We start from the raw sequence: 115,343 nt of genomic DNA on the forward strand, positions 1-115,343 counted from the left end.
TTGTAATATCTGTAGACACCGAACTGTAGGCCACATCCAGCACCTTGTCTCCTGCAATGTCGATCATCCCCGAGGAATCCAGGGCATCTCCACCCATGATCGGAACTTTAATCCCCTTCTCCCGCGCCTGCTTGACAATTAAGCCCGCTTCCGCGTACATTCCGCCAAAGAAGATGAAGTCCGGCTTCTTGCTAAGCACCTGATTCAGTACCCCGTTGAAATCCTTCTCTCCAACCGTAATGCCCTCGTATCCCGAGATTGTGGCGCCAAGCTCTTCGGCCGCGCTTCTAAAGGCCTCAGCCAGCCCCTGTCCGTAAGCCGTTTTGTCCTGGATAACGAAAATATTGCTGGCTCCTACCGTCTTGACCGCATATTCAGCTCCCGCAGGTCCCTGGAAGTCGTCACGGGCTACAATCCGGTTGGCAATTTTGAGCTTGCGGTCGGTAAAATCGGTCGCCGTACTAGCCGGAGATACCATCGGAATATCGTATTTCTCATAAACGACCGAGCTCGGGATAGATACCCCCGAATTCAGATGGCCCAGCACGGCAAGAACTGCCTGATCCGCACCAATCAACTCGGCATTGGCTACCCCTTTCTTCTGATCCCCTTGGTCATCATAAGGAACAAACTGCAAATCAAACCCCATTTCCTTGAATTCATCCTGACGCTCTTCAAGTGCCATTTGTCCGCCAAGCTTGATTGATTCTCCTTGAATAGCAGAGCCTCCGGACAACGGTGATTGCGAGGCGATCTTAATGACCGTTAGGTCTCCGCCCCCTGAGCCTGACGATGCACCTTCTCCTGTAGTGGAGGAGCTACACGCCGAGAGCAACCCGATGATTAAGCAAGAGATTGTGAGTGATGCCAGTAATTTTTTGACCTTCATAGAAACGTCATCCCCTTCATTAATAGTTGCGCCGTCCTTCCTGACATCAGCCAGTTCGAGCTTGCGCTCTGCCACATGTTCCTCATCTGTCTCTCGGATGTGTTATGTATGTCAGTAATCATGACATTTGAGAATAACCTTACTGCTCAAACTACCAAATACTATAATTTCCGACCTTTCCATTTTGTGAACAAACGATATTTTTTTAATAACTTCTTATTTATGTCATATTTAGTGACTTAAAACTGACAAAAGTCTTCACTATTCATAACATAAGATACTGTCGTCTAATATAGGGGTGTAAGATGAGAGGGGAAATACAGCAAACTCCAAAGGAAGAATCCAGCAGATAGGTTGATCAAGATACAAGAAAGAGGAATAAGCTTGGGGATGATATTATTAAGCGAATGATCGCTTAGCTCTGGGTTAGGTTGTGTTCCAATGCCTTTATTTTACTGAGAAGAGCGTCACGGACACTTTGCGGCTCAATATGTTCCAAAGTGGCTCCAAAGGACAGGAGGTAATGGTACAGCCATTCGCCATCAGGGAACGACGCGGTCACCGAAAAAGACCCATCTTCATTTTGCATGACGTTTTTTTCGTAGAATTCATCGTATATTCTAAATGCTCCCGAAGGGGACACTCTCAATTCGATAGGAATCAAGCTGCCGGAAAATCCGCTGTCTATATGAGCTGGTGGCTCTGATCTTGTTGCAAACAATTCATTCGTCATTTCAACATCATATATACGAGTTACCTTGAAGGTCCGATAGGCCTTTTTCTCAAGCTCATAAGCGATCAGGTACCAGGCTCTATGCTTGAATACCAATTGCACCGGCTCAGCATAACGTAGACTCTTGACGCCCGCAGAATTGAAATAAGCAAATTTAATCACCCGAGATTCAGTAATAGCTAATCTCAGCAGATTAAACTTTTCTTTATGTTCCTCATGACTTCCCCAAGGAGAGAAATCCACTTCAATCCAATGGTTATTCTTTTGTTGAAAAAGGCTGCTTAGGCGCGATAAAACATCATCCAAGTCAGGATATTGAGTGGCGGAAAGGTTCTGTAAAGCGATCAAAATCTGTTGTTGCTCCTGCTCGGAAAGCACAGATTTGTTCAGGACAAAATCCTCAAGCAGGGCAATGCCGCCGCCTTTGCCTTGATTCGTATATATAGGTATGCCCGAGCTGCTAAGCGTATCGATATCCCGATATATTGTTCTGACCGATACTTCAAAATGGCTAGCCAGCTCCTTTGCAGTCGTCGTTTTTTTGTCAAGCAAAATATAGACGATTTCAAATAGCCTGCTTATTTTCATAGAACCTCCTCGTTGGACAAAAAAGCTTCCCCTCTCTCTCAGGAAAGGCGAAGCTATATAGGTATATCCAGGATACATTCAGCGTGTATTAGTGTCTAGGCTTCTGATAACAGCTTGTTCATCCGGTAGCCGGCACAACGGAAACCGCAATGCTCGTAGAAGGCTTTCACCGAACGATGATTCTCTCCGGCAGTAGACAGGATCAGCTCAGAACTGCCGCGACTGCGTGCCCAGCGTTCCGCTTCTTCGATCAAACGTCTGCCAATTCCTGAAGCACGATGCGCTTCGTCTACGATCAATGCCGTAATTCTTGTTACCGGCTTCTTCATATCATGGGTTTGATACTGCTTGAGAAATGCCGTTCCTACAACAATACCGTCCAGTTCTGCGACCAAATTGCCGAATAGCGGCTGCTCTTCCAGCATCGCCAGCCTCTCCTTCAATACGCTGGACGTCGTCGGGTAACGAAGCTGGCGCATCAAAGGAAGCATGTGGGCAACATCGTCACAGCATCCTTTACGAATGATCAACGCCGGAGCTAACACCTGTGTACTCACTTGGACCAAACCACCTTTAATAAATTTGCCGCTTCCTTGGCGCGGCTGCGTGCCGTTTCCACATCTTCCGCCGCACTCAGGGCAACGGCCATCCGCCGACCCGGCTTGCAAAGCGGCTTGCCGAAGACTCTGACCTGAGTTCTCGGCAGACTTAACGCTTCCTCAATTCCTGCAATCTCAAAATTCTCGCCCTCCCGGTCTTCCGCGCTCTTCAATGTCGCCGAAGCCCCGGGCGTCAGCAAGGATACGGAAGGTACGGGCAAGCCCAGAATAGCCCGCACATGCAAGGCGAACTCTGATAAATCCTGCGTTGCCATAGTAACCATACCGGTATCATGAGGTCTTGGAGAGACTTCACTGAAGACAATACCTTCATCCGTAACGAACAACTCCACACCAAACAGGCCATATCCGCCGAGGGCATCCGTAATTTTGCGGGCAATGTCCTCCGCTTCACGAAGCTGGGCTTCGCTCATCAAATGGGGTTGCCATGATTCTACATAATCCCCATCGCGCTGCACATGACCCACCGGAGGGCAAAACACTGTACCGGACACCGAGCGCACGGTCAGCAATGTAATCTCACTGGTGAACGGGACAAACGCTTCGACAATGACCCGTGTATTTTTGGCCCGGGCCCCTTCCATCGCTATTTGCCAGCAAGCCTCAACCTCTGCCAGGCTGCGGCAAACACTTTGTCCCTTCCCCGAAGAGCTCATCAGCGGCTTGATCACACAAGGCACGCCGATGTCGGCCACCGCGCTCTCCAATTCCGCCAAGCTGTTCGCAAAGCGATAAGCCGCCGTAGGCAAGCCAAGCTCCTCCGAAGCCAGACGGCGAATCCCTTCGCGATCCATCGTCAGTCTGGCAGCAGTTGCCGTAGGAATTACCTTGAAGCCTTGTTGCTCTAGCTGGACCAGGGCCTGGGTCGCAATCGCCTCCACCTCCGGAACAATCAAGTCCGGCTTGGTGCGAAGAATGAGCGATTTCAAGGCCTCCTCGTCCAGCATATCCATGACATATGACTCATGAGCCACTCCCATCGCCGGTGCATGCGCATAACGGTCAACGGCAATTGTACGGACGCCGAGACGCTGCGCCTCAATGACAACCTCCTTGCCCAATTCGCCGCTGCCCAGCAGCAGAATCGTCTTAGGACTTTTTGATTCAGGAGCTCCCCACATAACGACGCCATGTCCCCCTTAACGCATAGTTAACAATCCTACTCTATTTTCGGGCTTTATGTCGAATATTGCAATAGGAGTAATTAAAAAATAGGATATATATTAAAGAAAAAGTTACAAATCTTTAAACGTCCTTTACAATTGCTGTGTTTCTCCACCAAGACGGGCGGAAATCTCTTGCCAATAAGCCAATTGCTGGTAGGTCGCTCGCGTCCCCTGAATGCTCTCCTCCCATTCCTGCCAAAGACCCCCAAAATAGATAGCTGTACTCTCAAGGACTGCGGCGATTTCCCGAGTATAATGCTCCCGGAACATTGTTTCATGTTCGCTTACAACCTCCTTGATCCGGGTCATCAGCGGCTTTTCCAGCTTATCCCGAAGTATCGCCCTCCCTCCTTCTTCAAAGAAAGCCCGCGGGTTCTTGAACAAGGGCCAATACATCTCTACCGGGAAGGAACCGTCAGCAAGCAAGCCTTCAAGAATGGGCGGCGTATGCCAATGGGCGTCGGCTTCCGGCGGGGACAGCGGCATATCCAGCATGGGTTCATGCTTGCGGCACCAGGCTTCCGCCGCCTGATTTAGCAAATCCTGTGCTTTGCGTTCCAGACGTAGTGAAGTCGCAAGCAACTCACGCTCAAGCTCGGCGGATACCTGATTGAGCCAACCTCGCAGGGCTATAGCGAAGTTGCGCTTCATCGGACCGTGATGCTCCTGAAGCAGTGAGGGATGGAAGAACTCAGCGAACATATCCAGCGCCAGCAATCTGAGCCGCTGCACCACGTGGTAGAGCAGCTCTTCATTCTCTTGATTCCATTCCCGGCTGATACTCGTCTGGCGATATTCGGATAGCGCCTGCTCGAAGAGATGCCGCTTGTCTGGCAAGCCGGACAGCTTCCTTCCTGCGTCCTCGGCATTTTCTCCGGCAGTCGCAATCCATTGCAGCAGACGTTCCTTCATTTGCCTCAGCAGGGATTCGGCAGAGACAGCCGCCAGTTGCCCCAGATCATGCTCCAGGAATGCAGCGAAATGGCTACGGAACAAGTCGAAGCCTTCATCAGCAACAGACAAGCCTTGCTCTGCCTGAAGGGCCCGCAAGCTGGATACGGGATATACGCTGGGCTCCCGAATACCTGCGGCATACAGTCCTTCCTGCACATGCTCTATTACAGACGCCAATTCCTCCACCGAGGCAGCGAGATCGGCGGCATTGACCAGGAAGAACATTTTATCCAGAGCAAAGCTACCTTTTATTCGTCCGAGTTGGCTTAATAGCTGCTTGTCGGCCCGTGAGAAAGCATGATTATAATAGGTCACAAATAAAATCGCATCCGAGGTTTTCATATATTGAAAGGCTACTCCCGTGTGCCGGGCATGTATGGAATCGGCTCCCGGCGTGTCCACTAGCACAATTCCCTGACTGGTCAGTGGTCCTTGGTGGTAAAGGTCAATCTCTGCTACAAAGCAAGCCTTCATCTCCTCCGCGGCATAGCTGCGGAACTCCTCCAGCTCCACCAGCTCTGTCTGACCAAGCCTGGAAGCCAAGGTCTTCCAGCCTGCCATTGCGGCTTGCAGAAAGCTAAAGTGCGCTCTGCCCGCAGCCGGAATATCCCCTGCCTTTAAGCGGCGAACACTGTCCATCCATTGCTGCTCCTGCCAGGGCCCCAAGCCCAGCGCTTGAAAGGAGAAGGCCAGATCCTCCCGCATCGCTTCGCTGCTTTTAAAGCGAATGCTAGCGGTGCGATGGCGGTTCTCTACGCCGGGGGCCAGCACGCGGATGATCGCCGCGGTGGTCGGATGCGGCGATACCGGGAGCACGGCTTCGCCCAGCAAGGCGTTGGCGAAGGACGACTTCCCGGCGCTGAACGCTCCGAACAGCGCCACGGTGAACACGCCGCTGCGCAGCTCGGCCGCGCGGCGGAGCAGCTCCCGCACCCCCGTCCCGAAGGCGGGGTGGGGAGCCAGCAGTTCGGCCGCGGCTTCCAGGTTCGCGGCCGCCTGCCTTGCCCGCCCGTGCGCCTCCGCAGGCGGGCGCACGAACCCGGCCGCTGCCGGGCCCGGGGCTGTGCCCCCGGCTGCGGCCCGCTCCGGCGGCCCTGCGGGAGCCGCCGCCTGCGCCAGCGCCGCCTGCGATGCCGCAGCAGCGGCGGCGTCACCTTGCGCTGCCACGCCGTCCGCTTCGCGGCGCGGCAGCGCAAGCTCAGCCCTCACCTCGGGCAGCAGCCCGGGGGTGAGGGGCACCCGCGCGCCAAGCTGCGCGGCAAAGCGCGCAGCGCGCTTGCGGGCGGCCGCGTCCAGCGCAGCCAGGGCGCGGGCCGCGGGCAGGCGCTCCGCCAGCTCGGCGCGGCGGGTGAGCATCGCCGCCGCATCTGCGGCACGGCGCGGCGAAGGCACGGCCAGCAGCGCATCCAGCATGCGCGCTGCGGCCCGCCGGTAACGCGCTCCGATCCCGGCGGATACCGCGGCCGCGTAATGCAACGTCGCTTCGCCGACAGCAGCGCTCCGGCAGGCAGCGGCTCTTTAATCCACTCCGCTTCAGGCCGGGGCATCGCTTCATCCAGCTGCCCCTCCCAAGCCTCGCTCCAGATTTCCAACTCCTGACCAATCCGCCGCAACTCCTGGCGGATATGCCAATCCAATCCCGCCTGAACCTGCTCAGACAAAGCCAGAAGGAATCCCTCCCGCCGCTCCGCCTTCTCCGCTTCCGTTCGTCCTCCGCTGAACCAGCCCTTGGCCTTGAAGCCCGGCGCCTGACTTTCCAGATAACGGCCTGCCAGCTCACGAAGGGGCGGCGTCATTAATTGTACTGTATCCGCGATCTTGCTGATGCGGTCAAGCCCATCCCGCTTCCAGGCTTCAACATCCCCTGCGACAGACTCGCCCCTCTCTTCCAAGTCTCGCAGCTCGTTCTCCAATGCTTGAGCATCAACTTCTCCGCCTGTTGCTTCCTCAAGCCGCTGGTGCTCCTCCTGCCCGGCATTCTGTAATCGCTCCAAATGAGCCTGTACCGTCCGTTCCGCTGAGGCAAAGATCCCATATTCGATCAAGTCTGGCCCGCGGGACAATAAAGCTGCTATCGTCTCTGTAAGCCCGTTCAACATATTTCCCGGGGTCTCCGGATGCTTCAGTGAAATATAGAAAATCCCCTGGGGCTTGATGTTCCATATATCAAAGCTTTGGGCCGCAGAGTCCTGAAACTTGCTCCAGGGCAGCTCTTCCTCCCGGTGCTTATCGATCTGATTAACAACCATATATAGAGGCTTGCCATAATCCATCAATGACTGGGCAAAGCTCAGGTTCGTCTCGGAGGATACATGATTGTAATCCATGACATAGAAGACAACATCGGCCAAATGCAGGGCCGAATACGTAGCAAGCGCGTGACCCGCATCATTGGAATCAACCCCGGGCGTATCCAGCAAAGCCCCTCCATGTAACGGAAGCTCAAGCTCCTCCCACAGCTCGACTCGTGTATAGGCTTGGCCGTCACGACAATAGTCCGCCACATCTTCAAGCGGCACCTCTAAGCAAGGTTCACCTGAAACCGCCGGGGTCAATAAAGCCCGGGAGGCCCCTTCACGAATAAGCACCACATTGGCGCTGGTTGGCAGCGGCCCTGTTGGCATAATCGTCTTGCCGCACAGGGTATTAATCAGACTCGATTTACCTGCCGAGAAATGACCGCAAAAGCCTACCATAAATTGTTGTCCTTCCAGCTTCTCTTCCAATTCCCGAAGTTCTGCTGCCGCAGGGCCTTCTTCTCCCACCATCTCCCGCAACAGCCGCAGCCGCTCCTGCAAGGAAATATCCGTCACCATTCCACTTAGACCTCCACTCTCCTTGCATCTATATGCCTGCTTATGTATAGTTTCGTTTTGAATTATTAATATTTTAACATTTCCAATTCGCCTTGCAAACGGTTTCTCTATGCTTCTACATACAAAAAACTCCCCATCAGGTCATGCCTGACAGGGAGCTCTTGCATCATGTGGATTCTCGCCACATCAATCAGCGGACATTACCGCATAGTCATCGGCCAGATTAGCTCACAGCACCGGCTGCTTCGGCAGGAAGCAAAATTTCAAACACCTTGCCATGCTGCAAAATCGTAATGCCGCGACTCTTGTCTTTCATAACTACAACCTCAGGCTTGGCCGACATTCTTTCCAGATAGTGCTCAGGCACCTCGCCGGAATCGCTAACTACCAGGCCTTCCACCTCGCGCTCGTCGTTCTCGCCAAGCTGCAAATCAATGACTTGCTCAAATACATCGGAAAATTGTTCAAAGTTGTCTGTATAAACAGAAATGCATCTCATCGGGTCTCTCATCCTCTACTATCATTATCTTTTTGGGGCCATACGTTCCTTATTTTTTCTAGGTTGTGGCGATTTCATACGTTTTTTACCTTCACGGCATACCTCAAGAAGCGGACAAATTTCGCAACCTGGCTGTTGTGCCTTGCAGTGATACCTTCCGAAGAAAATAAGACGATGATGCGTCAGGGTCCATTCATCCCTTGGCACCCGTTTCATTAGCTTCTTCTCCACCTCAAGGACGGAATCATTCCACCCCGCCAGACCAAGCCGCTTGCTGACACGCTCCACATGCGTATCGACCGCAATAGCCGGCACATCAAACGCATTGGATATAACCACGTTTGCGGTCTTTCGGCCAACGCCCGGCAGCTTAACCAACAGCTCGTGTTCTCTGGGCACTTCACCGCCATATTGCTCCAGCAATATTCGGCACATGCTTTGAATATGCTTGGCCTTGCTACGGAACAATCCGATGCTGCGAATGTCTTGCTCCAGCTCCTCCAAGGGAACCGCCACGTAATCTTCCGGCGATCTATACTTGCGGAACAAATCGGCCGTGACTTTGTTCACGGTTGCGTCGGTACACTGCGCGGATAGCAGCACGGCAATCGTAAGCTCAAAGGCATTGCTATGGTTCAGCTCACAGTGCGCATCCGGAAACATGTCCCCAATGGTGTCCAGAATATGACGGACATCTGCCGCATTCATGCCTCCTCACCCCTTCACCGGTTAGCTGGCCAACAAGTAAAGCTTCTCACTCGAGAGAAAAAACCGCCTTGGTCCGGGAAACATCCCGCATCAAGACGGTTGAATTCACGAAAATGATTATTGCTTTTCCACTTCAACCAACTTGTCCCCGTTGAAATACAAAACAATTTTATCACTTTCTTGTAACGATTGCACGGATTATGTCGTGTCACCTTGGTGAATATACGTATTCCTTGTGATTACGAACCGATATTAATAGCTTAATTTCTTGTTAACGGATGCTCCAATTCAACATGTCCCATCAAAGTATCAACCTGTTGTCCATCGACAAGTAATTCAATAGCCTCGACTTCATTGAATTGAAACATCGTATTACGCAACGCATCAAGAGCAAGCGCTTCTCCGCCTGCGCCAAGCCGTGCCTCGTCAGGCAACGACAGATCAACTGTCAGCGTTCCGTCTTTTAGCTCCGCCTTGTGAAATTCCACTTTGTCCCACAATGACAATAGCTGCGAGTCGCCACTGACTTGCAGTGCCTTCAGCGCCTCGAGATATTTATCTCCATCCGCTTGAAATGAGATTTCGCGGTTGAGCTTGGTCAAATCCATCATCTGCTCATCGGCAAAGTATACCTCAATGGCTGCAGATGACTGACCAGGCTGATCCACGTCACCGGCTCCTTGGGACGGATCCGTGACCTGTGGATCGGTTACCCCGCTTCCTTGATTCGTCCCGGTGTTCGCCGGCCCCGGAGAAGCTCCGGGCTTTTGGCCGCAGCTAGTGCTAAGCATTAGCACTAGCGCAAGCACACCCAAGATCATTCCCTTTCTGTTCACGGTTTGCTTCCTCCTTTATCCAGCAATCAGTTATAACCGAGATATTCCTTGATGCCATCTGCAATGCCCCGTGCCGCCTTCTCCCGAAATTCCGCGGTGGCCAGCAACGCATCATCATCCTTATTGCTCAGATACCCACATTCCAGCAGTACAGCAGGCATACTTGTCTCCCGCGTTACATGAAGGTTCTGGATACGAATCTTGCGATCCGGCGATCCGGTGGCTTCCACCAAATGCTGATGCATGACTTGAGCCAGGCTCAAGCTATCCTTCCGGGTATAGTAAGTTTCTATACCGCGTGCGGTAACAGAGCCTGCGTTAGCATGAACAGAAATAAAAATATCCGCATCTGCATTTTCTGCAACCTTCACCCGCTCAGGCAACGTAGGATAGGTATCGTCGGTACGTGTCAATATGACTTTCATGTCGGTTTCTTGCTCCAGCAGCTTCTGCACCATGAGCACCACAGCCAGATTAAAATCCTTTTCCCGTTTTTTAGTTACACTAATGGCTCCTGGGTCTTTGCCGCCATGTCCTGCATCCAGCACGACTGTCTTCTTGCCGTCATCTGCTCCTGCCCCAGGGTCCGCATTCAATTGCACAATAATAAGTCCATCGTTTTCATTAATCAACTGATAGTTGACTTTATTATTCAAATCCAGCACAACCCGGATGGTAGATGGGTCGTTGCTAAACAAGGCATATCTTACCTTGGATACATCGGGGTAATCGGTAACTTCAATTGATCCGTTCTGATTCGCGTCCAAGCTAGGACTGTCCATCATTGCCTCGGCAAATTGCGCTTGCGGCAAATCGATAACCAGACGTTCAGGTTCCCCCATTGTGAATATACTGGGGCTCACGCTCTTATCCACTGCGATCATCAAGCTGTTGTTGCTAAAGGTAATCTCTTGAACAGTTGCCAGTTCATTGTTTGCCGGGGGAGTCTCCGTTCCAGACGGGTCTGTATCACTCCCCTTATCTGGAACCGGAGTTTTCAGATCAACGGACTTGGACGTGTTGTCCCAACTTACCTTGAGTCCCATCTGCTCCCCGACAAAACGCATAGGCACCAGTGTGCTGTCCTTGGCAAGTGTCGGAGCAATAGGGAGCTTTACTTCACTGCCGTTGACCGAAGCCACCGTCTTGTTGACGTTTAAAATAAGCGTTGTACCCGCTTGCTTTATGGTTACCGTGCCCGTCTTTTTCTCCCAGTTGACTTGAAATCCCAGCTCCTCCGCGACGACACGAATCGGAATCATCACATTTCCATTCACATTTTGTACTTGTCCGTTCTCGGGTAGCGCGAGTGCTTTCCCGTCCAGATAAATACTTGTACTACCCGCCGCTGCATGTCCCATTTGCGCAAACGCAAACAGCAATATCCACGCAAACATGAGCGTCGCCAATCCTTTTTTCTTCATCTGTCACCCCTACCATCCTCAATTTTTTGACTCATGACGACGAACCAAATCCTTCCTGACTTCGACATCATCAGACGACATATTAGACGTGCTTTCCTGTAAAAAGTTGCGAAATTATACCATTATTCGCCCAACTTCTTCTGATCTGCTTTTCCCAGCTTTTCTCTCCTTCTTAACAAAAAGAAGGCCCTCTACATCAGTGTATGATGCAGAGAGCCTTCTCTTTTGTCTCTTATGGTTTTATCTTGTCATGGGGTGCTCCAGATCGGCGTGACCCATCAGTGATTCAACCTGCTCACCATCAACAGTCAATTCAATTTGTTTCACTTCCTCAAATTGGAACATGGTTTGCTTCAATGCTTCAATCGCCAACGCCTCACCGCCTGCTCCCAAACGAGATGCAGCGGGCAGCTCAACATCCAGCAGCAATTGCCCATCTGCTTCCGAGTAATTCACACTGCTCAGAGCAACGTTCTCCCATAGGGACAACATACCGTCCTCTGCCGTTTGCAGCGCTTTGAAGGCTGACTCGTATTTGGAGTGCTCGCTTGATACCTCAATCTCCCGGCTTACCTGCTTGAGCTCCATCAAATCATTATCAGTGAGGTACACCTCAATGGTCTGCTTGCGTGTAGAGTCCACGTCTTCCTTCGTATCTTTTATCTCTTTGTCCTCAGGACTATCGTTCTCTGAATCAAGGTTCTGTGTAGAATCAATGTTTTGGGCACCGCTGCCTTGAATTTCAACATTTGTTCCATTTTCTGGCGGGGCAGCCGCTGGCTTATTACCGCAGCCCGCAGCAACTCCCAACAATACTATCAAGGCTAGTAGCATTCCTGTCCTTTTCATTCTGCTCCCCCCTATCATCATTTCAGTCTCTCCTGTTATTATAACCCAAAGTACTCCTTGATGCCCGCGACGATCCCCTCGGCTAGCCGCTGCTGGAATGCTTCGGTGTACATTAAGGCCTCATCATTCTCGTTACTGAGATACCCTGCCTCCAGCAAAACGGCAGGCATCAAGGTCTCCCGCGTCACATGCAGGCTGCTGTTTCTGACCTTGCGATCCGTCAGACCTGTAGCTTCCACCAAATGCCGATGCATGATATTGGCCAGCGGGAGGCTTTCTTTGCGGGTATAATACGTTTCTGACCCGCTTGGATTGCTTGGCGGGTCAATACTGTTGCCATGAATGGAAACAAAAGCATCTGCCCCCAGTTCGTTGGCAATCTTTACTCGGTCCTGCAGGGACATCGTAACATCCGTGTCCCGCGTTAATACAAAATCGATGCCGGACTCCTGCTGGAGCAAGGCTTCTACCTTTAATGCCACCGCTAAGGTAAAGTCCTTCTCCGGCTTCTTGGTAAGACTGATAGCGCCAGGCTGTGTGCCGCCATGGCCTGCATCAATGACGACCACCGGCTTGCCGTCCAGCCCGAGGTCATGCCCGGGCGCTGTGGTGTCGGCCATCAATTCGACGGTCACAAGCCCACTTCCGTCATTATTCACGCGATATTGCATTTTATGATTGAGGTCAAGAACAATTCGGACTGTTGACGGGTCTGAGTTGAACAAGGAATGGCGAATTTTAGACACATCGGAATTTTCTAACACCATTTCTCGCTGACCGGTGACATCCGAAGGAAAGTTATTTTCAAAATACTCGGCATAATTTGCATTTGGAAGATCCACCACAATTCTATCCGGCTCCGTCATGACAGATACATGGGGTTCTACCGTCCCGGAAACCACCAATAACAGTCGATTCTCGCTGAAGCTGATGCCGTGAATCAAGGCCAGTCCGGAGAGATTGCTCTCCTCGTCTGAACTGCCTGAGTCCGGAATGGAGACATCGGTATCATCTGCAGGAGGCTCATTCACGGGGACAGTGACAGACTCATCGACCGGGCCGGGACTGCTCGTCCCCGGAACGATCTCACTGGATTGCCCGCTGTTGGGATGGTTCAGGTAAGCTGACTTTGTCACATTATTCCAGCTAACCTCCAGCCCCATCTGCTCGCTGACAAAACGAAGCGGAACCAGCGTACGCTCACTCTTGATTAAAGGAGCCTCGTCCAGTTCAATCTTCTCACCATCCACAAGTCCTGTTGCCTGCCCTACAACCAGCTTGAGTTCGGTGTCGTCTTGCTTAATAGTGGCTGTACCGCTTGTCTTCTCCCAGGCTACCTCAAAGCCTAGTCCCTCTGCCACTACACGAAGAGGAACCATAACTTTGTCACCAACCAGCCCCGCCTCGGCACCGGCAGGCTGCTCCAGAGCCTGTCCATCCAGGTAAATATGCGTTTGCGCCGCCGCAACCGCTTCCCTTGCTGCTGCCGGAAATACGATTGAGCATATCATTACAAACAAGATCAAGCTGAGCTTCTTCATGAATTAATCCCTACCTCATCCTCATAATTTGCCGGATCAATAACTCACTGACGGACGAATACATTACATTACATCATCATCAAAAAACGCCAATAATCGCAGAACGTTGCTAATTACTTCCATAGTACCAGAAAAAACACCAATCTGATAGACTTATATTTTCATAGAATGACAAAAAAAGCCCCCGGCGCATTAACACCGGAAGCAGGCCGAAGTCAAATTATAAAGGTGGTTCAAAAAGTCGTCTTTTGATCACGAACTTATAAAGGAGCTTAGGCAAGGCGAGCAAATTTCTTGCTCTCATAAGCCGAAATCAAGTCCTCATGCTGCAGCGTCAATCCGATATCATCCAGACCTTGCAGCAAGAACTGCCGACGGTGCTCATCCAGATCAAAGCTTAGGTTCAGACCATATTCATCAGTGAGCATTTTCTGCTCCAAATCAACCGTCAGCTTATAGCCCTCATGCTTGGCTGTCCGCTGGAACAGGTCTTCTACCTGCTCCTCGGACAGCTTGATAGGCAGAATACCGTTCTTAAAGCAGTTATTATAGAAAATATCTGCAAAAGACGGTGCAATAACGCAGCGAAAGCCATAATCCAGAATAGCCCACGGCGCATGTTCCCGTGACGAGCCGCATCCAAAGTTGACCCGTGAGATCAGGACAGAGGCTCCTTCATAACGTGATTTGTTCAACTCAAATTCAGGATTCACATTGCCTTCAGTATCAAAGCGCCATTCATAGAATAGAAATTGGCCAAACCCGGTACGCTCAATGCGCTTCAAAAATTGTTTAGGTATAATTGCATCGGTATCCACGTTCACGCGGTCCACCGGACCGACAATCCCCGTATGCTTCACAAATGCTTCCATGGATCGTTCTCCCCTTTTTCGCCTAGATTAGCTTACGACTTCGCTTCTGACATCCCACTCGCGGACATCCACAAAACGGCCTTTAATTGCTGCCGCTGCCGCCATTGCCGGTGAGACTAGATGGGTTCTTCCTCCACGTCCTTGACGACCCTCAAAGTTTCGGTTGGAGGTTGAAGCACAGCGTTGACCAGGCTTAAGAACGTCAGGGTTCATGGCCAGACACATACTGCATCCGGCTTCCCGCCATTCAAAGCCAGCTTCCGTAAACACCTTGTCCAAGCCTTCCTTCTCCGCTTGCAGCTTAACCCGTCCCGAGCCTGGAACGACAATTGCCGTTACCTTGTCGGATACCTTATGGCCTTTCGCCACCTCTGCGGCAGCTCGCAGGTCTTCAATGCGTCCGTTGGTACATGAACCGATGAATACATAATCAATCTCGATTTCTGTTATCGCTGTACCTGGTGTCAAGCCCATATATTCCAATGCTTTCTCAGCGGCCTTGCGCTCGTTCTCACTCTCGAAATCAGCCGGATTTGGCACCTTGGCGTCAATGCCGGTACCCATGCCCGGGCTGGTTCCCCAAGTGACCTGCGGAATCAGGGAATCCACATCAAATTCCACGACCCAATCATAAACAGCACCTTCATCCGAGACGAGGGCCTTCCACTCGGCTACAGCCTGCTCAAATGCTTCGCCTTGAGGCACATGCTGACGACCACGCAAATACTCAAAGGTCGTATCGTCAGGAGCAATCAAGCCCGCTCTTGCTCCGCCTTCAATAGACATGTTGCATACTGTCATCCGCTCTTCCATGGACAGTTCCCGAATGGCTTCGCCGGTGTACTCAATAACATATCCTGTCGCAAAATCGGTTCCGTATTTGGCAATGACGCCCAGGATCATATCCTTTGCCGTAACCCCCGGCTTGCGCTTGCCGACAAAACGCACTTCCAGCGTCTTCGCCTTGGCCTGCTGCAAGCATTGGGTAGCCAGCACATGCTCTACTTCACTCGTTCCGATCCCGAAGGCCAGAGCGCCAAACGCACCATGCGTTGAAGTGTGGCTATCGCCACAAACGATCGTTTTGCCTGGATGGGTCAAGCCAAGTTCCGGTCCCATTACGTGAACAACGCCTTGATCAATCGTATCAAGATCATACAGGGTTACACCGAACTCACGGCAGTTGTTGGAAAGCGTGTCGATCTGTTGCTTGGAGATAGGATCAGTGATGTTGTAACGGTCTTTAGTAGGGACGTTGTGGTCCATGGTCGCAAATGTCAACTCCGGACGGCGAACCTTGCGGTTGCTCAGACGCAGGCCTTCAAAGGCCTGCGGAGAGGTCACTTCATGTACAAGATGCAAATCGATGTACAGGATGCTCGGCTTGCCTTCTTCCTCAAAAATAACGTGATTTTCCCAAATTTTCTCATACATTGTTTTCTTGTTGCTCATTTCATTCACCCCACACAAGGATTCGAACTATTTCTCAAAGCACAAATTCAGAACCTCAAATCCAGCCGATTTGGCTTTGATTGCTGAAACCAATATAACATGACGGTGTTAATTGCTCCAAGATATAATATCTATAATGGCAATAGGAAATGCCTATAAGAACCTATGGAGCCGGATTCACTAGCGCCAGCAGCACCGGAAGGGCAATAAACGAGGCCAGCGTCGTCCAGACAATGCACCGGGAGATCAGACCAGGCGAGGCATCAAATCGTTCCGCGAGTACAACTGCATTTACAGCCACCGGCATAGAAGCCAGAATCAGCAGGACCGAAAATAAGGTTCCGCCAATGCCGAGCATCAGCAGCCCCGCACAAGCAGCCAGCGGTGCAATCACCATCCGGATGATAATTCCCATCCAGAAGGCAGGCGGTTTAACCTCTTTGACCTCCGGGCGACCCACTTTGACCATTTGCGCCCCAAGCACAGCCAGGACGACCGGTGAATAGGCTGCCGCTACCATGGATATGCCCTGCTCCACTGCTGCGGGCAAATGAAGCCCGCTTATCTTCAGCAATGATGCTGCAATCGCGGCATAAATCGCCGGGAGAACAAACACTGACCGAACAGCATTTCTTATAGAGAATCGGGAACGGGCCGCAAAGTAGACCCCCACCGTATTCACGATGATCATCTGTGTGACCACGTAAACGGTCGCCTTATCGAGCCCCAGTTGGCCAAAAGCGAGCAGGATAAGCGGTAGCCCGTAATTGGCGCTGTTGGTTAGCGTCGAGATGAGGGTTAATCCTGCTGTCTCCGGCTGTCCCAGCCTTCCAATGACAGCAAATGCTTTGGCAATCATCCACATAATTAGCAGATTGACGAAGGCAAAGGTGATGGTAGCGTACATTTCATCCAAGGAGATACGGGCATTTCGCAAAGTATCAAAAATAATGGCCGGGCTAAGCACATACAAATACAAGGTTAACAGCGGCTTGGTATCCCAATGGAGAAAACGCGCCAGCAGCGCCCCCGCGATCACCGGAATCGATAAGGGTACAATAACTTGAAACAAGGTAGATATCACCATTTGCAGCATAGCCAGCTCTTCCTCCACTCGCTTTTATATCTATCTAATCGCTCTCCATATTGTAACGTTCCCGCGAACTTCTCGTCCAAGATTAGAAAGCAATATCATTAATAGACATAGCCTATATCAGCTCTTTCATCTGCGCTCACCTTTGCCTTGTTCCAGCCTTTGGATAAAGCTTTGACATACACCCGCCACATCATCGCTGCCAACGATCTCGCTAATCGCGCATACCCGCGTCGCTCCCGCTTCGATCACCTCATTTACATTGTCAAGCTTGATGCCGCCGATGGCCACAAACGGTATCGTGATTTGCTGTGACACGGCACGAATATAGTCCAATCCGACCGGATCCACCACGTCTGCTTTGGTCTGCGTCGCATAAATCGGACCCACTCCGATATAATCCGCTCCCTGCTTCTGTGCCAACAGAGCCTCTTCAATCACGTGAGTCGAAATGCCAATAATCCGGTCTCCGACCTGGCGCCGCGCTTCTTCCAGCGACAGATCGTCCTGCCCCAGATGCACGCCGTCCGCATCCACTTCCAACGCCAGTTCAACATCGTCGTTTACGATAAATGGCACGTCGTACCGTCTCGTCAGCTTTCTTAGCGCTTGAGCTTTGCGCAACCGGTCTGTCCGCTCTCCCGTTTTATCGCGAAACTGAACAATATCCGCACCTCCCACAATGGCCTGCTCCATCACCTGGATCAGATCTCGTCCCGGATGAAAATTCTCTCCGGTAATCACATATAGTTGAAAGTCCTTCATACTTCCCGCCCCTTCTTTCTTTTACACATCATAAGCACGCCCGCTCAGTGACAATGCTGTATTTTCCTCGCGGGCAAGTGCCGAATAAATTAACCGTATAAAAAAAGCCATTCGAGAATACACGAATGGCTTAACAATTCAAATGAGGTTCTCTACGCCAGCATTACCTGGATCAGATTAACGGTCCAAAGACACAAGGCCTTCATCTCAGCCGGACTTCATCCAGCACCCGCATTCTTATTCAGTTTAAATACAGCATAACGAATCGCTTGGAAAATCGCAACCGCTGATGCCCAGACTGTGCAAATACTATTTAGAACGAGTCGACCCCCATGACATGATCAAGCGGCACCGGACCGATGCTGCGGCTATCATTGCTGTTGTTCCGGTTGTCTCCCATGACGAAGACATGCTGATCGGGAATTTCCCAGATTTGCGGGGGTGCATCGACATCCATCGCTTCCTTGATATAGGGTTCCTGAAGTTGCTCTCCGTTGCGATAGACTTGTCCGTCCTTCACCTCAATCGTATCCCCCGGCAAACCGATAACCCGTTTTACATAGAAAACATCGTGATCCTTGCCGGAAATCCAGGTAACGATTGGATGTTCCTTAATATCATCCCAGAAATTGCGATCTCGGTCCACCCGGCTATCGATAATGACAATATCGCCAAATTTAGGGGCCTTCTCCAGCACATGAGCAAATTTCCAGGCGTAGATCCGTTGTTTGTCGCTGAGGGTAGGCTCCATCGAATGCCCGTCTACCTTATAAGGTTGAATAATAAAAATACCGATAATCATACTGAGCACAAAGCCGAGTACAATGGAGATGCCCCAGCCGCCAATTTCTTTCCACCATTTGTTCATGTTCAAACCAACTTCCTCCAAGCCTTTGTTGTTTGACCCTATTATACTGGGAAATAAGGCGGCAAGACAAATACGCTCATATCCTCCTATTAAATATGTTATACTTATAGGTATACGTTATAAGCTTAGCTACATTCCCGGATTCGACGCCAAATCCACTTCAGGAAGCCGCTTTGTGATCAAAAGATGATTATTTTGAATTACCTCTTTATAGATAAAGGAGCTAGTACCATGGAATTACGCCAACTTCAATATACTTTGCAAATTGCCAAGGAGAAAAATTTCTCGCGGGCAGCCGATAAGCTGCATATTGCCCAGCCCTCGCTCAGCCAACAGCTATCCAAGCTGGAGCAGGAGCTTGGGGTTAAGCTGTTTCAGCGCAATACAAGCAGCGTGGAGCTAACCTACGCTGGAGCCAGCTTCATTGAGCATGCCCAGCGAATTATGGATGCCGTTGCCCAGCTGCGTCAAGAGATGGATGATATCTCTCAATTACGCGCTGGACGTGTCGTCATCGGCAGTATGCCAATCACTGGCTCTCACCTGCTGCCCTATGTGCTGCCGGCATTCAAGCAGAATTATCCTGACATCCGCGTAACTTTGCTAGAGGACACTTCACTCAATCTGGAGAAGCTCACCGCCGGTGGAAGCACCGATCTGAGCCTTTTGTCCCTGCCTCTGCAGGAACCAACGCTCTCCTACGTCCCCATTGGTGAAGAGATCATCGATTTGGCTGTACCACCGGATCATCGGCTGGCAAGCATCCCCGATGTTCGGGAACAAGGTGTCCCGCTGGAGGAATTAAGGGACGAAGCATTCATCGTACTCAAAAAAGGGCAGGGCTTCCGCAAGCTCACCGTTGATCTGTGCCGTAGCGCCGGATTTGAGCCAAATGTAGTATTTGAGAGCAACAATATAGAGACTGTACAATCTCTTGTAGCCGCAGGGATGGGGATTACCCTGGTCCCGCGCTTTATTGCCCGGGCGAAGCGCAGCGAATTGATTCCGGCCTACCTTCCATTAGCTCAACCCGTTCCCAGTCGCACCCTCGTCATTGCGTACCGCAAGGGGCGGTATTTATCCAAGGCGGCCGAAGCTTTCATCGATACCTTCAAAGCAACGATGGAACAGCGGGAATCGCTCTACAATTCGTAAGTTGCCGGACAACGGTCGTTAAAAACAGGGATGCTGCTGCGCACCTGCTCCACCAGCGACAGATCAATCACCCCGCTGACGACCGCTTCGTCCTCCCCGCCTTCCGCGACGATTTGCCCCCAGGGGTCAATAATGAGAGAATGCCCGAAGAAATCATCCTTCCCGCTGCTGCCCGTGCGATTGCAAGCGATAACATACATCTGATTCTCAATAGCCCGGGCCATCAGCAGCGTCCGCCAATGATGCAGCCGGGGATGAGGCCATTCAGCCGGGACGAACAACAGCTTGACTCCCTTTAATGCCAAGGTGCGCGCAAGCTCCGGGAAGCGGATATCATAGCAAATGGCTGCTCCGGCCAGCATGCCGTCCATCTCGAAGATGACGCTCTGCTTCCCCGGCTGCAGATGCTTCTCCTCCTCCATTAAACAGAACAAATGAATTTTGGAGTAGCGGCCAATTTCTCCACCCAAACGATCAAAGACATACATCGTATTATACATATGTTCGCTTCGGCGCTCGGCGATGGATCCTCCCACAATATGAACGCCATGACGACGAGCAAATGCAGAAAGCCAGGCCCGGCTCTCCTGTCCGTCAGGATCAGCCAGTTGCTCCAGTTCAGCGAGGGCATATCCTGTGTTCCACATCTCCGGCAGGACGAGAATATCCGGCTTCTCTGCAGCCGATACCGCAAGCTTCATCGCTTGCTCCAGACGCTCCCGGTTCAGCTCCGGCTTGCCAAGGGCGATATCACTCTGTATTAATGCAATCCGCCAGCTCATGGCCTGCTTCACTTCATTCCTCATCTTCTTCCCGTCCCTTCATTATGTGCTTTGCTATCATCATAGGTGGATTAAGCAGCTTCCGCAACCGCTAAGGATACCCCCATTTTGCCCAACCTTGCGTCTTTCCTTTGCAAAGGCGCCGAACGCGTGGTATTCTAGCATTAATTACTATCGCTGATATGAGTCCAAACGCAATGACGGGACCAGTACGAAAGAAGGCGGCACAAAGAGAGTAAATTCCAGCGGCTGAGAGAATTTACAGGCTTGCCCTTTCCGAACCCTACCCCCGAGCGGCCGGCTTCCAGACCGGACAGTGCCCCTGTTACAGGCATTCGAGTCGGATGAGAACCTCATCAATTAAGGTGGTACCGCGGAAGTCATACTTTCGTCCTTTGCATGCAAAGGCGGAAGTTTTTTTGTTTTTCGCGAAATCCTCCAAAGAAATGCATTAGACATCATCTAACCAAGTAGTAGGAGTGATTACCATGCAGCGTCGCATCGTTGTCAAAATTGGAAGCAGTTCGCTGACTTCGGCGGAAGGAGCGTTGAACCGCAACGCCGTGGTCTATTTTGCCGCTGAGCTTGCCAAGCTGATACAGAATGGCTATCAACCGCTGCTCGTATCCTCAGGAGCGGTTGCGGCCGGCTTCCGGGAAATCGGTTATCCGGAGCGCCCCAAGCTGCTGCATGAGAAACAGGCGGCCGCCGCCGTCGGGCAGGCCCTGCTGATGCAAGCCTACCGGGAAGAGCTTGCAAAGCACGGAATATCCGCAGCACAGGTTCTGCTTACCCGAGCCGATTTCCAGAACCGCAAGCGCACTGGCAACGCCAGCATGGCTATAGAGGAACTGTTGCAGCGAAACGTCCTGCCCATCATTAATGAGAACGATACCGTTTCTCTAGATGAGTTGAAATTCGGGGATAACGATACCCTCTCCGCACTCGTAGCCAACCTGATTCGCGCCAATCAATTGCTGATTCTTACGGATATGGCCGGCTTATATACCGGCGATCCCCGCAAGGACCCTACGGCAACACGTATTAGTCGCGTTCCTGAAATTACGGGCGAGATTTATGCCATTGCCGGGGGAGCAGGCTCATCTGTGGGCACAGGTGGCATGCGTTCCAAAATCGATGCGGCCAAAATTGCCTCTATCGGTGGAATTCCTATCTTCGTTGGTAGAATTGCTCAGGAAGGCGACTTGCTGGCCGCCGTGCTCGGCAACGGGCAAGGAACCTATTTTGAGGCGCATGGATCTGCCATTCCGCGAAAGAAGCAATGGCTGGGCTTCTTCTCTATCCCGATCGGCACGTTAACCATTGATGCCGGAGCGGAGGAAGCCATGATTCATGGGGGATGTAGTCTACTGCCCGTAGGAGTAAAGGCGGCCCAGGGACATTTCCACACAGGTGATGTCGTTGAAGTTGTCAATCTTGATGGCGAGGTGCTGGGACGCGGAATTGTCAATTACGACACAGAGCAGCTTCTGCAAATTTTGGGACTTCCCAGTGCAGAGGTAGTCAAGAAAATGGAAATCGTTCATCGATTGGAGGTCATTCACCGGGATGAATGGATTTCATTGAAAGCCTGAATTCATTAGAGGAGGTTATAACATGAGCGAAGTGAGACAAAAAGCGATGCAGGCCAAAGGAGCTATCGCAGAACTGAACCGGTTGACTACGGAACAAAAAAATGAAGCGTTGCTTGCAGCAGCCAAAGGCCTGGTGGATGGAGCTGCTGCCATCATTGAAGCGAATGCCGAGGATCTTCAGCGTGGCAAAGAGCAAGGCACCTCGGCCTCTATGCTGGATCGGCTAACCTTGACCCCGGACCGGATTGCAGGCATTGCCGAAGGATTGCGACAAATTGTCGCCTTGCCTGATCCTGTTGGCGACATATTGGAAACTCTGGACCGGCCCAATGGCTTGCACATCGTAAAGCGCCGTGTGCCGCTCGGTGTCATCGGTATTATCTACGAGGCTCGGCCTAACGTTACAGTTGACGCTATGGGATTGTGTCTGAAGACGGGAAATGCCGTTGTCCTTCGCGGCGGGTCCTCCGCCCTGTCCTCCAACCGCAAGATTGTGGAGATCATTCATCAGGCTCTAGCCGGAACCGCGCTTCCGCCTGATGCCGTACAGCTCATTGAAGACCGGAACCGTGCTTCCGTCGACGAGATGCTTAAATTAAACGGCTTGCTTGATGTAATCATTCCACGTGGCGGCAGTTCATTAATCCAGAATGTTGTACAGAACGCTACGGTCCCAGTCATTGAGACAGGTGCAGGCATCTGCCACACCTACCTGGATGCCACCGCCAAGGTGGAGATGGCCACGGCTATCGCCCTGAATGCCAAGGTACAACGGCCCTCCGTCTGCAATGCGATGGAAACCCTGCTTGTCCATGAAGCCTTTGCCAAGCAACATCTGGTCGATTTGGCCGAGCGCTTCAAGGAGGCTGCTGTTGAACTGAGAGGGTGTGAAGAGACCACACGCCTGATTCCTTGGGCCATTCCCGCCACGGAACAGGATTACGCCACAGAATATAACGACTACATTTTGAACGTCAAGATTGTCCGTAATCTGGACGAAGCTTTGGAGCATATCGCCCGGTATGGCACCAAGCATTCGGAATGCATCGTTACAGAGGACCATGCTCTGGCCGAGCGCTTCCAGCAGGAGATAGACGCTGCAGCCGTATATCATAATGCCTCCACTCGCTTTACCGACGGCTTTGAATTTGGCTTTGGCGCCGAAATCGGCATCAGTACACAAAAGCTCCATGCCCGGGGACCTATGGGCTTAACCGCATTGACTTCAAGCAAATACATCATTCAAGGGAACGGCCAAATCCGGCAATAGTGCCGGAGGCCCCCTGTTCCTATTCTTACGCCTAAGGAGGTTATCCATCTATGAATTCCAATGAATCACTGGCTTCCGCTTCAATATGCTTCTACGGAGCGGGCTCCATGGCTGAAGCCATCGTACGCGGACTGCTGCACAAGCAGGTGGCCCGTGCCGAACGCATCATGATGCAGAACCGTTCCAATCAGGAACGGCTGTCCTTCTTAACCAAGCAATATGGCGTTATTACCGCCAACGATGATGAGAGCAAGCAGCAGCAATTACGCCAAGCTTCTATCATTGTTCTGGCCATGAAGCCCAAGGATGCTGGTGAGGCGTTAAGCGCTCTTGGCCCGCTGCTCCGCCAAGATCAACTGATCGTTTCCTTGATCGCCGGATTGTCCATCTCCACCATGCAAGCGCTGCTGGGCAACAAAGCAGCCATCGCTCGCACCATGCCCAATACGTCCAGTTCTATTGGATATGGGGCAACGGGACTGTCCTTCTCGCCAGAAGCTACGGAGGTACATCGGGCTCAGGCGCTGTCCATGTTCGAGGCTGTAGGTATCGTCAGCGTCATTCCCGAGCAGCAGATGGAGATTCTGACTGGCGTATCCGGCAGTGGACCAGCATATGTATATTATATGATGGAAGCTATGATCGCCGCAGGAATCGAAGGCGGCCTGTCGCCGGAGCACGCCCGCGAGCTAACCGTGCAAACCGTGCTTGGCGCGGCATTGATGATGCAAGCGACCGGCGAAGAGCCCGTTAAGCTTCGTGCGGATATAACTTCCCCGAATGGTTCCACACAAGCTGCCATTGACGTGCTGGCGTCTAGCGGCTTCCAGACGAGTATCAAAGCAGCCGTACACCGGGCTGCCGAGCGTTCCCTGGAGATGGGCGAAGCCGTGAAGCAAGCATTGCTATAAGCTTGATCATTCAAGCAATGACGGGAGGAGGAGACCGATGGAGTTTGAAGCCATCACGCTGGAAGAGAAGCAGCAGGCTCTCAGTGATCTGGAAGACGTCAAGGAGCAATTAACCGCCCGTGGCCAGCTTCCGGCGGCTAGCGGCAGCCTGTCAGTTCGAGTTGGGGATTACAGGCCAAGCAAGTTCTATTTCGCGGTTACTGCTCAGCAAGATGCCCGGGAAAAGTCCCGGTTGCCCTCACGGGGACTTTTTCTGTTTGCCGATTCCACCGGCTCCCCCTGCCATTCAACCCTTCTGCTCCCCAGCGACGATGCACCCCTGCATGCCAAGCTGTACCGCATAACAGGCTGCACAGCGATCATTCATGCACATACCGTATTCGCTAGCGTTCTGGGCGATTACTACGGGGATAACGGATATATCCGTGCCCAAGGTCTGGAGTTGATTAAACAGCTTGGGATTTGGGAGAAAACGGCCGAAGCTCGCATCCCCGTATTATCTAGCAACGGCTCCATTTCAGCCATAGCAAAACAACTCCCCCAGGTCGTCGATACGCGTATGCCGGGGCTCATACTGCGAGGTGGCGGGCTGTATGCCTGGGGAGATGGAATCCATCAAGCCAAACTGCGGCTTGAAGCTATGGAATTTATCTTAGAGGCGCAGTACCGGTCTCTGCTGCTGCCTGCCAAGCCTTACCCTGGCAAGTAAGAGCCAGAGTTAATGCAGCACCTTTGTGCAAGCCAGGCAAGAGGTCCGTCTCTGAGGGTGCTGCTCACCCGTGAGACGGACCTCTTGCTAATGGCCTTCCAATTGAATGCTTTGCTTTGGATTATCTATCAACAAATGCCGCATAGGCTGTGGCATCCATCAGTCTGGACAAGGCGATGTTCGGGTCTTCCTTCAGCCGAATATGCACCATCCAGCCCCCATCATAAGGCTCTTCATTGACAAGCTCCGGCGCACTCTCCAGTTCCCCCCATTAATCTCAAGAACGATCCCGCTAACCGGTGTGAACAAATCAGCCACCGTCTTGACAGATTCAATCGTCCCGATGACATCATCCATCTCGATTTCTTGCCCTGGGTCCGGTAATTCCACAAACACGATGTCGCCCAGGCGATGCTGAGCCAGATCAGAAATCCCTATCTTTACAGTTCCATCACCCAAGTCAAGTACCCATTCGTGCTCCTCACTGTACCCCACCTGTTCCCTGATCTCATTAGCCAAGCGATCTCCTCCTCTACCGACTGGTCTGCTCCACTCCAAGCCTATTTTAGGTTCAGATTATGATAAACCCGGCCTTCGTGTCAAGAATATTAACATAAATACAGGAGATTGGCATCCGACTGAGATCATTTTCGACCATTGTTATTGCGTTTTTCCTTTTCACTACGTTCCCGATTTTGGAGGGTAATCAACAACTCATACGCATCCTCCGGGCTATGCATGGCCTTTTCCGCCTCTTCCGGCGTTATTTCAATGGTGCGATAGCGGATGAACAAGCCTCCCTCATCATAACTAAGCAAGTATCGTCCGTTCTTCTTGGCAATGAAAATACCACATTTTGAAAACAACGCACTCATCTAAACTCCTCCATCCGTTTCTCGCGATGCGCTTTTGTAATTGTACAGCATGGCGAGCTGCGCCTTGAATCATCGGGCTGGAATCATGTTTGTATTTCATGACGACAGAGGTTATCGGAGTTTCCCCCTCTTCCCTATCTTACTCCCAAGTACAATATACCCTTTTGCTTCACCTTTTGAATCGGCTTTCCTCCAAACATCAACAGCTTCGTGTGAGACAAATTTTGTTAATCTATCAAATCAGCCAATATTACGTTATTAAAATTAACACAATATATGTTCAGTTCACTAAGAAAGCGCTTAAATTTATAAAATAAAATATTTTTTATTATTTTGTGATAAGTTTGTTGACATTAAAACGAAATTTAAGTATTAATGAGATGTATACGTCGCGGTTGAACGCAGAAGGAGAGATTACATGCACAAGTGCATGGTAACGCCGAAGGAGCAAGCCGTTGTACGGTGAATCTCTCAGGCAAAAGGACTTCTGCCGGACGCATCTCTGGAGAGAATTCGCACAGAATGATGGATGTAGGGCGAATCACCCAAGGGGTAACCTGTAGGTAGAAGCACAGTTTTCATGTGAGTCTGACAGGGTAACTCTCAGGTACAAGGGACAGAGCTGAGAAAGACCGTCATGCCCCAGGCATGCGGAATTTCTTTGCCTGTCTTTTTTGTGTTGCATGGCAATGACCGAAAATACGGCCTGCTGGCCCATGAGGTGATGAGAATGAGCAAATCCCAATGGCTGAGAACCCCGTTGTTTCCTCGTTATGCTCGTTATGAGGGGGTCAGATGCATCGATTTCGGCGGTTGGGAGCTACCGGTGCAATTTAGCGGTATCCAAAAAGAGCATGAAGCCGTTCGTGAGCGCGCAGGCCTGTTCGATGTTTCGCATATGGGCGAGTTTTACGTTGCAGGCCCTGAGGCTGGAGCCTTCCTGCAGCAGTTGACAACCAACGATATAAGCTCGCTTCAGCCCGGCAAAGCGCAGTATACCTTCCTGTGTTACCCGGACGGAGGGGTGGTGGATGATTTGCTGATTTATATGCTGGAGCAAGACCGATACATGCTGGTCGTTAACGCCTCCAACATCGATACGGACTGGGAATGGCTGCTCCAGCATGCTCCCCCTCAAGGTGTCGCTCTCCGCAATGCGTCGCCCGATACCGCCTTGCTGGCCTTGCAAGGGCCCCTCGCGGAGTCCATACTGACTTCCTTGTGTGAAGGAGCACAACCTGCTTCCTTGCGTCCCTTCACCTTTATTCCGGATGCGCTGGTAGAGGGAATACCTGCATTAATATCCCGTACAGGATATACCGGTGAAGACGGCTTTGAGCTGTATGTAGCTGCAGAGCATGCCCCAGCGCTATGGGATACGCTGATACAAGCAGGCGAACCTTTGGGGCTGCTGCCTGCCGGTCTTGGTGCAAGAGATACGCTGCGGTTTGAGGCAGCTCTGCCGCTTTACGGCCAGGAGCTTAGCGCAAGCATCTCGCCGCTGGAAGCAGGGCAAGGCCGCTTCATCAAGTGGAATTGCGGGGAATTTATCGGGCGCGAAGCGTTGAGCAAACAACGGGAGAAGGGAATTTCCCGAAGTCTGGTTGGCTTGGAGATGATCGATCGTGGCATTCCAAGGGCCCATTACCCTGTTCATGCTGCTGGTTTGAAATCAGCCATTGGAGAAATCACAACGGGGACCTACTCCCCTACCTTGAAAGCCAACCTTGGCCTGGCCTTGGTCCACCGCGCTTACGCTGATATCAATCAGCTTGTTGAAGTCGAAATACGCGGAAAACGACTACAAGCCAAAGTCATCTCCCTCCCCTTTTATCAACGAAATCGCGGAAATCGCGCTCCCATACATCACTGAAAGGAGTTGTTCCGAACTTATGCCAAAACATCGTTATCTGCCATTAACCGAACAGGATCGCAGCGAGATGCTCAGGACTATCGGAATCGATTCCGTAGAGGCCTTATTCGCTGATATTCCAGAGTCCATCCGGTTTCGGGGGGAGCTCCCCGTGTCCTCCCGCTTGGATGAATATTCGCTGACCCGACATATGGCTGGCTTGGCGGATCGCAACGCCGATAGCGACCGTTACGCCAGCTTTCTGGGCGCGGGAATTTACGACCATTATATTCCTTCCGTCATCCAGCATGTGGTTTCCCGCTCTGAGTTCTACACCGCCTATACCCCGTACCAGCCGGAGATCAGCCAAGGCGAGTTGCAGGCCATCTTTGAATTTCAATCGTTTATTTGTGAACTCACGGGACTCAAAGTCGCCAACGCCAGCATGTACGACGGGGCGACAGCACTCGCTGAAGCCGGATCGCTAGCCGCTGCGGCTACCAAGCGCAAACAGCTTATCGTGGCCCGCACTGTTCATCCTGAAGCTCGTGAGGTACTAGCTGCCTACGCACGTGGCCTAGGCCTGGACATTGTTGAAATAGGCTGGCATGACGGGGTGATCGACCACCAGGCACTAGCTTCTGCCGTCTCGGCCGATACGGCCGCCGTACTGATACAGCATCCGAATTTCTTTGGCTCTCTGGAGGATATCCAGGCTATCGGCGAATTGGTTCATGGCCACGGTGGTCTGCTGGTCGTCAGCAGCAACCCGCTCTCACTCGGTTTATTGGAGGCTCCTGGAAAATTGGGGGCAGATATCGTTGTAGGGGACGCCCAACCCTTGGGCATTGCACCCTCCTTCGGCGGGCCAACCTGCGGCTTCTTCGCCGTATCCGAGGCCAATATGCGCCGCATTCCTGGACGAATCGTCGGACAGACGACCGATCGGAACGGCAAGCGCGGCTTTGTACTGACGCTGCAAGCCCGCGAGCAGCATATCCGCCGTGAGAAGGCCGCTTCCAACATCTGCTCCAATCAGGCTTTGCTTGCTCTGGCAGCCTCGGTATATTTATCGGTCATGGGCAAGCAAGGCATGGCTGATGTAGCGGAGCTGAATTTGCAGAAGAGTCATTACGCTAAATCCTGTCTCACCTCCATCCCAGGTGTCGATTTAGTTTTTCAGGCTGCCACCTTTAACGAGTTCGTCATCCGGTTGCCAGAAGAAGTTGATCCAAGGCTCCTTCAACGTAATTTGCTTGAGAAAGGCTTCATCGGCGGCTATGATCTGGGCCCAAGTTATCCCGAATTGCCCAATCATGTACTGATTGCCGTCACCGAAAAACGAAGCAAAGCAGACATCGACCAATTTGCCAAGGTTATGGAGGAATGGATATGCGGAGCATGAGAGAAAACGATTCGGAGGAAAAATTGATCTTTGAACGCAGCCGGCCCGGGCGAATTGGCTATTCCTTGCCCCCATGCGATGTTCCCGCCACGCCAAAGGAAAATTTGATTCCAGCATATATGCTGCGTAAGGAAGGCTTAGCATTTCCCGAAGTCTATGAGGTAGACGTCATTCGGCACTACACAGCCCTCTCCCGTCGCAATTTCGGTGTGGATAATGGCTTTTATCCACTGGGCTCCTGCACCATGAAATACAACCCCAAAGTGAACGAGGACGTAGCCCGTTATCCGGGTTTTGCCAAGATTCACCCCTATCAACCGGAGGAAAGCGTACAGGGCGCTCTGGAGCTGATGTATACCTTGCAGCAGGACCTGGCCGGAATTACCGGTATGGACGCTATAACCCTACAGCCGGCCGCCGGCGCCCATGGCGAATGGACAGGACTGATGATGATAAGGGCTTATCATGAAAGCCGGGGTGAGCAGCGAACCAAGGTTATCGTTCCCGACTCATCTCATGGCACCAATCCGGCAAGCGCTTCTGTAGCGGGATTTCAAGCGGTCACGATCCCTTCAACAGCCAAAGGAATGGTCGACTTGGATGCCCTGCGGGCGGCCGTCGGTGAAGATACCGCCGCACTCATGCTCACCAACCCGAATACCCTTGGTTTGTTCGAGGAACATATTGTAGAGATTGCCGATATTGTCCACCAGGCTGGAGGATTATTGTATTATGATGGAGCCAATTCCAATGCCATCCTGGGCATTACGCGGCCCGGGGATATGGGCTTTGATGTGGTGCATCTCAATTTGCATAAGACCATGAGCACCCCGCATGGCGGCGGTGGTCCCGGTGCCGGGCCTGTTGGCGTGAAGCAACGGCTGATTCCCTTCCTGCCAGAACCTTTGGTCGTCAAGAACGATCAGGGCCATTATGCTATCATCGGGAGCCGAACGGAGAATCACGGCTCTGAAGGAACAGGCAGCCCGGTATCTACCCACTCCATCGGTCGGGTAAAAGCCTTCTACGGCAACTTTGGCATCCTGGTCCGCGCCTATGCCTACATTCGCAGCTTTGGTTCAGATGGACTCCGCCAGGTATCGGAGGATGCTGTGCTGAACGCCAACTATATGATGAAGCGGTTGGCACCGCATTACAACATGCCCTATCCAGAGCAACGCTGCAAGCATGAATTTGTCATGTCAGGCAGCAGCCTGGTACCCTACGGTGTCCGAACTCTCGATGTCGCCAAACGCTTGCTGGATTTTGGATACCACCCGCCAACCATCTACTTTCCACTAAATGTGGAGGAATGTATTATGATCGAACCAACAGAGACGGAAAGCAAGGAGACATTGGACAGTTTTGTCGATGTCATGATTGCCATCGCCAAAGAAGCCAAAGCAACCCCCGAGCTGCTGCATAATGCACCTTATACTACGCCTGTGACCCGCTTGGATGAAACCGGGGCCGCACGCAAGCCTGTGCTGAACTGCACCTGCGGATAACGTTACAGGAAAGATCAAGGCCCTCCTCGTACGCACAAGGAGGGCCTTGACTATAGTTGGATTAGAAATAAATAACCCAGATCAGAATTGCAAGCACAATGCGGTATACCGCAAAGGGAAATAGCTTGATCCGATCAATGAGCTTCAGGAAGAAGCGGATCGACAATAACGCGAACACAAAGGCGCTAATAAAACCGAAAATAAAAAATGGCAGAACCTCCGGTGTAAAATATTGCAGATTTTTCATTAAGGATAACGCACTGGCTCCAGCCATAATTGGCACTGCCATAATAAAGGTGAAGTCAGCCGCCGCCCGGTAGCTTAATCCAAGCAGCACCCCACCGGAAATCGTCGAGCCTGAACGGGAAAAGCCAGGCCAGATGGATATACACTGGAACAGCCCGATCATTAAGGCCTGCTTGTACGAAATTTGATCCACCGTTTCCGTATATACACGTTTTGGCCTGTATCGGTCTGCAGCAATCATCAACAGTGCGCCAACCACCAGGCCGATCAACACCGTCATCGTAGAGAATAAATGTTCGTCGATGAAATCCTCGAATAGCAAGCCAAGAATCCCCGCCGGGATGAGACCGACAATAACCTGCATCAGCTTAAGCCGCGGCCCCTCAGATGGACGGCGTCCGGGCATAAATCGCGACAAGCCCAGCAAGTCAATAAATCGATTGCGAAATACGACCAGCACCGCCAAAATCGAACCGAGTTGAATGACTACCTTAAACGTGTTGGCAACGTATTTGGAGGCCAGCAGCTGCTCGGTTTGCAGCCACATATCATCTACAATAATCATATGGCCCGTCGAGGAGACAGGAGCAAATTCCGTCAGCCCTTCCACCAGGCCCAATATGATAGCCTTCATGATTTCCCAAAAACTCATTGTTACTACCTCTCCCTTAGACTATCCTTGATTTTCTTGGTTGCTATTTTACTGGGCCATGTTATTTTTGCGTTTACGCAACCATAAAAGCAGCAGGACTATTCCGCCAATGGCAAGAATAATATAGGCAAAATGCGAATAAACGTCCATGAACTCAACGATTTGTTCCCATGAGCCCCCAACAGCAGCCCCAACCCACACCAGCGTAATATTCCAGATCAGCGTACCTATTGTGGTGAATAGCAGGAACAATCGGAATTTCATTTTTGCCATCCCCGCAGGCACAGAGATCAAACTCCGAATCAAAGGAACCATACGACAGAACAGCACCGTCCAATAACCGTAGCGCTCAAACCACCGATCTGCCCGGCGGATATCCTCCTTCTTCAATCGTAAGAATCGCCCATAACGTTCAATCCAGCCCTCCAGCCGGTCTACATTGACCAGATAACCAACGCCGTACAGAATAACAGCACCCAGTATAGAGCCTAATGTCGAGACAATAATGATGCCGGGTACCGTCAGGCTGGTATAGGTGGTCATGAAACCTCCGAATGTCAGAATCACCTCTGATGGAATCGGAGGAAATACATTCTCCAGAGCGATGAGCAGGAACACGCCAAAATAGCCAAACTGCTCCATAAATTCCGTAATCCAGTTATTCACGTTGTACCTCCCATGGGATTTAGCAAAAAAGCAGTCTATTTTGCAGTGTACTGATCGCCTGCAACGATTAACATACGGTTGACTGAGCGGATAAGTTACAAATATAGCAACTATTTCACTTCTTGCATTGTAACAAATTTTGACCTCAAAAATAAATAGAAGTGCGTACTATCAGTAACCCCTTCGTCCTGGGAAGACGCTTTTTGAACTAACTCCATTATAAATTTTCGTCATATCTGCTCCGGCCTTGCCGCTTATGATTAGTCAACAACTTGATGCCTCCCCCGATCAGCAACACGGATACAATGAACGGGCGAAGATACTGGTCGATGCGGAAGTACAAGCGAAGCTCGGGAAACCAGGAATCCAGCCAAGGCACCAGCAACTCCATCCCGATAAAATAAATCCCCAAAACAATAAGAACAATACCCAACCAATGCTGGTAACGTCCCTGCATATTCATTAACGGCTGATCCTCCAGCGGCAAAATTCCGTACCGACTGGTCTGCTGCAGCCCGTCAAAAAAGCAATAGAACCAAATCACCGGAATGACAAACAGAAATACGGAAAGCCGCAGCACATCAATAATATAAAAGCTCCCTAGAAACAGCACCATCATTTGCAATCCCCGCTTCTGCAGACCGAGGTACATCTGACCGGCTCCGGGGAATGCTGATAATAGCGTTGCCAATACCTTGCTGCGCCGCCCTTCTACGCGTCCTAATTCCCATTCATCAAGCAAGGATCGATCAAGCAGCAGCTCCCCGGCCTGCTTCCGATGCACAAGCTGAACGACATCAAACATGCAATAAAGCCAGATGATCGGCAGCAAGCCAAGGAGCAGCAAAAACACAGATTCCCCGGTAATCCCCGTGATGAAAAACATCATGGTGATGACACCGAAAAAGGAAATCAGAAAAGATAACCCCCGCTGCATTAGACCAAGCTGGAAGTGTCCCAAGCCCGGTACAAAGGATAACAGAATGGTGAAGAACTTCTCTTGCTCCATCCCTCCATGAGCATGAGGAATCCCCGGATCATATCCCCCTGAGGGCACTTGCGGATCACGAAGCATCGTAATTAACAAATCCAGCATGGATATCCCCCATAGAATAGCCGCGCAAATCAGCGTAAACAGTATTAGCTCCTCGCTTTGCGCAAAAATACTTGCTATGGTACCGAACAGTAGTCCTCCAAACATCAAAATCAGGTAGGCCGTTCCCTTAACCTTTCTTCCCCAATATAAATGCCCGAAGCCCGAGATTAAATTTAAAATGCATGCCAGCATTCGGCTGCGTTGATAAGGCATGGTTCATCCTTCCTTTCTATGTTCATAGCAATGCTCTAGGTTTTGATTAACGTCTCCAGGTATCGACCCATTTCACGGTCATATCCAGCATCCGTTCACTCAGCGGAATACTCTGCTGAGGGCGATTGATCCACTCACTGGTTCCTGAAGATAATGAGTCAAATAAGCCACATCCCATCAGCAGAACGGTAATGGCTGCCGCCACAGTATAATGAAATAATGGATGCCTGCTCCACGTTTTTCTGCACTCTGTCTGTACAGGCCTAGCTTTCTCCTGCGGGATTGCCCCTAGCAACCTTTGCAAATAAAGCTCCTCTTCTTCCGGCTCCGGCAGCGTGGATTCCTGGGAAGAGAGAACGGCAGCATAGGCCTTGAACACTTCGTCATCCTGCAACAGCAACGCCTCCAGACGCTCTTCTTCTTCGCGGTCCATCATGCCGCTTATATAGCTATCCCACAAGGCTTGTTCGCTATCCTTCTTGCCACTCATCCCCATTCCTCCTTCGGCCAATGATCTCGAATGTAAGCTCTAGCCCGATACAATTTCGATTCCACCGTCTTTAACGTTACTCCAAGCTCTTGAGCAATCTGCTCATGGCTTTTACCTTCCAAGTAAAACTCCGTAACAATGCGGCGGTGTCCCTCCGGCAGTCGTTCGACTTTTTCCCGGAGTTCCTTGTTCCGCTCCGTCTCCAGCAGCCCTGTCATGTTATCATCCGTCTCTCCGGATAACTGAAATTCAAGATCGGCAGGGTCCCATTGCTCCTCCTGACGGCGATCGCGCTTTCGCTTAATGTCAATCGACTTATTGACAGCAATGCGGGTCATCCACGTTTTTAATCCTCGGGATCGGTAGCTCGGGAGAGACTTAAATATTTGCAGGAAGGTTTCCTGGGCAGCATCCTCTGCCTCTTTCGCATCGTGCAGTACGGAATAGGCAACCCGGTATATGTAGGTTCCATACTCACGAACCAGCCACGGAAATACGCTATGCTCGCCCTGCTGGAATTTTAGTATAAATGATGCTTCATCAATGACTCTCCCCTCCTCCCAAATATATAGACGACACCCCTTCGCCTTACCCCTGCATAAACTAGTAATTTTTTTGATCTGCAGCAAATAAGTAGTTTACGTTCTAGTGAGCAGAGCGCTTGCTTCGTTCCCGCACAAATCCGAAATAGATAATCGTAAATAGTAACATACTGGCTGGCAGGACCAGGAAGCTAAGCCCATAACCAACCAGATCAACCATTTTGCCAAAGAAGACGTTAAACCCGATATCGAATAGCGAAGCTAGGCTAATTACAGCCCCCGTAGCCGTGGAGATCATGCTGGCAGGGAAAATATGCTGGAGCATCATGAGCATCGTTGGATACAAAATAGAGAAAAACAGTCCACTTGCGCTCAACAGCCATAAGGTGGAGACCCCTCCTAAAACCCCGGTCACATACAAAAGACTCCCCCCCACGGTAAAGATCGTAATACTTCGGTGAATGCCCAATCTATCAATTAGCGGCGAGAAAATTAATCGTCCTGCCGTTATGCCGCCAAAGAAAATCGCTAGTGCGTTTGCCGCCGTCCCCTTGGCCAAAGACAGATGCTGCATGCCATAAGCCACCAGCCAATTCATAATCCCATGCTCAGCTATAAAATAAAAACCAAATAACAGCACCACAGGTATGAAGGAACGATTGGCTAATACATCCTTGAAACGATACTTGCTGCGTTCATTTGCTCCGATTGCTCCGGCACTGCGATGATCTGGAATTCGACTCATGGCAATGCACAAAAAAGCAGCCACCCCCAGTACAAGCAAAAGGCCATTGGTTAGCTTCCAATCATAGAAATCTGAAGCCAAATTCCCCGTCACGCTCTGACTTCCACTTGTACCCACGCCTTGCGCAAAGAATAAAAAATTAACGGCGAGTCCAGGTGTGGCCGCAAATAACAAGGGGGTCACAATGTTAATTGTTGTGCTCAACAAAGTGGAGGCCCCCATAGCAAAGAACATCCCAATCAGGACAGCATAGAAGTTATCGCTCGCTACAAACAACAGCAAAGCCAGCATCCAGATCAGCAGCATGGCAAGCATCGCTGTCTTGCGTGGGAAGCGGTCTGTTAATCTGCCGCCAATAAGTAAAAAAACAAGATTACCCGCATAGCTGACGGTCACAATTTGAGCCGCCTGGTGTGTCGTCAAGCTAAAGTGATCAGTAAAGATCACAGAAAAGACGCCTCGCAGACTATCGCTGGCGCCCAAGGCTATCATCAGTATAAGAAATCCCCAAAATGCAATATTTTTCTGTTTCACTATAGTCTGTCTCCTATTGAGCGTACCAAATAATCTCTCTCATACGCGATGGTAATATTCGTTATTTATTGAAATACATTCAATCTCACTCGTAAGAAATTGTATATTTCTTCGGCAATATTAACCTGACAGCAAGACTCCAATCCTTCAAATCCCGGAGAGGAGTTAGCCTCACAAATTTTATAGTGATCGCCGTCAAAGAGTAGATCAATGCCAGCAATATCAAGGTTAAGCAAACGTGCTGTCTCCAGAGCAAGCCATTCAATCTCCGGGTTAATCTCATAAGGCTCCACAAATCCACCACGAGAAAAATTAGCCTTAAAGCTATCATTGCCAGAGCTTCTCTTCATCGCCGCTATGGCTCGTCCGCCTATGGTCAGCACTCGCACATCCATGCCTCGGCTGGATTCTACGAATTCCTGCAAGATCATAGTAGCATTTTCCTTATAGGCATTGATCATTTCCAACAGGTCTATGAATTTCGACTTTGTTTCAGCCAGAAATACGCCACTGCCTTGCGACCCTGAAATCGTCTTGACAACCACCGGGAATCCCAGATGCTTCTCCACCAAATCAACATCTACCTTTGAGCGAATGAGCATCGTCTTGGGCACAGGCAGATTATACTCTGCGAGGATTTGCAGGGTAAATAGCTTGTCCTTCACAGTATCGATGCTTTGGGCAGAGTTGAAGGTACGGACTCCCAATCGCTCCAAATGACGGATTAACGCCAAGCCGAAATAGTTCGTATTCGCCCCCATGCGTGGCAGTACAAAATCAGGTAGCTGTACGACTTCCCCGTCAACCATCACGCTTTTACGGTCATCTCTGGTCACAATCAACTCCAACTGCTCCGGGGCAAGCACACGCACATCAATCTCTTGCTTATGGGCCTCTTCTATCAATCGCTGCAATTCGTAGGTTTCCGGCTTCACGTCATTCACTGAGCTCTTATAGATAATCCAACCTTGCATCAACAACTACCCCCAGCTTCAAATTCGCATAGTCTCTGATTTCCTATCCCAGCATACGATGTCAATGCGTGATTAGTATGTTCTGAATTCAACAAGTTTGTAAAATAATCAATGAAAAAACCAGGAACCTCCACTGCGTATTACAGTAGTCATTCCTGGTTGTAGAATTATCGATAATTGCTGCGAAAACGTTGCGTATATGCTTTGGCATCCTCGGCTGTCCGCACCCGGTTGCGGCTCCACTCCAGCAAGATCCTGTCGATGTAGCGAAAGTGAACCTTTCCGGCAAACACCGCTTCCTTCAAAGCTAACAAAATCAGTTCTTCAGGGTAATGGTCCTGATCCACCCAGCCGGAGATCGTTTCGAGCTCCATGGGAGATAGCGTGCGGGCGAATTCCCTCTCAAATATGACAAAAAGGTTGCGCTCTTGCTCCTCTTCGCGGCCAGAATCCCCCGCTGGTTCAGCCACTTTGCGCTGATGAGAGGAAGATGGCCCCTCGGCCAGGAAGCGGCCAAGTTGATCATACATTCCTGTCAAATTATAACGCTCCGAGCGAATGCCGGTCAGTTCGTCGGTAGTCTCATCAATTCTGAGCCAACCATCCTTCAACAAACGGCGCAGGATGGGAGCGATCATACCGGGCTCAGTCCCCATCCGGTATTCCAGTTGCTGGATAGAAGGGAACTCATTATGCTCCATCTGTTGAAAGGTCAACAATTGAATTAACAACATGACCTCTATATCGCTTAGGCCAAGCTTACGGTAATGAAGCAGCAACGGGAAGGGAACCTGAACGGTTCCCGCCGTCAAACCCAAGGCAATGCCTTTGGCCCATGACTGATTGCTCTCATACATAGGTTAACCCCCCTGTGATCCAAATCAAGGATACAGGCGATACAGCATCCGTGGGAACGGAATAGTCTCCCGCACATGATCCAGCCCGCATAACCAGGCTACTGTCCGCTCCAGACCCAGACCAAAGCCGGAGTGAGGCACCGAACCATATTTGCGAAGATCAAGATACCATTGGTAGACCTCCGGAGACAACTGATGCTCCTTGAAGCGAGCTTCCATCAGCTCAGGATCATCGATCCGCTGCGACCCGCCAATGATCTCGCCGTACCCTTCCGGTGCAATCATGTCGGCGCATAATACAACCTCCGGACGGTTAGGGTCCGGCTTCATATAGAACGCCTTGATTCCCACAGGATAATGTGTGATGAAGACCGGCTTCTCGTAACGTTCGGCAATTGCTGTCTCATGAGGTGCTCCAAAATCTTCACCCCAGGGAATATCGAAGCCCTGGGTATGCAAGTAATCGATCGCTTCATCATAAGTAATCCGTGGGAACGGAGCTTGGATATTCTCCAGCTTCGATACATCCCGGCCCACCGCCTCAAGCTCGGTCCGGCAATTCTTCAGCACAGACTGTACGACAAAGGTAATGAAATTCTCCTGTACCTGGAGGCTTTCCTCATGGTCGGTGAAAGCCATCTCGGGTTCAATCATCCAGAATTCGATCAGATGTCGACGTGTTTTGGACTTCTCCGCCCGGAACGTTGGTCCAAACGAATACACCTTGCCCAGCGCCATTGCCGCTGCTTCCATATACAACTGTCCGCTTTGCGTCAAATAAGCATCTTCCTCGAAGTATTTCGTATGGAATAAATTCGTAGTACCTTCAGCCGAGGTCGGCGTAAGAATTGGCGGGTCAACCAGGGTGAACCCGTTTTGATCGAAAAATTGCTGTACAGCACGAATAATTTCGGCCCGGATCACCATGACCGCCCGTTGCTTGGAAGAACGGAGCCATAAGTGGCGGTGATCCATCAGGAAATCAACACCGTGTTCTTTTGGCGTAATCGGATAGTTCTCGGTCAAATGAATGATTTCAATCTCCGTTACCGTCATTTCATAGCCCGATTGGCTTCGGGGCTCCTCACGAATAATCCCCGTTACGTACATCGAAGATTCCTGAGTCAAGCTTTTGGCGTTGTTCCAGGTATCCTCCGATACTTCGCTTTTCACCACAACTGCCTGAATATAGCCCGTTCCGTCGCGAAGCTGCAAAAATTGAATTTTGCCGCTAGAGCGTTTGTTGTTAAGCCAGCTGCCGATGACAACCGTCTCTCCAACATGCTCTTTCACTTGACGAATCACCGTTTTGACCGCCATGCCTTTATCTCTCCTCTAACATCACTATAAAATGGTTTAAAGCTCTTATGTCTACAATTCGCCGCGACTACTTCGATTCCTCCACAATGTTCAGGGTATCACGGGCAATCATCAACTCTTCGTTTGTCGGGATGACCAGAACCTCTACCTTGGAATTCGGCGTAGAAATGCGGCGCGGATCGCCGGAACGCACCTTGTTCAACTCGGGATCAATCTCTATGCCCAGGTAAGTCAGGTTCTCAAGCACTTTCTCTCGCACAATGACCGAGTTCTCGCCAACACCAGCGGTAAAGACAATGACATCGACACCGTTCATGGCTGCGGCATAGGCACCGATATATTTGCGCAAGCGATATTCATACATTTCAAAAGCAAGCGTTTCGTTTGGCTTGCCTTCCTCCCAGCCATCCGTGATGTCACGCATATCACTGCTGCTGCCGGAAATCGCCAGAAGTCCGCTATGCTTGTTCAGCATGGAGTTGACCTCGCTAATCGATAATTCTTCCTTGTTCATGACGAAGGTAACGACCGTCGGATCCAAATCACCGCTGCGCGTGCCCATCATCAGACCTTCCAATGGAGTCAAGCCCATCGAGGTATCCACAGAAACGCCGCCCTTGACAGCTGTCAAGCTAGCCCCATTACCGATATGACAGGTAATAATCTTCAGATCCTCGATCGGACGATCCAGATACTCGGCTGCTACACGGCTGACATATTTATGCGAAGTACCATGCGCACCATAACGGCGAATGCGATGCTTCTTATAGAGCACCTTAGGAATCGGATACAAATACACCTTTTCCTCCATCGTTTGGTGGAAGGCGGTGTCAAATGCCACTACCTGCGGTACACCCGGCATATTAGCCTCTGCCGCGTTAATCCCCATGATGGCCGGTGGATTATGTAGCGGAGCCAGGTCGAACAGACGGCGTATTTCCGCTTTCGCCTCAGGAGTCACCAAGGCTGAACCTTTGAAGTATTCACCGCCGTGCACAACGCGATGTCCTACAGCTTCGATCTCACCGATGGATTGAATCACGCCATGCTCTGGGTCTGTCAGCTTATCAAGCACTTTACGGATAGCTGTTGTATGCTCCAGAATTTCACTGACTTCCGTTACTTCTTCCTTGCCGGTTGGCTTATGGTTGAGGATCGAAGAATCCATGCCGATCCGCTCCACTAGGCCTTTGGCCAAAACCGATTCGTCTGTCATGTCGTACAATTGATATTTAAGGGAAGAACTTCCCGCATTAATGACTAATACTTTCACAGTCGATCACCATCCTTGTCATATTTGAAGAACCCTTCACCCGATTTTACACCAAGGTGACCGGCACGAACCATCTTCTTCAGTACAAACGAAGGACGATATTTCAATTCACCAAATTCACGGAACATACGCTCAAGCGCTGCAAGCACCGAATCCAGACCAAAGCGGTCTGCCATTTCCAATGGTCCATATTGGAACTGGTAGCCAACGCGCATAGCTTCGTCAATTTCTTCGGCTGAAGCGACGCCTTCTCCGAGCACATGCAACGCTTCGTTGATCATAACGCAAATAATCCGGGACGTTACAAAGCCCGGCGACTCATATACCATGACACCGCGTTTCTCGACTACTTCTTCTACAAACCGTTTCGTTTCTTCAAAGGTCGTTTCCGAGGTTTTCAAACCGCGAATAATTTCGACCAGATTAATTTTGGCAACAGGATAAATAAAGTGCATGCCGATCACACGCTCCGGATAAATCGTTCCTCCGGCAATCTCGGTCAGACTCAAAGTTGAAGTATTGCTGGCAAGAATAATATTGCTCGGACATACTTGATCCAACTGCTTGAACACCTCTTTTTTGGCATCCAAATCTTCCGAAATACTCTCAATGACCATATCGCAGGTACCGAGCTCGGCAAAATGAGTTACTTTATGGATTCGGGATAAAATCAATTTTTTCTCAGCCTTCGTAATTGCCCATTTCTCCAGTTGCTTGTCGAGGCTGGTCTCAATCATGCTATAGGCATGGTTCAGCTTTTCGGTTGTTTCTTCCACGAGCAGTACGTCAAGGCCCTTGGCCGCCAGCATCTCACTGATGCCTTGCCCCATTGTGCCACCACCGATGACACCTATTCTTTTGTAATTCATGGTCCTCTCGCTCCATCCTTTCATCTACTGTACATAATATGGTTCCCTGGATGTCGAATAATACATTTTCCTATACCCAACATATAATAATATCTTAGCACGAAGAAAAAGTAAAAAGAATAACCGGCATAGCGAATTATGCCGGTAAATCCATACTGTCACTAAATTGGCAACGGAACTGTTCCCCCGAAAGGCGCTCCTCCTGCAATAAAATTTGTAGCGATTTGTCGAAAACCGCCGCATGCTTATGCAGCATTTCCCTGGTTCGATCCGCAAGCTCCTCTAAAATCCGTGAATTTTCATTCATAAGAACCTCGGTTGTGACCATATCCATATTCACAATCCCCAGTGAAGTCAGGCCCGAACTCATCATCGTCTGCACGATATTGAGCGCCTGCTCGAAGTCATTGCTGGAACCGGTGCTGCGTCCACCGTAATAGATTTCTTCCGCGGCCGCTCCTGCCAGTGCAATCATGATTTGGCCTTCGAGATAAGGCTTGGTGTACAGATATTTCTCATCTTGCGGATTATGCCGCACATACCCCAGTGCCCTTCCGCGCGGGCTAAGCGCAACCTGACTAACACTGCCCGGAGCGACGACCTCGGCAGCAATCGCATGACCCAATTCATGAACCGCAACCCGGCGTTTCTCTTCCTCCGCCGCCTGACGATCGGTTCTCTCACCCATCAGCACCTTGTCAATGGCCATCGATAGATGCTCTGGAGCAATCTGCTCCAGTTTATCCCGCATCGCATAAATCGCCGCCTCGTTCATAACACTCTCAAGCTGAGCTCCCGAGAAGCCAAATGATTCTTCGGCAATCTTGTCCAAATCGACATTATCCTGCAACGGCTTGTTGGCCGCGTGCAGCTCCAGAATGCTGCGACGCCCCTTCTTGTCCGGCAAATCAACTTGAATATGCCGGTCGAAGCGGCCTGGACGAAGCAGAGCGCTATCCAGCATTTCCTTGCGGTTGGTGGCTGCCACGAGTAAAATACGCGGGGTATCCGAAGAATAAATCCCGTCCATCTCGGTCAGCAACTGGTTCAAGGTCTGGTCATACTCTCGTTGCTGTCCTCCTTCCCGCTTACCACCAATGACTTCAATCTCATCAATAAAAATGACGGCATTCTCTTTGCCTTCCTTAGTCGCACGGGTTCGCGCCTCCTTGAAAAGCTCGCGAATCCGGCTTGCCCCTACGCCAACATACATTTCCACGAACTCGCTGCCTGAAGCCGCTACGAACACTGCATTCGTATAGTGGGCGGCTGCTTTGGCCAGCAGCGTCTTCCCGGTTCCCGGAGGACCGGTTAGCAAAATTCCCTTGATCGGCCGAATACCAAATTTACTGATTTCCTCATGACGCACCATGAAATCCAGCGCTTCTCTCAGTTCCTGCTTGGCGCTTTCCTGTCCACCGATTTGCTCGAACGTCAGTTTGGCAGGAGCGCGCTTCTTGCGTTTTCTCTCCTGTCCAGCTCCGATGGCCAGCCCACCTCCACGCATTTTAAATGCCATGAACAAGGCGCCAAGCATCACCAGCAACAAAAGGAGAGGACCCATATTTACAGCGCCGGTTATACCAAGAAATACAAGCAATACCGGGACAAAACCGACGGCGGCTTCCATCATCCATCTACGCATTAGGCCACACCCCCATCCCTTCTGGCTTACGCGGCAAAATAACAAACTTACTGTTTTGCCCATCTGTTAACGTGATATAGACATGCTCATTATCCATTTCTGCAGTAGCTTTGAGCTTAGCATGCTCTCGTTCCATTTGCTCCAGAGCTGCCGTAATCTCTGTATATTGTTTGTTCTCCATCGCCTGAGCGACAGCAAACATCGCATTTTCCCACAACTCGTTCAACACAGGAGAAGAATTGTCCACCACATCGATCTTCAACTTACGACTGCCAATTTGCTTCCTGCCATCCTGCTCCAAATGTCGAACCACGGTGCCCAATTCAGTGCCTGGCGCCAAGTCCAGCTTGACAGCCAACTCGCTCGGCTGTATGTTCAGTTGCACCTCACTAACACCTTCCACACCCTTTAACAAGTTCTCCAGCGGGCGTTCTATCGCCCATTCTTGGTAAAGGAACCAACCACCGAACAGTAAAATCCCGGAAATGACAATACTGGCAGCAACTCGTCCAACACGCAGTTTCACGCGTTTTCCTCCTTTATCTGTAATAAGTGACCCGCCTTAACGCAGATTTCTAATATAGAATTTGTTATATCTTTTTTGTATATCATTGTTACAAACATCAGTATATCACATCGTATATCAAAATTCGAAAAAAAAGAATGGAAAGCAAAAAAGCAGCTTCGAAGTTCAGTTCTCAATCCTGAACTACGAAGCTGCTTAATCCTGTCAGCGGTTGGGCAACGTAAATACTTCCTGTAAAGGCTCGCCGGTACTGAAGCTAAAGAACCGATAATAATGATGTGCTTGCTGTTTGTAGAACAATTGCCATACCAACTGGTTGTCATAAATTCCCGGCAGCAGGCGGACCACCTCAATTTCCGGCAATGTCTCTTTAATGATACTCCTGATCTGGTCCTCAGACTTGCCCTCGGACAACAGGCGGACTTCCGGCTTGTCACCTTCCGGCAGCCAGACCATAATCTCACGTCCAGCCTCATCCTGTCCTTGAATCACGTAGCAAACCCTGTCCCAGACTGACTTCCATACCTCATCGCTCCGTACCAGTTCAGTCTCCTGCTTGGCTTGCTGAACTGCCGCCCTTTCGGCTTTCCAAGCATCCTCGTAAATAAATATGTAGAACCGGTAAAGACCGATGAGGACAAGTAACAGAATAATGATGGAGAGCAGGATCCATTGGGTTCGCTTCCTCAACCGTCTCTTCCTTTCCCTAAGCAGGCAACTGTAAGCCCCTTTTATCATTCGCCATGTATACTCTCAGTGTATACATGTATCTCTATCCGTTGAACGAAAACTATTAACGCGTAATTAACCCGTCAAATGAGGCCTGGGCTTCATAGCGGATGCGCTCTTCATCCAGCGTCAGGCAAGCTCCGTGCTTTACGACCTGCTTCCCATTTACCCAAACATGCTCCACATCTCCTGCACCAGCAGAATAGACCGCATGGGATACGAAATCCGTTTTCGGAACAAAATGAGCCTGTTCCGTGTTCAGCGCAATGAAGTCCGCCTTCATCCCGGCTGCGAGCTTACCCGTATCAGGCAAGAACAACGAACGCGCTCCGTATTCTGTCCCCATCTTCAGTGCTTCCAGCGCAGGCACAGCCGTTGGATCTCCAGACACTCCTTTATGTATCAAGGCAGCCAAGCGAACTTCCTCCAGCATATCCAGATTGTTGTTGCTGGCTGGGCCATCCGTGCCCAGAGAGACCACAATGCCCTTCTTGAGCATATCCGGTACGCGAGCTACCCCACTGGCCAACTTCAAATTACTGCCCGGATTATGAGATACAGCTACCTGATGAGCCTGCAAAATATCCAGCTCCTCGTCTGTTAAATGCACAGCGTGAGCCAATAACGTCGGCCGCGAGAACATGCCCAAATTCAATAAATGCTGAACCGGACGGACTCCGTAATCCTTGACATTTTGCTCAACCTCAGTCTGAGTTTCAGACATATGCGTGTGCATCGGCAAGTCCAAATCATGAGCTGCCTGTACGAATTTTTGGATAAATTCCGGTGGACAAGTGTACGGCGCATGGGGCGACAACATCGTCGTAATCCGCCCATCTGCCTGACCCTGCCAGTTGCGGGCAAAGGCGATGGCCTCGTTCAGCTTTTGATCCTGTACCTCGGGCGGGCATAGTCCAATAGCTCCCCGCATGAGAACAGCCCGAATACCGGATTCCTGAGCGACCTTGGCCACCTCATCCATATGATCATACATATCCAGGAAGGTTGTAGTCCCTCCTTTAAGCATTTCCAGAATCGACAAGGCCGTTCCAGTTCGCACGTCCTCTGCTGTAAACTTGGCTTCCATCGGCCACATTTTCTCTTCAAGCCAGGTTTTCAGCGCCATGTCGTCACCGAAACCTCTCAACAGTGACATCCCTGCATGGCCATGGGTATTGATCAATCCGGGAAGAAACAGCAAGCCTTTCCCGTCAAAGCTCTCTGCCCCTTCCACGCCATCAGGACGTTCTTCCCCAATGTAAGTAATCGTATCCCCCTCAACCAGCATAAACCCTTGAATCACCGGACGTTCCTGGTCCAATACCGCAAACGTCCCATTCTTTATTAACCATTTTCGGCTCATACTCCAGCATGTTCCTTTCCATTCTCCAAATAATAGGCCAGACTCAGTAAGTCCGTTGTAAAGTCAGCCGCATGAATCCGTACTTCCGGCGGAACCTTCAATATGGTAGGAGCAAAATTCAAAATGGCTCCGATACCGGCAGCTACGAGTTGATCTGCAACGCGCTGAGCTTCAAAATCCGGTACGGTGATGATGCCGATACGGATCTTCTCTCTCCTTACCGTATCCCCCAATTCTTCAATCGGGCGTATTGTAATGTTATTGATTTGCGTCCCGATCTTGTCCGGAGAAGCATCAAATACCGCAACGATCTTCATGTTATCCTTCAAATAAGCATTGTAATTGGACAAGGCATGCCCAAGATTACCAGCACCCACAAGGGCTACATTAATCTGTTGGTCGAGATTTAATATGTGTTGAATCTTCTCAATGAGATAAGCAACGTCATAACCGATACCTTTGCGGCCAAAGTCTCCAAAATAGGCCAGATCCTTACGAATTTGCGCCGGATTCAAATCCAGCTTGAGACCAAGCTCCTGGGAAGATACCGTAGGGACCTCCCTCCGGCTTAATTCATTCAAGAAGCGCAGATAGACCGGCAGCCGACGGACCACCGCATCGGAAATTTTATCTGATTTCATACCCATTCCCCCTTGTCAACTTTACTTTATTTCATCAGTCAAATCAGTTTGATCCGCTTCATCAACCTGCAGCCACTCCGAGATTCGCGAGACCATTTGGCCCAGTGGCATATGCTCCATCTTTGGTCCAGGCAAAGAATATAAAAAATACTTTCCGTAGTAGGATTCCAGAATACGTGTATCATAAACAATCACAATGCCGCGATCCTGCGAAGAGCGAACCAATCGGCCAAACCCCTGCTTGAAGCGGATGACAGCTTGCGGCACAGATAACTTCATGAATGGATTCTTCTTCTCACGTTGTAGTCGCTCGCTCTTTGCTTCCATCAATGGATGGTTCGGCGGCTGAAAAGGCAAACGGACAATCGCCAGACTGGTCAGGGCTTCACCGGGAATGTCAACACCTTCCCAGAAGCTGCTGGTACCAAGCAACACGGAAGCATCTTGCCCTTGGAAGCGGCGCGTCAACTTGGTTCGGCTACCGCTATCCATTCCTTGCCCAATGACGGTTATGCCCTCCTGAGAAAGCAAGGCTTTCAGCGGCTCATACACTTGCCGCAGCATCCGGTATGAGGTAAATAACACTAGCATTCTTCCCCGGGTAGCTACTGCGGAATCGGCCAGGGACTGCACCAGCATATTAACGAAATGCTCGTCACCCACACCGCCCTTAACGCTGGGGAAATCCCGCGGGATAACAAGCAGGGCCTGATTCCGGTAATTAAACGGAGAGGGCAGCATCGCTGTCACCAGCTTATTTTCACTTGCCGCCTCCGCCAAGCCCAGCTGCTCGACCATATACTGAAACGATTTATCCACTGACAAGGTAGCCGAGGTCATCACCACGCTCTTTTTCTTGTCAAAGAAATACTCCTTTAATTGGGTGCTAACATCAATAGGCACAGCGTACATCTGCAAGGAACGGCTACGGTAATTGCCGTTAGCCTCCATCCAATACACGGTATCATCACTTTCCAGCTTCATGAAGAACCGCAAAGCTTCCCGTTCGGTTGCCAAATCCTTAAATAAACCGCCTATGTCTGTCAGCAAGCTTTCTGACCCGTAATCATCCTGGTCTTCACGAATTTCACTGAGCATGCGGTCACCCTTGCGCAGGACATCCCCCAACGCAACGTATATTTGATTCTCCAGTGCGGTCAGAGTATCCCAATCCTTCGGCTCCTTGCCCGGCAAGAGGCGATAAACAAATTGTCCCGGATCACCAGGCGCCGCATCACTGCGATCCGGCATCAGCGCAAACAACTGCTCACTTAACTTGTCCCAACTTTCCTTCACTTCAATCAGGTTCGGGTAAATGCCGTCAATAACGGAGCACCATTCACCTGACTTCTCGCCTGGCGAGGCTTGCAGCGCAGCCCGCAAATTAGCCAACTGACCGGTCTTGCTGTCCTTGAATAAACGGGTCAAGGTATGAACCACTGTAAAATATTTCATATGGATCCCCAAATGTTTGCCTGCCACATCCTCCAGATGATGCGCTTCATCGATAACCAGATGCTCGTAACCTGGCAGCAACTGATGACCTGCTTGAATGTCAGTAAACAATTTGGAGTGATTCGTAATGACTACATCGGCCACTCCGGCCTCATGCTTCGCGCGGTGGTAGAAGCACTTACGGAACCAAGGGCATGAACGGCCCAAACAGGAATCCGATTCACTGGCCACCGTCTCCCAGAAATCACCTCCGCGGTTCCCCATATTCAGCTCTTCATCATCGCCATTTTCGGTTTGTGTCAACCATACCAACATCTGAGCAGCGATCATCACGTCTTCTTTAGGGGTAGCGAAATCTTTCCTGCTTATTTTATGTTCAAATTTGCGCAAGCACAAATAATGCTGCCTTCCTTTAAATACCGCTGCCCGAAACGGAAACGGCACGACCTCTGTCAGGAGTGGAACATCTCTCTCCCGAAGCTGTTCCTGCAGATTAATCGTATGAGTGCTGACCATAACCTTCTCGTCTTGCTGAACACTGTGGTAAATGGCAGGCAACAGATAACCTAGCGATTTGCCTGTACCTGTCCCGGCCTCCACCATGAGGTGCTTCTCCTCGGCAAAGGCCTGCATCACCTCTCGCAGCATCAGGTTCTGCGCCTCACGCTCTTCATATTGCGGAAGTCGTTCACGCAATCGGTCGCGCACCTGCTCCAGAAATTGCTCAAAGCTGATATTCTCAAGCGGATTGCCCTCTATAGGATCCCGGGCTGGCTGAATATCCATCCAGTCCTCCGCTTGCAGCGCAAACTGTCGATAATACGTAAAGCCGTCGTCACCAGGAAGTGACTCGCGTTCCTTCTCCTGTACCATCGCGTCAAAAAACCAGCCAAGGTCGCTGTCCTCGCTGGCAAACAAATCATTCAGGCGCTGCAAGGTAAGCAGTGGAAGCCGTTCGCACTCTTCCAGACATTTCAGAAAGATGAGCGCGGTTGCCAGGGCATCGCTGTCCGCCCGATGTGGACGATCATGCTGCACTTCAAATTCAGCCGAAACCATGCCAAGCTGATAGGAGGTCAGGGACGGAAAGAGGATCTTCAAGAAATCCATTGTATCCAGTATTCGACCCGTAAACGGCAGATATCCCGTTTGGTCCAAAGCGCTCTGCAAAAAATTAAAATCAAACGCTACATTATGTCCAACAAGCACAACATCATTAAGAAGCGGCACCATCTCCATCATAACTTCATCCAAGTCCGGAGCGTCCTTTACTTCCTCCTCTGTAATTCCCGTAAGTCCCGTAATGAAGGGAGGAATCGGAACGATGGGCTTGACGAGGGATTGATATACCTGTGAAATGCTCTTGTCTGGCTCTATAATGGCAAGTCCTACTTGAATAATTGTATCAGAGGACTGGTTACCCGTCGTTTCAAAATCAAGCACGGCATATTTCATTGCGATTATAAGTCCCTTTCGTTCCAGTCTCTCTACAGCATAACAGAAGATTGCTGATTTGAAAATTAATACAAAGCGGATTTTGTAATTTAAATCACAATAAAAAAAACAAGCGACACCCCGCTTCGTGCGGATTGGCGTCACTTGATGAAACCTGGAGACATAAGGTAAGTGCGTGTTCAAAAATCAGGTTTTTCCTTTTATAAGTGCAATTACAAGAGGGAAGTCAACTCATTGCCATACGAGAGCTTCCCCTTACTGTGAAGGCAAGCCTCCAAATTTGCCAGCGGTTCCGTCAGAGAGGGATCACTGTGATGAGCCAGAGTAAAATACTCCTTCGCCTTGGCGAAAATCCCCTTCTGGGCTTCAATACAGCCCAGGGCGTTGTAGATAATCGAACGAAGCCGCTTATTCCCCGCGCGCTCCAGCACGAACCAGAAATGCTTGGCCGCCTGCTCACCCTGTTCCATGTGCAAATAACACATCCCCAGGCAGGTGCGAGCCAGCACACTGTCCGGATACTCCCTGATCACCTGCTCAAATTCCTCGAGTGCCTGGGGGAACATCAACAACTTATAATACCCCTGTCCCTTGATAAAACATGGCGCGTCCATTTCGGGAAGCTCCGGCATATCCTTGAAATCAGGATTTCCCAGCTTTTGGCGTACGTCCCCCATCTTCTCTTCAAAGCATAGCCATTCCTCAATGATTCCGTCGCTCATATGCTTGAGCAGATTCCATTGTTGTGCAAGTTCTTGCTTCTGAGCGTCTCCAGCCAAATGAAACTTACGGGAAATATCCTCCAACATTTCATTCATTTCCGCAAACACATGCTGAAACATCATTCGCCATCCCCACCCTTCACGAAAATGAAATCAGTCCGCGCCATACGTTCATTTTTTGTTTCGGGCGGACTTTTCATTCCCGCAGGCAGGAATTGCATTAACGAATCATGGCGTGAAGCTCTTGACGCGCCTTCTCAACGGGACGGTTGTTCTCATCCACAAAGACAATCGTAGGCTTGTGACTGCGAACCTCCTCCGGAGACATCTGAGCATAAGAGATAATAATGACATTGTCCCCAGGCTGCACAAGACGAGCCGCAGCACCGTTCAGGCAGATCACTCCACTTCCGCGCGGCCCCGGGATAACATATGTCTCCAAGCGTGCACCGTTATTATTGTTAACGATCTGTACTTGCTCGTTCTCCAACAGATCGGAGGTCTCCATCAAGTCCTCATCAATCGTAATACTGCCAACGTAATGCAAATTGGCTTCGGTCACCGTTGCGCGGTGAATTTTGGATTTCATCATAGTTCTATACATTAGTCATTCACCTTCTTCGTCAGAATTACGTTGTCAATTAATCGCGTAGACCCAAATTTGACGGCCACAGCTACCAGAATATCACAGGCCTGTCCTTGAGCGTCAGCCCGGTCCTCAGGGGCCAGCGGTTCAAGCCCCGGAAAGCTTACAATTTCTACATAATCAATGACAGCTAACGGCTCAGAGTCAATGCTCTTGCGCAATTGCTCCCGCACGGCAGAGACCGTCAGGACTTCCCCAGCCTGTGCAGTCTCCTGTACTGTCAGAAGGCTGCGTGACAGGACGAGAGCTGCCTGCCGCTCCGCTGCGCTCAGGTAGACGTTGCGGGAGCTCAGAGCTAACCCATCCTTCTCCCGCACAATCGGACAAGGCACAATCTCTACATTCCAGTTAAGGTCTTGGATCATTTGGCTAATCACGGCGACCTGCTGAGCATCCTTTTGTCCGAAATAAGCCCGGTCAGGCTGAACGATATGCAGCAGCTTGCCTACAACCGTCGTAACTCCGTCAAAATGCCCCGGGCGCGATGCTCCGCATAATAAGTCGGTTAAGCCAGATACTTTAATTTGAGTCCGGGTTGGCGTAGGGTACATCTCGTCGACATCAGGCATAAACACCAGATCCACGCCTTCCTGTTCAGCTAAAGCTACATCCTTCTCGGGGTCGCGAGGATATCGTTCAAAATCCTCTCCAGGTCCAAACTGAATCGGGTTGACAAAGATGCTAAGCACTACCAGATCATTCTCTGCCCGAGCCTTGCGAAGCAGACTGGCATGCCCTTCATGCAAATAGCCCATCGTGGGTACCAGCGCCACCTTGAGATGCCGATCTTCCTTAGCTGCCGTAAACCGGGCGGACTCCAGCTCTTTCCGAAGCTCTTTTATTCTCGTTAAGGTCATCATGACCGTGCTTCCACCTTTCCTTTGCCGTACAATGTGTCCAACGTATCTGCAACTGCTTGGTCTGCACGGAAAGCATGTTCTTCGGCAGGGAAGGAACGGCTTTTCACGTCTGCAACATATTCGGATATGCCTCTGCGAATATCAGTTCCAATATCGGCATACGTCTTCACAAAGCGCTTATCCCGGTAGTTCGCCGTGTATTTCAGCACATCATGAAATACGAGCACCTGACCGTCGCAGCCCCGCCCGGCACCAATACCGATGGTCGGAATAGTCAGCTCGCGGGAGATCGCTGTAGCGACTTCCTCTGTAACCAATTCCAGCACCACGCCAAACGCTCCAGCACGCTCTAGGGCCTTGGCGTCTTCCATCAAGCGGCGGGCATCCGTCGCATCCTTGCCCTGCACACGGTATCCGCCAATTTGGTTCACCGATTGTGGCGTGAGTCCAATGTGTCCTAACACAGGCACCCCGGCTTGAACAATGGTCCGCACGGTCGCTTCGATCTCTTTTCCGCCCTCGATTTTAACACCATGCGCATGGCCCTCCTGCATCAAACGTCGTACGTTTCGCAGCGTCTCATCAGTGCTTCCGTGATAGGTCATGAACGGGAGGTCCGCCACGATAAAGGTCTGCTGTGCTCCGCGAGCTACAGAACGGGTATGATACACCATGTCCTCTAATGTGACCGGAATCGTTGAGTCATAACCCAGCACCACATTACCCAGCGAGTCTCCCACCAGCAATATGTCCGCTCCCGCTTCCTCGGCCAATTGGGCTGAAGGATAATCGTAGGCAGTGATCATGGCCAGTGGAGTTCCCTCCTGCTTCATCTTCTTCATCTTCACAATATTTACAGCTTGTTTCCCTGGCATATCTGTCATCTCCTTCGGTTGAATACTGTTGTTCGCTACTCATCGAAAACTGCGCACAACAAAAAAACCTTTTAGTGTGGCACTAAAAAGGTCCGAAATCCAAAGAAGAGTCATTTAACTCGTCCCTTCTGTCTCGGTCCTCTTCGGCTCAGAGCAGAATCCAACGCATTCTGAAAATTAAAATTATAGACGAACGCCCAGAGTGCAGCTCGGATCCTAAGCCGATACCGCCTCCTGAGCACAGTATAACAAATTACGTTATTTTTTTCATCCTCCAAGTTGTACTTCCCCTGAGAAAATCGTACGCGTATTACCGCTATCCTCCCGCAAAATCAGCGCCCCATTCTCCGCGAGTGCGGTCGCCTGGCCGACAATCTCGCCGTCTGGAGTCAGCACGGTAATACGGCGTCCCAGGGTAACAGATAAAGCCTCCCATAAATGGCCAATCGGCATAAACCCCTTCTCCGTATACAGTTGATATAGCTGCTCCAACTCCGCCAAGACAGCTACGATCAGTTCTGTGCGCTCAATTCGGCGACCGCTGGCGATTTGTAGAGAAGTCACTTTGGGAAGAAGCTCCTGAGGAATATCCTCCCGCTGCAAATTCACGTCAATGCCGATGCCGGCAATCGCATATCGGATCAATTCATCCTCGGCGATGGATTCTACAAGGATGCCGCACAATTTGCGTCCATCCACCAAAACATCGTTTGGCCATTTGATGCCCGCATCGATCCCGAATTTGCGAACCGCCCGGCAAACAGCTACTGCCGTAAGCAAGGTCAGTTGAGGGGCGATTGAAACGGGCTGACGGTCGGGACGAAGCAGCAAGCTCATCCAGATTCCTTTGCCTGGCGGGGAATACCAGTGTCGGCCTTGTCGGCCGCGCCCGGCAGTCTGCTCTTCGGCCAAAACCAATGTCCCGTGCGGAGCATCCTCTTCTGCCAGACGACGAGCCTCTTCCTGTGTAGAAGAGACCGAAGTCAGAAGCTTAATACGCTTACCCAGGCTTTGATTTCCTGAAAGACCCTGCAACAAGGCTGGCTGACTTAATCGATCAGGCTGGCTGACCAAACGATAACCTCTGCGGGGAGCAGATTCAAATTTATAGCCTTGTTCCCGCAGCTTGGCGATTTGCTTCCACACCGCCGTCCGGCTGATCGATAAGCGGCGGCTCATTTCCTCACCTGATATATATTGCCCGGGATGCTCCAGCAACATGTCAATCAGATCGTTTGTCTCCATCTTCCCTCACCACCGATTCTACAAATTCCAGGATCGGCCGCCGCTCATTCGGCAACTCGCCAAGTGCAACATGCAACAGCAGCCGTTTCATTAACTCCCCCAGCCATGGTCCACCGGGACGGCTGCTGATCGCAAGCACATCTCTGCCGCTAACAGCAAGCTCGGGTAACTTATGTATAGAAACCTCTTGATGCCACTTCATTGCAAGGGACATCCGTTCTGTTTCTCTCTGTTGCACCATTTCGCCATAAACCGAACCCTGCAATAAGATCGCCTGCCGCTGTAGCCACCAATTGGCTATCTCTCGGCCAAACTCGATTTGTAAATGAATCCACTTACGCCGCAAATCTTGTTCTTCCAACAACTCTGCTCTAGTGGCTCCCCATGCCTCGTCAAAACGAACGATGGCAGCCGTTTCGTCTGCTATTTGATTAGGAAACGTCCAATTCTTCAGTAGTCCGGATACTTCTTCACCAGAAATCTCCAGTCCCTGAAGGAGCAATGACCAGCGCAAGCCAGCGGGAGCAGTCGGTAATAATGGTAACATCTTCAACCATTCAGGGCGCGAGGGGCTACGGTGTAATAATCTGCGGACCAAAATCGTCAACTTGTCGTCTACAGGTTCCCTAAGATTGCTTTCAGCATCGGCCCCTTCTTTTACTGGTAATTGAGCTGCCTTGGCATACTGCAACAGCCCGCTACGCTGAAGCAACGCCAGTCCGCGCAACGGATCAGGACCTAACACAATCTTCTCCAGCTCCACACGAACCCGTTCCGTAGCAATGTAGGACAACTTGCCTCTACCGGCGAGCAATGCTGCCCACAAGCTCTTGACCGGCCGGAAGCCAAAGGTCGACGCAAAGCGAACCGCCCGCATCATACGCAAGGCGTCTTCGTCAAAGCGCTCCTCAGCCACACCTACGCAGCGGAGAATACGACGCTGTATATCGGATTGCCCATCGAACGGATCAGTCAATGTTCCATCCAGCTCCCGGGCAATAGCATTCATAGTAAAATCGCGCCGACGCAAATCCTCAGTGATTGCGTCGACGAACTCCACCGACAACGGGTGCCGATGATCAGCATATTCAGATTCCTTGCGAAAGGTAGTCACTTCGTAAGCGTGCTTGCCCATCAGCACCGTAATCGTTCCATGCTGTATGCCGGTAGGAACGGTTCGCTCGAACAAGCCAATAATCTCGTCCGGCTTGGCCGAAGTGGCAATATCCAGATCATGTACGGGCTGGCCCATTAATTCATCTCGCACACAGCCGCCAACAAAAAAAGCCTGATGCCCGCCATTCAGCAATGTGCGCAGCACGTTCTCCCCCTGATAAAGCATCAGGGGATCCACCTGATTCCAACGATTCATTTCAATGAATGACACCTCCTGATCGGGCCTTGTCTCAGAGGCAAGCCGGGTCCAATGCAGGCCGACGGTTCAACACGCGATAATAAATCTCTTCATAGGTAGCGGTTGTCAGTTCACTGCTAAATTCTGTTCTGGCTCGCTCCAGGCAAGCCTCCCTTAATTTTGCAGCCAATTCCGGGTCCCTGAACATTTGAAGGCAATACTGCGCCATCTGCTCCGTATGGCCGATAGGAGCGAGGAATCCGGTCTCTCCATGCTTCACAAGTTCAGGAATCCCCCCGGCCACCGTCCCTACAGTAGGAACGCCACAGGCCATCGCTTCCAGGGCCACCAGCCCAAAGCTTTCTTTCTCGGAAGGCAACAGAAGCACATCTGCCATAGAGATGACATGGGCGATATCATCCTGCTTGCCCAGGAAATGCACGCGATCCTCAATCCCCATCTCCTTAATTTTGTGCTGAATTTTTGGCAGATCAGGCCCTTCACCTACGAACAGCATTTTTGCCGGTCTCTCCTGATTTACGCGATAAAATATGTCAACGACATCATTCACCCGTTTTACCGGGCGGAAATTGGAAATATGCATCAAGACTTTCTCGCCAGGTTCAGCAAAATCGCTGCGACATTCCTTGGCTTCGCGCGGGTAATATACCCGTTCATCCACAAAATTGTAAGTCAAGTCAATATCCCGGACGATATCCAATACTTCCCGGGTTTCCCTGGTCAAATCCGAAGATACAGAAGTGACCGCATCACTTTCATTAATCGCCAGACGAATTAAATCCTTTAAAGATTCATCTTGCGCCAGCACGGTAATATCCGTCCCATGCAGGGTAGTTACAACTTTCAAGGAATCACCAACCATTTGCTTGGCCAAAAAGGCGCACACAGCATGAGGCACTGCATAATGCACATGCAAAATGTCCAGCCCTTCGTTCTTGGCCACCTGAGCCATCTTCGTGGCCAGAGACAAATCGTAAGGCGGATAACGGAATACATAATAATCGCTTACCTCTACCTCATGATAGAAGATATTCTTGTGGTAGCTTCCCAGCCGAAAAGGAACGCTATGAGAAATAAAATGGACTTCATGCCCCTTCTCCGCCAACAATTTGCCCAGTTCGGTAGCCACAACCCCAGAACCGCCTAAAGTTGGATAACAGGTAATACCAATTTTCAAAAATCGATCCATATGGCGGGGGCCTCCTTTATATTCAATATAGTCCTCTGCTCATCTTATGAGTGTAACGGACTAAACAGTTGCACTGGATATGCTGTCTTGCTCATAAAGCCTTCAGCAAGTGGAAGCAATAAGCGTTGACCCAACAAAGAGTCGCGGGCCTTCACTCGCTCCACATAGCCTTGATTCAGTGGCGTAGCGGCGATATCCTCGCCAGATACACCCTGCTCGAATTGGGAGCGATAGCAGCGAAGCGCCTGCTCCTTCCGGGGATAATATTCTCCAACATCGACGACCAAGTCCGGCGCTGTCCAATCGTTAATGAAATAGAAGTAAAGCTGTGGAGCAGGCGTCGCAGGCTTGTCCGGCATATAGCGGCGCAGCTTGGCATTAAATACCGCAGCCTCCACCAGACAGCTGCAGTCGATATGATCGGGATGACGGTCCTCCCAATAGGGAGCGAACACTATGCTTGGAGCGAAATCGCGGATGACTCCGACGACGGCGGAGATTTGCTCCTCCGAGCCCGTCAGCCCACGATCCGGCAGCCCCAGATTCACACGGGCAGACAACCCTAGCGTCTCTGCCGCTGCCGCAGCTTCCTGCTTACGCAATACAGGATTGCCATTGGAGGACAACTCCGCCTCCGTCAAATCGCAAATACCCACACGAAAGCCGGATGCGACATGCTTGGCTATTGTGCCGGCCATACCAATCTCGGCATCATCGGCATGAGCTCCGAAGACCAGAATGTCCAGCTTGTCACTCATTTCGACAGCCCCGGTTTATTAAGCTCCACCAGTTCCCGCCATCCGAAATCACCACGATCCAGAGCCCGGACAAGGATCTCCGCGGTAGCCATATTGGTAGCCACCGGAATGCCGTGTACGTCGCATAGACGAAGCAAGGCTGTAATATCCGGTTCATGCGGCTGAGCCAAAAGTGGATCGCGCAGGAAGATAACCAAGTCCATCTCATTTTGTGCAATCATAGCACCAATTTGCTGGTCTCCCCCAAGCGGGCCAGACAGGAAGCGATGAATTTGCAATGACGTATTTTCCATGATTTTCAAGCCGGTTGTCCCAGTGGAGAACAACTTTTTATCCTTAAAGACATGTTCATAAGCAATGACAAAATTGACGATATCCTCTTTTTTGCGGTCATGAGCAATGAAAGCGATGTTTAACATAATCTTTAGTCCCCTCTATTCATCTATAAAGTGTTCAAATCCGTAAACCATGCCTTGGCATTCCAGCACTTTCTTGATGGCCAGATTCACACCGGGCATATACGCGGCCCGCTCATAAGAATCATGGCGAATCGTCAGCGTTTGACCGAAGCTGCCGAAGATAACCTCCTGCTGGGCAAACACACCGGGCAAGCGGACGCTATGTATCCGGAAGCCGTTGTAATAGCCACCACGCGAACCTTCGATGGTCTCTTCCTCGTCGGGGTTGCCTTGGCGCAGCTCTTCCCGGTTCTGGGCAATCAGCTCAGCCGTTTTTACCGCCGTTCCCGAAGGAGCATCCAGCTTCTGATCTCCATGGTACTCGATAATCTCCAGATGAGGAAAGTATTTGGCGGCTTGCGCAGCGAAACGCATCATCAAGATAGCTCCAATCGAGAAGTTCGGGGCGATTAAGCCTCCAAGCTTGCGGGCACGGCACTGCTCGTCCAGTTCTTCGATTTGCCCCTGGGTGAAGCCCGTCGTTCCAACGATCGGTGATACGCCATAACGAATAGCAAGCGCCGTATTTTCATACGCCGACTGCGGTGTTGTAAAATCAACCAGCACCTGGGGCCGGGTCTCTTCCAGTGCCCGCTCCAGATTATCCGTTAACGCAATGCCGCAAGCTGGCAAACCAACCAGCATACCTGCATCAAGTCCCATGTCCGACAAATTCACAGCAGCGACGAGCTGCAGCTCCGAATCCTGGAGCACCATCTTCACGACTTCTCTGCCCATGCGGCCGGCAGCGCCGGCCACGGCTACTTTAATAGGTTGCGACATCTGTAATCTCCTCACATTCTCTACTATGATGATTGTCTGAGCTTGGCCTTGAATCGTTGCTCCATCTTTTTTAATTGTGCAGCCACGGCAGGCTCCAGGGGAAGCGCAGCCGCTTCGCGTATTGCCTGCAATGCCTCTGCATACCGCTCCAGCTCGCCATAAGCCACAGCAAGCCATACCTGCGAGTCTACCGATAACGGGTCCATTTCCACCGCCCGCTTAAGCATCCGTAATGCCGGCTCCGCGGCCGCTGATCGCCGGTTATCCGCCTCCTCAAGCTGCCGCTTGGCCATCCGGGTTAATTCCATGGATTGGAGGCGATCATAATGCAGCCCGTATTCCTCCTGCTCAGGGTCCAGGGCAGCCGCGAGCCGGGCATGCTGGAGTGCCTTATCCAGTTGGCTGCTGCGGGCACAGGTAATGGAATATCGATAATGAATATCTGCATGATCCGGTTGAACGGCAAGAGCGCGCTCAAACCAATACTGCGCCAGCTCAAAATCGTTATCGTAGATGCTTCGGTAGGCCTTATGCAAATAATCCTCCGCCTTCATATGCTATCCCTCCTTACTGTAGGGATGATCCTGCTAACAGCATATGAAGAATACACCTATTCGGTGTTCTTTTTTGTCCAGCGGTCCGCATCACGTGTAGCAAATTTATGCATGACCTTTTCATGGGCCTCTGTCAGATCAATACCCAAAGAGTTGGCAAAACAAATCGTAATGAATAAAATATCGCCAAGCTCCAGCTCGATGGAATTATCCGGCTCGTCCGCTTTCTTAGGCTTTTCACCAAAATTGTGATTCACCTCACGTGCCAATTCCCCGACTTCTTCGGTCATACGGGCCAGCATCGTTAGCGGACTAAAATACCCTTCTTTGAATTGAGATATGTAACGGTCTACTTCGCGCTGCATCTCCGCGAGAGATTTGTCTTTGTCTGGTTCCAAGCCGAGATCCCTCCGTCATATGTCCCGTTTTTCCCTATGTTATCGTAAGTAAGGGGCGAAAACAAATCATTTTTTAATCCGTGCCCAAAAAAGGTATACTAGGAAAGGTGGTTCCGCAGGCCAGTTCTTACTGGCTGGAGAAATTCTATTTTTAACTTATGATGGATGTGAGAATGGATGAATGCAAATCGATTAACCGGTTTTCTAAAAACACTGCTGCCTATATTGTTGGGGACGGCCATCTACGCCTTTGGACTTCTCTACTTCATATTACCCAACCAACTGATGGAAGGCGGCCTCACAGGTGTTACGCTCCTGCTCAACTATGCGTTTGGCATATCACCCTCGCTATCCAACCTGCTCCTTAACATTCCTTTGTTTCTGCTCGGATGGAAAATTTTAGGGAGCAAGCAGATAGTTCTGACAGGCATCGGGATCGGTTCGTTGACCTTCTTTCTTTGGGTCTTTGAGCGACTGATTAGGCAAGGCTGGATCATCCCGTTCGCCACCGAAACGGATTACATTCTCGTTTCTTTATATGCAGGGGTTACGCTGGGAGCAGGCCTTGGCATCGTCTTTCGCTTTGGAGGCACGACCGGAGGCTCGGATATTATTGCTAGAATTTTTGGCCGTAAATATGGCTTTAGTATGGGGCAGGTCATCCTGACACTTGATATTATCATCATTGGACTATCGTTGTTCTATATTAGAAAGGAAAATATTCTATACACCCTTGTGGCTGTATTTATCGCTTCCAGAGTCATTGATTTTATTCAGGAAGGGGCCTATTCAGCTAAGGCATTCACCATTATCAGCGATGAGGCTCCAGCCATTGCCGACATGATCACCAAGGAGATGGACCGGGGAGTTACGCTCATCCCCGCCATCGGCGCGTATTCCAAACAGGCAAAACATATGGCTTATTGCGTAGTGTCCCGGCAGGAGATAAGAAGGCTGCAAAGCATTGTCAAATCTATTGACCCCAGAGCATTTGTCATTATCAGCGAAGTAAATGATGTGCATGGCGAAGGGTTCAGGGAAGAATAGCACCATAAGCTTAGACGAATAAATCAAAAGAGAGGTCCTGAATTCATTCAAGGTCCTCTCTTTTGCCTTCCCTCAATAAGACTATTTCATACGTTAACTATAATCGATACCTGAAGCCTTCTTCCTTCGTGCGCCGGACCGCGGTGACGGTCTGATCGCCAACAAACTTGCGAATTCCCGCATAGCCCAAGGCAAGCACAATCCACAAGCCAATCATCCCACTCCAGTACCAGGGGCTATCCAGACCTGTAATCGGTAAAAAGACGGGCTCATCCCCCCGGCGACCAAACAATTCCTTAAGCATGCCTTCTCCTTGTCCCAGCGCTTCCCGTAGCGCAGCCTCGTCCCAAGTCGGCTCCTGGCTCAAGCGCCCTACATAGGACAACCATGAAGTAAATTGGCTGATATCCGACGAAGAACGACGGATAATAGCCGCCGGGCGAATGATTTCATAATGCTGCTGCAATGTCTGGAGCGCCACGCGAAGCTCGGCCGGCTTGCCTCCGGCGCGGGCCTTGCTCATTTGCTGCAAATCATGAGCCAGCACCGTATAGTATTGCTGCCACAACGCATGATCCGGGTGCACAAGACTATTGACGGCAAGGCGCAAACGAGCAGACGATTCAGCCCATTCCTCCGGCACCACTTCAGCCTTGGCCAGCGTAGCCTTTGTATCCATGATAACTTCCGCCAATGCATGGATGCCTTCCACCGTGGTTAACCCCTGAAAGGATAAACCCTCCAGCGTAGCGGTCAGCACTTCCATATCAGCCGCAGCTTCGCTGACGCTGCCTTGCTGCATATGCGTGTACAGTTGCTCCGCTGCCGCTTCCAGTTGTTTCAGCTTCTCCCCGCGATCAGACTCCTGTGCTAACGAAGGCAGGCTCCATGTCAATGACCAGACCAGCAGGATCAAGACGGTGGCAAGCCGCACCCTTCCCTTAAATTTCACGGACATCCCTCCCTTACCATCATGGTATGGCGGGCTGTCCCACGTTAGAACCGGGAGGTCATAGCCTTTTAGCCGCTCTCAAGGCCATGAAGCCAACCACCACGCTGGCAGCCGTTAATATAACGGTGAAGCCAGCTACCGCTGGCACATCATCCCACAGCGTTCTGGGCAGCCAGGGATACACACCATAGGTGTAATCCACCAAATCATTCAAGAAGGTCCAGACACCGGCACAAGCCAGCATTAATGTTCCGAATTTATACAATCGGACGAACAGCAGCGCCTCCACGGCCATGGCCAAATGAGAGGCCACCAGCATTCCATCCTGCCAAACCAGTGGTCCTCCCTGAAAGGCACCGGCAAAAATCATGGCCACCGCCCATACTCCATATTTCACGCTCGTCACCACCGCCAGACCTTCCAGCAAGGTACGGATACGTATAAATCTGCCAAGCTTTCCCGGAAAGAGCAGGAATAGCAAGGTTAAGGTAAAGAACAAGCTCGCCGTTGGGCTGTCTGGTACAAAAATAATTAGCCAGCGGGGGTAATGATTCCAGGTATCCAGCAGTTGCGCGTCATACCAGATGTAACCATAGATAGTGCCCAGCAAATTACAGAGAAACAAGGTCCACAACATCCCGCGGGAGGACAAAAAGGAGGTGCTCCAAAAATACGATAGCTTCAACAACGTTTTTCCCTCTTCTTCTATGAGAATAGCCTGACTTGAGCTTATATAGCAGGCTGCCCAAGCTTAAAAAAACCTGACCGCAGGCTACGATCAGGTTCTCACATATTTTCTATTTTACTGTTCTGTTTTTTGTTTCGCAAGCCATTCCGCCAATTGATCGATATCCTGATCCGTTAGCCCCGCGCTGATCGCTGCATCATACACGGCCGGCATTTTCCCATTGTAGCCTTCCTTAATAATTGTCAGAATAGCTTCCTTGTCATGCTTATCGCCGACTCCCCGCAAGGAAGGTGCTGCCGCCCCCTTTAAGTCCACCGCATGACAGGATACACAAGTGGCCTTCTTGTAAACCTCCATCGCCGGATCATCCGGCTCGACGATGCTCACTTCCTCTTGGCGGATTGCACTCGAGGTTGGCAAGCCCTTCTCACGTTTTTCCCGGGCCTCTTCCTCACGCTGGATGTGCTCGGGTACTTGCCCACGGGCTTCCAACTCATGCTGATAGTGAGTCCAGGCAAAGTTAGTCAGATACACAACAGCGGCCAAAGACAGAAGCATCAAGGATGAAGCAATCGGGCGCTTGTAGAATCGCCGCTCCTTCCCTCGATCAAGAAACGGGGCAAGCATAAGTCCCCCGAAGGCAACCCCGGGAATTCCCATCGTCCCCAGAATAACAAAGTCTCCAGATGCATAGGGATACTTCAAATATTGATACAGAAACAAGAAATACCAGTCCGGCATCGGAATAACCGAAGCCGCAGGATTAGCAGGGTAACCTAGCGGAGCTGGCTCTGAAATAGTGAGCACCAGGAATCCTACCAGCACTACAACTCCTACCATCCATTCCTTTAGCAAAAAGTTAGGAATAAAGGCTTCCGATTTGCCAGGATAAGCTGTATAATCCGCTGGTGCAACAAAGCCCCTCCCCCTGCGGACGCGCGAATCGCCAACGTATACAACCTTTTCCTTTTCTCTCGAGTTGTCCACATGCGCCATGTCCTTGTTCCCCCTCCCTTCTTCATTCAGAGCTATAGAGGTTGTTGCCTAACATCATTCAAGTCAGTCTTATAGCGGCCCGGAAATCCCTTGTCGGCGAATCATAATGAAATGGCCTACCAATAGGATCAATAGCACGGCCGGAAGGAAGAACACGTGAATGGCGAAGAACCGGGTTAACGTCTCCGCGCCGACAATACTACCGCCCTGCAACAGCTCCTTCATCACCGGTCCAAGCACAGGCACCGAGTTGGCGATCTCCAGGGTGACCTTTGTAGCAAAGTAAGCTTTATTGTCCCACGGGAGCAAATAACCGGTTAAACCCAACCCGATCATCACGAAGAAAATCAGCATCCCTATAACCCAGTTCATTTCACGAGGAGCTTTGTACGAGCCGGTAAAAAATACGCGTAGCGTATGCAGAAACATCATCACGATGACCAAGCTGGCTCCCCAGTGATGCATCCCCCGTACAATTTGCCCAAATGCAACCTGAGTCTGCAAATACTCCACACTGGCATAAGCGTTAATGATGTCTGGAACATAATACATCGTCAGAAACATTCCTGATAGAATTTGTATGACTGTAATAAAGAACGTTAATCCACCAAAGCAATACACAAAAGCGGAGAAATGATGTGCCGGGTTGACATGCTCCGGAACCTCGTGGTCGGCTACATCGCGCCAGATCGGCGTGATATCAAGACGTTCGTCTATCCAGTCATAAACGTTTTTAAACATCTGATTCTGCGCCTCCTCTTCATTTCACGATGGTATTGGGAATAATATCCCCCAGATATACCCAGTCGTCCTTGATCATCACCTTATACTCGTCAAGCGGGCTGGATGCAACCGCCAGTTGCTTGCCTTCTTTGGTATAATGCGCGCCGTGACATGGGCAATGATATTCATCTGGAAAGTTGCGGTCGCTGTTCCATCCCACCGTACATCCCAAATGTTTACAAATCGGTGAAAGCGCATAAACTTTTCCGGTCGCGTCTTTACGGATCCAGGCTGTGAGCTTGGATGTGCTCAAATACCATCCGTCCTGTTGCTTTAATTCAAAATTAAATTCCTTTGGTTCTTCTGTAATCTCCCGGGCCTCAACCACTTTGACGAAGTCGCCTTCACCTTTCTTGTACAGGATTGGATCAACCGCAAACCGAACCATAGGAAGTGCTACCCCACCCATCATAAATGCAGTGGCTCCGCCAAGCGTGTATGTAAGAAATTGCCGCCGGGACATTTCCTTGCGAGTAGGCGGTTTATGTAAAGATTCATGCGGGTCCTGCTGATGGCTCATAAGTCTTCAACCCCTTTGCAAACAAAATTCCTGACAGTTCAATGACATTCATCACAAACAGTGGCGGACACATTTATCATATATTAGGCTTTTAAGACCGTCAAGAATTTGTCACATTTTTCCCAAGCAGCATTACTAGTCCATCATATAATTGTCGTTATTTAGTCACATTTGAATATTGACACGATCTTGCCATAATCGCTGGATTTCGCCCTTCACCCATTCTTCGGCGGCCCCACTGGCCATATCCGTCAAATCGTATGGAGACAGAATAAAATCAGCATCAGGCACCTCATCCCTTGTCCAATTCTCCTCTAGGGCAACCACGAGGCAATAGACAAATCCACCAGCCTTGACATTTCGGCAAATATCGTTAACGATCTTGTTCAAATCCTCGTTCCTGTACTGTATGGCCGGATAGGTAACAACCCTTCCCTTGAAAGGAATTTCGATCATATCGATTAATTTCTGAAGCCTTTGTAATTTCTCTGTGACTTTGGCGGGCATCTCCTGTCCCGTTAATCCAGTTACCGGAAGAAGGCAAGTATCCAAGTAAGGCTGCAACTCTTCCCAGGCAGCAGGCTCAATCTCGCTGAATTTCATAGGACGACCTCTTTTCTGATGTATTTCTTTCCAAATTATATACAGGCAACCAAGACAATACCATCCCGTTGCCAAAAAAACCGCTCCAACCCATCACTTGTCATGACGGTCAGAGCGGTTCACCAAAGCTAATGTTCTTCCAATGTCTTCAGTTCATCCGTCAGGAGCCGGAAGGCAACCTCATCCCCCTGCGCCAAGGCGGCATCAATTTCGCTGTAGATTTGTTCCGAGCGGTGTTTGCGAAGCGCTTCGTCCCATATCATTTCCGCTGCCAAACTGAGCATTGCTTCATAAGTAACCTTCATCTGATCCATAGGATGCACCTCCAAACTATGGTTTAAAGTGCGGGTTCAAAAAGGTGGGTATCAAGTCCCTTAAACAACTTCGTCCTAGAAAGACGACTTTTTGAACAACCTCTTTAAAAGATTTATTTTTGTCTTCCTATGTCCGGCGCGTTATAACCTGCTCATACTAAAGCATATTCACGATTATCCCCACCGTTTAGGGGTAACCGCCCCCATCCTGACGAATATGCCCTTGCCCATCATAACGGACAAACATTGATATGTACTCAGGAAAGCCGGAGCTCGGCAATGACCACCTGCCCAAACGGAGTCGCCTGCACATAACGTTCCTGCTGCTGATCCTCCCCAACACGCACTAGCCCCAAGTGAAGCATCATCTGAATCAGGCGTTCCTCAAAGATGGATGCCGGGGTGTCGTAGAAGAAAGGCTTAATCAAGCATTCCACGCTCTCATACAACGAAGACAACGTCACCCAGTCCTTGGAACAGCATAAAACCCAGTACATCAGGGAAAGCAAGTTAGGAATCGGGCCTTTGTATATTCTTAACCAAAAACGCACGAACTGCATCATCGGCTCCTGGCTCTGCTTCCCAAGATATTCTCGACCAGCATCCGTTAACTCCAGCACCTCGACGTTCTCGCAAATCCAGCGGGAGTGGTGGGCGTAATCATACAGCAAAGCTAATCGATTCGGGTAGTCCCTGAATCTCCGGCCGTACCCAAATCGCCACCCTTTGCCATTTAAGGGCTCGGATACATGCAAAGTCTCCATAAGCTGCAATTGATTTCTGCGATACATCACGCCTTCCCCATTCAAGGGAATGTCATGACCAGCTACGTATTGCAAGAACAGCAGCAAATCCGCAGCAAGCATATCAGGTTCCTCACGGTACATGAACGGCTCCGGGGCGACTTGTATCCCGCTGACAAACCGCCGTTCCAGCATTTCACGGAAGCGACGCTGCAAATCCTCCGGAATTTCAAACAAGTAGCGAGTATGATGGGTAGTCCCGTTAAACAGCCAGCCTCTCTGCCGAAAGCGGGTAATCATGTCTCGGGGACTTTCCCGTTCTTTGGCATCTTCGGTAAACCGGGCAGCCTGGGCGCAAGCCACCAGCTCCTCCAGACTGAATTGTTTGCGGCCATCAAATAACAGGGTGTTCAGGAATCGCAAGTCTTCCGGACTTATTGCACTTACATGACGGTCTATAAAATCTCTTCGGCTCACGGTCTGCAGGATGGACTGAATCAATTCATGCTTGGAATGTCCGCTGCATTCGCACTGGTAATGATTAGCGATTCTGCTAAGCTGCCCAATGTCCGTATACGTCAGCATATCTGCCAGATCCATCTTTCATCCCCTCGCGCCGTTTTAATCCCATTATGGGAAGGTTTTCCGGCATTTATTCCCAAACAGCAAAATTTCTATACAGGATAAGGGATTTCTTCCTCTACACAGCTCTAAGAGGATTGACTTTTTGAGCTCGTATTCTAAAAAAAGACAAAAAAATAAACCGGTCCGCTGCCGGTTTATTTCTTCTCCTCTATTATTTCCTGCAAATGCCGGGTACAGTTGTACAAGCGCATATCCCAGCGCTCCGCCCGCTTCTCCAGAACGGTTAATGACAAATTGCCGATTCGCTCCATATAAGTCTGATCATACAATGCGATATATAGCTGGGCCAGCAAACCGCCATGTGAGATCACAAGCACCCGCTTATCCGGATAACGCTCTGCCAGGTCATGCATAAATGACAAGGCACGCTCACGAATCGCCTCGTCCTTCTCCTGCCCAAAGTCCTGTTGATCCCAATCCAGGCCCCACAGCGTCTCACGTTCCGTTTGGGTCAAGCCCTCAGCTTGGCCAAACGCTTTCTCCATTAAGCGAGAATCGGGGTCATACAATGGAATCTGCAAAACCTCCGCGATGATGCTTCCCGTCTCCTGAGCACGCGACAAGCCGCTTGTAATCACAAAGTCCCAGCAGTATTCAGGTTCTTCCTGCAATCTCCGTGCCAATCTTCTGGCCTGGCTCCGCCCTTCATCGTTCAGCGGAATGTCACTTTGGCCTTGTATTCTCCCGGCCTGATTCCAATCGGTCAAGCCATGACGCACCAACCCTACCAACATAAGCATCCTCCTTAACGTAAACAAACGCCTCTGCCGCCTCAAAAGCGGAAGAAGCGTTTAGCATTCCTGGTTAGGGTCTGCTTCGACGCAGTCCCTTCCATGAGACCAACGCCAGCAGCATGCCGCCCATGGATAACACCATCCAATACTGTGGATAAGCAGGTCCCATCTGCACAGCAAATGGCTCTACAATCCCCCTAGATTCACCGGGCAACGCAAATGTTAAATCACCATATATTTCCGCATTGGAATCCGCAGCCGCCACCGCCGTTGGCAATATGCCGGTTCGCGGTTCAGCCACTTGCTGTCCCGGGCCCACCTGATCCATCAACAGAAGTGCAGAGCTAAACAGGAATACGGCCAGGAAGCTTGCCGCCCAGATCATGACGCGCCGCCGGAATCGTCGGCTTACGCCACGCTTCACACCAGGAGCAAGCCAAGGAGACTCGGCATAGATTCGATCCATAACGCGCCGATTAACCTCTTCTGCCTGCTCTTCCGTGATTTCCATTGGAGTGTACTGCAGCGTTTCCAGACTTTCTTCCCATAGCCGATATTCCGCGGCACAGGAATCACAGCCCAGAAGGTGCCACTCCAGCATCCGTCGCTGAGGATCTTGTTCGGGCAAATCTCGCATCAAGCCGAACAATTCCTGGGCTTCTTTACAATTCATCTGCTTTTCATCCCTTCATATTGCTCATAGATCGGTTCGTAAAAGTAGGGTTCAAGCTGACTCTTGACGCTGGTTCGTGCGCGAAACAACAGCGACTTGACTGCGCTGACGCTTTGCCCCAGGATATTGGCAATCTCCTGATAGTCCAATTGGTCGTATTCGCGCAGAATCAAGGCGGAACGTTGCTTCTCCGGCAAATTGTTGATGGCCTCTCTCACCATACCAACCTTCTCGCTCCGCAGCACCGCCTGCTCGGGAACGGCCTCGCTTGAAGCGACGGGTACATAACCACCCTCGTCCAAAGAGATATTGCCGCTTCTTTGCTTGCGGAGTTCACTTAATACGGTGTTGCGGGCAATGGTGTACAACCAGGTCGAGAAGGAAGCATCCACCTCCCGGAAGGAGTGCAGGCTGCGAAATGCTTTGTAGAACGTCTCCGAGCACAAATCTTCAGCGAGCAGCTCCAAATGAGCGCTCTTCAACATGTGATAAACGAAGGCGAGTATCTTGCGCTGATATCTTCTCATCAATTCCGAATATAGCTCCGTATTGCCTTCCTTAATTTCACGAATCATTTGGGAATCCGTCATTTGGGTGCGATCCTCCTCGCGCTGCCATGGGCCTCTTCCCGTTCGATTCTATATCAATTATTACCGAACAGGGTCCGAAAAGTTGCGGATTTCTATGTAATATCTATATAAATTTTCAGATCATGGCAAAATCCAACTTACCAGCATAACCAGACATTGCACATATTATACCACAGGACTTGGTATTAAAAAAACACTTCTCCGGGATTAATTCAAGAGGAGCAGATTCCTCTGCTCCTCCATCACAGTTCGGAAGCTTGCAGCATAAGGCAGTTCCTGATTTTCCTCATCCAAGAATTGCCAATCGTAACATATGGCGGTACGGACTATATCAACGCGACGCTCCTTGCAAGCGGTAAGCAAAATGGTTCGTAGGCCCATGCCCCTTTCCCAAAGCCAACTCATTCTCGATAGCCGCCTGAATGAAGGCCCGGGCTGTAAAGACTGCCTGCAAAGCCGCCCCTCCCTTGGCCAGCTCCGCCGTAATCGCTGCCGAGAAGGTACAGCCCGTTCCATGCGTATGCTGCGTGGATATGCGCTTGCCAGCAAGCTCCGTAAATTGACTGCCGTCATAATACAAATCAATGACCCGTTCCCCAAGGTCGGCATGCCCCCCCTTGATGACTACCTGCCGGGAGCCAAATTCGCAAATTCGCTTCGCTGCTTCACGTCGGTCTGTCATATTATCAATCTTCATTCCACACAAAGCCTCCGCCTCCGGAATATTCGGTGTCACCATCGTAGCCAGTGGCAGCAAAACTGTTTTTAATGCCCGCATAGCCTCCGGCTGAAGCAAGGATGCCCCGCCCTTGGCAATCATGACCGGATCAACGATGACCTGGCTCCAGTTGAAGGCGCGAATGCGCTCGGCCACCGCCTCAATGATCTCTGCATTGAACAACATTCCCGTCTTAACAGCATCCACCCCCAGATCGTCGCCAACGGCATCAATCTGCTCGGTTGCCGCAATGGGCGGCAACGGGTAAACCTTAGAGACACCCAGCGTATTTTGCACCGTGACGGCGGTCAGCGCCGACATGCCATACACTCCCAACTCCTGGAAAGTCTTCAAATCAGCTTGTATGCCTGCCCCACCTCCGCTATCCGAGCCGGCGATGGTTAATGCCCGGGCAATTCGGCTCATCCTGCCCACCATCCTCCGGCGCCTGCCGCTTCAATCTCGCTCACCGCCACATACCCCTTCAACGAATGGGGATGCAGCTTCGCCAATTCGTCCAGGAAAGCAATCTGGAAGCTGCCCGGACCATATTGAGCCGTCCGCTCCGCCGCTCGGGAAGCAGCGGCCCCGTAGAAGGCTAACCCGGCCGTGCCCGCGAGCAATACATCTTGTTCTACTGCAGTAAAAGCTCCCAGCACCGAGGTCAGGAGACAGCCTGTGCCCGTTACTTGAGTCAGCAAAACATCCCCTCCGCTGATCATACAGCATCGCCGTCCATCGGAAATCACATCCTCGGCCCCAGTTACGGCCACCGTGGTGTTCAAGGACCTGGCAGCCTTGACAGCAAGCGCTGCCGCTTCTTGTCCTGAGCTGTCTCCGGCATCTACCCCCTTGATCTCACGGGATTCCCCTACAAGATGGGCGATCTCTGCCGCATTCCCTCGCACCAGCGACACCTTCACTTTACGCAAAATGCGCAGGGCTGATTCCGTGCGGAAAGAGGTTGCCCCGGCCCCTACCGGATCAAGGAGGACCGGCACGCCATGCGCGTTGGCTGATCGACCCGCAATAATCATTGCATCTACCTGCAAAGTGGACAGCGTACCCAGGTTGAGAACAACCGCCCCGGCCATCTTCGCCATATCGGCCACCTCTTCCGCGGCATAAGCCATCACTGGAGCAGCCCCCAGGGCGTACAAGCCATTGGCCGTAAAATTAGTCACGACGACATTCGTCATATTATGAACAAGCGGCTTCATTTTTTGTACCTTTACAAGCAGATCGCAATATTGCTTTTCCAAAGTATCCATACTTTTTTTCAACCTCTTTTCGGTGTGTAGTATTCAATTAACGGACAGTCAGGTTCTTGATCGGCAACGCTGCTGTCAACGGACCGGCCATTCCTCCAGCCTGTATGCCATCTCCCAGAACTGATACTCCAGTTGACAGCTTTGCAGGAAATGCTCTTTCATTTTTCTCCGCTCCAGCACATTCGACGTTTCCGCCCAGCGGTCCAGTGCCAACCCGAATGCTTCGGCCGCACCGCCCACCCGGCTGCTATAGAACTGTATCCATTCGTAAAAAGGGTGCTCAGGAGTTGGCTTTACCTCAGCAAGCAGCCTTTGCCCAATTTCTACATATGTCCATGGACAAGGGAGCAGCACAGCATAAATTTCGCCAAGGCTGCCTTCATGGGCAACCGTCAGCATGTGGCGGATATAATGATGTGCCGACGGAGCCAGCGGGAATCCTTGTAAATCCTCGAATTGCACCCCTGCCACCCGGCAGAAGTTCTGATGCGGATGAATCTCGCTGTTCAGAATAAACCCGATTTGCTCATGGAATACCGCCATTTCCTCACGGCTGCCGCTCTTGGATATCGCAATACCGTAAATACGCATATAGGCGTTCAGATACTCAAAATCTTGCTTGACATAATGAATTAATTGCTCCTGCTCCAGTTGGCCCTGAGCAATTCCCCTCACAAAAGGGTGATTAAAAATAGCCTGAAAAATATCGTCTGCTTGCCTACGCAGCTCCTGCGCAAAACTCATCATTCCCCGCCTCCCAATGAATGTAGATGCACTCTCTCCACGGGGAGCTTAAACCGCCTTCAAGCTGGCCTGTATTTTCCGCTTCAAACCCAAAGCAAAAAAGCCGCCCCGTAGAGGGAGCGGCTATGAGTGGCAAATAGGAGTAAACTCCAATTAGGCATAAACAACAAGACCGACTCCACTTTCCTACGCTAGTACGAACTAGATCAGGTTCAAAGGGTCCAAGATATTTCTTGTCTCAGCCGTTCACGGCTCCCCTAGTGGATTTGCTATGCAATTTAATATTACTGTACCCATCTCAACCTAGAATGTCAATCCTCTCCAGGAGAAATGAAAGCGCTAAAAAAAAGTTGTTGACAGAATGAAAACGGATACATATAATAAAAGTACAGTATGGTTTCTCTCCACTCCTATCCAATAACTGCATGTTCTGAAAATGAACATGGGACCGCTATAGGGCGGTCTTTTTTTTATGCCCTTAAGCCCCTCTCCCTAAGAAAAACAGCGATGCTTCTGGACGGAAGCATCGCTGTTTTTCTGCCTGTTTATACATATACCGTGTATCCTAACGATTGCAAATGCGTTTTGCCCCGTTCCATCTCCGTCTCCTGACGGAAGGATAGACGCATTACGCCCGGCACATCCTCACGGCTCTCAATAATTTGCATATTGCTTAAGTTGATGTGGCGGAGACCCAATTCCGTAGCAATCTGGCCAATAATTCCCGGATGGTCAGGCACATCGATATAGAGATCAAATGAGGAGGTAATCGCACCCTTACGCCGCTCTGGCAACTCTCCGCGGAACTGATTGGCCGTTTGAAACGCTTGTTCAATACCCTCTCCGTCGCGCTCCTCAAGAAGCTGGATAAAGCCTGCAATCTCACGATTCCAATCCTTAAGCAGCCCTAACAACACCTCCTGATTGCTAAGGAGGATATCCCGCCAAATTATCGGATCGCTGGAAGCGATCCGCGTAATATCACGAAAGCCGCCAGCAGCAAGCATTCGGTAGAGCTCGTTGTCTTCATTGTAGCCGCGCACTTGATTCACCAAGGCTACGGCAATAATATGTGGCAAATGGCTGATGGCACCCACAATTTGATCGTGCATGATCGGGTCAACGCGAACAATTTGGGCTCTGGTATATGTTAACAACTCGGCAAGGCGCAGATAAGCTGCTTCCGGCACGTCCTGCGGCGGTGTCAACACATAGTAGGCATTCTCAAATAATAACGTTGAAGCTGCCTCTACCCCGGAACGCTCCGAGCCTGCCATCGGGTGTCCCCCGATAAAATATACACCAGGGCTAGCAAGCGCAGCAGCACAAGCGGCTACCGCCGCCTTCGTGCTGCCTACATCCGTTACAATACAGCCCGGCTTCAGTGGCAATCCGGTTAGCTTCTGCAAATATGCCTCCAGCTTCCCTACAGGAACACACAAAAAAATAAAATCGGCATCCTGCACCGCTTCTTCCATAGACAGAGTCGCCACGTCGACGACATCGCGTTCCTCCATCCGTGTCAGCGATTCCGGTCGATGAGCATGCCCCACCACCGTGATTCCGGGCTTGCCCTTAAAGCAAAGCGCCAATGAACCACCGATCAGACCTACGCCAAAAATGGCAATTTTCGTTGTCATATATACTCACTCATTTTCTGCGAATAAAGTAGGATTATACCCGGGCCGCCGGCTGGCCGAGCACTTGCTCCAGAGCGGTGACGAATTTGGCATTTTGTTCTGCGGAGCCAACGGTGACCCGCACATAGCTTGGGTATTTGGCGAAACCGCCCCGAATAATAATTCCAAGCTTCAACATGGCCTGGAACATCTCGCTCGCAGGACGCTGAGCATCAACCATAATAAAATTGCCATGGGCCGGGAAATAGGATAAGCCCAGGCGATCAAACTGCTGGTAAAGATAGGAGATGCCCTCCCGGTTTTTGCTTCGGCACTCGGCGACAAAGCGCTGATCGCGAAGCGCTGCTTTAGCCGCTGCCTGCCCAAAGCGCGACGTATTAAATGGCTCGCGCACCTGGTTAATCAGCTTGATAACACCCGGCTGGCCCACTCCATAGCCAATCCGCAGCGAAGCCAGACCGTATATCTTCGAGAAGGTCCGCAATACGACCAGATTTGGATATTTGTTCAGAAGTGAAATACCGCTCAGGTAATTTGAATCGGTCACATACTCTGCATAGGCCTCATCAAGTACGACCAGCACGTTCTCCGGCACCCCGGCGAGGAATGCCTCCAATTCATCCTTGGCCACGATCGTTCCGGTCGGATTGTTAGGATTGCATATCCAGACAACCTTGGTTTTTGCTCCAATGGCGTTCTGCATCGCCTCAAGGTCGTGCGTACCTTCTCTCAAAGGAACTTCAATGGTCAGAGCGCCTTCGATATCGGCATTGCTCTTGTAAACACTAAAGGTTTGATCAGCCATCACAGTCTCATCGCCCGGCAAGAAGAAGGCCCTGGCAATTAATGCAATGATTTCATCCGATCCGCAGCCGAAAATAATTTGCTCCTTGGCTACACCAAGTTGTTCTGCCAGCAGTTCCGTTAATTCCGCTGCACTGCCATCCGGATACAGATTTACATTCGTAAGCTCCTGCGTAATTGCTGCCTGGACCTCCGATGAGCAGCCGAACGGATTCTCATTGGAGGCCAGCTTGATAACTTCCTGAAGTCCAAGCTCTTTCTTAACTTCTTCAATCGGCTTGCCGGGTTGATACACCGGCAAATTTACGATCTGTGGTTTTGGTAGCATGCATAAATCCTCCTCATTACAATTCATATAAGTTGAACCTATGCTTTACGCCCTCTTCGGTTCAACTTATATAGCTCCTATCTATAGCTTTAATTGTGCCACAAAGTCGCGAATTTGCAATAAGCCTTGTGATTTCGTGTCCGGGCTCTCCAGCAAGGGGAGGCTGTCCTCGATCTTGCGGACGATGGCACTCCCCACAACTGCACCGTCACAAAGCTTGGCAAACCGTTCGACCTGCTCCCGGCTGGATATGCCGAACCCAACGGCCACGGGGAGATCAGTCTGCGCCTTGACGGAAGCGATAAATTCATCCACTCCCGTATGGAAGGAGGTCCGCTCTCCCGTTACACCCAGCGAAGATACGCAATAGATAAATCCCCGAGCCCGGTCCAAAATACGGGATATACGTCCGCTTGATGTTGGAGCTACCAACGGAATAAGCTTAATATTTACGGCATCCGCCAACTCCAGCATCTCTTCCGATTCCTCAAATGGCAGGTCCGGAATAATTAGCCCGCTAATCCCCGCCGCCTTAACCTCCTGCAAGAAACCCTCTACGCCCATTTGCAAGACAGGGTTATAGTAGGTAAACAGTACAAAGGGCAAGGAAATCCCCCGTTCCCGGGCCTGCGCCGCCGTCCGGATACAGGAAGCGATCGTAATGCCGTGCCGGAGCGCCCGCTCGGAAGCTCGCTGAATGACAGGACCATCGGCAAGGGGGTCGGAATACGGCACACCCAGCTCTACCACATCTGCCCCGGCCTGCTCTAAAGCCTCCAAAATGTCCAGCGTCGCTCCAAGGTCGGGGTCCCCTACCGTAATAAAAGGAATCAGCGCCGTCCGTCCTTCGGCTTTTAGCTTGGCAAAGGCAGCGTCCAACTCATTCATCTGATTGCTCATCACGCTTCTCCCCCTTCCGTGTAGGCCATGATCGATTCCACATCCTTGTCGCCCCGGCCCGACAAGCAGATGACGATGATATCCTCAGCAGCCATCTTCGGAGCCAGCTTGACGACCTGGGCCACCGCATGCGCTGATTCCAGTGCAGGAATGATCCCTTCGGTCCGGCTCAATAATTGCAGAGCATCCAATGCCTCCTGATCCGTGATCGGGTAATAGCGGGCACGCTGAATGTCCTTTAAATAGGAGTGCTCAGGACCGATGCCCGGATAGTCCAGCCCGGCGGATATAGAATGGGCCGGCTGAACCTGGCCAAACTCGTCCTGTAACAGATAACTCATAGAACCTTGAAAAACGCCCTTCGTTCCCTTGGTCATTGTCGCAGCGTGAAATTCAGTATCCACACCTTTGCCTGCGGCTTCCACGCCAACCAGTTGAACATCCGCATCCGCGATAAACGGGTAGAACATTCCAATGGCATTGCTGCCCCCGCCAACCGCAGCAACCAGCATCTCGGGCAAACGGCCCTCGGCCTGAAGAATTTGAGCCCGAGTCTCATCTCCGATAATGCGCTGAAAATTGCGGACCATCATCGGATAAGGATGGGGCCCCGTTGCCGACCCGAGAATGTAAAAGGTATCCTGTACATGGCTAACCCAGTAGCGAAGCGCTTCGTTGCAGGCATCCTTCAATGTCCGCGTGCCGGAGACAACGGGAACGACCTCCGCACCAAGCAGCTTCATGCGAAATACGTTAAGCTGCTGGCGCTTGGTATCCTCCTCGCCCATAAATACCTTGCATTCCAGACCCAGCAAGGCCGCTACTGTAGCAGTTGCCACGCCGTGCTGGCCGGCTCCCGTCTCCGCAATTACCTTCTGTTTGCCCATCCGCTTGGCCAGAAGGCCTTGCCCAATGGCGTTATTTATCTTATGGGCCCCGGTATGGTTCAGATCCTCACGCTTCAGATAAATCTTGGCTCCCCCCAAATGCTCGGTAAGCCGCTCCGCAAAATACAGCGGGGTCTCTCTGCCGGAATATTGCTTCAGCAAATAAGCGATATCCTGGCCAAAAGAAGGGTCATCCTTGTATTTCAAATAGGATTGCTCCAATTCTATTAGTGCGTTCATTAAGGTTTCCGGTACATAACGGCCTCCGAAAGGGCCAAAACGTCCATGCTCGTCCGGTACTTGCTTCATCTTCCCTTCACCCTTTCTATGAATTCTGCAATTTTGATCGGGTCTTTGACGCCAGCGGTCTCGACGCCACTTGAAACATCCACACCATCAGGCTGAAGCGTCTCTATTAATAATTCAACATTGTCTGAATGAAGACCACCCGCCACAAACAACGGAATACCTTGGGCCATTGCCCAGTCACGGTAAGGGTTCACTGCCCTCCAATTAAAGCTATGTCCCGAGCCTCCGCCGTACTTCGGATCGTAGGTATCCAGCAGCAGCCCGTCCAGTAGGCCAGCATAAGCATCCAAGTCCAGTTTTCCATGGACCGATCCGTCCTCTTTAACAGAGAAGGCCTTCAGTACCCGCACGCCAAAACGATCTTTGACATCCTGGCAGAAGGCTGGATCTTCCGTGCCATGAAGCTGCACAACATCCAGGGGTGCTGCCCGCAGTACATTCTCCAATTCATCCGGGGATGGATTGAGGAACACCCCGACGCTCTGCGGAGCAGCTCCGTTGCTCCAATACTGGAGAAGAGAAAGCAATTCCGCCGCCTGTTCACTGCTGACTTGACGCTTGCTCCTGGCAAATACAAATCCGACATAATCCACGGGTAAGTTTATCATCGATTTTAGCACTTCAACGCTTTGAAGTCCACAAATTTTTACGGCGGTTTCCTTCATTGCCTGACATCCTTTCCAAGGCTGTAATCCGCCCTGTACCGGGCAAGCACCGGACCCAGCAGTTCCTGAACAGCCTCTCCGATATGCTCGCGTCGCATGAAGGTTTCGCCGATCAGCACACCGTTGGCTCCTTTGCCGCTGAGGTATTCTATATCCTGCCGCGAGCTGATTCCGCTCTCGCTAATCAGAGTCACATCGGAAGGCACCAGCTGAGCCAAGGCAGCCGTCGTATCCAGCGACACCTCGAAGGTCCGCAAATTCCGGTTGTTAATGCCGATGAGCCTGGCCGTGCCCAGTGTAAGCACCCGCTCCAGCTCCAATTGGTCATGAACCTCCACCAATGCATCCAAGCCCAATGCCTGGGATAATGCCAAATAATCGCGTAGCTGCGAGTCAGTCAAGATGGCGGCAATGAGCAGCACTGCATCTGCGCCAAGTAAACGAGCTTCATAGACTTGCCGTTCATCGATGATAAAATCTTTGCGCAATAGGGGGATGCCAACTGCCGCACGAATGGCCTCCAGATAAGCGCCACTGCCTTGAAAGTATGTCTCATCGGTCAGAACAGAGATACAATCCGCGCCAGCCGCTTCGTAGCTCTCCGCCAAGGCCACCGGTTGGAAGTCTGGACGTATCAGCCCTTTGGAAGGCGATGCCTTCTTCACTTCAGCAATCAGACCCATCTCCCGCTGGCTTCCTTCGGTCAAGGCCCGATGAAACCCTCGTGTCGGGCCCAACCCGGCAATGCGCTCTTCCGCCTCTATCCGCGAGAAGATTTTGGCCAGCCGCTGAACCTCCTGCTTCTTCGTTTCTACAATCCGTTCAAGATACATAGCTCAGTTCTCCCGTCGTTTGAATAAGCTGCTCCAGCTTGCTGTATGCATTACCCGAATCAATGGCCTCCGTTGCAATATTCACCCCGGCACGGATACTGTCTGCCAGTCCGGCCACATAGATGCAGGCCCCGGCATTCGCCAGTACAACATCGCGGCAAGCTCCCTTCTCTCCTTGCAAGACCTCTCTAACAATCTGTGCATTCTGCAAGGGGTCGCCTCCGATCATTTCATCCAGCGGATAAGAGCGCAGCCCTAACTCCTCCGGGCGCAGATCGTAAGTGGTGATGACACCATCCTTCAGCTCAGATACCCGGGTCGGTGAGGAAAGGCTGATCTCATCCAGCCCCTCTTCGCTGCTCACGACCAGTGCCCGCTTGGAACCAAGCTCGCGCAGCACCTCGGCAATGGTCGCCGTTTTGCTGCGATCATAGATGCCCAGCACCTGACGATCCGCTCCAGCCGGATTAGTGAGCGGCCCCAGCATATTGAAGACGGTGCGAATGCCCAGCTCTCTACGAGGGCCTGCAGCATGACGCATCGATGGATGGTACAACTGCGAGAACATGAAGCAGATGCCAATTTCATCCAGACAACGCTTGGCTTGCAACGCATCCAGTCCGATATTTACGCCCAGTGCTTCAAGCACATCCGCGCTTCCCGAACGGCCCGAGGCAGAGCGGTTACCGTGCTTGGCGACCCGAACGGATACCGATGAAGCCACGATAGCAGCCGTTGTTGATACATTGATTTTATGAATCCCTGACCCGCCCGTCCCGCAAGTGTCCAGCAATTCTCGTGCTTCCGTATCCACCCGGCTGGATGCGCCGCGCATCGCCTCGGCAAATCCAGTAATCTCCTCGACCGTCTCACCTTTGATACGCAAGGCCGTCAGCAAGCTGCCAATCTGTGCAGGCGTTGATTCTCCGTCCATAATGGCCTGCATCATGCTTCGCGCCTCTTCACGCCGCAAGTCCTTTCCTTCAATCAAGCGGCTGATTCCTGCCTGTACCGTCTGTTCCATCATCGTGTTCGCTCCTCTCTTTATTTTCCTGGGATATATTCGTACAGATAATCTTGATTAATCACGTCATCACCGGTAGACGACACTGGAAACATCTGCTCTGCCGTACGAATCGCTGTCAACAGCGCCTTGGCTTTATTAACTGATTCCTGATACTCGTTCTCCGGAATGGAATCCCATACAATGCCTCCACCGGCCTGCACGTAAGCCTTGCCCTCTTTGAATACGATCGTGCGGATCGTAATGCAAGAATCCATGTTGCCGGAGAAGCCAAGATAACCGATGGCCCCGGCATAGGTCCCCCGCGCCTCCCTTTCGAGCTCTGCAATAATCTCCATCGCCCGCAGCTTGGGAGCACCGGATACAGTTCCGGCTGGCAGACAGGACAGAAAAGCATCAAAGAAATCCTTATCCTCTCGAAGCTGCCCGGATACCTTGGATACCAAATGCATCACATGAGAGTATCGTTCGATCTCCATATAGGACTCGCATTGGACACTGCCGAATTCAGACACTCGGCCAAGATCATTACGTCCCAGATCCACAAGCATTAAATGCTCGGCACGTTCCTTCTCATCCTGAAGCAGCTCTGTCTCCAGCGCCAGGTCGCTCTCTTCCGTCGCTCCTCGAGGCCTTGTTCCGGCAATCGGGCGGGTCTCTACCCGGCCATTCTCTACCTTGACCAACACCTCTGGTGAAGTTCCAACAATAATCTCTTCATCCAGCTTGAGATAGTACATATAAGGTGATGGATTCATAGTCCTAAGAACACGATACACATGCAGCGGGTCTACCTCGGTTTCAATATGGAAGCGCTGGGACAATACAACCTGAAAAATATCCCCTGCACGAATATAATCCTTTGCTGTCTCTACGTTTGCGATAAATTGTTCCTTGGTCAGATTGGACCGGACATCCCCAAGATCAGTGATCGATGGCACCGGACGGCGATTGAAGCTCTCCCCTGCTCCCTCCTGCTGGAGCAAGTCGGCAGCTTCATCCAGCTTTTGCTCTGCCCGCTCATAAGCCTGGCGAATTTCTTCATCCTTAGCGCCTGGCTTCACATGCACGTTGGAGATCAGCAATATTCGTTGCTTTACGTGATCAAATACGATGACCTGATCGCAAAACATGAACTGCATATCTTGTAAATTCAGATCGTCGACCGGATGAGACGGAAGCTTCTCATAATACTGCAGCAGATCATAACCGAAAAATCCGATAGCTCCCCCGGTAAACGGCGGCATTTCCGGAAGCTTAGGACTACGGTATCCGCGTAAAATGGCTTTCAGCTCATCCAGAGGCTTATCGGAGCGTAATTGCTCCTTCACTCCTTCCCGCTCGATCGTTACTGCTCCCTTCTTCGCGGAGATTAGTAGAAACGGGTCTGTGCCGATAAAGGAGTACCGCGCCCATTTACTGCCACCCTCGACGCTTTCCAGCAGGAACGCCCGCTCCCGCCGGGCAATTCGCTGAAATATGCGGATCGGTGTCTCCAGATCTGCGAGCAGCGTGCGAGCAATCGGAATTAAATTATATTGACTTGCCAAAGCAATGACCTCTTCAACTTGCGGATTTGCCATGTCTTCACTTCCTTTTCGGATAATAGAGTTCAATATAGATAAACAAAAAAACCTCTACCGAAGTAGAGGTTCTGGATTTGCGGTTTATTTGAAAATGCCTGATCCCCTAAAGTCATGATATCTTAAGAAGCCACACACTTGGGCATTCTGCACGATTTGTCTCGGATACCCGAAACAAACGCGCACAACTCCTCGTCGTGGTCAACATTCATATCATTATACTTATGGGAACTGCACTCACTCAACTAAACTCGGCTCATCTCTGGCTCGGCTCTACTCAGCTCTAAGCAAAACAATCAACTATAACTCACTCAGCTAAAACTAATCTAAATATAACTGATTTCCTACTGGTTTGGCAACCCTGCCTGTCAGCATATTTCTCAGTATCAGGATGAGGATATACCTAAATCAGGCCGGAGAATTCTTGCTTGATTCAAATAGACATGCTTCATTTCCCGCTGCCCCTTCATTGTGTTCACATGAATCAGCAAGCGAATGCACATTGGCAGGGCGCCTTTGACCGGAATTTCAGTAGAACACATCAAGGGCACCATGTCCCAGCCTTTCAGATCCCGAATCGCCCTGGCGGGAAAGGTGGCATCCAAGTCCGGCGTTACCGTAATCCAAACACTGCAGATATCCTCAGGAATAATTTGATTGCGTTCCACAATTTCCTTCAACATTTCCGCCGTTGCCGTCAAAATATCCTGTTCTTCATTGCGTGTGACCGTCGTCGCCCCGCGAATGCCACGGTTATACATGCGGTTCCTCCTCTTTCAGCTCGGCGATGACCCGATGCACTTCCTCCAACGTCACATCATCGACGATTTCTACTTTTCCGATGTCTACAGGCAAAACAAACACCATCTGCTGCTCTTTGAACTTCTTATCATGCATCATGGCCTGAACCAAATCATCAGCATTGAGCTGGTCAGGCATAGAAGTAGGCAGGCCGAAACCGCCAAGCAAAGCTACCGTCTCCTCATAAAGCTTGGGGGCACGGCCCCGGTTCACCGCCAGCTTGGCCGCTGCAGCCATACCGATGGATATCGCTTCTCCGTGAAGGAATTCACCATATCCACCGATAGCTTCAATGGCATGGCCCAGCGTATGGCCCAAATTAAGAATTGCTCGAAGCCCCTGCTCCCGTTCATCTACTGACACTACCTGGGCTTTGATCGAGCAGCCTTGCGTCAGCCCATAACCCAACGTCTCCGGGTTAAGACCCAAAAGGTCGGCGGTATGAACACGGCACCAGTTGGCAAATTCCGCATCCCAGATCAGACCATGCTTGACCATTTCGGACAAACCGGCACGCACATCGCGGGAAGGCAAAGTTTGCAGACTATCCACGTCATATAGCACCAACTCCGGCTGGTGAAAGGCCCCGATCATGTTCTTTGCCAGCCGATGATTGACGGCCACCTTGCCGCCAACACTGCTATCATGAGCCAGAATGGTCGTAGGCATCTGTACAAAGGAAACACCGCGCATGTAAGTCGCTGCCACAAATCCGGCCAAATCGCCAACAACTCCGCCGCCCAGGGCAACTACCACCGAGCGGCGGTCCAACCCGCCCTCAATTGCCGCCGTCATCAGGTTCTCATAGACCTCCAGAGACTTGGACTTCTCTCCCGCCTTGATGGTCACGCTGACCGTACGATATCCGGCGCTTGCGAATGAATGCTCCACAACATTGAGGTATAAGGGGGCCACGTTCTCGTCCGTCACGATCAGCACGGGACTCTTCACCGAAAGCTTGTGCTCAATAAAAAATTCCCCAGAGCGCGCCAGCAGCCCGCTGCCAATATAAATGGGATAAGAGCGTTCGCCCAGGTCCACCTGCAGCGTTCTCATTAATACTCCTCCAACTGTGCCAGGTAGCCCTGCACGTTGCGTTCAATTTCCTGCATGGAATCACCGCCGAACTTCTCCAGGAAGGCCTTGGCGACTTCCCATGCTACAACATGCTCAAGCACCACACTAGCGGCTGGCACGGCACAGGCATCCGAACGCTCTACCTGGGCTGCAAAAATCTCTTTCCTATCAATATCCACACTTTGGAGCGGCTTGTATAAGGTTGGAATGGGCTTCATCACACCGCGTACCACCAGAGGCATGCCGTTCGTCATACCGCCCTCGAAGCCCCCTAGCCGATTGGTAGCCCGGTGATAGCCCCGTTCCTTGGTATAGACAATTTCGTCGTGAACCTGCGAGCCGGGGATCGTGCCTGCCTCAAAGCCAATACCGATTTCTACTCCCTTAAAGGCGTTGATCGACATCACGGCCTGGGCAATTCTACCATCCAGCTTGCGGTCATATTGTACATGACTGCCAAGTCCCACCGGAACGCCTTCTACGATGCACTCAACAACGCCGCCGATGGAATCGCCTTCCTCCTTGATTTTATCAATATAAGCTTCCATCTTCTTCTCGGTCTCACTGTCCGCTACCCGCACCGAGGAAGCCTCCGTAACACGCGCCAGCTCCGACAGCGGCAGATTGTGTGGAGGAGCCTCAATTTCGCCAATTCGAATGACATGGCCGGCAATGCGAATACCGAAATGCTCCAGCAATTGTTTGGCCACCGCACCGACAGCCACGCGAATCGCTGTCTCCCGGGCGCTGGATCGCTCCAGCACATTGCGCAGATCCTTATGATTATATTTCAAGCCTCCGTTCAGATCAGCGTGACCCGGACGAGGGCGATGCACTCTGCGCTTCTCCTCATCCGTACCTTCCATCGGCTCGATGTTCATGATTTTCTGCCAATGCTTCCAGTCGTTATTCTCTACAATTAACGCCACCGGAGCCCCCGTAGTATAGCCATGCCGTACACCCCCGGCAATTTGGGCTGTATCCTTCTCAATTTGCATGCGGCGACCACGGCCATACCCTTTCTGGCGACGAGCAAGTTCGAGGTTAAGCGCCTCGAAATCGAGCTGCAAGTGGCTCGGCAATCCTTCAATAATCGCAGTCAACTGGGGTCCATGCGTCTCCCCCGCTGTTAAGTAACGTAAACTCATGATGTTGCGTTCCCCCTTTAAACTGTTAAACTGTAAAGAGCTAAAATCCAATCATCTTTGCTCATTATAATATTGATCGCCTGCTTCTGTCACGTGATGTTTGCATTTTCCGGAAAAAAGTCCCCTTTAGATGTGGTTCAGAAAGTCGTTTTCCCAGGACGAAGCTATTCTTGTCAACCCTATCTTTTGAACTCGCACTTTTTAATGTCTGCGACCGGACTTCTGACAGCCTCATTACGTGTTTAAAATCCGGTCGCCCCAAATGGAACTAGTTAGCCCTCCACCGTTTCACTCTGCTTAAGAACGGCCAGCTTGCGAATCCGGTGCTGCCCTACTTCACGCACAGCAAATATGTACCCCCGGTATTCAAATTCAGGCTTCTCCTGAATCGTAGGGATTCGTTTCAGCCGTCCGATCATAAATCCGCTTAGCGTGTCATAATCCTCTACCGGCAAAGGGATATCCAGTACAGCCTGGGCATCATGCAGCGACATGGTACCACTGAACAAATAACTCCCCTCCGCCACCTGCTCGAACTCGTGCTCTTCACTATCATGCTCATCATAAATATTACCAACGATTTCCTCCAGCAAATCCTCCATCGTGACGATCCCGGCTGTACCGCCATATTCATCAACAATGACAGCCATCTGGATGCGGTTCTGCTGCATTTCCTCAAATAGCTCATTCGTTTTCCTCGACATCGGCGCGAAATGCGGCGGCGTTACCAGCTCCTGCAAATTCCACTTCTCCTGCTCCCCCCCACGCAAATAACGCAGCAAATCCTTACTGTGCAAAATCCCAACTACATTATCGATGGTCTCCTCATAGACAGGGAAGCGAGTATATTGCTCTTTGTCGGCCAGCTCGGCAACCGTTTGTCGATCAGCCTCCACAGGAATCCCTACGACATGAATCCGATGGGTCATAATTTCATCAACCGTCAAATTATCAAAGTCAAAGATGTTATTAATCATCAGCTTCTCAATCGGCTGAATTGTCCCCATCTCTGTGCCGGTATCCAGCATCATGCGAATCTCTTCCTCGGAAACCTCTTCATCATTGGCATTCGGATCGATTCCGAACAGTCTGACGATCAGGTTTGTCGAACCGGTAAGCAGCCTAACGAACGGCGCGGTCACCTTGGACAGCACCATAAGCGTGGTAGCTGCCAGCATCGCCATGCTTTCCGCTCTCTTCATCGCTACCCGTTTGGGAACAAGTTCACCAAGCACCAATTGGAAATAGGATAACAGCAATGTGATGACGATCAACGAAATCGTGCTAAGTACGGAAGGCGCAAGCGGCACACCGAGCTGAATCAAATAAGCGGCCAGGTCGCCTGCAAAGCTCTCTCCCGCATAGGCACTGGCAAAAAATCCGGCTAACGTAATCCCGATTTGAATTGTCGCGAGAAACTTGCTTGGCTCGCCGAGCAAGTTAAGAATAATCTTTGCCTTGCGATGACCCTGCTGCGCCATTGCTCTTATCTTATTATCGTTCAAGGAGATCAAAGCAATTTCCGATGCGGCAAAAAAGGCATTAATCAAGATCAAAACAAGGATGATGAACAGCTCAACCAATCCTATACACCTCCAAATATTTCCCCGGTTATTTTGCCATAACGAATCCCAGGATATACGCAAAAAGGCATAACCCGCCGTCAATCACTTGACGCAGATTATGCCCGAGCATCCGCCAAAGGACGGATACTAAAGGATTCAATTCAATTTGCTGGCTACTCTCGGGGTCGTCCGAAGCATTCATGGATGATACCTCTTCCTGACGGTAATTATAAATTATTATAGGAAGGCCCTCACCCTGTTGTCAAGACGAACCATCTGGGTTATCCGTTCAACGAAATGCAATTCCCACGCTATTGAACTCCATTTAACCGGAGGCGGGGTGATTATCCAAGGGGCTGGGGCGCCTGCCCTCCAGCGGGATATCTTCCAGCATCCGCTTCAGGTGAACACTTTCAATCCCCAGCACCTGTGCACATTCCTGCGGCGTCAGAAATCCCCGCCGATAAGCTTCGATCACCTTTCGCTTGTCCATGACCTGACCTCCATTGACCGTATGCTTCAAGTATAGGAAAATTCAGGTGATAATATACAATCAGGCCTTCTTGCGATAGAAGAAAGTTTCCGCCGGCTCCAGCCCGTATTGCCCTGGCGAGAAGATCTGCTCTGTACTGCCAACAAACAGAATACCGCCGGGGCGAAGCGCCCCTGCAAATTTATGATAGAGTCCATGCTTGGCTTCCTCGGTAAAATAAATCATGACGTTGCGGCATACAATCAGATCAAACCCTTGTTCGAACGTGTCCAGCAGCAGATTTTGCTTCTTGAAGGTAACCGCTTTTTTCAGCTTGGCATCAAAACGAAACATCGGGCCCTCCGCCGTGAAATAACGCTTGGCTACATCCTTGGGCACATCCTTCAATGAGCGCTCCAGGTAAAGTCCTTCCTGAGCCTTCGCCAACGCCCCCTCGTCAATATCCGTAGCGAGCAGATAGGTACTGCTGAGAAGCCCTAAATCAGCCAGAATCATAGACAACGTATAAGGCTCCTCTCCGGTCGAACAAGCTGCGCTCCATACCCGCAGCGTTGGCCGTCCGGCAGATAGCTCTGGTAAAGCTTCATCCCGTAGGACTTCCCAGCGATTTGGGTTACGCCAGAACTCGGACACATTAATCGTCATCTTATCCAGGAACTCATAAAACAATGGCTTGCTGCCCATCATGGCTTTATAGAAATCTGTGAATTTAGCGTAGCCGTTCTTGTTGCGCAGCGTAGTCAGCCGCCGCTTCATCTGCGCTTCCTTATATTGGGCCAAATCAATCCCCGTGCTCTTCTTGATGCTTTGAATGAATTCAAGGTAATCGTGATCTACGCCCATCTCTGCCTGGTCTGCCCGGGAAAATTCGGGGAAGTTGCGGTTCATATCCATGAGCCCACGCTTCTCGAATATTTCACGAGTTCCCGTTCCGTAAAGAAGTTGGCGATTTCCCGTTCGGCGCTCTGGGTGCCATCCGAACCATGTACAAGATTGAAGGGGGTATGCGCGGCAAAATCCCCGCGAATCGTTCCGGGCAACGCCTCTGTTACTTTTGTCTTGCCAATCACCATACGGGATAACGCAATGATGTCATCGCCTGTCCAGACCATGGCAAATACCGGACCGGAAGTAATGAAGCTCACCAGTTCATCAAAGAAGGGCTTCCCTACATGCTCGCTATAATGCTTCTTGGCCTGAGCCTCCGTAACTTGAGTCAGCTTGGCCGCGATCATTTGAAAGCCCTTATCTTCAAATCGGCTCACGATTCTGCCGACCAACCCACGCTGCACGCCGTCTGGTTTAACCATCAAAAAAGTTCTTTCCATGGGTCCCCTCCCGAAAAAGTCAACATTTTCCATGCATTAGCTGGGCGCCTCATCCGATTTGACGGAAAGAAGACGGTTTCATCTGCATTTTATCAGATATTCACGAAATAGGTAAAGATTAATAGGCACGTTTATTCACAAAGCGGGCAATATCCTGCAAATGAGTCCGTGATGCAGTATCCGCCAGTCCTTCCAACGCCTTGAGGGCCTTGTCAATGAAACGATCAGCCAGCAACTCTGCTCGTTTAATTCCATCACTGCCGCGAATCATCTCGATAGCCCGCTTCTCTTGTCCGGTCCCGTCCCCTGCTTGTATACCGCGAATTTCCTGCAGCAAAGGCTCTCTTAGCTCGGCTTCCTGCAAGGCAAAAAGTACGGGCAGTGTAATATTGCCCTGACGCATATCGCTGCCTGGCGGTTTGCCAATCGTCTTCTCCGTTCCGAACAAATCAAGCAAATCATCACGGATTTGGAAGGCCATGCCTACATTATAGCCATATCGGTAGAGCGCAGAGCTTACCTCTTGGGAAGCCTCGGCCGCCATCGCTCCCAACTGGCAGCTTATAGCAATCAGCAGAGCCGTCTTGCGGCGAATCCGCAGCAAATAGTTCCTGACGCTCTGCTCGGTATTGAAAAAATCGCGGATTTGCTCCATCTCGCCAATGGACATTTCCACCATCGCCTTGGCCAGTATTCGGTGTATGTATGGATTGTTTAACTTTGTTACCTGCTGGAGCGCCTTGGCGTAGATATAATCACCTGTATACATGGCAATTCGATTATCCCACTTCGACTTGACCGTAGCCTTCCCCCGCCGCGTGTCAGCATCGTCTATCACATCGTCATGCACCAGTGAGGCGGAATGGATCATTTCAAGGGGCACGGCGATGTATTGCAGCTTCTGCAAATCGTAATTGCCGAATTTGCCACCGAGCAAGACGAACACAGGGCGCAGCCGCTTCCCACCCGCCTTCAGCAAATGCAAGGATGTTTCACTCAGCAGATCATCCTCGTCTTCAATCGCCAGATAAAGCTGCTTCTCGATGTAATCCATATCTTTTTTTAACGCACCAAAAATATCCAATAGTTTCATTCTTTCACCCGTGTCAACGAATTATGACTCCATATTTCCATGTTCACCCGATGATCCAGCAAACCCATTTCATAAGCATAATCGAAATAAAGCGATAAGCCCTTGCGACGTTCCGGTCCAAAATCATAATGCAGGTTGTGAAAATAATGCTGCCAGTATTCACCGGTTCCACCGAGCTCTTCGCAAGCCTTCAGGACCAGTGGTGCTACATCAGCAAGACTTCTCTGCTTGCTGTCCTCAAAAGCCAAAGTAATCTCCTCCAGAAACTTTTCATGGCCCCAAACAAAGGACTGCTGCACTGCCCACACGGCAAAGGTCATGCCATAACCGGTCCAAGCCTTCCAGATTTCCCCAAGGTCTGTCATGATATAACCGGGGTGATGCCAAGAGGCCTGAATAGCTTGATCCCCAATCAGCAGCGCCGCATCACTGTCTTCCATCATTGCCTCCAGATTGGGATCACTGTCCCAATAGCTTGGCTTCCCGCCATAGGCCTTGTCCATAATAATTTTCAACAGATTTACCGAAGTGGCCGATGTATTCGTTAAGGCAATTCGTCCATTCACCACTTGATGAAGCGGCTTCCGCGAAAAGAGCAGGATAGAGTTGACAGGCCCGTCAGAGCTCACCGAGAGATTGGGCAGCAAGATCAGATGATCACTTCCCCGCCCATAGGCAAACGAGGACATGGGTGATATATCCAGGCTTCCCTCCAGCATTCGCCCATTCAACTTCGATGGCACCTCAGTCACCAGGCGGCTGCCTTGCGAGAGATTAGCCGTCTCAAAATAGTGAAAGACGGGCCACACATTGCTGTATTTTATTTTGCCGATGAGGATGTCTCTATTGCTTGTGCTCTGCATCGTGATCCCCCCATCTATGAAATAAAGCATGTTCGATCCCCAAGTTATCCAGTACCTTGCCCACCATAAATGCCACCAGATCATCAATGGTCTGCGGACCGAAATAAAACGCCGGCATCGCAGGAATCATGCGAACCCCTAAACGAGATAGCTTAAGCATGTTCTCCAGGTGAATGGCATGTAGCGGAGTCTCACGCGGAACCAGCACTAATGGCCGGCCTTCCTTGAGCATAACGTCCGCCGCGCGGGCCATCAAATTGTCGGAAGCCCCCGTGGCGATGGAGGATAACGTGCCCATCGAACAAGGCATCACGATCATTCCGTAGGTAAGAAAAGAGCCGCTGGCGATCGAAGCGCCGATATCGGCAATCGGATGGTACACGAGCTTGCCGGGAAGTGCGCCGAAGCTCGTCCGCAGCACTTCGTCCCGATTTGTCGTATCCCAGCCGAGCTCTTCCTTGATCACCCGCCAGCCCGCATTGGAAATAACCAGATGGACGGTAAACTGCATACCGAGCAGTGTTTCAATCAACTTAATCCCGTAAATGGAGCCGCTGGCCCCGGTCAGGCCAACGACAATCGTTTTGGTTCTGTTCATCTGTAATGGCGCACCACCAAGTCGATCAAAGTAAACGAAAATACCACAATGCTAAGTACACCGTTCATCGTAAAGAATGCGGTCTGCAGACGGCTTAAATCCCCCGGAGACACGATATGATGCTCATAGAACAAGATGAGATAAGCGATAATCATGCCAACAACATACCACCAGCCCAAATCCATCATAAGCAGCATGGCGATGAAGCCTAACGCCGTTAAAATGTGGAACGCCTGGGCAATCTTTAACGATTTGGCTACTCCGAAGCGTACCGGGATAGAATGAAGCCCCTCTTCCTTATCAAACTCCACATCCTGACAGGCATAAATAATATCAAACCCGGCAATCCAGAACGTAATGGTAGCAAAGAAAATCATCGCCGTCCAGTCAACCTTCCCGGTCACCGCAGCCCAACCGCCCAATGGCGCCAAAGCGATCGTCAGGCCTAGCACAACATGGCAGAGCCAGGTAAAACGTTTGGTGTAGGAGTAGAATACCAGCATCACTACAGCAATAGGCAATAACTTAAGTGCCAACGGTTCGAGCTCGGAGGCAGCCCAGAACAGCAAAAGAAAGGAGGCAATAATAAATACGATAACTTCACTAATCTTAAGCAAGCCTGCCGGAATGGCGCGCCCTGCAGTGCGCGGATTCTTCGCATCGCTGACCCGGTCGATCAACCGGTTAAGCCCCATAGCCGCGCTACGTGCTCCAAACATGGCAAGCAGCACCCAGCCAATTTGCGTCCAGGAAGGAAGCGTATTGTTAACCACTTCGGAGCCCAGCAGTGCTCCCATAAATGCAAAAGGAAGAGCGAACACCGTATGCTCGAATTTAATCATCTGCAGAAAAATATTGATTTTCTTAATCATGCCTACTCTCCTTCGTTCCGATGTGCAGAGCAGCAATTCCACCGGTTAAAGGATAGGCTTCGACCCCGGTTAATCCCGTCTCCCGGAAAATTTGGGCAAGCTCTGCGCGCCCGGGGAACTGAACCAGTGATTCAGGCAGCCACTTATATTGCTGGTACCGCTTGGCCACTAGCTTGCCGACCATCGGCATAATTTTCTGGAAGTAAAAATAATAAAGTCCCTTGAAGGGCTGCCAGGTCGGCTTGGACAATTCCAGACAAACAACCATGCCCCCCGGCTTCACAACCCGCTGCATCTCCCGCAAGACCTGACGCAGGTCAGGTACATTTCGCAAGCCGAAACCGATCGTCGCATAATCAAAGCTATCATCCTCAAACGGCAATGCCATCGCATTCCCCTGAATCAAGGAGATTTGCGATTCAAGCCCACTTTCCTTCACCTTGCGGCGTCCAAACTCCAGCATATTCTCGCTAAAATCAAGGCCCGTGATCGTTCCCCCGCTCGCCTGAGCCATACTGATCGTCCAATCACAGGTGCCGCAGCATAAATCAATAGCCGTATCCCCAGGGGACATCTTCATCTTGGCCATCGTAAATTTACGCCAGGCCTTATGGCGTCTAAAGCTAATTAAATCATTCATCATATCGTATTTTGGAGCAATGCTCTCAAAGACGGAGTGTACAAACTGTTCCTTGTTCTCTGATGAAGTCGATGGACTCATTCGCAAATTACCTACCCTTCTTGCACGGAACGGCGCACAGGCGACAAAACGGCGGCAAACGGCTCTATAATCGCTCGCAGTTCAGCCCGCACCGTTTCTTTGTTGCATTCATGAAGCAGTGACTGCACATGGTCCACAGATTGGTGGAGCATGGATGTTAGCTGCTCTCTGATATTGTATTTAGCTAAAAGCAGCGTCCAGTCGCGTTCCCCGATCTTGCGCTCGGAAATCGTCTCCCGTTCCTCGGAGGTTGCGGCTTCCATAATTCGCAAATAAGCGTAACCTTTGCGATCTTGCGGCAATTGTCCAGCCAAGCGAATTTCGTCTGTCACAACCTCGCAATGACTTAATTCCGCAAGCAGATGCTGCCACAAGTTTTGGACCGATTGGTCGAGCAAATGCGTGAAAGAAAGAAAAAGTCCCATTCTCACATGGACACATTCCTTCACATACTCCTCAGCCGGAAGCACCATCCGCTTAAGTCGACTGTAAAGCCGTGCCTTCAGGCGGTTCACCTCGCAAATGGCCCCACTCATCCGGGAGACCATGCCGATCTCTCCGGCCTGAGCCAGCAGTTGATAGAAGACCCCGCTAAAGTAGTCTCCCGCTAGCACCTTGAGCTGCCTGGAACGCATCTCCGGTGACGCCTCGGCTAGCCCCTGCTCCAAATCGATCTGATCATGGGTATCCATCCCCAGCTGCACAAGAAAAGCAGCAAGCGTGCAGGTCTCTGCCGCTGAAGATGAGCCTTCCTCCCGTTCGTTAAGAAAGGTATAAAGCAAGCGAACACGGGGCACCGGAAATTCCGGAAGCGCCGTGTATGCGGTAATCATGTCATAGCTGACATATTTATGTGCCAATTCAGTTATGCGATTAGGTTTCATCCTTTGCCTCCGAGCCGCTAGTCCTTTATCATTCATTGATTCACAATAATTCTGTCACAATCTTGTCTATTATAGCATATGTTATTTCACTGCGCACAGAGGCGAATGGTGATCCACATGAGAAATAGTGGCACTACTGATTCAGAAAGCGAGACTTCCATAGCTGCGTTTCCGTGATATGCATGCTTGACTGCAAATCCTCCGGCAATGGGCCATTTCCCATATCACGTAAGCCAAACAATTCCTCAGTTGATATCTCGTCCCGCCTCACATCGGCCGCAATAAGCAGATATCTCGTACCCAGCCAGCGATCCTCGGCCAGCACACGCAACAGCAGTTGGTCTACATTGCTCGTGTGCTCAAAGGCAAAGGAAATCAGTTCGGCCATCCCCTGATAAACCTGCTCCGTGCTTGACTCCTCATCCGTTACCTTCAAATCGACCGACAGGATGCCCGCATTCAAATCCACCTTGGCAAGCGGCAACGGGAGCGGCAGCACGGACAAGCCATCAACCAGGTTATCCTCGGTTAGCCTGCCAGGCTTTTGTCCAGCAAATACAGTAGCGGCATACGGCTTCTGCTCCCTCTGTGGATGACCAAGTGAAGATATCGCTGCCCACAACACAGCACAGCTCATGGCCAGCAGCATTGCTCGGAAGACTATTTTCCCATACATGGGGCACTCTCCCTTCAGATGCGCTCAGACAGTTTAATATATCCCACCTGTCCAAGAGTCCTATACCCCATTGTACATAGAAAAAAAGCAGGCTATGCCTGCGATTTGAAAAATCATTCTTCCGTATCAATAATTCCATGCTTGGTGTATACGAGTGCTCTGCCGCGGACTTTGACCGCCGACGTATGATCCGTAAATTGGGCGATTAGCACTTCGCCTTTATCCAGCTTCTCCGTATGGTGAAAGCGAGTATCCTTCCCCCGGGTCAGACCGATCACCGTGACTCCTTGCTCCTTGGCTTTGACAACGAAGTAATCCCCGCCCGTAACACCCGGCTCATTACCGCCTGCGTGCTGATTGTCCACCATGGCTGCGCCTCCCTTTGCATTTTTACTCAAGCTGCTCTTTGCTCTATAACAACCTTCTTTGAAAAGAAAAAGCCGTGAACGGAAAGCCCACGGTCTTTTGTACGGAAAGATATATAGAAATCTTTATTTAATTCCGTCTTTGAGCGCCTTACCTGGTTTAAAGGCAGGAATTTTGCTCGCAGGGATTTCGATTTCCTCTCCGGTTTGCGGGTTACGGCCTTTGCGGGCAGAACGTTCACGTACTTCAAAGTTGCCAAAGCCAACCAGTTGAACTTTGTCTCCACTTTGGAGTGCCTCGGAGATCGCTTCAAAAACAGCATCTACTGCCTTCGTTGCATCCTTCTTGGACAATTCCGTGCTTTCAGCCACTTGAGAAATCAAATCGGATTTGTTCATTTCTGATTCACCTCCCTGTCAAGGAAAATTATACCACTTGTTATTTGTGTTTCCGTTTTATCGCAGAATATACGCGAAAAGAGCCCGAGTTGGCATATTTTATGGGGCGCGGAACAAACTTATAGTAATACAGCCCGGGCATAATTTCAAGTAGCGGTATTTTGAGCGGTATTTTAAGCACACCAAAATAACCGCACGCGGCCAGCCTGGCACACGCACGGTTACTTAAAGTGAAAATGATGAAATTAATAGTGTTCATCACGCTTTTAAAGAATGATTGCGATAAGTCCTCCAGAGCCTTCGTTGATAATACGGCCCAGTGTTTCCTGTAGCTTGTAGCGAGCATTATCCGGCATCATGGCAATCTTGCCTTGAATACCTTCCCGTACAATGGAATGCAGCGAGCGACCGAATATGTCTGATTCCCATATCTTGATCGGGTCGTTCTCGAAATCCTGCATCAGATAGCGAACCAGTTCTTCGCTCTGCTTCTCAGTGCCAATAATCGGAGCAAATTCCGACTCCACATCGACGCGAATCATATGAATCGATGGAGCCGTCGCTTTCAGTCTTACACCAAACCGCGAGCCTTGACGAATAAGCTCCGGCTCATCCAGCGCCATCTCTGCAAGCGATGGGGCAGCAATACCATACCCCGTCGTCTTGACCATTTCCAATGCTTCAGCAAACCGATCGTATTCCCGCTTGGCATGGGTGAATTCCTGCATAAGCTGGAGCAAATGGTCTTTGCCGCGAATTTCAACGCCAACCACTTCCATCAGGATGCTATCATACAGGTCGTCCGGTGCGTACAGGTCGATTTCAGCTACGCCCTGCCCCATATTCAGGCCGCTAAGCCCCGCCCGGTCAATAAAGTCATATTCCATAAAGTTGCCCACAACCCGGTCTACATCACGCAAACGCCGAATGTCCTTAACCGTATCGCGAACAGAATTTTCATAATTGCTACGCAGCCAGTGATTCTCATTCAGCACCATTACCCAGCTAGGCAGATTGACGTTCACTTCATGCACAGGGAATTCATACAGAACTTCGCGTAGTACGCCGGTTACATCTTCCTCAGTCATAGTTGCGGCACTTAATGTGATGACCGGAATATCGTATTTCTCGGCCAATTCGCCACGAAGCTGCAATGCTTCCTCACTGTTGGGTCGTGTTGAGTTAATGACTAGGACAAAGGGCTTGCCAACTTCCTTCAGCTCCTCGATAACCCGCTCTTCTGACTCTACGTAAGAATAGCGTGGAATATCGGCGATCGTACCATCGGTTGTCACAACAACACCCAGTGTAGAATGCTCCTGAATGACCTTGCGCGTACCAATTTCAGCCGCTTCCTGGAACGGTATAGGCTCTTCGAACCATGGCGTCGAGATCATTCGAGGACCATTTTCATCCTCATAGCCCTTTGCACCTTCCACGGCATAGCCAACGCAATCAACGAGTCTGACATTCACCTCGAGCCCTTCCGCGACCTTGATTTGCACCGCATTGTTAGGCACGAATTTGGGTTCCGTAGTCATGATGGTTTTGCCGGCGGCGCTTTGCGGAAGTTCATCCACCGCGCGAACCCGATCGGCTTCGCTAGCGATGTTCGGGAGCACAACCGTTTCCATAAAGCGTTTAATAAAGGTTGATTTCCCCGTTCTTACCGCTCCGACGACTCCCAAATAGATATCGCCTCCGGTGCGTTCAGCAATGTCTTTAAAAATGTCCACTTTCTCCAATACCAATGATATCCCCTCCTCAAATTTCGCCGAAGGAAAAATGCCTTGAGAGCATCCGCTTCGTTATTCACCATTCCTTCAAAACCACTGCTACGAACAGGAGCGGCAGCCCCTCTTGCCCGTGTCCGCCGCCGCCATCCAAGGTGGAAAGAACCTGAACGAAGCGACGTTAACTCGTACATGCATTTGGACTAGTAACATCTTATGTACCAGATGCGCAAATATGACGGAAATAACCGTACAAGCCCACTTTTTTTGCAAAGCCGCTCGTTCAGCCCGAACCAGGCGGGCAATGAAACGCCACATTTTTATTTGTATGACTCTAGTGAAAAGAGTATTCCGGGCTAGTTATTTAACTTGTAGAGTCTGGCTTGGAATCAGCAACAAAAAAAGCCCTCCGAATTCCTCCGAAAGGCTTGAAAACATAGCGAGTGAAGCAACAATGACGTTCAGCTACTGATCTGGAGTAATCCGGGCCAGCGGGGCCCCATCTACCCAGCGGTAGGGCAAGGATTTCACAGGCACCTGGGGCGAGCGGTCCGTCAACCACCGCCGCAAATCCTCTTCTCCTTCGGGCATACGGCCCGATTGGTCGATGGCCTGCATAATATCATAGGCATAGTCTACATAGACATGCCCGGCCTGGTCTACAAGATAAGGCAGAGCCTGGCCCGAATACACGCTTAGCAGTTCATATTGCGAAGCCTGGACCAGCGGCAAATCTACTTCGTACAATCCGGGATAGACCTCTCCCTTCGCTTGGGCCGGAAGATGACCTCCATGCTTGGAACGATAGAAATCCACCTGACGCTGCACATCATTAACCTTTTGCACCGTATTCAAATCCATTATTTTAACTATAGGATCGGTATCTTCGTCGATGACCAGATAATAAACATGACCTCCTTGTTCGAAGGCGATGTCTGGAATATTGTCCAGATACTCCAATTGCTTCATTTGATTTAAATTCAAACGAAATTTCTCGTAACGAGGTATCTCTTCCCCTGCCGTAAAGATTGGCAAAATCCCTCGTTCCTCCTGAAAGCGGTCCAAGGCTTGCTGAACACGTTCGACGCTCTCGGTATAGGATATCATCGGCCCGGTCTTCTGCTGTTCTCCGCGATACAGGCAACCGGTAGAGAAAATGAGCAGCAACGTGGCAAGGCTAGACCAGACGAGATGCTTGCTCCGCTTCCGTATGAAACGATTTACTGACGGCATACCAGTTCCCCCTACCACAAGCTATCGTCGCTATCGTCCTGCTGTCTCTCTAATTGTTTGCGGATAGCCGCCTTAAGAGGATCCTCAGGCACCTGAACGACCCCTTGTCCATAAATTTTCGCCTGGCAAGCCAGCCGATAGCCCTGTTCAATCTGGAAGCCAAGCTTCCGTCTTTCTGCCTCTGTAGGCGAGGTCAGCGCTGCAGCCTGTTCCGGTTCCACAAGAACTTTGCACATCAGGCAGCCTGCTTGTCCCCCGCAGCGAGTAGAGATATGAACCTTTGCTTCGCGGGCCGCTCTGAGTACCGTCGTGCCCAAGCGTACCTTAACGGATTTATCCAATGGCTGAAAGGTTATCACTACCTTTTCCATCGCTTAGTCCTCATTTTTCTCGCCATGGTATTCCCGCCATGGCTGAGACAGAAGCGGGCGATCCAGTAGTTCCGCCATCCGCCCGACTAAATCAGAAGTCCAGGCATTTCTCTTCAGGAGCTCCAATAACAAAGGCAAATGCCGGTCCGGTTCTTTACGCATGACTGCAGCGATTGGCAAATAACGGTCATGCCGTTCCCGCAGCAGATTAAATACAAATTCATGGGCCAGCGGCATTACCTGTATCACTCTCTTCTCTAACACAACCTGATGTGAAGCTCCTGCCAGCAACTCATTTACCTCTGTGCGATAGTGAGCACGCGAAGTACGTATTTCAAACCCCCCCACCATTTCCACCTCTAACTCATCCAGTTGGTAATGGCTTAGCAGAGAGGCGTAGCACTCGTTGCGATCATAGACGGGCTTGTCTGTAGCCAGCGAGCTTAGCCGCTCATGCAAGATATGAACTGCCTCCGCATCTGCAAAAATATCTACATCCCTTGGCGGCGCCTCCAGCGGCACACCTTGAAGCCACAAGCCGCTGCTTCCGCCTAGCAGCCAGACCTCCGGCGAGCCGTTCAGTCGACCTGCAAGCTCATGGAGCGCTGCGGTCAGCCTAGCATACACTGCGCTTTGTGATTCAACCATATGGATTCCTCTTCTCTGTTCACCAATGTTTAGATAGCTTATGTGATGGAAACAAGACCAGCCAGAAATCCCGTCAGCATAATGATAAAAGCGATAAATGACAGGATCCATTTTACAATCCCTCTCGTCTTGGTCCGTGCAAACGTAATCAAAAATACGGATATCCCCATAATTAGAACTGCCGCGATCGATAACCACATCTTCGTCATAGCATCCATGGTTCAATTCTCCTATTTTTCTACGGTTTAAGATGATCCATATTATAGCATTTTTACGCTGATGAGGCTACGAATGTAAGCGCAGTCAGGTCAGAAGAAACCAAATAAAGCCCTGCAGCATACAGCCGCAGGGCTTCGGAGTCCTGAGAAAGCATCCTTATTTCTTCATCATCATTTTCATCAAAGCTTCCATATTAGACGGATTCATACCGCTTTTCTTCACGGCATTGACAATTTCCGAAACGGTGCTTTCCGTAACAGGCACTTTCGCCATGGCCGATACTTGCTTGATCAGCTTGCGCAGCTCAGCTTCACTCTTCATTGTAGACGGTTTGACCGTGCTGGCCAGCTTCTTGACCGAGCCTTCCGTAATCGTTTTGCCAGTCTTCTTATTGATGGCATTCAAGGCCTCTTTGGATATTTTACTCACGCTATCGCCTCCTCCGCTGTCCTCTTCAACCAATGTATGAGGAGGACAAGCGAAAGGTGACGATGTCCCGCAAAACAGGCTTATGTGTGCCACTGCTCCCAGGTTTCCAAGGAGATGACTTCCATCTCGGTCTTCCGGTCTCTGCCCATCAGTGCTTCAACAGCAGTACGAGGGTCCATTCCCTCGAACAGAACATGGTACAGCTGAGCAGCAATAGGCATCTGCACCTGATATTTCTGAGAGATAGCATGGGCAGCTTTCGTCGTGCGAATTCCCTCTACCACCATTCCCATGGAGCTCAGCACCGTTTCCAGGGAATTGCCTTCGCCCAGCATATAACCGGCTCGCCAATTCCTGCTATGCTTGCTGGTCGCCGTAACGACCAAGTCCCCGATGCCCGCTAGACCGGCAAAAGTTAACGGATTGGCACCCATTTCGACTCCGATTCTCGTGATTTCCGCAAGCCCGCGTGTTAGCAGCGCCGCCTTGGCATTATCGCCATATCCAAGTCCATCGGACATGCCGGCTCCCAGGGCAATGATATTCTTCAACGCCCCAGCCAGTTCTACGCCAACCCGGTCCCGATTGGTATAAACTCGGAAATACGGGTTCATGAATAAGTCCTGGGCCAGATCAGCCTGAGACTCGTCCTGAGCGGCAACCACTACCGTCGTTGGACGACGTTTGACCACTTCTTCGGCATGGCTCGGCCCCGACAACACAACAATGCCGCCCTCATCGCAGCCCAGTTCCTCGGCAATGACCGTAGACACCCGCTTGAGAGTTTCTATTTCAAAACCCTTTGTCGCATGAACGACCAGCATGTCCTCATGCCAATAGGGCTTCAAGGCCCTTGCAACCTCACGAACAGCCGAAGAGGGAGCCACCATAACCACAGCCTTGGCACCGCTTACGGCGGCTTCAAGGTCGGTGGTCGCCTTCAAACGAGGAGATAAATCGATACCTGGCAAGAAGCGTTCATTGCGGTGCTTGTTATTAATTTCTTCCTTTTGCGTTTCGTTGCGTGTCCACAGAGCAACATCGATGTCCTTGTCGGCAAGCACACTGGCTAGTGCTGTTCCCCAACTGCCCGCCACCAATACGGCAGCTTTATTAGACAACGCGATCCCCTCCTTTAGAACCCAGCTTATTCTCCTTACCATGAACAAGCTTGTCTATATTGGTGCGATGTCTCCAGAAAGCGAACACGCAAATAAGCAGACTCATCCAGAAGTAAGGACCCAGTTCTCCGGAGATTGCTACCAAAAATATCGGCGTAAGCAACACAAAGATCAATGAGCCCAATGATACGTAGCGGGTGAACACGATAGATAGAATCGCAATAATCCCGGCGTACAATGAAGGCAGGAAGAACAGTGTTGCCATCACGCCGATTGTCGTAGCAATGCCCTTACCGCCCCGAAAGCGGAAATACAGCGGCCAGTTATGGCCAATGATGGCGGCAATACCGCATAGCGAAGCCGTCCACGGATTCCCGCCACCCAGCCAGTGGCCAAGCCAAACTGAAACAATACCCTTGATTACATCAAGCCCTAGAACGAGAATGGCCGGTCCCTTACCAAGCACTCGTAGCGTGTTGGTCGCCCCGGCATTCCCGCTCCCATGCTGCCGAATATCAATTCCCTTTAAGCCTTTAGCCAACACTACACTGAAGCTGACCGAGCCAAGCAGATAGCTAATAATAACCGCAACAACAGGTAAAATCACCTTTTTCTCCCCTAACCTTCATCAGACTTGCGACGTGTGAACAGACGGATGGGCGTACCTTCAAAATCAAATGCAGCCCGAATTTTGTTCTCCAGGTAACGCTCATAAGAAAAATGCATCAACTCCGGATCATTAACAAACACCACGACAGTAGGCGGCTTCACAGCTACCTGAGTCACGTAATTGATCCGTAAGCGCCGTCCTTTATCAGTAGGCGGAGGATTGATGGCAATAGCGTCGGACACCACATCGTTTAGCAAATGCGTTTGTACGCGCTTGGTATGCTGATCAGCTACATGCTGCACTACGGGCAACAGCTTATGCAGGCGTTGCTTGGTCTTGGCCGACAGGAACACAACCGGCGCATACGTCATGAACAGAAAGTGATCGCGAATTTTTTGCTCGAACTGGTGCATCGTCTTATCATCTTTCTCCACAACATCCCATTTGTTAACGACAAAGAGGGAAGCCTTGCCAGCTTCATAAGCATAACCGGCAATGTGCTTGTCCTGCTCGATGATGCCTTCTTCTCCGTTAATCAGAACAAGCACCACATCCGCACGCTCAATAGCCTTCATAGCACGCATTACGCTGTACTTCTCGGTTGTCTCATACACCTTGCCGCGTTTGCGCATCCCCGCAGTGTCGATCAGGACGTACCGCTGCCCATCCTTCTCGAATGGTGTATCGATGGCATCACGGGTGGTGCCGGCAATATCGCTGACAATAACCCGCTCTTCACCAAGGATGGCGTTGACAAGCGAAGATTTGCCCACGTTTGGACGACCGATCAAGGCTACACGAATGACATCCTCGTCATACCCATCGTCTTCAAGCTCCGGAAGGTTATCTGCAATCGCATCAAGCAAATCGCCGATTCCGGTGCCATGGCTTCCGGAAACGCCGATAGGTTCTCCGAATCCCAAGTTATAAAATTCATAAATATTATCCACTCGGCCAATGTTATCAACCTTGTTCACGGCCACTACGATCGGTTTGCCCGACCGGTACAGCAGGCTTGCCACTTCTTCATCGGAAGAAGTCACCCCTGCCTTCGCATCGCACATAAAAACGATGACGTCTGCCTCTTCAATCGCCAACTCCGCTTGCATGCGGATCGATTTCAGTATCGGCTCTTCATCATCAAGCTCGATGCCACCGGTATCAATGATGCTAAATGCCTTGCCATTCCATTCCGAGGCCCCGTAAATTCGGTCACGTGTAATCCCCGGCTTGTCTTCGACGATTGCAAGTCGATCACCGATAATGCGGTTGAAAATTGTGGACTTCCCCACATTTGGCCGTCCAACGATAGCCACTACGGGTCTTGCCATAGACATACCTCCTATTGCTGATGATTCCATCCACCCACATTTTGATCTATGTTTTAATGGTTTTTTTATTCACCGTAACACGTAAATCATCATAGCAAAAAAACGTTGGCTTGGCTAACCCCAGCCACGCGTTTATGCATCATTCCTGCGAATGTTGGAATGTATAAGTTGAACTTACGATATATGCAAAGAAGCAAAGGAGAAAGTGTTCTTACGATCGCTATTCTGCATATTCCTTGGTCCAACTATATAGTGTATCTATTATGTTAATGAAAAAACGGCGAACCCGCTTCTTCAGGGTTCGCCGATGTTCGAGCCACAAAAAACCTGATTATTTCAATTTGCTAAGCTTGTCGCCGAAACGCTCACCCAGCGTGATGCTCAATCCTTGGTTATTCAAGGATACGTTAGGATTATCGCCCAAATCTTCTTTTCTCACGCTGCTGCCCTTGGACGGTTTTTCGCTTCTAGGTGCCGGTGCCGGAGATTCTTCTGTTTCCTTGATGCTAAGGCTAACCCGTTTCTCCGAAGTATTCACGTCAAGCACCTTCACTTGAACCGTTTGGCCTTCCTTCAACACTTCATGTGGAGTACCGATATGCTTATGAGAAATTTGAGAAATATGAACGAGTCCTTCCACTCCAGGAGCGATTTCTACAAATGCTCCGAAGTTCACCAGGCGTCTTACTTCACCGCTGACGATATCCCCAGTGTGGAACTGCTCAGCCGCTGTATCCCAAGGACCTGGGAGCGCTGCTTTGATACTCAGGCTGATTTTGCCCTTCTCAGGATCAACCTTAAGCACTTTAACCTTTACTTGATCGCCTTCGGACAGAGCATCGGATGGCTTGTCAACATGGCTCCATGCAATTTCAGAGACGTGAACCAAACCGTCAACGCCGCCGACATCAACAAATGCACCAAATTGAGTCAAGCGTTGAACTGTACCCTCAAGCACTTGGCCTTCGCTCAATTCGCTCATAACCTTCAGCTTGTTCGCTTCAAACTCTTCATCGAGCACATCTTTTTGCGAAAGGATGACCTTGTTGTTCTCACGATCCAGTTCTTTCACTTTGACGCGAAGCGTGCGGCCTTTGTAGTCGCTGAAATCTTCAACGAAGTGACGTTCTACCATGGATGCCGGAATAAATCCACGCACACCAACGTCTGCAACGATACCGCCTTTAACGACATCGGCAACCGTTACTTCGAACACTTCTCCACTTTCAAAGCGCTTCTCGAGCTCTTCCCAAGCGTTTTCACTATCGATAGCACGTTTGGAAAGCACCAGTCTTTCCTTCTCGTCGTCGATGCTAACAACCTTGGTTTCTACTTCCTGACCAACGGCCACCGCATCCGAAGCGTTGTCCAAGTGGACAGAAGACAGCTCGCGAATAGGAATCACACCGTCATATTTATATCCAATGCTTACATAAGCTTGGTTATCTTCGATTTTTACGATCGTCCCTTTGACGGTGTCCCCCTTTTTCAAGGAAACGATTTGTTCCAATTCGTCCTGATTTGTTACTTCTGTAGCGTCTTGAACATTTTTTGTTTCTTCCGACATGTCAATAACAACCTCCTCAATTCAAAAAGCCATTTATTTAAACCCGCTTGAAGCGAAGTTCAAAACTTGCTTGTAACCTATTTAAGGTTATCTTTCCAAATATCCTCTATCTTCATGCATGTTGCGGCGAAACATCAAAGGCTACTGCTTCTTCAGTTCTCTGATGCTTTCCATAATTTTTGCAGTGGCCAATTCCGCTGCATCCGGACCGCCATTCTCCTTGAACTCCGTCAGATCCACCGGTGGACCATATACGACACGCATCTTCCTGAACCATCGGTAATTACCAATGATCGCCACCGGAATCACTGCCGCATTACTGCGAAGGGCAAAGGTAGCAGCACCCTTCTTGCCTACTGTCTCTTCTCCCTTTGAACGCGTGCCCTCCGGGAAAATCCCAATAACATGACCATTTCGCAACAGCAGAAGCGATTGCTTAATGGATTCTTTGCTGACACCGCCCCGTTTGACCGGAAAAGCGCCAAATTGCTTGATCAGCCAGCCAAAACCAACGATATCAAACAATTCCTTCTTCGCCATAAAATGCACTTTACGTTTCAACATAATGCCGATAGTGGGAGGGTCAAACAAGCTAATGTGGTTAGAACACAGCAATACGCCGCCCTCTTGCGGAATATGCTCCAAGCCAATGGGCTCCAGGCGGAACACCAATTTGTAGAAAATGCGCAGCACACCTCGACAAAAATTGTAAATCATCTCTGGTCAACTCTCACTTCCGTAGGTTCTGCACAATAAAAATGATGTGGTCCACAACTTTATCCAAAGACATGTCTGTGGTATCGAGCAATATGGCATCCTCAGCCTGGCGCAACGGTGAAACTTCCCGTTCTTGATCCAGCCGATCACGCTCCGCAATCGAACGCACCAGGTCCTCGAATGAAATTTCTTCCTGCTCCTTCATTTCCTTGTAGCGACGACGCGCCCTCTCCTGGACGCTTGCGGTCATAAAAATCTTTAATTCCGCATCGGGCAGAACCGTGGTGCCGATATCGCGCCCGTCCATCACAACGCCTTTGCGCAAAGCCATTTGCTGCTGCAGAGAGACAAGCCTGCTTCGCAGCCCCTCGATTTGCGCATATCGGGATACCTGAGCGTTGACGGCAAGAGAACGGATGTCCTCCGTAACATCTCCACCGTTCACCCGAACCTGCTGCCCTTGCTCGCCGGGTAACAACTCAATGTCCAGATCCGGTAAAATGTGCATGATTTGCTCCACGTTATCCGAACCAATGTCCCTTTGCAGAAAATACCATGTCGCGGCCCGGTACATCGCCCCGGTATCGACATAGACATAAGCTAATCTGCGGGCCACCATTCGAGCTATCGTGCTCTTCCCGGCTCCGGCAGGACCGTCAATTGCGATGTTGATTTTGTCATAAGCTGTAGACGCCTGTCTTGCCAAAGGGGTACTCCTCCTCAAAACACATCCTCAATAAAAAAGCAGGCATTGCCTGCGACGTGAAAATTATACCACATAACATAGAGGGATGCAAAAGAATCAATACTGGATATTCAAAAGCTTAATTGCTATCTTGGCCCACATCCCTGAGGATGGGCACCCCCTCATATCGGTCCGCCGAAGAGAGATAATATCGCAGTGCAGGAATCTGCAGCAACCCCTGAAACAAGCAAAGTCCCATTAACAGCACCAGAAGCAGCCGCCTCAGCCATCTTTCTATGCCATTTGAAAACTGCAAGAACAATCCGGTAAATACCTCTGCATCTTTGATATCGTCGGCATTTTTCACCTTGATTCCTCCTAGCTCAAGCCTTGTCAGTGATCCTCGAACAGGTTCGTCCTGGGAAGACGAGTTTTTGAACTACCTCTTATATCTTATCCAATTATGAGCAGCAGGAACCGGACTCCAGTGACTATCCATCGCGCTTCAAGTTAAGCCTTTGCCTCTCGAAGCTAAATCGAACCAGCTTTTGCCGTTCCGTGTCCAAAATGGTAATAAAGCTGAGCATAGCCACCATCCGTCCATTCTCCAATTGCTTGGTGCGAACTACCTCGGCCTCAAAAGGGACGTTATCAATAAGTCCATTCTTGAACGGCACGCGCAGCCAGCAGAACATTCGATCTCCTTTGTTGATATTGTAAAAACGATCAAATTTAAAGGACACTCCCCCACCGCCAACATCCTCTGTATAGGTCACAAAGCGCGTCTCATCCCTTAACTCTATTGCAAGCTCCAGTTCGGCTGCCACACGCAGGTAATTGCGCCGCTGCACCTTGGTAATGGACGCCAGCTCCGGTCGCTGTATTCTGACCAGGGCGATAACGTCCTCGGCAAAGCCCAAAACATATGTATTAAAATACTTGAGGCCCGATTCCGTAGTAAAGGATATCATAAGCTCTTCCCCGATGCGCGGCTTCCTCATCCGTCCGCTTCCGATTTCAATTGGCATTTCGATCAGGAACGCTTCTTCTTCCACATCGGCAATCCGTGACTTTCCGACTTTGTCCTCATCTCCCTTGTTTGGAGATACGGATTGCACATGCACAAGGTCGTTCACTTTTGGAAACAAACTGTTCACCACCTGAGTTATATTAAGGCCAAACGCCTTTTCACTGATTATAGCATGGCCCAAGTTATCCAAGTTCGTGAAAATTGTCAAGCGTAAAAAAAAGAATGCTCCGGCAAATCAGGGAGCATTCTTCATATTATCAGGGGCCTCAGGATTGGATGGCTTCTTCCTTGGTCGCCCGAATTTCCTCTATAATCTCTTCATTGCCGTTATCGGCATTAATATAAATTCGGTACTTGGATCCGTTAACCGAACCGCCGAATTCATATGTCAACACTTTCTCCGACTGTTCATTTTCAATCAAAGCCAGCCTATGGTATTTCTCTTTGTATTGCGTATTGAGAAATTTACGGGCTTCCTGCAAAGTAAGCTTGGGCTTGCCAACCTCAACCTGATTCTCCCGCTCATAAACGTAATCACTGGCTTGCATACCGGTTACCTCACCGTTGTCCAATGCGACCCGCAAGGTAACTTTCTCCGGATAAATCAACACTTCCCCCTGCTTGCTAACATACGTAAAGTTGCCTTCATTATCGAACTCATCGAAGGAAACGGCCGTTAGTCCCTCATAGCCCTTGTCCGCTAAAAACTTGTCCGCCTTAGCTCTGGCCACGTTTATGTCCACCGTTTTCTTGCCAACCTCGCGATTGTAGTTATAGGAGATCAGATGTCCGCCGTTTCGGGTAAAATCAAGACTCCACGCTTCCCCTTTCCCTTTATTTTCCACCTTTGCCGTATAAGAAGCCCATTCCGTTCCTTTTCCGTTCTCGATGACCTCGATACCGGAAGCATCCTTAACCCCAACAAATGCGGCTGCCTTCTTCTTGATGTCCTCCATCGTGATTGGCTTGCCACCAAGCTTCTTGACAGAACGCTTGTTATACATGCTGGAGATCGAAGGGCCCCAGTCCAGTTCAGGATACTCCCCCACCTTCTTGTCAACGGTCTTGAACCCGTCGATGATGGTATTATCATTGGGCTCGTTCTGACTGACCAGCGCCGTTTCAACATCCATCCAGCGCAGCCGATTGGAAATGACCTTATCTTGCACCGCAACTAAATCTTTGGAAATCTCTGCCGAATTTTTGTAGAGCTCCTGCAGGTTTTTCATTTCATTTTCGCTCAAGGGCTGTTTTGTCAAATCCCGAATCGCCGTCTGATATGAAAATTTGGCTATCCTCGATAAGAACTCCTCGGTTTTATTGAACGGCAGCAAGGTTAAGGGAAGTTGGTTAATTTCATTTTGCGCTTCGCTTGTAATCCGCCATACATTAACAAGTCCTTTGCGCTGGGATCCGGTCGAAGCCGAATTAAGCGCCAGCGTATTCCCAATTTCGCTGTGAAGTTTGTCTACGTGATAGGACAAATCATGGAACGCTCGCTGATATTGATTTTCCGCCTTGATCAGAATTGTATTCTTCTCCTGGTTCTCTTGATAACCCCATAAGAGGGCACCGATTAGCAAAAGCGCCGCCACCGGAAAAAGAATGGCACTCAATCTTTTATACATCGGCTAGAAGCACTCTCCCTTCTTCAACTAGATTGGCATTAGTTTGACATGAAGGAAGGAAGTTTATGCACGTCCTCTTCGATTTTAAAATGGTCGCGATTGTTGCACAAGCACTGCTTGAAGCCAGTCTCGATTCGTCCGCCCTGCTTGTTGCCCCTTAATATAAAATGCTCGCCACAGTATTTGCAAGTAATCTTTACTTTGACACGCACGAAAAAGGCACCCCTTTCCCAACTTTACAACGGCGAGAACCGCCGATCTAATATTGGAATCAGGATGCCCTATTTTTACCTAAATTAGTCCTGCCCCTTCGCTCCGGTTAATCGGAATGGGGAGCGCTTATTGGCCCGATACATCTTGCCCAAGCCTCCATACCAGAAAAATGCCATCAGCGGAACAATAAACCATATCCAGTATTGCGATACATTGTTCAAAAACCCGTCGTAGACACCATGCCAGAACCAGGGGAACAACAATGAAAAACAGATAAACTTCCGGCTTACCCAACCGGTGGAGAATTTAGCCCGCCCCAGATAATACCCCATCATCACACCGAACATGGCATGACCGGACACAGGAAGCAAGGCACGTACCATCATCGTCCCGATGGAAGCCTGGCTGGCAAAAGCGTAAAGCACATTTTCCACGGTAGCAAACCCCAGCGAGATCGCCGTTGCATACAAGATACCATCATACGGTTCATCAAACTCGGTGTGATTATAGATCATATGGAATAATACAAACCATTTAAGCGTTTCTTCCACGCCCGCCGCAATACCAAAGGCCGTAACCAGCGGACCGTCCCCGAGCCACAAGATTAACCCGCGCTGAATGATCATAACCGGCAAAACAATCAGAACCCCCAGCAGAAATACCTTGATCACCATATGCAAAGGTTCGGCATCATACTTGTCCTTGAGATAAAAATACGTAAGCAGAGCAATACCGGGAGCTACCGCTGCGCTTGCAATCGAGAAAAAGAGCAACGGTTCTCCCCCCTTATTGACCGCTCGTTGTTCCATGTTTCTCTTTTCTATCAGACCCGTGCTACTTCATCAGTTCCACGAGATTAGTCTTGACGTTTGAAATAGCTGCAAACGGTGTCGACCGCATGCTCGGCCATCACCAGGTTACCGTACTCCTCAAGCATAGCAGTGGTAACAGAGGTTGCCTCTCCAAATTCGGCCAGCACTGCAATCAGTGCAGGAAGCTTGCCTTCCTCCAGTTCCTCCGGCTCCAGTTGAAGAATCCATTTTCCATTATATTTATACAATCTGCCGACATCGTGAAGCATCGGCTGCAATACATGTGCTGCTTCGATCAAATTCTCGAAATCGCTAAAGGCGTACAAGATTGTATCGCTTTGCTCCAGTGTGACTTCCATCTCGTAAACTTCTTCCGGCAACTCATCCTCATAGGGTGATCCGACACCATGGTTATGGTGATCGTACTTCCCGCGCGTTACGATGACGACCATTCCCTGAGCAGGGAGGGCGAACACTTCGACAGCCAAAGGCCCGGTGGCATCAAAGCCCACTTCATTGTATGCCTGATCCATCATTTCAGTGAATAAATCATGGACCTTGGGGATTTCCTGCCACATGTCCTCTTTCTGAATACCGCGTTCGCTTAAATCGTCAAACGTGAGGAAAATCCGTACCTTATCCTGGCCAAGTCTTTCTATCTTCATATACAGGATCCTCCTCTCTCTATACCTTTATTATAACAGATTATGAAACCTGCTGTAATGTGTGATGGAAATGGTTCTTTGTATGTATGTTATCATTTATTCCCCTTAATTGCACGTAAATAAAATAGACAGAAAAGAATCATTTTCCACCGTCCACAAGGGAGTGAAAAATGATTCTGATCCGTGTCTGCTTGTACCTGTTTACAACCCGGGAATTACGGTATGAGTCTCCTTGAGAATCGCTTCAACCTCGCGCCGCACATTGGCATCGCTTTTGATAAATTGCAGCAATTGCTTCATATCGTATTCCTTCGAATGATGCGAGTCCGCCGTGGAGCCTGGACTGGGATACACCCGGGCACTCTCAGCCCCGCCTGATGACAGATGTTGATTCGTTTTTGCAGCATCGTCCGCATGGCTCATATTGCCATTGCCTTTAGCCGAGGATATTCCAGCGAATTTCAGCATACTCCCGGCTCCTCCCATAGCTGACATGAGCCCACGTTTCCGTTTGGAAGCCAACATCGTCGCAAATGCACCCACCAGCACACCGCCTAAAAATGAGGAAGATTTCACGTAAACGCCCTCCTTGGATATGTTAAAATCATCTGTAGTGTTCACTTCTTGCTGCAAACTCATGCGGCATAAATACAGGAAAGTGAGATGACCCGTTTGTTTTACAAAAAGCTTCTGCTCATAGTTGCCTTTAGTTTGGCGCTTGCCTCATGCAGCCGGTCCACCACACCCGCTAGGCAAGTTGCGCCTGAGCCACCAGCCCCCGCTTCCAGCGAAGCCAAACAGGAGGGGACTCATACACCCCCCTTGGTGGATTATCAGAAGGACTTTTCCGCCAACGTTAATTCAGAAGAACAGAAAACTCCGCCCGAATTGCTTTATCACATCAATAAAGCCTACCGGGTAGTTCCTAACGACGAGAATATAAACAAGCAGGTTGTGCTGTTAACCTTTGACGACGGGCCTAAAGATCAGGAAATGATTGACAATTTGATTAACACCCTGGACAAGCACGAAGCTAAAGCCATCTTCTTCGTGAACGGTTACCGCGTGAAGGAACACCCTGAATTGCTCCAATTGATTGCGGAACGAGAGCAAATCATTGGCAATCATAGCTGGGATCATATTGACCTGAAGAAAGCAAGTAATGACGAAATGCGCAAGCAAATCGAGAATGTTCAAACCATAGTGAAAGAAACGACGGGCGAGGCCCCTCGCTTCTTTCGCCCGCCCTTTGGATCTGGCAACGCCATGACCCATCAGATCGCAGAGGATAACGACTTGATCTACATGACATGGTCCAACGGCTCGCTGGATTGGGACAGCAAGAATAAAAATCAACCGGACGCCGTTATCGCGAACGTCCTGGAACAACTGCATGACGGCAGCAACATCCTGATGCACGAACTTCCCTGGACCGTCGAGGCGCTGGATGAATTGTTGACCCGTCTGGAGCAGAAGGGCTATGGATTCGTTGACCCACGCAGCATCGGCCCTGTCCCGTCCGAGCCAGCACACTGAATCAAAGCCCGTACTTGTCGCCCCACGGAGAGTCGCTAATTCCCCACCACAATAAATAAATTAAAAGGATAACAAAAATATACAATAGTGAATTGTAGAACCAACGTGTCCACTTAAGCCGCTGCGAAGGGAACAGTTCCTTTCGCGTCGGCATTTTCCCCACATCCATACCCTCCGCCTTAAGCTCATCCAATCCTGGCATCTGAACTGGCAAAGGTTCTGCCTTCTTTTCGCTAACTGCCAATGAGCGGGAACGCGAAGTTTTTGCTTTGTCGCTTCGTTGCGGCTTCGTTCTGTTACGCTGGCCATAGCGGTCCATTCGACTTAAACGTTCGTTCATGACTCCCTCCGAAACTTAATCACTAAACCCGACACCAGGTCAATTAGAAAATGGCACAAAATAGGTGCCCATAGTGTGCCAGTATGTATATAGATAAAACCCAACCCATAGCTGCTGGCAAACACCCAAGCCGTCGGAAGCCAATGCTTGAGATAACGAACATGGATGACAGCGAACAGGATACTCGTCCAGTACGGTCCGAGCCCATGCTGGATAGCTCCTCTAAATAACAATTCTTCACAAATAGCAACTATGGCGGCGATCACCACGATATGCCAAATGGGCCGTCCACGAAATAACAACTCATTAATTCCGCCATCATCCATGTTTTCTTCGGAACCAAAATGTGACAATATCATGTCGGCCAAAAACATGATGACCGCCAAACCGACACCCCAATACAAAAAGTTCATATTTTCGGGCCAATTTAACAAATGAAGCGGGTTTCTCTTCTGAAAAAACAAAATGATTAGACCGATAAATAGAGTAAGGCCCTGTGTCAAATACAAATTGATGAGTAACATACGGTCATTAAGCTGACTTGGGTCGACTTTTTTTACTTTTATGTCCCGCAGATTGAATTTTTTCATAGTTTTGTCAAACCCTGTCCTTTATTATTATTCTAGCTCGTGCAAACGCAAATAAAAATAGTAAGGAGCATAAATGATGACCCGAAAAAGCAACTCCAAACTTGAAATGATGTTTGTTCTTGGCTTTCTGCTCACGCTAATCATCTCATTCGGCGCCTTTTATTTCGGCTTGAATATCGGAATCGAGAAGACGGAAGCCCGCTACGCTTACCTGAAGGAAGTTCCACCTGGACAGGAGACCGCATTATCCTACCAGCAGCAGGATCTGGTCACCTTCTATTATGTCGTATTCCAGCCTTATCAGCAATTTAAAGAGGACTATCTTGCCCTGGTTGATGAATTGGCTCGCAGTAATTCGAACGCCGTCACCAATGAGGCTATCAAGCAAATCAGCGAGAACGCTAACACTCAGTACGCGCAAATCGCCGGACAGTACATCAGCGACTCCTCGCCTCTGCTGAAGCAAGCACAAACGGATTACCTGAAGAGCTTGAAACTGTTTGAAGAAGGAACGACTCAAGTCAAAACCGCAGTCAAAGGCAAGAAAGGCAGCGAATTAATTGAAGCCCTCGCCGCAGATGAGTTTACGAGCAACGCACAAAGCTTTGGACTGCAAGCCCAGCAGAAGTATTATTCGTCCATCCTGAAATGGACGGCAAAGACCAATCAGGAAATACCGGATAGCTTGGTATACAAGGACACGCTCACGATCAAGGAATGGTCGCAGTATCCTCTTGCGGTAAAGAACAAAATCGTCACTGATATGATGGTTAATGACAAAATCTATGCCTCTTATTTGCCGCAGGATTTAACCGTGAAGATCGATCAGATGATCAACAGCAGCACAGCCGAGACGCTTCAGCTCAAATCTGTGGCTTCTATTGTGAAAGTTCTCACAGAAACTCAAGCTGTTAAGGAACAAGAGTTCGTCAAATGGAGAACAGCTTACTATGCTTCCGAGTCCCTTCCCCAGCTTCCGTTCTTTACCGAGGAATAAGTCTCGATTGCAATGCACCATGATGTCGACATTAGTAGAATCATAACTAAATTTTTAGGCGGATTCAAGCATAGCCCGTTGGGACAATACGGTATAGTGCGGATTCCGCCTTTTTTGCAGATGGGGTGTTTTTGCAGATGGGTGTTGACACCTTGACAGGGCCGTGTTACATTATGAAAAATTACATCCAATGAAACACGTTGAAGGAACAAAGCATTCGGGGAACTCCCAGAGAGCCGGTGGTGCTGCAAACCGGTAGTGAAACGAATGGCTTTAGCGCTCCTGAGTAGCTGCGTTGAACTTGTTTAGTAGGCGCAGTCGGCGAACTCCGTTATCGTTCTGTCAGCAATGACAATGAGGCTGCTGCTGTAAAGGCGCAGCGAATTAGGGTGGTACCACGAACAACTCTCGTCCCTTACTACGCAAGTAGTGTGCGGATTGAGGGTTTTTTTGCATCCTTTTTAGCCGCTCCGCCCGTAAAGGAAGTTGTGCTTTTCGTGCTACCCCTATCCTTTGATGCAGTATAACGGTAATCAAACACAGTGCTAATGCTTCCGAAGGGAGTTTTGTACGTAGAACTTTCGAGAAGCCTTGCTATACAAAACTTAAGCTAATGCTTCCGAAGGCAGTTTTGTACGTAGAACTTTCGAGAAGCCTTGCTATACAAAACTTTTAGGAGGGTCAAAAATCATGTTTAAAGTGTTAGTATCGGATCCAATCAGCGATTTGGGAATTCAACAGTTAATGGATGCAGCGGATGTTGAGGTTGAAAAAAAGACAGGGCTTAGTGAAGATGAACTGGTAGCTATTATTCCGCAATACGATGGGCTTCTCGTCCGCAGTCAAACGAAAGTAACCGAGAAAATCATGGAGGCGGCGACCCGCTTGAAGGTTATCGGCCGTGCCGGCGTTGGGGTCGACAACATTAATCTGGAGGCGGCAACGAGCCGCGGGATTATCGTTATCAACGCACCGGATGGCAACACTATCACCACATGCGAGCATGCCTTTGCCATGATGATGGCACTAGCGCGCCATATCCCCCAAGCCTATGCCAAAACCATTAAAGGCGAATGGGACCGCAAGTTTCTGGGTGTGGAGCTGCGGAACAAAACCCTGGGTGTGCTGGGTATGGGCCGGATCGGCAGCGAGGTAGCCAAACGGGCCAAAGCGTTCGGCATGGATATTCTCGGATACGATCCATTCCTTACCGAGGACCGCGCCGAGAAGTTGGGCGTCAAGCTTGCTACGGTTGAGGATATTGTCAAGAATGCCGACTTCATGACCGTCCATACGCCTCTCACACCAGAAACCAAGCATATGATCGCTCGTCCGCAATTTGAGATCATGAAGAAGGGCATGCGCATCATCAACTGCGCTCGGGGCGGCGTTGTTGATGAAATGGCATTAATTGAAGCGATCGATCAAGGTATTGTAGCCGGGGCCGCCTTTGACGTGTTCGAGAAGGAGCCGCCAGAAGCCAACCACCCATTTCTGAGCCATCCGAAGATCATCGTCACTCCGCATCTGGGAGCCTCCACGGTAGAAGCTCAAGAGAATGTGGCTATCGATGTATCCGAGCAAGTGCTGCATATCCTGCGCGACGAGCCGTTCAAGAACGCCGTGAATATGCCTCCGGTGGCCTCCAGTGTGATGAGCAAACTGCAGCCTTACTTCGAGCTGGGTGAGAAGATCGGTGTATTCTTGACACAATTGAACAACCAGGCTGTCAATGAAATTCATGTAGACTACGCCGGAGACCTTGCAGAGGTTGATACTCAGCCATTGACCCGCTACATTATCAAGGGTGTGCTATCGCGTCACTTCGGCAACGATGTCAACATCGTTAATTCCATGCACTTGGCCAAAGTTCGCGATATCAATATTGTAGTGTCCAAGGCGGTAGCAACCAAAGGCTTCACCAACCTGATCACCGTAACGCTGAAGGCCCAGGATGGCACCGAACGCCGTACAGCGGGAACGCTGCTCAACGGCTACGGGGCACGCATTGTCCAAATTGATAAGTTCTCGGTTGACGTAGCACCGGAAGGTCATCTTATCTTTATTTCCCATAATGACAAGCCGGGAATTATCGGCCACGTGGGGACCTTGCTTGGCAAAAATGATGTCAACATCGCATCCATGCAAGTAGGGCGAAAGCTGGTTGGCGGTGAAGCCATCATGGTACTCACCGTGGACAAGGACGTACCGAAGGAAGTCCTGGATGAACTGACCACCCTGCCAGAGCTTAACAAAGCATTGCCTATTACCTTTGTCTAATACGAACAGCCTTCTGATCCAAACAAGCCGCCGGAAACCCGGCGGCTTGTTGCTATGTTATGCGTGGTTCTCTAGTGGGTTCACAGCCGATGTTCCACGGTGAACAAGATTTATCTGCGGCATCCAACAAAAAACATCCTCCTCATGAAGGATGTTCGCTTGATTTTACGTAGTTTGTTGCATTTCGACAGGTATTGTAAATCGAAAGGTCGTCCCTTGTCCGATCTCGCTATCGGCGGTAATGGTTCCGTGATGAGCATTGACAATATTTTTCACGATGGATAAGCCAAGCCCCGTTCCACTATTCCCACCACGTACACGAGCCTTGTCCGCCTTATAGAAACGCTCGAAGATAAAGGGCAAATCATCCCGTGGAATACCAGCGCCGTTATCTCTCACATCTACGTGAAGCTCTTTAGCTCCCTGCTCTGTCCCATGCATCGCAGCACTGAATACAACCTCACCGTTTTCGGAGGTATGCCTGAGCGCATTATCCAGCAAATTCGTCAACACCTGCTCCAGACGGTCCTCGTCGGCATAGACCACAAGATCTTCCGTCCCCAGCTCCAGCTTAAGCTCTACCCCGCTATCCTTCGCCCGCACCTGGAATTTGCGGTAGACCCGTTCAGCCAACTCGCGGAAATCCACGGGATGCATGGACATATCCGTATGCCCGGCTTCCATTCGCGCCAAATCCAGCAAATCCCGAACAAGCCGACTCATTCTGAGTGATTCTTCGTGGATAACCTGGGCCAACTCTGCACTTTCCTCCGGCGAAGAAGCCATTCCGTCAAGCAGCGCTTCACTATATCCCTGCATCATCGATAACGGTGTACGGATCTCATGAGATACATTTGCCACGAAGTCACGGCGCATTTTTTCAAGTCGCACCTCTTCCGTAACATCACGCAATACCGCAACCGCCCCCCGAATCTCCCCGTCCGAGGCCAAAGGAGCCATATGAACCGACCACACACCCTTCATGACGTGGACATTCATCTTCTGGTCCCCCTCCTGCTCCAGAACGCGGCGAAACATTGGCAGCAGTGGCTGAAGCACAGATTGCCCCTCTTCCATGGCAACGGCTTGCTGGTCCGCATGCTCCTCAGGAAGGTCACCCCACAACCGCATAATTTGATCCCCAGGGGGATTGGTCAATATGACATAGCCCTCCCGGTCCAGCGTAATGACCGCATCATTCATGCTGCGCAGTACACTGGAAAGATGCTCCTTCTCATGCTTCAAGCTGCGAATGGTATTCTCCAGCTCTGCCGCCATATGGTTGAATGCAATCGCCAGATCGCCAATCTCATCGCTAGTGTGAAGGGACACACGAGTATCATACTTACCTTTCCGTATTGCATCCGTTGCCTTAATAAGCTGCTGCATCGGCTGGGTAATTTTGGTGAAAAGAAATAAGGCAAAAAAGGTCGTAAGAGAGAAGCCAATCATGGCAACAATGACGAACAGCCGTTTGACCGCTCCTGAATTGGCAAAATTTGTATCGATATACGGCAGCAGGAACAAGCCCATCAGCATCATGACGCAAGCTACTAGACAGATGATCGTAATCCATAGCTTGCCGACAAGCGTTCTCCAAAAGTTCACGTTACTTTGCTACCTCCAGCTTGTAGCCCACGCCCCAAACCGTCGTAATCATGGCGGCAGATTCGGGAGATACTTTGTTCAGCTTCTCACGCAAACGCTTCACATGGGTATCCACCGTCCGCAAATCACCGAAGAATTCATAGTTCCATACGTCCTTCAACAGCTCTTCCCGGGAGAATACCTTGTCTGGAGACACAGCCAAATAGTGCAGCAG

Annotated in this window: 122 protein-coding genes, 1 pseudogene, 4 riboswitches and 1 other annotated feature (2 of these 128 cut by a window edge); of the genes and pseudogenes, 12 read left to right on the forward strand and 111 right to left on the reverse strand. The window is 50.5% G+C overall.

From position 1 onward, the window contains the following. The 17 genes from C557_RS0107960 to lepB form a co-directional block, all read right to left on the reverse strand. On the reverse strand, positions 1 to 889 hold the 5' portion of the coding sequence (locus C557_RS0107960) for a branched-chain amino acid ABC transporter substrate-binding protein (RefSeq protein ID WP_040676643.1). 317 nt of this gene lie to the left of the window's left edge; the window shows 889 of its 1,206 coding nt (coding positions 1-889); the start codon lies at positions 887 to 889; its stop codon lies beyond the left edge, outside the window. A gap of 415 nt (positions 890 to 1,304) precedes the next feature. Next, positions 1,305 to 2,210 (reverse strand): helix-turn-helix transcriptional regulator, encoded by a 906-nt coding sequence (locus tag C557_RS0107965; protein WP_018751323.1) that lies wholly within the window; start codon positions 2,208 to 2,210, stop codon positions 1,305 to 1,307. A gap of 95 nt (positions 2,211 to 2,305) precedes the next feature. Continuing rightward, the gene (locus C557_RS0107970) at positions 2,306 to 2,767 is read right to left on the reverse strand and encodes a GNAT family N-acetyltransferase (protein WP_018751324.1); all 462 of its coding nucleotides are present in this window, start codon (positions 2,765 to 2,767) and stop codon (positions 2,306 to 2,308) included. Next, on the reverse strand, positions 2,764 to 3,951 hold the full coding sequence (gene purT / locus C557_RS0107975; RefSeq protein ID WP_018751325.1) for a formate-dependent phosphoribosylglycinamide formyltransferase: 1,188 nt from the start codon (positions 3,949 to 3,951) through the stop codon (positions 2,764 to 2,766). Before purT ends, C557_RS0107970 begins: the two co-directional genes overlap by 4 nt. A gap of 135 nt (positions 3,952 to 4,086) precedes the next feature. Continuing rightward, the gene (locus C557_RS24130; protein ID WP_240472941.1) at positions 4,087 to 6,189 is read right to left on the reverse strand and encodes a dynamin family protein; all 2,103 of its coding nucleotides are present in this window, start codon (positions 6,187 to 6,189) and stop codon (positions 4,087 to 4,089) included. Then, positions 6,156 to 7,766: a dynamin family protein gene (locus tag C557_RS25395; protein ID WP_051082430.1), complete on the reverse strand. Its 1,611-nt coding sequence runs from the start codon at positions 7,764 to 7,766 to the stop codon at positions 6,156 to 6,158. Before C557_RS25395 ends, C557_RS24130 begins: the two co-directional genes overlap by 34 nt. Before the next feature lie 223 nt (positions 7,767 to 7,989). Next, positions 7,990 to 8,265, reverse strand: coding sequence for a hypothetical protein (locus C557_RS0107985; protein WP_018751326.1), 276 nt, complete (start codon positions 8,263 to 8,265; stop codon positions 7,990 to 7,992). A gap of 24 nt (positions 8,266 to 8,289) precedes the next feature. Beyond that, entirely contained in the window at positions 8,290 to 8,973 is a 684-nt protein-coding gene (gene nth, locus C557_RS0107990; protein WP_018751327.1) for an endonuclease III, read from the reverse strand. Between the two features lie 260 nt (positions 8,974 to 9,233). After that, positions 9,234 to 9,809: a GerMN domain-containing protein gene (locus C557_RS0107995; protein WP_018751328.1), complete on the reverse strand. Its 576-nt coding sequence runs from the start codon at positions 9,807 to 9,809 to the stop codon at positions 9,234 to 9,236. A 26-nt stretch (positions 9,810 to 9,835) separates the two neighbouring features. After that, on the reverse strand, positions 9,836 to 11,233 hold the full coding sequence (locus tag C557_RS0108000; protein ID WP_018751329.1) for an N-acetylmuramoyl-L-alanine amidase family protein: 1,398 nt from the start codon (positions 11,231 to 11,233) through the stop codon (positions 9,836 to 9,838). A 240-nt stretch (positions 11,234 to 11,473) separates the two neighbouring features. After that, positions 11,474 to 12,082 (reverse strand): GerMN domain-containing protein, encoded by a 609-nt coding sequence (locus C557_RS0108005; RefSeq protein ID WP_018751330.1) that lies wholly within the window; start codon positions 12,080 to 12,082, stop codon positions 11,474 to 11,476. A gap of 38 nt (positions 12,083 to 12,120) precedes the next feature. Beyond that, positions 12,121 to 13,623 carry an N-acetylmuramoyl-L-alanine amidase family protein gene (locus tag C557_RS0108010; protein ID WP_018751331.1) on the reverse strand — a complete coding sequence of 501 codons (1,503 nt, stop codon included), beginning with the start codon at positions 13,621 to 13,623 and terminating at the stop codon, positions 12,121 to 12,123. 272 nt (positions 13,624 to 13,895) lie between these two features. Then, positions 13,896 to 14,495 carry a 3-isopropylmalate dehydratase small subunit gene (gene leuD / locus C557_RS0108015; protein ID WP_018751332.1) on the reverse strand — a complete coding sequence of 200 codons (600 nt, stop codon included), beginning with the start codon at positions 14,493 to 14,495 and terminating at the stop codon, positions 13,896 to 13,898. Positions 14,496 to 14,522: 27 nt separating this feature from the next. Next, positions 14,523 to 15,947 carry a 3-isopropylmalate dehydratase large subunit gene (gene leuC / locus C557_RS0108020; protein WP_018751333.1) on the reverse strand — a complete coding sequence of 475 codons (1,425 nt, stop codon included), beginning with the start codon at positions 15,945 to 15,947 and terminating at the stop codon, positions 14,523 to 14,525. A 163-nt stretch (positions 15,948 to 16,110) separates the two neighbouring features. Further along, positions 16,111 to 17,043 (reverse strand): AEC family transporter, encoded by a 933-nt coding sequence (locus tag C557_RS0108025; RefSeq protein ID WP_018751334.1) that lies wholly within the window; start codon positions 17,041 to 17,043, stop codon positions 16,111 to 16,113. A 126-nt stretch (positions 17,044 to 17,169) separates the two neighbouring features. Further along, on the reverse strand, positions 17,170 to 17,805 hold the full coding sequence (gene thiE, locus C557_RS0108030) for a thiamine phosphate synthase (protein ID WP_018751335.1): 636 nt from the start codon (positions 17,803 to 17,805) through the stop codon (positions 17,170 to 17,172). 132 nt (positions 17,806 to 17,937) lie between these two features. Continuing rightward, a riboswitch (TPP riboswitch) is annotated at positions 17,938 to 18,048 on the reverse strand. 70 nt (positions 18,049 to 18,118) lie between these two features. Further along, entirely contained in the window at positions 18,119 to 18,673 is a 555-nt protein-coding gene (lepB, locus tag C557_RS0108035) for a signal peptidase I (RefSeq protein ID WP_026263366.1), read from the reverse strand. A 231-nt stretch (positions 18,674 to 18,904) separates the two neighbouring features. On the opposite strand from lepB, the gene C557_RS0108040 reads away from it, so the two are divergent. Next, positions 18,905 to 19,828: a LysR family transcriptional regulator gene (locus tag C557_RS0108040; RefSeq protein WP_018751337.1), complete on the forward strand. Its 924-nt coding sequence runs from the start codon at positions 18,905 to 18,907 to the stop codon at positions 19,826 to 19,828. On the opposite strand, the gene C557_RS0108045 is transcribed toward C557_RS0108040, so the two are convergent. Beyond that, positions 19,816 to 20,634: a carbon-nitrogen family hydrolase gene (locus C557_RS0108045; protein ID WP_018751338.1), complete on the reverse strand. Its 819-nt coding sequence runs from the start codon at positions 20,632 to 20,634 to the stop codon at positions 19,816 to 19,818. The genes C557_RS0108040 and C557_RS0108045 overlap by 13 nt on opposite strands. 464 nt (positions 20,635 to 21,098) lie before the next feature. Here C557_RS0108045 and proB point away from each other — a divergent pair, with 464 nt between their 5' ends. The 4 genes from proB to C557_RS0108065 are packed head-to-tail and all read left to right on the forward strand — an operon-like array spanning position 21,099 to position 25,095. Beyond that, positions 21,099 to 22,205 carry a glutamate 5-kinase gene (proB, locus tag C557_RS0108050; protein ID WP_018751339.1) on the forward strand — a complete coding sequence of 369 codons (1,107 nt, stop codon included), beginning with the start codon at positions 21,099 to 21,101 and terminating at the stop codon, positions 22,203 to 22,205. Between the two features lie 22 nt (positions 22,206 to 22,227). Continuing rightward, positions 22,228 to 23,475, forward strand: coding sequence for a glutamate-5-semialdehyde dehydrogenase (locus C557_RS0108055; RefSeq protein ID WP_018751340.1), 1,248 nt, complete (start codon positions 22,228 to 22,230; stop codon positions 23,473 to 23,475). A gap of 50 nt (positions 23,476 to 23,525) precedes the next feature. Continuing rightward, complete coding sequence (gene proC / locus C557_RS0108060; RefSeq protein ID WP_018751341.1) at positions 23,526 to 24,386, forward strand: pyrroline-5-carboxylate reductase; 861 nt, start codon at positions 23,526 to 23,528, stop codon at positions 24,384 to 24,386. Positions 24,387 to 24,423: 37 nt separating this feature from the next. After that, positions 24,424 to 25,095, forward strand: a complete 672-nt coding sequence (locus C557_RS0108065) for a class II aldolase/adducin family protein (protein ID WP_018751342.1) — start codon at positions 24,424 to 24,426, stop codon at positions 25,093 to 25,095. Positions 25,096 to 25,216: 121 nt separating this feature from the next. Here the strand turns inward: C557_RS0108065 and gcvH are convergent. Together gcvH and C557_RS23215 are read right to left on the reverse strand one after the other, a co-directional pair. After that, a pseudogene (gcvH, locus tag C557_RS23210) lies at positions 25,217 to 25,614 on the reverse strand (glycine cleavage system protein GcvH). Positions 25,615 to 25,739: 125 nt separating this feature from the next. After that, on the reverse strand, positions 25,740 to 25,970 hold the full coding sequence (locus tag C557_RS23215) for a hypothetical protein (RefSeq protein WP_018751343.1): 231 nt from the start codon (positions 25,968 to 25,970) through the stop codon (positions 25,740 to 25,742). Between the two features lie 395 nt (positions 25,971 to 26,365). Beyond that, positions 26,366 to 26,467, forward strand: a riboswitch (glycine riboswitch). Continuing rightward, positions 26,468 to 26,600: riboswitch (glycine riboswitch) on the forward strand. It begins immediately after the preceding riboswitch. Positions 26,601 to 26,700: 100 nt separating this feature from the next. Here C557_RS23215 and gcvT point away from each other — a divergent pair. The 3 genes from gcvT to gcvPB are packed head-to-tail and all read left to right on the forward strand — an operon-like array spanning position 26,701 to position 30,735. Beyond that, positions 26,701 to 27,843, forward strand: coding sequence for a glycine cleavage system aminomethyltransferase GcvT (gene gcvT, locus C557_RS0108080; protein ID WP_026263367.1), 1,143 nt, complete (start codon positions 26,701 to 26,703; stop codon positions 27,841 to 27,843). A 19-nt stretch (positions 27,844 to 27,862) separates the two neighbouring features. Further along, a complete protein-coding gene (gcvPA, locus tag C557_RS0108085; RefSeq protein ID WP_018751345.1) occupies positions 27,863 to 29,227 on the forward strand; it encodes an aminomethyl-transferring glycine dehydrogenase subunit GcvPA in 1,365 nt (454 codons plus the stop codon). Continuing rightward, positions 29,215 to 30,735 (forward strand): aminomethyl-transferring glycine dehydrogenase subunit GcvPB, encoded by a 1,521-nt coding sequence (gcvPB, locus tag C557_RS0108090; protein WP_018751346.1) that lies wholly within the window; start codon positions 29,215 to 29,217, stop codon positions 30,733 to 30,735. The genes gcvPA and gcvPB overlap by 13 nt, the downstream gene beginning before the upstream one ends. 61 nt (positions 30,736 to 30,796) lie before the next feature. Here the strand turns inward: gcvPB and C557_RS0108095 are convergent, their stop codons facing one another. The 29 genes from C557_RS0108095 to C557_RS0108240 form a co-directional block, all read right to left on the reverse strand. Beyond that, on the reverse strand, positions 30,797 to 31,633 hold the full coding sequence (locus C557_RS0108095; RefSeq protein ID WP_018751347.1) for an undecaprenyl-diphosphate phosphatase: 837 nt from the start codon (positions 31,631 to 31,633) through the stop codon (positions 30,797 to 30,799). Positions 31,634 to 31,681: 48 nt separating this feature from the next. Continuing rightward, a complete protein-coding gene (locus C557_RS0108100) occupies positions 31,682 to 32,299 on the reverse strand; it encodes a DedA family protein (protein ID WP_018751348.1) in 618 nt (205 codons plus the stop codon). Positions 32,300 to 32,516: 217 nt separating this feature from the next. Further along, entirely contained in the window at positions 32,517 to 33,608 is a 1,092-nt protein-coding gene (locus C557_RS0108105; protein WP_018751349.1) for a hypothetical protein, read from the reverse strand. A gap of 46 nt (positions 33,609 to 33,654) precedes the next feature. Continuing rightward, positions 33,655 to 34,098: a hypothetical protein gene (locus tag C557_RS0108110; RefSeq protein ID WP_018751350.1), complete on the reverse strand. Its 444-nt coding sequence runs from the start codon at positions 34,096 to 34,098 to the stop codon at positions 33,655 to 33,657. Beyond that, positions 34,095 to 34,727, reverse strand: a complete 633-nt coding sequence (locus C557_RS23220) for an RNA polymerase sigma factor (RefSeq protein ID WP_018751351.1) — start codon at positions 34,725 to 34,727, stop codon at positions 34,095 to 34,097. The genes C557_RS0108110 and C557_RS23220 overlap by 4 nt, the downstream gene beginning before the upstream one ends. Positions 34,728 to 34,743: 16 nt before the next feature. After that, entirely contained in the window at positions 34,744 to 35,919 is a 1,176-nt protein-coding gene (locus C557_RS0108120; RefSeq protein ID WP_018751352.1) for an MFS transporter, read from the reverse strand. 65 nt (positions 35,920 to 35,984) lie between these two features. Continuing rightward, positions 35,985 to 36,893, reverse strand: a complete 909-nt coding sequence (locus C557_RS0108125; RefSeq protein ID WP_018751353.1) for an ATP-grasp domain-containing protein — start codon at positions 36,891 to 36,893, stop codon at positions 35,985 to 35,987. Positions 36,894 to 37,060: 167 nt separating this feature from the next. Continuing rightward, entirely contained in the window at positions 37,061 to 37,750 is a 690-nt protein-coding gene (locus C557_RS0108130; protein WP_018751354.1) for a DnaD domain-containing protein, read from the reverse strand. A 24-nt stretch (positions 37,751 to 37,774) separates the two neighbouring features. Further along, positions 37,775 to 39,070 (reverse strand): asparagine--tRNA ligase, encoded by a 1,296-nt coding sequence (gene asnS, locus C557_RS0108135; protein WP_018751355.1) that lies wholly within the window; start codon positions 39,068 to 39,070, stop codon positions 37,775 to 37,777. A 67-nt stretch (positions 39,071 to 39,137) separates the two neighbouring features. Beyond that, positions 39,138 to 40,343 (reverse strand): acetate/propionate family kinase, encoded by a 1,206-nt coding sequence (locus C557_RS0108140; RefSeq protein ID WP_018751356.1) that lies wholly within the window; start codon positions 40,341 to 40,343, stop codon positions 39,138 to 39,140. Continuing rightward, positions 40,340 to 41,212 (reverse strand): 3-hydroxyacyl-CoA dehydrogenase family protein, encoded by an 873-nt coding sequence (locus tag C557_RS0108145; protein ID WP_018751357.1) that lies wholly within the window; start codon positions 41,210 to 41,212, stop codon positions 40,340 to 40,342. The genes C557_RS0108140 and C557_RS0108145 overlap by 4 nt, the downstream gene beginning before the upstream one ends. 136 nt (positions 41,213 to 41,348) lie before the next feature. Continuing rightward, positions 41,349 to 42,857: an AAA family ATPase gene (locus tag C557_RS0108150; RefSeq protein WP_018751358.1), complete on the reverse strand. Its 1,509-nt coding sequence runs from the start codon at positions 42,855 to 42,857 to the stop codon at positions 41,349 to 41,351. Continuing rightward, entirely contained in the window at positions 42,850 to 43,383 is a 534-nt protein-coding gene (locus C557_RS0108155) for a hypothetical protein (RefSeq protein ID WP_018751359.1), read from the reverse strand. The genes C557_RS0108150 and C557_RS0108155 overlap by 8 nt, the downstream gene beginning before the upstream one ends. Positions 43,384 to 43,587: 204 nt before the next feature. Beyond that, positions 43,588 to 44,073 carry a cell wall elongation regulator TseB-like domain-containing protein gene (locus C557_RS0108160; RefSeq protein ID WP_018751360.1) on the reverse strand — a complete coding sequence of 162 codons (486 nt, stop codon included), beginning with the start codon at positions 44,071 to 44,073 and terminating at the stop codon, positions 43,588 to 43,590. 103 nt (positions 44,074 to 44,176) lie between these two features. Further along, positions 44,177 to 45,475: an amidohydrolase gene (locus C557_RS0108165; protein WP_018751361.1), complete on the reverse strand. Its 1,299-nt coding sequence runs from the start codon at positions 45,473 to 45,475 to the stop codon at positions 44,177 to 44,179. After that, positions 45,472 to 46,116, reverse strand: coding sequence for a redox-sensing transcriptional repressor Rex (locus tag C557_RS0108170; RefSeq protein ID WP_018751362.1), 645 nt, complete (start codon positions 46,114 to 46,116; stop codon positions 45,472 to 45,474). Before C557_RS0108170 ends, C557_RS0108165 begins: the two co-directional genes overlap by 4 nt. A 21-nt stretch (positions 46,117 to 46,137) precedes the next feature. After that, entirely contained in the window at positions 46,138 to 49,026 is a 2,889-nt protein-coding gene (dinG, locus tag C557_RS0108175) for an ATP-dependent DNA helicase DinG (protein WP_018751363.1), read from the reverse strand. A 212-nt stretch (positions 49,027 to 49,238) separates the two neighbouring features. Beyond that, positions 49,239 to 49,871: a tetratricopeptide repeat protein gene (locus C557_RS0108180; RefSeq protein WP_018751364.1), complete on the reverse strand. Its 633-nt coding sequence runs from the start codon at positions 49,869 to 49,871 to the stop codon at positions 49,239 to 49,241. Between the two features lie 97 nt (positions 49,872 to 49,968). Further along, complete coding sequence (gene panD, locus C557_RS0108190) at positions 49,969 to 50,352, reverse strand: aspartate 1-decarboxylase (RefSeq protein ID WP_018751366.1); 384 nt, start codon at positions 50,350 to 50,352, stop codon at positions 49,969 to 49,971. Continuing rightward, on the reverse strand, positions 50,352 to 51,254 hold the full coding sequence (gene panC / locus C557_RS0108195; protein ID WP_018751367.1) for a pantoate--beta-alanine ligase: 903 nt from the start codon (positions 51,252 to 51,254) through the stop codon (positions 50,352 to 50,354). Before panC ends, panD begins: the two co-directional genes overlap by 1 nt. Beyond that, a complete protein-coding gene (gene panB / locus C557_RS0108200; protein WP_018751368.1) occupies positions 51,251 to 52,129 on the reverse strand; it encodes a 3-methyl-2-oxobutanoate hydroxymethyltransferase in 879 nt (292 codons plus the stop codon). The genes panC and panB overlap by 4 nt, the downstream gene beginning before the upstream one ends. Positions 52,130 to 52,396: 267 nt before the next feature. Next, the gene (locus C557_RS0108205) at positions 52,397 to 53,374 is read right to left on the reverse strand and encodes a biotin--[acetyl-CoA-carboxylase] ligase (protein WP_018751369.1); all 978 of its coding nucleotides are present in this window, start codon (positions 53,372 to 53,374) and stop codon (positions 52,397 to 52,399) included. Continuing rightward, positions 53,352 to 54,746: a CCA tRNA nucleotidyltransferase gene (locus C557_RS0108210; protein WP_018751370.1), complete on the reverse strand. Its 1,395-nt coding sequence runs from the start codon at positions 54,744 to 54,746 to the stop codon at positions 53,352 to 53,354. Before C557_RS0108210 ends, C557_RS0108205 begins: the two co-directional genes overlap by 23 nt. A gap of 34 nt (positions 54,747 to 54,780) precedes the next feature. Beyond that, a complete protein-coding gene (gene bshA, locus C557_RS0108215) occupies positions 54,781 to 55,938 on the reverse strand; it encodes an N-acetyl-alpha-D-glucosaminyl L-malate synthase BshA (protein WP_018751371.1) in 1,158 nt (385 codons plus the stop codon). Positions 55,939 to 55,982: 44 nt separating this feature from the next. Further along, positions 55,983 to 56,696, reverse strand: coding sequence for a bacillithiol biosynthesis deacetylase BshB1 (bshB1, locus tag C557_RS0108220; RefSeq protein WP_018751372.1), 714 nt, complete (start codon positions 56,694 to 56,696; stop codon positions 55,983 to 55,985). Further along, positions 56,693 to 57,115 (reverse strand): methylglyoxal synthase, encoded by a 423-nt coding sequence (mgsA, locus tag C557_RS0108225; protein WP_018751373.1) that lies wholly within the window; start codon positions 57,113 to 57,115, stop codon positions 56,693 to 56,695. Before mgsA ends, bshB1 begins: the two co-directional genes overlap by 4 nt. 15 nt (positions 57,116 to 57,130) lie before the next feature. Continuing rightward, positions 57,131 to 57,937 (reverse strand): 4-hydroxy-tetrahydrodipicolinate reductase, encoded by an 807-nt coding sequence (gene dapB, locus C557_RS0108230; RefSeq protein WP_018751374.1) that lies wholly within the window; start codon positions 57,935 to 57,937, stop codon positions 57,131 to 57,133. Between the two features lie 23 nt (positions 57,938 to 57,960). Then, on the reverse strand, positions 57,961 to 58,491 hold the full coding sequence (locus tag C557_RS0108235) for a tetratricopeptide repeat protein (RefSeq protein WP_018751375.1): 531 nt from the start codon (positions 58,489 to 58,491) through the stop codon (positions 57,961 to 57,963). Positions 58,492 to 58,547: 56 nt separating this feature from the next. Next, positions 58,548 to 58,856: a nucleotide pyrophosphohydrolase gene (locus C557_RS0108240; protein WP_040676651.1), complete on the reverse strand. Its 309-nt coding sequence runs from the start codon at positions 58,854 to 58,856 to the stop codon at positions 58,548 to 58,550. A gap of 210 nt (positions 58,857 to 59,066) precedes the next feature. On the opposite strand from C557_RS0108240, the gene C557_RS0108245 reads away from it, so the two are divergent. Further along, the gene (locus tag C557_RS0108245; RefSeq protein ID WP_018751377.1) at positions 59,067 to 59,936 is read left to right on the forward strand and encodes a YitT family protein; all 870 of its coding nucleotides are present in this window, start codon (positions 59,067 to 59,069) and stop codon (positions 59,934 to 59,936) included. Positions 59,937 to 60,033: 97 nt separating this feature from the next. Here the strand turns inward: C557_RS0108245 and C557_RS0108250 are convergent, their stop codons facing one another. The 58 genes from C557_RS0108250 to C557_RS0108540 form a co-directional block, all read right to left on the reverse strand. Beyond that, complete coding sequence (locus tag C557_RS0108250; protein WP_018751378.1) at positions 60,034 to 60,888, reverse strand: sporulation protein YpjB; 855 nt, start codon at positions 60,886 to 60,888, stop codon at positions 60,034 to 60,036. A 58-nt stretch (positions 60,889 to 60,946) separates the two neighbouring features. Beyond that, entirely contained in the window at positions 60,947 to 61,573 is a 627-nt protein-coding gene (locus C557_RS0108255; RefSeq protein ID WP_026263369.1) for a DUF1405 domain-containing protein, read from the reverse strand. A 117-nt stretch (positions 61,574 to 61,690) separates the two neighbouring features. Then, a complete protein-coding gene (locus C557_RS0108260) occupies positions 61,691 to 62,572 on the reverse strand; it encodes a menaquinol-cytochrome c reductase cytochrome b/c subunit (protein WP_018751380.1) in 882 nt (293 codons plus the stop codon). Positions 62,573 to 62,641: 69 nt separating this feature from the next. Next, the gene (qcrB, locus tag C557_RS0108265) at positions 62,642 to 63,313 is read right to left on the reverse strand and encodes a menaquinol-cytochrome c reductase cytochrome b subunit (protein WP_018751381.1); all 672 of its coding nucleotides are present in this window, start codon (positions 63,311 to 63,313) and stop codon (positions 62,642 to 62,644) included. A 19-nt stretch (positions 63,314 to 63,332) separates the two neighbouring features. After that, on the reverse strand, positions 63,333 to 63,875 hold the full coding sequence (locus tag C557_RS0108270; protein ID WP_018751382.1) for a Rieske (2Fe-2S) protein: 543 nt from the start codon (positions 63,873 to 63,875) through the stop codon (positions 63,333 to 63,335). A 165-nt stretch (positions 63,876 to 64,040) separates the two neighbouring features. Next, entirely contained in the window at positions 64,041 to 64,478 is a 438-nt protein-coding gene (locus C557_RS0108275; protein WP_018751383.1) for a DUF2487 family protein, read from the reverse strand. 128 nt (positions 64,479 to 64,606) lie between these two features. Next, complete coding sequence (locus C557_RS0108280) at positions 64,607 to 64,792, reverse strand: IDEAL domain-containing protein (protein WP_018751384.1); 186 nt, start codon at positions 64,790 to 64,792, stop codon at positions 64,607 to 64,609. 257 nt (positions 64,793 to 65,049) lie between these two features. Beyond that, complete coding sequence (locus C557_RS0108285) at positions 65,050 to 66,135, reverse strand: hypothetical protein (protein ID WP_018751385.1); 1,086 nt, start codon at positions 66,133 to 66,135, stop codon at positions 65,050 to 65,052. 179 nt (positions 66,136 to 66,314) lie between these two features. Continuing rightward, a complete protein-coding gene (locus C557_RS0108290) occupies positions 66,315 to 66,914 on the reverse strand; it encodes a histidine phosphatase family protein (protein WP_018751386.1) in 600 nt (199 codons plus the stop codon). A gap of 70 nt (positions 66,915 to 66,984) precedes the next feature. Next, positions 66,985 to 67,587, reverse strand: coding sequence for an anti-sigma factor (locus C557_RS0108295; RefSeq protein ID WP_018751387.1), 603 nt, complete (start codon positions 67,585 to 67,587; stop codon positions 66,985 to 66,987). Then, complete coding sequence (locus tag C557_RS0108300; RefSeq protein ID WP_018751388.1) at positions 67,584 to 68,177, reverse strand: RNA polymerase sigma factor; 594 nt, start codon at positions 68,175 to 68,177, stop codon at positions 67,584 to 67,586. The genes C557_RS0108295 and C557_RS0108300 overlap by 4 nt, the downstream gene beginning before the upstream one ends. A gap of 331 nt (positions 68,178 to 68,508) precedes the next feature. Then, complete coding sequence (gene thiD / locus C557_RS0108305) at positions 68,509 to 69,321, reverse strand: bifunctional hydroxymethylpyrimidine kinase/phosphomethylpyrimidine kinase (RefSeq protein ID WP_018751389.1); 813 nt, start codon at positions 69,319 to 69,321, stop codon at positions 68,509 to 68,511. After that, positions 69,318 to 70,166 carry a hydroxyethylthiazole kinase gene (thiM, locus tag C557_RS0108310; protein WP_018751390.1) on the reverse strand — a complete coding sequence of 283 codons (849 nt, stop codon included), beginning with the start codon at positions 70,164 to 70,166 and terminating at the stop codon, positions 69,318 to 69,320. Before thiM ends, thiD begins: the two co-directional genes overlap by 4 nt. 75 nt (positions 70,167 to 70,241) lie before the next feature. Further along, entirely contained in the window at positions 70,242 to 70,910 is a 669-nt protein-coding gene (gene tenA / locus C557_RS0108315) for a thiaminase II (RefSeq protein WP_018751391.1), read from the reverse strand. Between the two features lie 166 nt (positions 70,911 to 71,076). Further along, positions 71,077 to 71,179: riboswitch (TPP riboswitch) on the reverse strand. 276 nt (positions 71,180 to 71,455) lie between these two features. Beyond that, on the reverse strand, positions 71,456 to 72,550 hold the full coding sequence (locus C557_RS0108320; RefSeq protein WP_018751392.1) for a prephenate dehydrogenase: 1,095 nt from the start codon (positions 72,548 to 72,550) through the stop codon (positions 71,456 to 71,458). Positions 72,551 to 72,584: 34 nt separating this feature from the next. After that, entirely contained in the window at positions 72,585 to 73,682 is a 1,098-nt protein-coding gene (gene hisC, locus C557_RS0108325) for a histidinol-phosphate transaminase (protein WP_018751393.1), read from the reverse strand. A gap of 81 nt (positions 73,683 to 73,763) precedes the next feature. Then, positions 73,764 to 74,570 (reverse strand): tryptophan synthase subunit alpha, encoded by an 807-nt coding sequence (trpA, locus tag C557_RS0108330; RefSeq protein WP_026263370.1) that lies wholly within the window; start codon positions 74,568 to 74,570, stop codon positions 73,764 to 73,766. An 11-nt stretch (positions 74,571 to 74,581) separates the two neighbouring features. After that, complete coding sequence (trpB, locus tag C557_RS0108335) at positions 74,582 to 75,778, reverse strand: tryptophan synthase subunit beta (protein ID WP_018751395.1); 1,197 nt, start codon at positions 75,776 to 75,778, stop codon at positions 74,582 to 74,584. Next, entirely contained in the window at positions 75,775 to 76,443 is a 669-nt protein-coding gene (locus tag C557_RS0108340; protein ID WP_018751396.1) for a phosphoribosylanthranilate isomerase, read from the reverse strand. The genes trpB and C557_RS0108340 overlap by 4 nt, the downstream gene beginning before the upstream one ends. Then, positions 76,440 to 77,276, reverse strand: coding sequence for an indole-3-glycerol phosphate synthase TrpC (gene trpC / locus C557_RS0108345; protein WP_018751397.1), 837 nt, complete (start codon positions 77,274 to 77,276; stop codon positions 76,440 to 76,442). Before trpC ends, C557_RS0108340 begins: the two co-directional genes overlap by 4 nt. Continuing rightward, complete coding sequence (gene trpD, locus C557_RS0108350; RefSeq protein ID WP_018751398.1) at positions 77,266 to 78,303, reverse strand: anthranilate phosphoribosyltransferase; 1,038 nt, start codon at positions 78,301 to 78,303, stop codon at positions 77,266 to 77,268. The genes trpC and trpD overlap by 11 nt, the downstream gene beginning before the upstream one ends. A 17-nt stretch (positions 78,304 to 78,320) precedes the next feature. Next, positions 78,321 to 79,883, reverse strand: a complete 1,563-nt coding sequence (gene trpE, locus C557_RS0108355; RefSeq protein WP_018751399.1) for an anthranilate synthase component I — start codon at positions 79,881 to 79,883, stop codon at positions 78,321 to 78,323. Positions 79,884 to 80,269: 386 nt separating this feature from the next. Then, a complete protein-coding gene (gene aroH / locus C557_RS0108360) occupies positions 80,270 to 80,644 on the reverse strand; it encodes a chorismate mutase (protein WP_018751400.1) in 375 nt (124 codons plus the stop codon). Beyond that, complete coding sequence (gene aroB, locus C557_RS0108365) at positions 80,637 to 81,740, reverse strand: 3-dehydroquinate synthase (RefSeq protein WP_018751401.1); 1,104 nt, start codon at positions 81,738 to 81,740, stop codon at positions 80,637 to 80,639. Before aroB ends, aroH begins: the two co-directional genes overlap by 8 nt. Next, on the reverse strand, positions 81,740 to 82,909 hold the full coding sequence (aroC, locus tag C557_RS0108370) for a chorismate synthase (RefSeq protein WP_018751402.1): 1,170 nt from the start codon (positions 82,907 to 82,909) through the stop codon (positions 81,740 to 81,742). The genes aroB and aroC overlap by 1 nt, the downstream gene beginning before the upstream one ends. Positions 82,910 to 83,181: 272 nt before the next feature. Beyond that, the gene (locus C557_RS0108375; RefSeq protein WP_018751403.1) at positions 83,182 to 84,492 is read right to left on the reverse strand and encodes a hemolysin family protein; all 1,311 of its coding nucleotides are present in this window, start codon (positions 84,490 to 84,492) and stop codon (positions 83,182 to 83,184) included. A gap of 28 nt (positions 84,493 to 84,520) precedes the next feature. Beyond that, positions 84,521 to 84,676: a hypothetical protein gene (locus C557_RS24915; RefSeq protein WP_018751404.1), complete on the reverse strand. Its 156-nt coding sequence runs from the start codon at positions 84,674 to 84,676 to the stop codon at positions 84,521 to 84,523. A 123-nt stretch (positions 84,677 to 84,799) separates the two neighbouring features. Beyond that, a complete protein-coding gene (locus tag C557_RS25160; RefSeq protein WP_018751405.1) occupies positions 84,800 to 84,967 on the reverse strand; it encodes a hypothetical protein in 168 nt (55 codons plus the stop codon). A gap of 60 nt (positions 84,968 to 85,027) precedes the next feature. After that, positions 85,028 to 85,861: a CheR family methyltransferase gene (locus tag C557_RS0108390; RefSeq protein ID WP_018751406.1), complete on the reverse strand. Its 834-nt coding sequence runs from the start codon at positions 85,859 to 85,861 to the stop codon at positions 85,028 to 85,030. Continuing rightward, on the reverse strand, positions 85,852 to 86,295 hold the full coding sequence (gene ndk / locus C557_RS0108395; protein WP_018751407.1) for a nucleoside-diphosphate kinase: 444 nt from the start codon (positions 86,293 to 86,295) through the stop codon (positions 85,852 to 85,854). The genes C557_RS0108390 and ndk overlap by 10 nt, the downstream gene beginning before the upstream one ends. Before the next feature lie 118 nt (positions 86,296 to 86,413). Continuing rightward, positions 86,414 to 87,388: a polyprenyl synthetase family protein gene (locus tag C557_RS0108400; protein ID WP_018751408.1), complete on the reverse strand. Its 975-nt coding sequence runs from the start codon at positions 87,386 to 87,388 to the stop codon at positions 86,414 to 86,416. After that, the gene (locus C557_RS0108405; protein WP_018751409.1) at positions 87,385 to 88,251 is read right to left on the reverse strand and encodes a menaquinone biosynthetic enzyme MqnA/MqnD family protein; all 867 of its coding nucleotides are present in this window, start codon (positions 88,249 to 88,251) and stop codon (positions 87,385 to 87,387) included. The genes C557_RS0108400 and C557_RS0108405 overlap by 4 nt, the downstream gene beginning before the upstream one ends. Then, positions 88,232 to 88,849, reverse strand: coding sequence for a UbiX family flavin prenyltransferase (locus C557_RS0108410; RefSeq protein ID WP_018751410.1), 618 nt, complete (start codon positions 88,847 to 88,849; stop codon positions 88,232 to 88,234). Before C557_RS0108410 ends, C557_RS0108405 begins: the two co-directional genes overlap by 20 nt. Then, entirely contained in the window at positions 88,846 to 89,721 is an 876-nt protein-coding gene (locus tag C557_RS0108415) for a UbiA-like polyprenyltransferase (protein ID WP_018751411.1), read from the reverse strand. The genes C557_RS0108410 and C557_RS0108415 overlap by 4 nt, the downstream gene beginning before the upstream one ends. Next, positions 89,714 to 90,442, reverse strand: coding sequence for a demethylmenaquinone methyltransferase (locus tag C557_RS0108420; RefSeq protein WP_018751412.1), 729 nt, complete (start codon positions 90,440 to 90,442; stop codon positions 89,714 to 89,716). The genes C557_RS0108415 and C557_RS0108420 overlap by 8 nt, the downstream gene beginning before the upstream one ends. An 11-nt stretch (positions 90,443 to 90,453) precedes the next feature. Then, positions 90,454 to 91,326 (reverse strand): heptaprenyl diphosphate synthase component 1, encoded by an 873-nt coding sequence (locus tag C557_RS0108425; RefSeq protein ID WP_018751413.1) that lies wholly within the window; start codon positions 91,324 to 91,326, stop codon positions 90,454 to 90,456. Positions 91,327 to 91,459: 133 nt separating this feature from the next. After that, positions 91,460 to 92,002 carry a hypothetical protein gene (locus C557_RS0108430; protein ID WP_018751414.1) on the reverse strand — a complete coding sequence of 181 codons (543 nt, stop codon included), beginning with the start codon at positions 92,000 to 92,002 and terminating at the stop codon, positions 91,460 to 91,462. Positions 92,003 to 92,115: 113 nt separating this feature from the next. After that, positions 92,116 to 92,370 (reverse strand): trp RNA-binding attenuation protein MtrB, encoded by a 255-nt coding sequence (gene mtrB / locus C557_RS0108435; protein ID WP_018751415.1) that lies wholly within the window; start codon positions 92,368 to 92,370, stop codon positions 92,116 to 92,118. A 123-nt stretch (positions 92,371 to 92,493) separates the two neighbouring features. Further along, complete coding sequence (locus C557_RS0108440) at positions 92,494 to 92,766, reverse strand: HU family DNA-binding protein (RefSeq protein WP_018751416.1); 273 nt, start codon at positions 92,764 to 92,766, stop codon at positions 92,494 to 92,496. Positions 92,767 to 93,032: 266 nt separating this feature from the next. Beyond that, a complete protein-coding gene (gene spoIVA, locus C557_RS0108450; protein ID WP_026263374.1) occupies positions 93,033 to 94,511 on the reverse strand; it encodes a stage IV sporulation protein A in 1,479 nt (492 codons plus the stop codon). Positions 94,512 to 94,964: 453 nt separating this feature from the next. Continuing rightward, positions 94,965 to 95,732: a hypothetical protein gene (locus C557_RS0108455; protein ID WP_018751419.1), complete on the reverse strand. Its 768-nt coding sequence runs from the start codon at positions 95,730 to 95,732 to the stop codon at positions 94,965 to 94,967. A gap of 11 nt (positions 95,733 to 95,743) precedes the next feature. After that, positions 95,744 to 96,103 carry a 2Fe-2S iron-sulfur cluster-binding protein gene (locus C557_RS0108460; RefSeq protein ID WP_018751420.1) on the reverse strand — a complete coding sequence of 120 codons (360 nt, stop codon included), beginning with the start codon at positions 96,101 to 96,103 and terminating at the stop codon, positions 95,744 to 95,746. 3 nt (positions 96,104 to 96,106) lie between these two features. Further along, positions 96,107 to 96,751 (reverse strand): nucleotidyltransferase family protein, encoded by a 645-nt coding sequence (locus C557_RS0108465; RefSeq protein ID WP_018751421.1) that lies wholly within the window; start codon positions 96,749 to 96,751, stop codon positions 96,107 to 96,109. 38 nt (positions 96,752 to 96,789) lie between these two features. Continuing rightward, a complete protein-coding gene (locus C557_RS0108470; RefSeq protein ID WP_018751422.1) occupies positions 96,790 to 96,969 on the reverse strand; it encodes a DUF2768 family protein in 180 nt (59 codons plus the stop codon). 157 nt (positions 96,970 to 97,126) lie between these two features. Next, complete coding sequence (locus C557_RS0108475; protein WP_018751423.1) at positions 97,127 to 97,399, reverse strand: stage VI sporulation protein F; 273 nt, start codon at positions 97,397 to 97,399, stop codon at positions 97,127 to 97,129. An 80-nt stretch (positions 97,400 to 97,479) separates the two neighbouring features. Next, positions 97,480 to 98,520: an NAD(P)H-dependent glycerol-3-phosphate dehydrogenase gene (locus C557_RS0108480; RefSeq protein WP_018751424.1), complete on the reverse strand. Its 1,041-nt coding sequence runs from the start codon at positions 98,518 to 98,520 to the stop codon at positions 97,480 to 97,482. After that, a complete protein-coding gene (gene plsY, locus C557_RS0108485) occupies positions 98,513 to 99,127 on the reverse strand; it encodes a glycerol-3-phosphate 1-O-acyltransferase PlsY (RefSeq protein ID WP_018751425.1) in 615 nt (204 codons plus the stop codon). The genes C557_RS0108480 and plsY overlap by 8 nt, the downstream gene beginning before the upstream one ends. A gap of 11 nt (positions 99,128 to 99,138) precedes the next feature. Then, positions 99,139 to 100,461 carry a ribosome biogenesis GTPase Der gene (gene der, locus C557_RS0108490; protein ID WP_018751426.1) on the reverse strand — a complete coding sequence of 441 codons (1,323 nt, stop codon included), beginning with the start codon at positions 100,459 to 100,461 and terminating at the stop codon, positions 99,139 to 99,141. Positions 100,462 to 100,792: 331 nt separating this feature from the next. Further along, a complete protein-coding gene (gene rpsA / locus C557_RS0108495) occupies positions 100,793 to 102,028 on the reverse strand; it encodes a 30S ribosomal protein S1 (RefSeq protein WP_018751427.1) in 1,236 nt (411 codons plus the stop codon). A gap of 141 nt (positions 102,029 to 102,169) precedes the next feature. Further along, positions 102,170 to 102,745 (reverse strand): lysophospholipid acyltransferase family protein, encoded by a 576-nt coding sequence (locus tag C557_RS0108500; protein ID WP_018751428.1) that lies wholly within the window; start codon positions 102,743 to 102,745, stop codon positions 102,170 to 102,172. Between the two features lie 13 nt (positions 102,746 to 102,758). After that, complete coding sequence (gene cmk, locus C557_RS0108505) at positions 102,759 to 103,451, reverse strand: (d)CMP kinase (RefSeq protein ID WP_018751429.1); 693 nt, start codon at positions 103,449 to 103,451, stop codon at positions 102,759 to 102,761. A 118-nt stretch (positions 103,452 to 103,569) separates the two neighbouring features. After that, positions 103,570 to 103,797: a hypothetical protein gene (locus tag C557_RS0108510; protein WP_018751430.1), complete on the reverse strand. Its 228-nt coding sequence runs from the start codon at positions 103,795 to 103,797 to the stop codon at positions 103,570 to 103,572. 124 nt (positions 103,798 to 103,921) lie between these two features. Continuing rightward, entirely contained in the window at positions 103,922 to 104,587 is a 666-nt protein-coding gene (locus C557_RS0108515) for a flagellar brake protein (RefSeq protein ID WP_040676653.1), read from the reverse strand. Positions 104,588 to 104,726: 139 nt separating this feature from the next. Beyond that, positions 104,727 to 106,088, reverse strand: coding sequence for a germination protein YpeB (gene ypeB / locus C557_RS0108520; RefSeq protein ID WP_018751432.1), 1,362 nt, complete (start codon positions 106,086 to 106,088; stop codon positions 104,727 to 104,729). Between the two features lie 38 nt (positions 106,089 to 106,126). Next, positions 106,127 to 106,300, reverse strand: coding sequence for a hypothetical protein (locus C557_RS25255; RefSeq protein WP_205621603.1), 174 nt, complete (start codon positions 106,298 to 106,300; stop codon positions 106,127 to 106,129). 84 nt (positions 106,301 to 106,384) lie between these two features. Next, the gene (gene prsW / locus C557_RS0108530; RefSeq protein ID WP_018751434.1) at positions 106,385 to 107,074 is read right to left on the reverse strand and encodes a glutamic-type intramembrane protease PrsW; all 690 of its coding nucleotides are present in this window, start codon (positions 107,072 to 107,074) and stop codon (positions 106,385 to 106,387) included. A gap of 83 nt (positions 107,075 to 107,157) precedes the next feature. Further along, a complete protein-coding gene (locus C557_RS0108535) occupies positions 107,158 to 107,778 on the reverse strand; it encodes a genetic competence negative regulator (protein ID WP_018751435.1) in 621 nt (206 codons plus the stop codon). Between the two features lie 201 nt (positions 107,779 to 107,979). Then, positions 107,980 to 108,354, reverse strand: a complete 375-nt coding sequence (locus tag C557_RS0108540; RefSeq protein WP_018751436.1) for a hypothetical protein — start codon at positions 108,352 to 108,354, stop codon at positions 107,980 to 107,982. Positions 108,355 to 108,600: 246 nt separating this feature from the next. On the opposite strand from C557_RS0108540, the gene C557_RS0108545 reads away from it, so the two are divergent. After that, positions 108,601 to 109,314, forward strand: a complete 714-nt coding sequence (locus C557_RS0108545) for a polysaccharide deacetylase family protein (RefSeq protein WP_018751437.1) — start codon at positions 108,601 to 108,603, stop codon at positions 109,312 to 109,314. Between the two features lies 1 nt (position 109,315). Here the strand turns inward: C557_RS0108545 and C557_RS23225 are convergent, their stop codons facing one another. Then, the gene (locus C557_RS23225) at positions 109,316 to 109,654 is read right to left on the reverse strand and encodes a hypothetical protein (RefSeq protein WP_018751438.1); all 339 of its coding nucleotides are present in this window, start codon (positions 109,652 to 109,654) and stop codon (positions 109,316 to 109,318) included. Continuing rightward, entirely contained in the window at positions 109,651 to 110,244 is a 594-nt protein-coding gene (locus C557_RS0108555) for a CPBP family intramembrane glutamic endopeptidase (protein WP_018751439.1), read from the reverse strand. The genes C557_RS23225 and C557_RS0108555 overlap by 4 nt, the downstream gene beginning before the upstream one ends. Positions 110,245 to 110,317: 73 nt before the next feature. On the opposite strand from C557_RS0108555, the gene C557_RS0108560 reads away from it, so the two are divergent. Next, a complete protein-coding gene (locus tag C557_RS0108560) occupies positions 110,318 to 111,241 on the forward strand; it encodes a hypothetical protein (RefSeq protein WP_240472940.1) in 924 nt (307 codons plus the stop codon). A gap of 191 nt (positions 111,242 to 111,432) precedes the next feature. Continuing rightward, positions 111,433 to 111,660: a binding site (T-box leader), on the forward strand. A gap of 271 nt (positions 111,661 to 111,931) precedes the next feature. Further along, on the forward strand, positions 111,932 to 113,521 hold the full coding sequence (gene serA / locus C557_RS0108565) for a phosphoglycerate dehydrogenase (RefSeq protein ID WP_018751441.1): 1,590 nt from the start codon (positions 111,932 to 111,934) through the stop codon (positions 113,519 to 113,521). Between the two features lie 165 nt (positions 113,522 to 113,686). Here the strand turns inward: serA and C557_RS0108570 are convergent, their stop codons facing one another. Beyond that, entirely contained in the window at positions 113,687 to 115,129 is a 1,443-nt protein-coding gene (locus tag C557_RS0108570) for an ATP-binding protein (protein ID WP_018751442.1), read from the reverse strand. 1 nt (position 115,130) lies between these two features. Next, positions 115,131 to 115,343, reverse strand: the final stretch of a protein-coding gene (locus C557_RS0108575; RefSeq protein WP_018751443.1) for a response regulator transcription factor. 504 nt of this gene lie beyond the right edge of the window; only the last 213 of its 717 coding nucleotides appear in the window; the start codon falls outside the window, past its right edge — the gene reads right to left on this strand; it ends in the stop codon at positions 115,131 to 115,133.

Source organism: Paenibacillus sanguinis 2301083 = DSM 16941 (assembly GCF_000374825.1).
GTDB lineage: Bacteria > Bacillota > Bacilli > Paenibacillales > Paenibacillaceae > Fontibacillus > Fontibacillus sanguinis.

What these genes read in the sequence shown, in the direction of transcription:
- C557_RS0107965 (WP_018751323.1), bottom strand. Translation starts at nt 2,210, where the DNA reads ATGAAAATAAGCAGGCTATTTGAAATCGTCTATATTTTGCTTGACAAA.
- purT (WP_018751325.1), bottom strand. Translation starts at nt 3,951, where the DNA reads ATGTGGGGAGCTCCTGAATCAAAAAGTCCTAAGACGATTCTGCTGCTG.
- C557_RS25395 (WP_051082430.1), bottom strand. Translation starts at nt 7,766, where the DNA reads ATGGTGACGGATATTTCCTTGCAGGAGCGGCTGCGGCTGTTGCGGGAG.
- C557_RS0107985 (WP_018751326.1), bottom strand. Translation starts at nt 8,265, where the DNA reads ATGAGATGCATTTCTGTTTATACAGACAACTTTGAACAATTTTCCGAT.
- nth (WP_018751327.1), bottom strand. Translation starts at nt 8,973, where the DNA reads ATGAATGCGGCAGATGTCCGTCATATTCTGGACACCATTGGGGACATG.
- C557_RS0108000 (WP_018751329.1), bottom strand. Translation starts at nt 11,233, where the DNA reads ATGAAGAAAAAAGGATTGGCGACGCTCATGTTTGCGTGGATATTGCTG.
- C557_RS0108005 (WP_018751330.1), bottom strand. Translation starts at nt 12,082, where the DNA reads ATGAAAAGGACAGGAATGCTACTAGCCTTGATAGTATTGTTGGGAGTT.
- C557_RS0108010 (WP_018751331.1), bottom strand. Translation starts at nt 13,623, where the DNA reads ATGAAGAAGCTCAGCTTGATCTTGTTTGTAATGATATGCTCAATCGTA.
- leuD (WP_018751332.1), bottom strand. Translation starts at nt 14,495, where the DNA reads ATGGAAGCATTTGTGAAGCATACGGGGATTGTCGGTCCGGTGGACCGC.
- leuC (WP_018751333.1), bottom strand. Translation starts at nt 15,947, where the DNA reads ATGAGCAACAAGAAAACAATGTATGAGAAAATTTGGGAAAATCACGTT.
- C557_RS0108025 (WP_018751334.1), bottom strand. Translation starts at nt 17,043, where the DNA reads ATGCTGCAAATGGTGATATCTACCTTGTTTCAAGTTATTGTACCCTTA.
- thiE (WP_018751335.1), bottom strand. Translation starts at nt 17,805, where the DNA reads ATGAAGGACTTTCAACTATATGTGATTACCGGAGAGAATTTTCATCCG.
- lepB (WP_026263366.1), bottom strand. Translation starts at nt 18,673, where the DNA reads ATGAACAAATGGTGGAAAGAAATTGGCGGCTGGGGCATCTCCATTGTA.
- C557_RS0108040 (WP_018751337.1), top strand. Translation starts at nt 18,905, where the DNA reads ATGGAATTACGCCAACTTCAATATACTTTGCAAATTGCCAAGGAGAAA.
- C557_RS0108045 (WP_018751338.1), bottom strand. Translation starts at nt 20,634, where the DNA reads ATGAGGAATGAAGTGAAGCAGGCCATGAGCTGGCGGATTGCATTAATA.
- proB (WP_018751339.1), top strand. Translation starts at nt 21,099, where the DNA reads ATGCAGCGTCGCATCGTTGTCAAAATTGGAAGCAGTTCGCTGACTTCG.
- C557_RS0108055 (WP_018751340.1), top strand. Translation starts at nt 22,228, where the DNA reads ATGAGCGAAGTGAGACAAAAAGCGATGCAGGCCAAAGGAGCTATCGCA.
- proC (WP_018751341.1), top strand. Translation starts at nt 23,526, where the DNA reads ATGAATTCCAATGAATCACTGGCTTCCGCTTCAATATGCTTCTACGGA.
- C557_RS0108065 (WP_018751342.1), top strand. Translation starts at nt 24,424, where the DNA reads ATGGAGTTTGAAGCCATCACGCTGGAAGAGAAGCAGCAGGCTCTCAGT.
- C557_RS23215 (WP_018751343.1), bottom strand. Translation starts at nt 25,970, where the DNA reads ATGAGTGCGTTGTTTTCAAAATGTGGTATTTTCATTGCCAAGAAGAAC.
- gcvT (WP_026263367.1), top strand. Translation starts at nt 26,701, where the DNA reads ATGAGCAAATCCCAATGGCTGAGAACCCCGTTGTTTCCTCGTTATGCT.
- gcvPA (WP_018751345.1), top strand. Translation starts at nt 27,863, where the DNA reads ATGCCAAAACATCGTTATCTGCCATTAACCGAACAGGATCGCAGCGAG.
- gcvPB (WP_018751346.1), top strand. Translation starts at nt 29,215, where the DNA reads ATGCGGAGCATGAGAGAAAACGATTCGGAGGAAAAATTGATCTTTGAA.
- C557_RS0108095 (WP_018751347.1), bottom strand. Translation starts at nt 31,633, where the DNA reads ATGAGTTTTTGGGAAATCATGAAGGCTATCATATTGGGCCTGGTGGAA.
- C557_RS0108105 (WP_018751349.1), bottom strand. Translation starts at nt 33,608, where the DNA reads ATGCCTTATCAACGCAGCCGAATGCTGGCATGCATTTTAAATTTAATC.
- C557_RS0108110 (WP_018751350.1), bottom strand. Translation starts at nt 34,098, where the DNA reads ATGAGTGGCAAGAAGGATAGCGAACAAGCCTTGTGGGATAGCTATATA.
- C557_RS0108125 (WP_018751353.1), bottom strand. Translation starts at nt 36,893, where the DNA reads ATGCAAGGTTGGATTATCTATAAGAGCTCAGTGAATGACGTGAAGCCG.
- C557_RS0108130 (WP_018751354.1), bottom strand. Translation starts at nt 37,750, where the DNA reads ATGTATGAGAGCAATCAGTCATGGGCCAAAGGCATTGCCTTGGGTTTG.
- asnS (WP_018751355.1), bottom strand. Translation starts at nt 39,070, where the DNA reads ATGGCGGTCAAAACGGTGATTCGTCAAGTGAAAGAGCATGTTGGAGAG.
- C557_RS0108145 (WP_018751357.1), bottom strand. Translation starts at nt 41,212, where the DNA reads ATGAATTACAAAAGAATAGGTGTCATCGGTGGTGGCACAATGGGGCAA.
- C557_RS0108150 (WP_018751358.1), bottom strand. Translation starts at nt 42,857, where the DNA reads ATGCGTAGATGGATGATGGAAGCCGCCGTCGGTTTTGTCCCGGTATTG.
- C557_RS0108165 (WP_018751361.1), bottom strand. Translation starts at nt 45,475, where the DNA reads ATGAGCCGAAAATGGTTAATAAAGAATGGGACGTTTGCGGTATTGGAC.
- C557_RS0108170 (WP_018751362.1), bottom strand. Translation starts at nt 46,116, where the DNA reads ATGAAATCAGATAAAATTTCCGATGCGGTGGTCCGTCGGCTGCCGGTC.
- dinG (WP_018751363.1), bottom strand. Translation starts at nt 49,026, where the DNA reads ATGAAATATGCCGTGCTTGATTTTGAAACGACGGGTAACCAGTCCTCT.
- C557_RS0108180 (WP_018751364.1), bottom strand. Translation starts at nt 49,871, where the DNA reads ATGATGTTTCAGCATGTGTTTGCGGAAATGAATGAAATGTTGGAGGAT.
- panD (WP_018751366.1), bottom strand. Translation starts at nt 50,352, where the DNA reads ATGTATAGAACTATGATGAAATCCAAAATTCACCGCGCAACGGTGACC.
- panC (WP_018751367.1), bottom strand. Translation starts at nt 51,254, where the DNA reads ATGATGACCTTAACGAGAATAAAAGAGCTTCGGAAAGAGCTGGAGTCC.
- panB (WP_018751368.1), bottom strand. Translation starts at nt 52,129, where the DNA reads ATGCCAGGGAAACAAGCTGTAAATATTGTGAAGATGAAGAAGATGAAG.
- C557_RS0108205 (WP_018751369.1), bottom strand. Translation starts at nt 53,374, where the DNA reads ATGGAGACAAACGATCTGATTGACATGTTGCTGGAGCATCCCGGGCAA.
- C557_RS0108210 (WP_018751370.1), bottom strand. Translation starts at nt 54,746, where the DNA reads ATGAATCGTTGGAATCAGGTGGATCCCCTGATGCTTTATCAGGGGGAG.
- bshA (WP_018751371.1), bottom strand. Translation starts at nt 55,938, where the DNA reads ATGGATCGATTTTTGAAAATTGGTATTACCTGTTATCCAACTTTAGGC.
- bshB1 (WP_018751372.1), bottom strand. Translation starts at nt 56,696, where the DNA reads ATGAGTGACAAGCTGGACATTCTGGTCTTCGGAGCTCATGCCGATGAT.
- mgsA (WP_018751373.1), bottom strand. Translation starts at nt 57,115, where the DNA reads ATGTTAAACATCGCTTTCATTGCTCATGACCGCAAAAAAGAGGATATC.
- dapB (WP_018751374.1), bottom strand. Translation starts at nt 57,937, where the DNA reads ATGTCGCAACCTATTAAAGTAGCCGTGGCCGGCGCTGCCGGCCGCATG.
- C557_RS0108235 (WP_018751375.1), bottom strand. Translation starts at nt 58,491, where the DNA reads ATGAAGGCGGAGGATTATTTGCATAAGGCCTACCGAAGCATCTACGAT.
- C557_RS0108240 (WP_040676651.1), bottom strand. Translation starts at nt 58,856, where the DNA reads ATGCAGCGCGAAGTAGACCGTTACATATCTCAATTCAAAGAAGGGTAT.
- C557_RS0108245 (WP_018751377.1), top strand. Translation starts at nt 59,067, where the DNA reads ATGAATGCAAATCGATTAACCGGTTTTCTAAAAACACTGCTGCCTATA.
- C557_RS0108260 (WP_018751380.1), bottom strand. Translation starts at nt 62,572, where the DNA reads ATGGCGCATGTGGACAACTCGAGAGAAAAGGAAAAGGTTGTATACGTT.
- qcrB (WP_018751381.1), bottom strand. Translation starts at nt 63,313, where the DNA reads ATGTTTAAAAACGTTTATGACTGGATAGACGAACGTCTTGATATCACG.
- C557_RS0108270 (WP_018751382.1), bottom strand. Translation starts at nt 63,875, where the DNA reads ATGAGCCATCAGCAGGACCCGCATGAATCTTTACATAAACCGCCTACT.
- C557_RS0108275 (WP_018751383.1), bottom strand. Translation starts at nt 64,478, where the DNA reads ATGAAATTCAGCGAGATTGAGCCTGCTGCCTGGGAAGAGTTGCAGCCT.
- C557_RS0108280 (WP_018751384.1), bottom strand. Translation starts at nt 64,792, where the DNA reads ATGGATCAGATGAAGGTTACTTATGAAGCAATGCTCAGTTTGGCAGCG.
- C557_RS0108285 (WP_018751385.1), bottom strand. Translation starts at nt 66,135, where the DNA reads ATGGATCTGGCAGATATGCTGACGTATACGGACATTGGGCAGCTTAGC.
- C557_RS0108290 (WP_018751386.1), bottom strand. Translation starts at nt 66,914, where the DNA reads ATGTTGGTAGGGTTGGTGCGTCATGGCTTGACCGATTGGAATCAGGCC.
- C557_RS0108295 (WP_018751387.1), bottom strand. Translation starts at nt 67,587, where the DNA reads ATGAATTGTAAAGAAGCCCAGGAATTGTTCGGCTTGATGCGAGATTTG.
- C557_RS0108300 (WP_018751388.1), bottom strand. Translation starts at nt 68,177, where the DNA reads ATGACGGATTCCCAAATGATTCGTGAAATTAAGGAAGGCAATACGGAG.
- thiD (WP_018751389.1), bottom strand. Translation starts at nt 69,321, where the DNA reads ATGAGCCGAATTGCCCGGGCATTAACCATCGCCGGCTCGGATAGCGGA.
- thiM (WP_018751390.1), bottom strand. Translation starts at nt 70,166, where the DNA reads ATGGATACTTTGGAAAAGCAATATTGCGATCTGCTTGTAAAGGTACAA.
- tenA (WP_018751391.1), bottom strand. Translation starts at nt 70,910, where the DNA reads ATGAGTTTTGCGCAGGAGCTGCGTAGGCAAGCAGACGATATTTTTCAG.
- C557_RS0108320 (WP_018751392.1), bottom strand. Translation starts at nt 72,550, where the DNA reads ATGACAACGAAAATTGCCATTTTTGGCGTAGGTCTGATCGGTGGTTCA.
- hisC (WP_018751393.1), bottom strand. Translation starts at nt 73,682, where the DNA reads ATGCTACCAAAACCACAGATCGTAAATTTGCCGGTGTATCAACCCGGC.
- trpA (WP_026263370.1), bottom strand. Translation starts at nt 74,570, where the DNA reads ATGAATGAGTTGGACGCTGCCTTTGCCAAGCTAAAAGCCGAAGGACGG.
- trpB (WP_018751395.1), bottom strand. Translation starts at nt 75,778, where the DNA reads ATGAAGCAAGTACCGGACGAGCATGGACGTTTTGGCCCTTTCGGAGGC.
- C557_RS0108340 (WP_018751396.1), bottom strand. Translation starts at nt 76,443, where the DNA reads ATGAAGGAAACCGCCGTAAAAATTTGTGGACTTCAAAGCGTTGAAGTG.
- trpC (WP_018751397.1), bottom strand. Translation starts at nt 77,276, where the DNA reads ATGTATCTTGAACGGATTGTAGAAACGAAGAAGCAGGAGGTTCAGCGG.
- trpD (WP_018751398.1), bottom strand. Translation starts at nt 78,303, where the DNA reads ATGATGGAACAGACGGTACAGGCAGGAATCAGCCGCTTGATTGAAGGA.
- trpE (WP_018751399.1), bottom strand. Translation starts at nt 79,883, where the DNA reads ATGGCAAATCCGCAAGTTGAAGAGGTCATTGCTTTGGCAAGTCAATAT.
- aroH (WP_018751400.1), bottom strand. Translation starts at nt 80,644, where the DNA reads ATGTATAACCGTGGCATTCGCGGGGCGACGACGGTCACACGCAATGAA.
- aroB (WP_018751401.1), bottom strand. Translation starts at nt 81,740, where the DNA reads ATGAGAACGCTGCAGGTGGACCTGGGCGAACGCTCTTATCCCATTTAT.
- aroC (WP_018751402.1), bottom strand. Translation starts at nt 82,909, where the DNA reads ATGAGTTTACGTTACTTAACAGCGGGGGAGACGCATGGACCCCAGTTG.
- C557_RS24915 (WP_018751404.1), bottom strand. Translation starts at nt 84,676, where the DNA reads ATGAATGCTTCGGACGACCCCGAGAGTAGCCAGCAAATTGAATTGAAT.
- C557_RS25160 (WP_018751405.1), bottom strand. Translation starts at nt 84,967, where the DNA reads ATGGACAAGCGAAAGGTGATCGAAGCTTATCGGCGGGGATTTCTGACG.
- C557_RS0108390 (WP_018751406.1), bottom strand. Translation starts at nt 85,861, where the DNA reads ATGGATATGAACCGCAACTTCCCCGAATTTTCCCGGGCAGACCAGGCA.
- ndk (WP_018751407.1), bottom strand. Translation starts at nt 86,295, where the DNA reads ATGGAAAGAACTTTTTTGATGGTTAAACCAGACGGCGTGCAGCGTGGG.
- C557_RS0108400 (WP_018751408.1), bottom strand. Translation starts at nt 87,388, where the DNA reads ATGAAACTATTGGATATTTTTGGTGCGTTAAAAAAAGATATGGATTAC.
- C557_RS0108405 (WP_018751409.1), bottom strand. Translation starts at nt 88,251, where the DNA reads ATGCAGAGCACAAGCAATAGAGACATCCTCATCGGCAAAATAAAATAC.
- C557_RS0108410 (WP_018751410.1), bottom strand. Translation starts at nt 88,849, where the DNA reads ATGAACAGAACCAAAACGATTGTCGTTGGCCTGACCGGGGCCAGCGGC.
- C557_RS0108415 (WP_018751411.1), bottom strand. Translation starts at nt 89,721, where the DNA reads ATGATTAAGAAAATCAATATTTTTCTGCAGATGATTAAATTCGAGCAT.
- C557_RS0108420 (WP_018751412.1), bottom strand. Translation starts at nt 90,442, where the DNA reads ATGAGTCCATCGACTTCATCAGAGAACAAGGAACAGTTTGTACACTCC.
- C557_RS0108425 (WP_018751413.1), bottom strand. Translation starts at nt 91,326, where the DNA reads ATGAAACCTAATCGCATAACTGAATTGGCACATAAATATGTCAGCTAT.
- C557_RS0108430 (WP_018751414.1), bottom strand. Translation starts at nt 92,002, where the DNA reads ATGTATGGGAAAATAGTCTTCCGAGCAATGCTGCTGGCCATGAGCTGT.
- mtrB (WP_018751415.1), bottom strand. Translation starts at nt 92,370, where the DNA reads ATGGTGGACAATCAGCACGCAGGCGGTAATGAGCCGGGTGTTACGGGC.
- C557_RS0108440 (WP_018751416.1), bottom strand. Translation starts at nt 92,766, where the DNA reads ATGAACAAATCCGATTTGATTTCTCAAGTGGCTGAAAGCACGGAATTG.
- C557_RS0108455 (WP_018751419.1), bottom strand. Translation starts at nt 95,732, where the DNA reads ATGCCGTCAGTAAATCGTTTCATACGGAAGCGGAGCAAGCATCTCGTC.
- C557_RS0108460 (WP_018751420.1), bottom strand. Translation starts at nt 96,103, where the DNA reads ATGGAAAAGGTAGTGATAACCTTTCAGCCATTGGATAAATCCGTTAAG.
- C557_RS0108465 (WP_018751421.1), bottom strand. Translation starts at nt 96,751, where the DNA reads ATGGTTGAATCACAAAGCGCAGTGTATGCTAGGCTGACCGCAGCGCTC.
- C557_RS0108470 (WP_018751422.1), bottom strand. Translation starts at nt 96,969, where the DNA reads ATGGATGCTATGACGAAGATGTGGTTATCGATCGCGGCAGTTCTAATT.
- der (WP_018751426.1), bottom strand. Translation starts at nt 100,461, where the DNA reads ATGGCAAGACCCGTAGTGGCTATCGTTGGACGGCCAAATGTGGGGAAG.
- rpsA (WP_018751427.1), bottom strand. Translation starts at nt 102,028, where the DNA reads ATGTCGGAAGAAACAAAAAATGTTCAAGACGCTACAGAAGTAACAAAT.
- C557_RS0108500 (WP_018751428.1), bottom strand. Translation starts at nt 102,745, where the DNA reads ATGATTTACAATTTTTGTCGAGGTGTGCTGCGCATTTTCTACAAATTG.
- ypeB (WP_018751432.1), bottom strand. Translation starts at nt 106,088, where the DNA reads ATGTATAAAAGATTGAGTGCCATTCTTTTTCCGGTGGCGGCGCTTTTG.
- C557_RS0108535 (WP_018751435.1), bottom strand. Translation starts at nt 107,778, where the DNA reads ATGAAGATAGAAAGACTTGGCCAGGATAAGGTACGGATTTTCCTCACG.
- C557_RS23225 (WP_018751438.1), bottom strand. Translation starts at nt 109,654, where the DNA reads ATGAACGAACGTTTAAGTCGAATGGACCGCTATGGCCAGCGTAACAGA.
- C557_RS0108555 (WP_018751439.1), bottom strand. Translation starts at nt 110,244, where the DNA reads ATGAAAAAATTCAATCTGCGGGACATAAAAGTAAAAAAAGTCGACCCA.
- C557_RS0108560 (WP_240472940.1), top strand. Translation starts at nt 110,318, where the DNA reads ATGATGACCCGAAAAAGCAACTCCAAACTTGAAATGATGTTTGTTCTT.
- serA (WP_018751441.1), top strand. Translation starts at nt 111,932, where the DNA reads ATGTTTAAAGTGTTAGTATCGGATCCAATCAGCGATTTGGGAATTCAA.